Raw genomic sequence first — 108359 nt, forward strand, 5'->3', positions numbered from 1 at the left:
CGGCCGAGCTCGTCCGCTCGCGGGTGGAGATGATGCGCGCCTACGCCGAGACCACCGGCTGCCGCCGCCGGTACCTGCTCGGGTACTTCGGCGAGGAACTCGCGAGGCCGTGCGGTCACTGTGACACCTGTGAAGCGGGTGCCGCGGCCGAGGACCACCCGCCCGCGGGGGAGTTCCGCGCGGAGAACGTCGTCCGGCACGCCGAGTGGGGCCGTGGCGTCGTGATGACCGTCGAGGACGACAAGCTCACCGTTCTCTTCGACGACGTCGGCTACCGGACGCTCTCGCTGCCGGTGGTGCGGGAACAGGAACTCCTGGACCGCTGCTGACCGCAGCCGGGTGATCAGGTTCCCCCGGACGGCCCTGCGGTTCGCCTTTCCGCGTGGCCGGTCCCACAAACTCCGGCCGCGTCGGAGGCGGACGGGCGCGCCGTGCGGTAAATCAGAGGAACCCAGACCGGTGGAGGTGCGGTGACCGAGACTCTCATGAACGCGGCGGATCGCTGGAGACCGCTGGCCGAACTGCTGCAGGCGCTGCTCGAGCGCATCGCCGGGGAGCTGCCCCGCTGGCTCGGCGCGGGCTTGACGGTCAGCCGCGGCGAGCGGCCGCTGCGGGTGCTGGCCGCCGTGGGGGTCGGCGAACAGGTGCTGCCCGCCCAGCTGGCCCACGGCGGCCCGGCTCCCGTCGCGCACGCCACCGGCGAGCCGGTCGTCACGGACCGCCTCTTCGGCGACGAGCGCTGGCCGGCGCTGACCCGCGAAACCGTCTTCGACAGCGGCCCGGCGGCCGCGGCGATCCGCGGCGCCGCCGCGCTGCCCGGGTTCTGGGACGAAGACGGCGCCTTCGTGCTGTCGGTCACGCTCGACCGGCGACCGGGCGCGGAAACCCTGGACGTCCTGCGGCGCTACGCGAAACTCACCGAGATGACGCTGGTGGTCGCCGAGACCGCCACCGCGGGCGACCCCGACCAGATGCTGGACCTGCTGGCGTCCCGCGCCGCCATCGAGCAGGCGAAGGGCGCGATCATGGCGGTCCGGCGGTGCCCGCCGGAAGAGGCCTGGCAGACGCTGCGCCGCACCAGCCAGGAGTTCAACGTCAAGGTCCGCGAGCTCGCGGTCGCGCTCGTCGAGCACCTCGGGGGCCGGCTGCCCGCTTCGCCCGACGGCCTCCGCGAGATCCGGCCCGGCGCCCCGGCCCACCACGCCGCGGAGCAGCTCTGGTCGGCCTTCACGAGCGTCTCTCCATAGGGGGAGTGTTTCCCGGACGGGTGGTTGGGTATCAAGACCCCGTCCTTGATCACTGTCCTTGATACGTCACTGCGTCGCCGGCCCCACGCCGGCGCGGAAGGCCAACTGAACCCGTGTCCCCCACCTTTCCGGTCCCCACCCGGTCCGCGCCCCTGACCGCGCGCCGGACGGAGTACCGCCCCGGTTTCCTGGTGCTCACCCTGACCGGCGAAATCGACGCGCTGACCCTGCCGATCCTCGAGCGCGAGCTGGGATCGGCTCCACCGGGAACGACGGTGGTGGACCTCACGCAGGTGGCCTTCGTCGGCCTGGCCGGCGCGCGCGCTCTGGCCGCGGCGGCCGAACGGGCCGGTGCGGCGGGCCGGCGGTTCGGGGTGGTGGCGAACAGCCGGACGCTGGCGCGGCTGTTCCGGATCACCGGCCTGGCGGCGGTGGTGCCGATGTTCGCGTCGTTGTCGGATGCGCTGCGGGAGTTGCTGGCGGCCGAGGTGCACGAGCCTGCCTGCTGAGCGGGCCGAGCGGCTGAGCGGGCGCTGAACGAGCCGAGCGGCTGAGCGGGCGCTGAGCGGGCCGAGCGGCTGAGCGGGCGTTGAGCGGCTCAGCGGGCGATCGGCGAGTCCGCGCCGTGCCCCAGCTCGCCCACCGGCCACTGCCGGCGGGCGGTCCAGCGGGCGACCAGCACACCCGCGTCCTGCCGGAACTCGCCGCCGCCGTGGGTGAGGACCGCCCGGGTGAGGCGGCGGGCGATCTCCGGGGGCAGTTCGGCGGCGTCCCGGCCGAGGTGCCCGGTGATCCGGGCCCGGCCGAACGGCTGCCCGGCGCCGTCCACGGTTTCGGCGACGCCGCGTGAGCACAACGCCAGCAGGTCACCCGATTCGAGCCGGAGCTCCGTGACCGGGGGCGGCCCGCCGGCCGGGGAGAACCGCGGGGTGGCCGGCCCGGTCAGCGGGAGCGCTTCGCCGCGGCGGACGATCAGGGGCCCCTGCCCGGCGCCGAGCAGGCGCAGGAGGCCGGTGTCCAGGTCCAGCTCGGCGAGCACGCCCTTCACGGCCGGTGCGTCCTGAATGCTTTCGAGCTCGGCGGCGACCGCGGCGAACTGCTCGCCGAGGGAGGTGCCGCCGTGGCGGGCGGCGCGGTAGGCCGCGAGGGCGGACACGACGGCGGTGTTCGCGCTGCCGGTGCGCGCGCCGGCGTCGAACATCGCCAGCTGCGCCCGCTCCTCCGAAAGTGCGTAGTCGAACACGGTGCCGCACAGCTCGTACGCCGGCTGGACGCTCACGCCCACGACGACGCTTTCGGTGGCGCCGGTGAGCGGCGGCAGGCTCTGCCACAGCAGCTCGGCGGGGGAGCCGCGGCGACGGTGGCGGCGACGGCGGTCCAGGCCGTCGCCGTACTGGGTCGTGATCGTGACCAGGTGCCCGAGCAGCGAGGACAGCCACCGGCATTGCTCCCGCAGCGCCGGGTCGTCCGGGTCGGCGTCGCCGGACGGGACGATTTCGAGGACCCCGAGCCGTTCGACGCCGTCGAGCAACACTGTCCACAGTGTACCGTCGCGGGTCAGGGTCGCGGCCCGGCGGTAGACGTCCCCGCCGACGGTGGTGTCGATGTCGAGGGCCGCGGCGCCCGGCCGCAGCGGCACGAGCGTGCGCTGGTCGTAGTCGGCCAGGTAGACACCGATCGTGAGGTCGAGCGCGCGGCCCGCCTCGGCGACGACCGCCGGGAGCCGCTCGGGCGGGGCGCGGTGCGCGCCTTCGAGCAGGTCGACGAGCGCTTTCAGCGGGCCGTGCAGCGGCTTCGCGTCCTGAACCGAGTGGCTGTAGGGCGCGCGGGCCGGCCCGGTCACCTCGTCGAGCCGTTCGTTGACGGCGTGGGCGACCATGTCGCGGTCGACGCGGGGCAGCGTGACCAGCCCGTTGAGGTAGGCGTCCAGTTCCAGCAGGCTCAGGCTCCCGCCGAGGGCGAAGTACCGCATCCACAGCTCTTCCAGCGTCAGGTCGCTCCGGGCGAAGCACGCGGCGATCAGCCGCTGCTGTTCCTCCTCGGGCAGGAAACGCATGCGCTCACCCCTCCCGCGACGCCGGGCCGACCAGGTGGGCGGCGGCTTCGGCCGGGCTGGTGCCGTGCGCGCGGGCCAGCGAGAGCAGGTGGTCGAACGCCGCGTCCTCGCCGAGCCCGTCCCGGCCCATGAGGAAGCCCTTGGCCATGGCGACGCGGTCCCGGTCGCGCAGGGTGTCCTTGAACCGCTCGCTGAACCGGCCGGCGCGTTCGTGGGCACGGGCGTTGGCGACGAGGACCGCGGCGCGGTCGGCGAAGGTCACCAGCGCGCGCTCGTCGACGGGCCCGAAGGCGCCGGGAGCCGTCGCGTAGATCTTGATGGCGCCGGGGCAGCCGCCGTCGGTGACCATCGGGGCGGTGACGACCGACCGCAGCCCCGAGGCGGCGACCGCGGCGCACCACCGGGTCCAGCGCCGTTCCGTGGTGACGTCGTCGATCCGCTGCGGCGAGCACCCGGCCAGCGCGGCGAGGCAGGGCCCTTCGCCCAGCTCGTACTGCAGGGTGTCGGCCTCGCGCACCAGCGGGCCCGAAGCGCTCGTCGTGACGAAGCCACCGTCGGCGTCGACGAGGGTGACCCCCACGCCCGCCGCGGCGGGGATCGTCGTCCCGGCCAGCGAAACGATCAGCTCCAGCACCGAATCCACGGTGTCCCGCGAAAGCAGTAGCCCGGACATCCGGGCGGCGACCGCGGCCAGCTCACCGTCCAGCGGAAGCTCGCCCGGCGAGGCCTGTTCCGACGACATGGCCGCTGATTACCAATCCGGGGTCACTCGTAAACCCGGCCGGTGGATCCGGCGCGGGTAGCTTGGCCTGGTGAACCGGTGGCCGGGGCGGGGAATCAACTTCGGCAACGTGCTCGACGCGCTGGGCGACGGCCCGGAGCTGCCGCTCGACGGGCGGTACTTCGACGAGGTGGCCGAGGCCGGCTTCGCCACGGTCCGCTTGCCGGTCCGGTGGTCGGCGCACGCCCAGGCCGAGCCGCCGTACGCGATCGACCCGGCGTTCGCCCGGCGCGTCGACGCCGGCGTGGCGGCGGCGCTCGACCGCGGTCAGCTCACGGCGGCCCGGTGGAACGCCGTGCTGGCCGAGGCCCTCGCCGTCGTCCGGGCGGCCGACCCCCCCGTACGGTGATCATCGGGCCCGCCGAGATGAACGGCCTCGACGCGCTCCCCGCGTTCGCCGTGCCCGCCGGCGGCAACCTGATCGCCTCGATCCACTACTACGCGCCGTTCGAGTTCACCCACCAAGGCGCCGGCTGGGTACCCGGCGCCGGCCGCTGGCTCGGCCGCACCTGGGGCGGCGCCGCCGACGAGGACGCCGTGCGCGGTGATCCGGCCAAGGTCGCATCCTGCGGACGAGAGCACCGGCTTCCCGTGTTCATCGGGGAATTCGGCGTGTTTTCCGCGGCGGACATGGTCTCCCGCGCGCGGTGGACGGCGTTCGTCCGGGCCGAGGCCGAGCGTCTCGGCCTGAGCTGGGCTTATGGGGAGTTCGGCACCGATTTCGGCGCTTTCGATCCGGATCGTGGCGAGTGGCGTGAGCCGTTGCGGCGGGCGCTTCTCGGCGACTAGGAGCGCGCCGCCGGCCCCGCGCGGTGACCGGGTGGACGCCGTCGGACATGGAACCGAGGTGGAGTGGGTACCCGGGGGAACTTCGTGCCGAGCGGGAGGAGCACCCATGGAACGGCCGGACCCCGCCGCACCCGTCTCGCCGCTGTTCGACGAGGTCACCGGGGCGCTGGAAGCCCTCACCGCCGTGCTGCGGGAGGAGGACGACTTCCGGATCCTGCTGCAGCACATCTGCCTGCAGGTGCGCCACGCCGTTCCCGGCGTCCACGAGGCCTCGATCACCCTGGTGACCGGCGAGGTGCCGCACACGGCGACCGCCACGAGCGCGGTCGTGGACGACCTCGACGGCGACCAGTACCGGATCGGCGACGGCCCCTGCCTGGAGGCGGTCCGTGGCGGCAAGATCGTCCGCACGACGGTGTCCGACGCGGTCGAGCGGTGGCCGCGGTTCGCCGGCGGCGCCCGGGAGGCGGGCTTCGGGAGCTTCCTCGCCGCGCCCCTGGTGGCCGATGAGCGGTTCTCCGGCGCGATCAACTGCTACGGACGGCAGGACGACGGCTTCGAAGAGGTCGAAGCCCAGCTGCTGGAGCTCTACACGGCCGCGGTGGCGGCGATCCTCCGGATGTACCACCGGTACCTGAAGGCGCGGGAGACCGCCGAGCACCTCCGCACGGCGCTGACCTCCCGCGCGGTCATCGACCAGGCCAAGGGCATGCTGATGGCCATCCGCCAGGTCGACGCCGACGACGCCTTCGCCCTCCTGGTGGAGCAGTCGCAGCGGGAGAACGTCAAGCTGCGCGAGGTCGCGGAGCGGTTCGTCGCGCGGGTGGTCTCCGGGCACGTCCTGCCGAGGTAGCGTGGGACCGTGGCGGGGAGCAGGATCACGGTCCAGGTCGGCGAGCGGCAGCTGACGCTCTCGAACCTCGAGAAGGTGCTCTACCCGCGGCCCGGCTTCACCAAGGGCGAGGTGCTCGACTACTACACGCGGATCGCGCCGGTGCTGCTGCCGCACATCCGCGACCGGGCGATGACGTTCGTGCGGTTCCCCGAGGGGGTCACCGGCGGCTCGTTCTTCGAGAAGGACGTCTCCCGGCACGCCCCGGACTGGGTCCGCACCGCGCGGCTGAGCGTCGGCGGCCGCGGCAAGGACCCCGAGATCATCGCGTACCCGCTGATCAACGCCCTGCCCGAGCTGGTGTGGGCGGCCAACCTCGCCGCCCTCGAACTGCACGTCCACCAGTGGACCGTCGGGCCCGGCGACGAGCGCGGCACCCCGGACCGGCTGGTGTTCGACCTCGACCCGGGGCCCGGCGCGACCGTCGTCGACTGCTGCCGGGTCGCCGAACGGCTCCACGACGTCCTCGTCGAGGACGGGCTGACCCCGGTGGCGAAGACCAGCGGCTCCAAAGGCATGCAGCTGTACGCGGGCGTCGTGACGACGGACGGCGGAGAGCCGTCGCAGTACGCCAAGGCGCTGGCCGAGCGGCTTGCCGCCGAGACGCCGGACCTCGTCGTGGCGCGGATGACGAAGAACCTGCGCCCGGGCAAGGTCTTCATCGACTGGAGCCAGAACAACCCGGTGAAGACCACCGTGGCGCCGTACTCGCTGCGCGGGCGCGACGAGCCGACGGTGTCGGCTCCGGTGACGTGGGACGAGGTCCGCGCCTGCCGGCACGTGACGCACCTGAGGTTCACCGCGGGCGACGTCCTGGCGCGTGTCGAGGACTTCGGAGATCTGTTCGCCGATCTGGAACGCACCCGCGTCCCGATTCCTGCGTTCGGCTGAACTTCGGCAACCACCATTAGTACCGCCTGTGCTGGCGATTTTCCGGAGAATTGCAAGAAAGCGGCTTCACCTGCGGATTTGATCGTCCACAGTGGATTGCTGCACGTGCAGACGGCCGTGTCGCTGCACGACCCGCAAGTGCGGATGTTCGGCGGTGCGCGGAAGTCCGCGAAGTCGGTACGGTGCTGTGCACGAAGCGCGACAGCCGTCGCGGTGGCGAAAGACAATGATGTGGCGGCCGTTGCCGGTCTTGTCGAACGTGGCGAAAGGAAACGGGTGTCCGGCCTGATCGACGCCGATCTCGAATTCTGGTTCCAGCGCGGGCTGCGCGCGTATCTCGGCGAGGTGGCGCGCGCGCTCGGCTTCGGCCTGGAATCCTGCACCGTGGACGTCGACGTCCCGGTGTCGGCGTACCTGGCGGTGGACTGGCGGCTGCGCCGGTACCCCGAGCGCGACGTGGCGCTGCTCTGGGACGAGGTGCACGGCTGGGCGGCCGCGGTCGAGGCGGCGTGCGGGGAGGAGATGATCGTGCTGTCCTACCTCGGCGGCGAGGACATCCTGCCGCCGCCGCGCGAGGTCGTGCGTTTCCTGGCCGCGCTGCGGGCCGGCGCCCGCGAACCGGACCGGCCGGGCTCACCCGTGCTGCGCCGCGCCGGCCGCCACCAGGAGCTGCTGCCGCTGTTTCCGGCCCGCTGAATCTCCACAGTGGACGGTGCCGTGCCGGCTCCCCGGCACGGCACCGCGCTCACCGCGGGCCGGCGAAGCTCACCGAGCTGATCGACGGGCGCAGGTCACGCAGGCCGGGCAGGTTCGCCAGCTTCCGCAGGGTGCCCGGCCGCCAGGCCGTGCGGCCGGGCGGCGGCTGCACGTCTTCGACGGCGGCCACGCCGGGAATCCGGCCGGGCAGCCGCGCCGCTTCGGAGACGGTCAGGCCGAACGGCATGGGCGGGACGGTGTAGCGGGCCGACAGGCGCAGCCCGGAATTGTCGGTGCCGGCCGGTAGAGTGGAAAACGGGGGGCGCCCCCGCGGCCCGCCCTTCAGCGTCCGTTTGCTGAGCCACGGCGGGATCGAGTCGAAGAACAGCTGCCCGCCGGGAAATCGCGCGGCGCAGTCGGCGATCAGGGCGAACACCTCGTCGCGGTCGAGGTACATGAACAGGCCTTCGGCCGAGATGAACACGCCCCGCGCCGGATCGGGGAGGTCCAGCCAGCCGCGGTCCAGGGCCGAGGCGGCAATCGCGGTCATCCGCGGCTCCGGCGGCAGCAGGCGCCGGCGCAGGTCGATCACCGGCGGCAGGTCCACCGAAAGCCAGTCGACGGCGGGCCGCCCCAGGCGCCAATAGGTGGTCTGCAGGCCCTCGCCGAGGGCGACGACCGTGGCAGCGGGATACCAGTCCAGGTAGGCGCGGATGGCGAAGTCCAGGGCGACCGCGCGCAGCGGGTGAATCTGGTCCGGCTTGCCGAACCGCGCGTAGTCGTAGGAGATGCGGCGGTGGAGGCGTTCGGCCAGCGGGTCGGCGAAGGCCGAGCCGGGGTGCCGTGACTCTTCGGCGCGGTTGCGCAGCGTCCACAGGCAGGTGGCCGCCACGCCGTCGAGAGCCTCGCCGTCGATCCGGTCCTCTTCGTTCTTCGGCGCCGCGCTCATGCCTGCTTCACCGCGAACGAGGTCCGGAGAAAGCCGAGGATCTCCGCCGCCGCGGCCTCGGCCTGCGGGACCAGGCCCGGCATGCTGAGGAACGCGTGCCCGGCACCGGCGTACTCGCACAGCCGGACCGGAGTGCCCGCCGCCTCGAGGCGCCCGGCGTAGCGGCGGCCGTGATCGGCCAGCGGGTCGTGCGTCGGCACCACGACGAGCGCCGGGGCCAGCCCGTCCAGGTCGCCGGCGTGCAGCGGGGAAACCGCGCGGGCGTCGGTACCCGGCGGGACGGCGAGCCGCCGGAACAGTTGCAGCACGGGCACGCTGAGGGTCGGTGTGTGGGCGTACTCGGTGACCGAGGGGTGGTCGAACAGCGCTTCGGTCGCGTCGACCGCCGGGTTGACCAGCACCTGGGCCCGCAGGGGCAGCCCCGCTTCCCTGGCCCGGATCGCGGCCAGTGCGCTGATCAGGCCGCCGCAGCTTTCGCCGAAGACGGCGGCCCGTGCCGGGTCGACGCCCCACGCCCCGGCGTCCCGCACCAGGTGCCGGAGCACGTCCCAGCCGTCGTCGACCGCGTCCGGGAGCGGGTGGTCCGGGGCGACCAGCCGGTGTTCGACCGAGACGACGACCGCGGGCAGCCGGGCGGCGAGCCGGCTGTTCACCCAGTCGCTCTGCACCGCCGTGCCCACGAACCCGCCGCCGTGGACGTGGACCACGAGCGGCAGCGCGACACCGTCGCCCGCGGCCGGCCGGTACACCCGGACCGGCAGGTCGCGGCCGGGCAACGCCAGTTCCCACCACTCGATCACGGCGTCCGGGTCCGGTTCCCCGGTGATCGCCCGCGCCGCGGCGGACGCCCGGAAGCGGTTCTCCGCCGCGCGGTAGGAGAGCAGTTCTTCGGTGGTCATCGCCGGCCAGTCCGGCTCCGGCGGGCGCTGCACGATCGGCTGTCCGGTCACGATCACTCCCTAGTTTCGAAACCTGAGGTATCGAAACCTACGGTAGCGAAAACCGGTAGGCTTCCGCCATGGCTTCTTCCGCCCGGCCGCCGGGCCGGCCCCGCGCCGGCGTCCACGACGTGGTGTTCGCCGCGACGCTGAGCACGGTCGAGGAGCTCGGCTACGCGAAGGCCACGGTCGAGCGCATCGCCGCGGCCGCCGGCGTCGCGAAGACGACGATCTACCGGCGCTGGCCGTCCAAGGGCGAGCTGATCGTGGACTGCCTCCTGGACGCGTTCGGCCCGGCGCCGCTGGCCGGCGGGAGCCGGGCGGAAACCCTGACCGCGGCCATCCGCTGGGCGGCGGCGAAGATCGGCGAACCCGGGGTGGGCGATGCGTTCGCCGGCGTGTTCAGCGACGCCGTCAGCGATCCGGCGCTGCGCGTGGTCCTGTCCTCGCGGCTGCAGGACCCGTACCGGCTCGCGCTCCAGGACGCCCTCGGCGAGTCGGAGAGCCGGGTGCTGTTCTTCGTCGACGTCGTGGTCGGCGCGCTGCTGCACCGGATGGGCATGACCGGCGAGCCGATGGTCGACGCCGACGTCACGGCGCTGGCCGAGATGGTCGTGGCGCACTTCGGGCAGCGGTGACGGGCGTCACGTGCCGGGCTGTCACATCGGCCCGGACCGCGGAGTCGTGGGGGTGACGGACCCCGACCCCGGGGCCCGCGGTCCCCGAGGAGTTCCGATGCACACCGCCCACCTGATCGTCACCATCGCCGCCGCGGCCTGGGTCGGCTTCTCGGCCGTCTCGATGTTCACCCGCGCCAAGTGGGTCGTCGAGCCGATCACCGAGTACGGCGTGCCCCGCTCGTGGTGGAATCTGCTCGGCACGGCCAAGGCGGCCGGTGCGGCGGGGCTGCTCGCCGGGCTCTTCTGGCCGCCGATCGGCATCGCGGCGGCGATCGGCCTGGTGCTGTACTTCAGCGGCGCGCTGGTCACCGTGGCCCGGGCGCGGGCGTACACGCACCTGGCGTTCCCGGTGCTCTACCTCGCGCCGGTGGTCGCTTCGCTGGCCCTGCTGCCCTGATCGGCGAGCCAGGTGAGCGCGTCGGCGGCGTGGTGCAGCACGGACAGGTGGCCCTCGCCGGGCACGGGCCGGTACTCGGCGTCCGGGCACCGCCCGGCGAGCCACGCGCTGTGCGTGGCGGGGATCATCCGGTCCCGCTCGCCGTGCAGGAGGAGGACGGGCGCGGTGATCCGCGCGGGGTCGCCGCCCCACGGCGTGACGTAGGCGAGGTCGTCGTCGATCAGCCCGCCGGGCCCGTCCACGAGCGCCGCGCGGACGACCTCGTCCAGCCACGACCACGACCCGCCGAGCACGGCGAGGTCGGCTTCGGTGAAGACAGCCGGATCGAACTCGGCGGCCGCTTCGTACTTCTCCTTGGCAGCCCGTCCTTCGGTGGCGGCCCGCAGCGAGCCGGCACTCGCGGCGGCCATGCCCTTGAACCAGTCGAGCCCGCCGGCATCGAACGGCGCAACGGCGGCCATGCTCGCGACGGCGAGCACCCGCTCCGGCAGCAGGGCGGCACACGCGAGGGCGTGCGAGCTGCCGCCGGAGTGCCCCATCAGGCCGAACGCACCGATCCCGAGCGCATCGGCCACGGCGGTGACGCACTCGGCGGCGTTCCCGACGGTCCGCCCGGGCACCGGCGTCGAAGTCCGGTAGCCCGGCCGGTCGAAGGACACGAACCGGACCCCGAGCTCCGCGGCCAGGGGAAGCAACGGCCCGGGCGGCGCCCCGGTGTTGGGGGTCCCGTGGTGCCAGAAGACGGTCAGCCGTGCCGGGCCGCCGGTGTCGTAGACGTGCAGGGTGCGTCCGCCGGGCAGCGCCAAGTCGGTCTCGGTGACCATCAGCGAGCCAGCCGATCCGCCAGCCAGGCCAGCGAAAGCGGGTACCGGTAGTCGATCCCGCCGTGGCCCGCGTCGAACAGCTCGAAGTGGACGCGGTCGTCCGGCAGGCCCGCCCGGGCCACCTCCGCCCGGAACGCCTGCGCGCCGATGTCGAGGAAGTACTCGTCGCTCGTGCCCGCGTCGATCCACACCGCGCGCAGCGAACGGACCGCCTCCGCGTGGCCCGCCACCATCCGGACCGGGTCCCAGTCCAGCCAGCGCTGCCACTGCTCCGGCCGCAGCGCGCCGGTCAGCGGGTCGAACGGCAGCTCCGGCGTCCCGTCGTCCCGGGCCGAGAAGCACGCCGAGACGCCCAGCACCATGAGCAGGGTCGCGTCTTCGGGCTTGGTGAACGCCGGGCGGCTCCGGAAGTCCGCCCACCACGCCTGGATGTCCTGGTCGTACCCGCGCAGCGCGCGGACCGCCTTGCCGAAGTCGGGGATGTAGGACAGCTCGTACAGCGCGTCACCCGCGTGCGTCGCCAGCGCGCCGAACAGCTCCGGCCGCAGCATCGGCGTGATCATCGCGCCGAACCCGCCCGACGACTTGCCCGCGATCGCGCGGGACTCGCGGCCGGGGAGGGTCCGGTAGTGCTCGTCGACCCACGGCACGATCTCGTCGCACAGGTAGGAGTGGTAGCGGCCGGTGCCCGGCGAATCGACGAACTGCGAGCCGCCGTACGCGGTCCACGCGTCGACGTACACCACGACGCACCCCGGCGCACCGGCGGCGAAGACGGCGTCGGCCGTCTCCACGAACGGCTGCCGGAACGGGGTCCGGTTGGCCCACATCGCCAGGTGCCCGGTGTAGCCCTGGATGACGTAGACCGCCGGGTAGCGCTCGTCGCCGTCGTCGTAGCCGGGCGGGACGTACACCCACAGCGGCCGATCGTGCGGGTCGCCGAGCGGATTGCCGCGCAGCAGCGTGGAAGTCACGGTGTGCCGGTCGAGCCGGCCGGCGAGTTCGGCGTCCCAGGGCAGCATGCGGCCAGTCAACCACGGGTCACCGGTTGCACGGGCTGAGCAATACCTCTTTTCGGCGCGTAGCGTTGAGCCCGTTTCGGCCCGAAGTCCGTGTGGCGGACACGGTGGTGGACCGGGAGAAGCGGGGAAGACCATGAAACATCCGGGGCCGTTGCTCACGCTGCTCGCCGGTGCGCTGCTCGCCGTCGGGATCAGCATCGCCGACCTGGCGGCCGGGACCGGCGCGCCGTCGGTCGCCGGGGCCGCGAGCGCGGTGGGCGCCGCGAGCACCACGACGACCGCACCGCCCGCGACGACGTCCGAGCCGCCGAAGCCCGAAGTGCCCGCGCGGGCGGACTTCGCCGGGAAGGTGACCGGCGGCGGCGCGTCGATCGCGGTGTCGGCGCGCGACGGCCACGCCATCGCGTACGTCTGCGACGGCAAGAGGCTCGAAGCCTGGCTCCAGGGCGTGACCGTCGGGGGGAAGCTGGACCTCAAGGGCGCCTCCGACGCCGGCCTGACGGGCAGTTTCGACGCCACTTCGGCCACCGGCACCGTGACGGCGGCGGGCAAGACGTACCGGTTCACCGTGCCGCCGGCCAAGAAGCCCGCTGGCCTCTACCGGGCGGCACCGAAGGTGAAGGGCAAAGCGGCGAAGGTCGGCTGGATCGTGCAGCCCGACGGCAGCCAGGTCGGCATCCTCACGACGGAGGAGGGCCCGGCGGCCGCTCCGCCGCTCGATCCGGACGCGGCCACCACGACCGTCGACGGCGCCCCGGTGACCGCCGAGGCGATCAGCGGCCTGGCCGGGACCGGTGACTTCTGATGGCCGCCCCGGCAGCGGGCCACCGCGCCGCGGTCGCGCTCGTGGTGCCGCTGGTGGCCGGCGCCGTCGTCTCGGTGGCGCTCGGGGTCTACGGCAGCCTGCACACGCCGACCGGGGTCGCGGTGAACGTGGCGGGTTTCTCCGGTCCGCAGGCGGTGAAGGCGTGGCTCGCCACGGTCGTCGTCGTGCTCGCGCTCGTCCAGCTCGGCTCGGCACTGGCGATGTACGGCAAGCTCGGCGGGAACGCGCCCGCGTGGGTCGCGCCGGTCCACCGGTGGTCGGGACGGCTGGCCTTCCTCGTGTCGATCCCGGTGGCGATGCACTGCCTCTACGCGCTCGGGTTCCAGGCGTTCGACACCCGCGTCCTCCTGCACTCGCTGCTCGGGTGCTTCTTCTACGGTGTGTTCGTCGCCAAGATGCTCCTGCTGCGCAAGGACGGCGCGCCCGGCTGGTCGCTCCCGCTGGTGGGCGGCCTCGCCTTCACCGCGCTGGTCGGGCTCTGGCTGAGCGCGTCGCTGTGGTTCTTCACCCGGTCCGGCTTGACCTTCTAGCGGTATTGCTCTCGGAGGACGAAACGTGCGCGACGACGACGTGAACCCGGTGCTGGCGCGCCGGACGGCCCTCGCGGTCTTCGGTGCCGGGCTGGCGGCCGGCTGCAGCACTTACGGCGGCAGTCCGAGCGGGACGCCGGCGGCCCCGGCGCCCGCCGGCACCGAACTCGGCGCGTCCGCCGACGTGCCGGTCGGCGGCGGCAAGGTGTTCGCGGACAAGGGGGTGGTGGTGACGCAGCCGGCGGCAGGGACCTTCGCGGCCTTCTCGGCGATCTGCACCCACCAGGGCTGCACGGTCGACACCGTCGCCGACGGCACCATCAACTGCCCGTGCCACGGCAGCAAGTTCACCATCGCCGACGGTGCGGTGGCGAACGGCCCGGCGTCGAAGCCCTTGGAGAAGAAGCCGATCACGGTCGCGAACGGCAAGATCACGCTGGCTCGAGCGTAGGCCTGCTGCTGACGGTCTGGCATGATCGGGCCGGTGCGCCCGGTCGAGATCGCCTGCGACGAGTCGGGCTCCGAGGGCGAGAACCTTCTCGGCGGCGAGACGGACGTCTTCGTCCACGCCGGCGTGCGGCTCACGCCGGAGGAGGCGGCCGCCTGCGTCCGCGAGATCCGGGCCCGCATCGGCTCGCCCGCCGAGGAGTACAAGGCGAACCACCTGCTCCGCGCCAAGCACCGCGCGGTGCTCGAATGGCTGCTCGCCCCGGACGGCCCGCTCGCCGGCCGCGGGCACGTGCACCTGACCGACAAGACGTTCTTCGCCGTGCGGGCCGCGGTCGACCTGCTCGCCGAGGACGGCACGGACGCGATGGCGCGCACCCTTCACCGCACGGGCCCGGCGGCCTTCGGCGCCGCCCGCTGGGAATTCGCCTTGACCGCGTTCACCAGCGTGCTGCGGTTGAAGCCCCGGCGCGGCGTGACGACGTCGCCGCCGGAGTTCTTCGCGCTGGTGGACGAACTCGCCGCCGTCCCGGGCGAAGCCGGCGAGATCGTCGGCCGGTTCCGCGGTGGCGGCGAGCGCGTGGCCGCCTACCGGGCCCGGCTGGCGAGCGATCCGAGCCTGGTGCCGGTGCTGGATCCGCTGGTGCCCGCGGTGATCCACACGGTCCGGCACTGGAGCACCGGCGACACCCCGGTCGCCGTGATCCACGACGAGCAGCTGGCCCTCACCGCCGAGCGCGTGCTGCAGCTCAAGGCCACCCTCGGCCCTCGGCTGGCGGACGTGCGCTTCGTCGACTCCCGCTCCGACGCCCGGGTCCAGATCGCCGACTTCCTCGCCGGAGTCGCCCGCCGCATCGCCTCCGACCAGCTGAACGACCGCGGCGATCCCGCGCTCACCACGCTGTTGAAGTCTTTTACGGACGCGGACTCGGTCTGGGACGGGCCCGTCGGGTGAACGCCGGCCGGTTTCGGCGGCGGGCCAGAAGCGACTTCTTCAGAAGGTGATGTCGCCTTCGATGTCGCGTGCTTGCAGGACGTTCCCGCCGACACTGCCGGAGATCCGGTTGGTCACCCCGCCGGACTCGGCCCGCTGCCCGTCCGCCGCCCGTTCCCACTCGGCACGCAGCCGTTCACCGAACGCCGGATCCGCCGCCTGCTCGGCGTCCAGGACTTCGGCCAGCGCGCGGACCTGCGGTGAATCCTGTGCCGTCCCCTCCGCGGCCGTCAGCACGGCCGACGCGGCGGGATCACCGGCGAACTTGGTCTTGATCAGGTCGTACAACCCGACGACGACCCGCCCCGCGGCAGCTGCGGCCACGGACACCAGTACAGGCTCAGGCACAGCAACCCCTCCACGACCCACCGGCACGGCCTCGGTCCCTTCCGAGGATACGGCGGCCCACTCGCTGCGCAAGCCACCTCGATACCGCCGCCACGCCGATGCCCGGTTCTGCCCGCGTGCGTACTTCGCCGAGCCGGCCGGCCGGTTCGACACCGGCTTCGACCCGGAACTCACGGCGGCGCGCCCGCCGAGATCAAGCGGATGTGGGTGGCGCCGTCGGCGTGCGGCTGGAGACGAACCGCGTGCTCGCCGAGGCGATCGCGCTCTACCGCGCGACCGGCTACCGGGAGGTCGCGCCGTTCAACGACGAGCACTACGCCGATCACTGGTTCGAGAAGATCCTTCCCGGCCCCCGTACCCTGGTCTGGTGCGGACCCGGCCCACCCTCTCCTGGACTTCGGCGGACGCGCCGCTGCCGCGGACGTCCAGCCTCGACGAGCTGACCGCCGTCGTCGCGCGCGGGCGCGTCGCCGTGCTCAGCGGCGCCGGGTTGTCCACCGAATCCGGGATCCCCGACTACCGTGGGGAAAGCGGCAGCCTGCGCCGGCACACGCCGATGACCTACGACGAGTTCGTGACCAGCGCCGAAGGGCGGCAGCGGTACTGGGCGCGCAGCCACCTCGGCTGGCGCACGATCGCCCGCGCCGACCCCAACGACGGCCACCGCGCCGTCACCACCCTGCGCGACGGCGGCTACGTATCGGGCGTCATCACCCAGAACGTCGACGGCCTGCACCAGGCGGCCGGCACCGCCGACGCCGTCGAGCTGCACGGCAGCCTGGACCGCGTCATCTGCCTGGACTGCCGCCGCACCAGCCCGCGCGCGGAGCTCGACCGGCGGCTGCGCGCGGCCAACCCCGGCTTCACCGGCGCCGCCACCCGGATCAACCCCGACGGCGACGTCGAGCTGCCCGCCGACGTCGTGCGCGGCTTCCGGCCGGTCCCGTGCGAGGCCTGCGCGGGGGTCCTGAAGCCGGACGTCGTGTTCTTCGGCGAGAACGTGCCGCGGCCGCGCGTCGAGCAGTGCTACCGGCTGGTCGACGAGTCCGCCGCGCTGCTGGTGCTGGGCTCGTCCCTGACCGTGATGTCCGGGCTCCGGTTCGTCCGCCACGCGGCGAACGCGGGCAAGCCGGTCGTGATCGTCAACCGCGGCGAAACCCGCGGTGACCGCTACGCCTCGGTGCGGGTCGACCGGCCGCTCGGGCCCGCGCTGACCGAGCTGGTCAGCCGGCTGGGCGAGGATCGCGGCCGAACCGCGTGAGCAGCCGGTCCTGGCGGGACGCGCCGGGCGCCGCGGGCGGTGGCTCGGCGAAGAACCGCGGGCCCAGGTCCAGACCGGCGAAAATGGCCTCGTAGTCCTGGTCGATCCAGGCGACCAGGCCCGGGTCGAGGGTTTCACCGGCGCCGAGGGCGCGGGCGAGGTCCCAGGTGTGCACGGTGCTGTCCGTCGTGCGCACGGCCAGCGCCCGCCGTCCGGTGAGCTTGCCCAGGGGGTAGTCGACGACGCGCTCCAGCGCGCCTTCCTCGGCGAACGCGGCGGCGCAGGCCCGGACCGAGCCGGTGAACGCGGCGACGGGGTCGTCGCCGAGCGCGTCGGCGTCCCGCAGGGCCAGGAACTCCTCCCGGGTCGCTCCGCGGAGGAGGCCGACGTAGTTGAGGTTGCCGCGGGTCATGTGGTTGACCAGCGCCCGCACGTCCCATTCGGTGCACGGTGTCGGCGCGGCCCAGCCGTCCGGCGGGACCGTGCGGAGGTGGTGCTCGAAGCCCCGGGAGGCGAGGAGGAAGCGGTCGAGAAGCATGGCGGCCAGTCTGGCCCGGCGCGCGGCGGCGCCGCTCGCGGAGATCGGACGTGGTGAACGAGCCGGTCCGGGCGGGTGGGGGGAACCTGCCCGGACCGGCTCTGGCGACGGACCTCCACAGCCGGTCGTCGCCTGCAAGACGCGGTGGCCGCCCCCGTCGTTACACCGGCTGCAACCCGTTCCAGGACCAGCGCGGCAGCGCCAGCCCGGCGGGCACCTCGCCGGGCGGGCCCGGGTAGGTCAGGACCTCGGCCACCGCCCACTCCATGTAGGACCGCAGGGCGGCGCGGAACTCCGGATCGGCGGGCAGGCCGGCGTCGTCGGCGGCCTGCCCGAAGCAGGCCACGAACCGGCGGCCGAGGTCGCTCATGTCGCCGTTGCCGGCGTGCATCCGGAGCATCGCCGAGTGGTCGCTGCACTCCGCGGAGAACCGCGGCGGCCCGCCCATGACCTCGGCCCAGTACCAGGCCAGCCGGTCGACGTGCCGCGGGTGCTGCCCGGGGTGCGAGAACGGGTGGTTCAGCTCCGGGTCGGCCAGGCAGCGCTCGTGGTGGGCGGCGGCCAGCGCGCGGAACGCGGGGTCGCCGCCGGCGAATTCGTACAGCGTCGGGCGCATCCGCCGAGCCTGGCACGCCGGGCCGCCGGAAGCCAGGACGTCAGCGCGCGCCGGCGGCCGCGCGTTCCGCGGCGGGGGAGAAGCCGCCGAACGTGCCGACCGCCCGCCGGACGTCCTCGGTGACGAGGTCGTGGTTCAGCGCCGCGGCGGCACCCGCGCCCTGGGCGGCGGCGACGATGACGGTCGCCCGCGCGTCGACGACGTTCCCGGCGGCCCACACACCCGGCACGCCGGTCTTCCCGTTCGCATCGACGTCGCCTTCGGTGTGGCCGAGGTCGCGCAGCAGCTGGTCGTGCGGGACGGTCCGGGTGCGGAGGAACAGCGCCGTCCGCGGCACGAACCGGGCCCCGAGCTCGACGCCGGTGAGGCGGCCGTGTTCGCGCCGGACCGCGGTCACCACGCCGTCGACGACGCGGATCCCGCGCGCGTCGAGCCGTTCCCGGTCCTCTTCGGACACTGCCGTGGTGTGCGCGAAGTACACGACGTCCGGCGACCACTGGCGGACGAGCAGCGCGTGCTCGACGCTCTCGGGCTGCGTGCCGAGGACACCGAGGGGCTGGTCGCGCACTTCGTAGCCGTGGCAGTAGGGACAGGTCACCACGTCGGTGCCCCAGCTCTCCCGCAGGCCCGGGAGGTCCGGCAGGTCGTCGTGGATGCCGGTCGCGACCAGCACGCGCCGCGCGGTCAGCTCCCGGCCGCTCGCCAAGCGGGCGGCGAAGCCGTGGTCGAGCCGGGTCACGCGGTCTTCGAGGAGCTCCACGCCGTAGCCGCGCAGTTCGTCGCGGCCGATCCGGAGCAGCTCGGACGGCGACAGTCCGTCGCGGGAGAGGAAGCCGTGCGTGTGCTCCGCCGGCGCGTTGCGCGGGGCGCCGGCGTCGACGACCGCGACGCGCCGCCGCGCCCGGCCGAGCACCAGGGCGGCGCTGAGTCCCGCGGCGCCGCCACCCACCACCAGTACGTCGAATCTGTTGTTTTCGTTCATGCCGCCACCATGAACCCGGCTTCGCGGATCCGACAACTAATGTTGCCATTTCCGGGACGAGCGGGTTTCCTGGGAGCATGACGGACGCGATCACCCAGGCCTTGGCCGAGGTCGGCCCCCGGCTCAAGCGGGTCCGCACGCAGCGGCGGGTCACCCTGGCCGACCTGTCGGCGGCGACGGGCATTTCCAAGAGCACGTTGTCGCGGCTGGAGTCCGGCCAGCGCAAGCCGAGCCTGGAGCTGCTGCTGCCGATCGCCCAGGCCCACCAGGTGCCGCTGGACGAGCTGGTGGGCGCGCCGGAGGTCGGCGACCCCCGGGTCCGCCTGACCGCCCGCCGCATCCCCCGCCACAACGGCGCGACGATGACGGTGCTGCCCCTGACCCGGCAGCCGGGCGCGCCACAGGCGTTCAAGATGGTCCTGGAGCCCGAGACGGGCGAACCGGATCCGCAGGTCCACGAGGGGTACGAGTGGCTCTACGTGCTCTCGGGCCGCCTGCGCCTGGTCTTGGCCGACCGCGACATGACGCTGGGCCCGGGCGAGGCCGCGGAGTTCGACACCCGCCTCCCGCACTGGTTCGGCGCGGTCGACGGCCGCCCGGCGGAGATCCTCAGCTTGTTCGGCAAGCAGGGGGAGCGGCTGCACCTGCGGGCGAAGTCCCGCCCGCGCTGAGTTCAGGGCCGCGTGGTCTCGCCGGTGTGGTCGTCGCGGGCGCGATCGAAGGTCAGGTGCAACCGCACCGTGGCCGCGGCGCCCACCAGCCAGCCCACCCCGAACCCCGTGATCGCGTACCACGCGGGTGCTCGGGCGATCCACAGGAAGACGCCGGCGACCAAGGCGCCGAGCAGCGCCAGCGCGGCGACCCCCGCGAAAGCGAGCCAGGTCGGGTGCATCGCGTTCCAGCCGGTCGCCGTGAACCACCGCCGGCGGGCGACCTCGGGTTCGAGGGCACGGTCGCGCCAGCTTTCCCATTGCAGGTGCCCCGCGAGCCGGGAGCTCAGGGAGTCCCGGACGTACCGCCGGATCAGCTTGAGGTGGAAGTCGTGCAGGATGTAGCGATTGCCGAGCATGTACGACACCAGCGGAACCACGAGCAGCAAGGCGACGTTCGTGGCGGACGCGATCGCCAAGCTGACGATGGCGCCGGCCGAGGCGATCTGCAGAGCGAAAACGTTCCACTGGACCGTCGCACGACGCTCGGCCTCGCTCCGGAGGGCCGCGTACTCGGCGAGGAGGATCGTGGTGGAGTTGTCCGGGCGGTCGTCCACCGGCCCATCATCCCGCGCGCCGAACGTGCGCGCCACGTCCTCGCACGTGCGTCGTCAGCCCAGCTCGCGCTGCATCAGCAGGGTGTCGAGCCAGCGGTCGTGCTTGAACCCCACCCGCCGCAGCACACCCGCGTCGGTGAAGCCGGCCGCACGGTGCAGGCGCTGTGACGCCGGGTTGCCGGAGTCGACGACGACCGCGATCGCCTGCCGCGCTCCGGCGGCTGCGCTCCGCTTCACCAGCTCGTCCAGCAGCCGCCGGCCGTGGCCGTGGCCGGCCGCCTGGGGTGCGAGGTAGATCGTCGTCTCCACCGAGAACCGGTACGCCGGCTTCGGCCGCCACGGCGCGGCCAGCGCGTAGCCGACGATCTCGCCCGCTTCGGCCAGCACGAGGAAGGGCGACACGCCCTCGCGGATCTTCGCTCGCCACTGCTCCGCGGTCGGCGGCGTGGTTTCGAACGTGACGACGGAATCGGTGACGTACGGCGCGAAGACGGCGGCAATGCCTTCGGCGTCGGCCTCCGTCGCTTCCGCTATAGTGGACATGGGACGTATTATAGTGGAATGATTGATCCGGTCTCCCTCGGCCGCCACCTGCACGACCTGCGGGCGGACCGCGGGCTGGCGTTGAATGCCCTGGCCGGGCAGGCGGGGGTCAGCGTGAGCATGCTGTCGGCCATCGAGCGCGGCGAGAAGACACCGACGGTCGTGGTGCTGTCCCGCATCGCCGACGGCCTGGGGCTGTCCCTCTCCCGGCTGCTCGCCGACCTGGAGACCGGCCGCGTGATCGTCCGCCGCGCGGCCGAGCAGGATCACATCGCCGAACCCGGCGGCTGGCATCGGACGGTCCTGACTCCGGTCGTCCCCGGCGTGAACTTCGAGTGGATCCGCACGACCTTGCCGCCGGGCTGCGACGCGGGTGATTTTCCCGCGTACGCCCCGGGTTCCCACGAATTCGTCGCCGTCGAGTCGGGCGAGCTGAGCCTCGGTGTCGGCGACGCCGGGTACGTCCTGACGGCGGGCGATTCGGTGTACTTTCCCGCCGACGCAACCCATTCCTACGCCAACCGCGGCGAAGATCCGTGCGTGTACCACGTCGCGGCGCTGATCATGCGGCCGCGGGAAAACCGGATGACAGCTCCCCGGAGGGCGTGACACCCTTCCGGTCATGTTCCCCGTGTCCGATAGCGCGACGCTCGCAGGCTTGTCCCTGCCGAGCGCCCTGTCGGCACGGCTGACCGGCGCTCGAAGCTGACCCTTCCCCGATTTCCCCGCCCAGGGCGCGAAACCGCCGGGGGAGGGTCGACGCGCTCCGCCCGGTTTCGCGCATTCTTCGTTCCAGCGCAGGGAAAACCCATGACCAAGCAGCACTACGTGCGGACCAAGCCGCACCTGAACATCGGCACGATGGGCCACGTCGACCACGGCAAGACCACCCTCACCGCGGCCATCACCAAGGTCCTGGCCGAGCAGAGCGGGGCCAACCGCTACGTCGCCCTCGACCGCATCGACCGCGCGCCGGAAGAGATCGAGCGCGGCATCACCATCAACATCGCGCACGTCGAGTACGAGACGCCGACCCGGCACTACGCGCACGTCGACATGCCGGGCCACGCCGACTACGTCAAGAACATGATCACCGGCGCGGCCCAGCTGGACGGCGCCGTGCTCGTGGTTTCGGCGCAGGACGGCGCGATGCCGCAGACCCGCGAGCACGTCGTCCTGGCGCGCCGGATCGGGGTCGAGCACCTCGTGGTCGCGCTCAACAAGGCCGACCTCGCCGACGACGAGGAGCTGCTCGACCTCGTCGAGCTCGAGGTGCGGGAGCTGCTGACCCGCTACGGGTTCGACGGCGACGCCGTACCCGTGGTCCGGGTGTCCGGGCTGCGCGCGCTCGACGGCGACCCGAAGTGGACGCAGCGCGTCCTCGACCTGCTCGCGGCCGTCGACGAGCACGTGCCGATCCCGCCGCGGCGGCTCGACCTGCCCTTCCTGATGCCGATCGAGAACGTCCTCACCATCACCGGCCGCGGCACCGTCGTGACCGGCGCGGTGGAACAGGGCACCCTCGCCGTCGGCGACGCGGTCGAGGTGATCGGCCTCGGCCCGGCGGTGACCAGCGTGGCCACCGGGCTCGAGACGTTCGGCAAGCCGATGGACCGCGCCGAGGCGGGCGACAACGCCGCGGTGCTGCTGCGCGGGGTGAAGCGCGGCGAGGTCCGGCGCGGCCAGGTCGTCTGCCTGCCCGGCAGCGTCCGGCCGCACCGGCGGTTCCGCGCGGACGTCCACGTGCTGTCGGCGGCCGAAGGTGGCCGGCGGACGCCGTTCGCGGCGAACTACCGGCCGCAGTTCCACTTCCGCACCAGCGACGTCGTCGGGGTGGTCGCCCTCGCCGACGGCGTCACGGTCGTCCGGCCGGGCGACGCGGCTTCGCTGACGGTGGAGCTGGGACAGCCGGTCGCGATGAGCCCGGGCCTCGGGTTCGCCATGCGCGAAGGCCGCCTGACGGTCGCGGCCGGCACCGTGCGCGAAGTGCTCGACTGAAGATCGGGCTCGTCCCCGCTTTACCCGGAGAGCGGGGACGAGCTTGACTCATCCGATCTTTTGCCTTTAGCTTGGGTCGCGTTCCCGATCCGCCGTCGGAAGCAGTGCTTCTGCCGTTGCGTGACAAGGGAGATCTCGTGGGAAGAGCGTTGAGCCGCCGTCGTGTCGTCGCCTGGGGAGCCGCGGGCGCTGCGGGGGCCGCCCTGCCATTGGCCGGATCTCCGGCCGCCGAAGCCGACGAACTGGGCAGCTCGCCCGGCCGCTTCTTCGACGTCACGAAGTTCGGCGCGAAAGGCGACGGACGCACCATCGACACCGCCGCGATCAACCGCGCGATCGACGCGGCCGCCACCCGCGGCGGAACCGTGCACTTCCCGGCCGGGACGTACGCGAGCTATTCGATCCACCTCAAGAGCAACATCGCGCTGTACCTCGGCGCCAACGCGACGATCCTGGCCGCCGCCCCGGCCGGGGGACAGGGCTACGACCCCGCCGAACCGGGCGCGGGCAACCCGTACCAGGACTTCGGGCACAGCCACTGGCACAACAGCCTGATCTGGGGCGAGAACCTCGAGAACGTCACCATCGAAGGGCCCGGCAAGATCGACGGCAAGGGCCTGGTGGCCGGCGGCAGCGCGGAATCCGCGCCGCTGAACGGGAACAAGGCGATCGCGCTCAAGCTGTGCCGCAACGTCGCGATCCGCGACATCACGATCGTCAACGGCGGGCACTTCGGCATCCTGCCGACCGGCGTCGACAACTTCCGCATCGACGGCCTGGTGATCGACACCAACCGCGACGGCATCAACATCGACTGCTGCAAGAACGTCCGGATCGCCAACACGACGGTGAACTCGCCGAACGACGACGCCATCGTCCTCAAGAGCACGTACGCGCTGAACCAGGTGCGCGACACCGAAAACGTCACCATCGACAACTGCTTCGTCAGCGGCTACGACCTCGGCACGCTCGTCGGCGGGACGTTCAAGACCGCCGGGTACGGCCGCACCGGCCGCGTCAAGTTCGGCACCGAATCCAACGGCGGCTTCCGCAACATCGCGATCTCGAACGTCGTCTTCGAGCACTGCCGCGGCTTGGCGCTGGAGACGGTCGACGGCGGGTGGCTCGAGGACGTCACGATCAGCAACCTGACGATGCGCGACGTCCAGATGCCGCTGTTCCTCCGGCTGGGCGCGCGGATGCGCGGGCCGGCGGGGATCCCGGTCGGGTTCCTGCGCCGGGTGAGCATCAGCGACGTCACGACGATCGACGCGGACCCGCGCTACCCGTCGTGCCTCGCCGGGATCCCGGGCCACCCGATCGAAGACGTCAAGCTGAGCAACATCCGCCACCACCTCGCGGGCGGCCTCACCCCGGGCGACGTCGTGCAAAACCCGCCGGAGCTGGAAACCGCCTACCCGGAGCCGTCGATGTTCGGCACCCTCCCGGCGTACGGCTTCTTCGTCCGGCACGCCCGGGGAATCAGCTGGGACAACGTGGACGTGCGGTTCGGCAGGCCGGACACGCGACCGGCGTACGTCCTGCGGGACGTGACCGACGCCGACGTGCACCACGGCCGCGCGGACCAGGTGGCCGGCACGCCGACGTTCGTCCTCGACGACGTGACCGATTTCCGGGTGAGTGACGGCCGTCCGGTGCCGGAGGCCCGGGTCGAGCACGCGGATCACCAGGAGCTGTGAGGAATTCCGGCCGGGCCCCGGCGCCGCCACGGGGCCCGGCCGGTCAGCGGCCGCGCAGTTTCGGGCGGACCAGGCCGACGGCGGAGAGGACGATCAGAGCCACCGCGGCCACCGCCGCGACCACCGCCGGGACGGGCGCCCGGCCTTCGGTGCCGGTCAGGGTGAGGATGCTCGAGACGAGCAGAACCGCGCCTACGCCCAGAAAAATCCAGCACAGCGCAGCCGTCTCCGGGGTGAAGTGCCAACGCCGGTCGGCCATCGAAACCTCCTCGATCGGGTGCTTTCCGGAACTTCCCCGATCGCGAGTCGATCAAACCGTTCGTCGTGACCTGCGGGGGCTGCTCGCCGCGGTGGTCACTCGGGCGCCCGACCAGGCGTTCCGGTGAACGGAACGCCTGACTGTTGTCAGCCGTGGCCGCGGTGCGACGGTCGGGACATGGCTCCCGTGATGGCGGCGATCGTCGGCCCCGGCAACATCGGCACCGATTTGCTGGCGAAGCTGCGACGCAGTGAAGTGATCGAAGTCGGCTACGTGGTCGGCGTGGTCGAGTCCGACGGCCTCGAGCGCGCCCGGGCCCAGGGGATCGAGGCGTCCGCGGAAGGCGTCGACTGGCTGCTGCGCCAGGATCGCTTGCCCCAGCTGGTGTTCGAGGCGACGTCGGCGAAGGCGCACGCCGCGAACGCCCCGCGGTACGCCGAAGCCGGCATCCAGGCCATCGACCTGACCCCGGCGCACCTCGGCCCGATGGTGTGCCCGCCGGTGAACCTCGGCGCACACCTCGACGCGCCGAACGTCTCGATGATCACCTGCGGCGGCCAGGCCACGATCCCCATGGTGCACGCCGTTTCCCGGGTGACCGCGGTCCCGTACGCCGAGATCGTCGCGTCGGTCGCTTCGCGCGGAGCGGGCCCCGGGACGCGGGCGAACATCGACGAGTTCACGCGCACGACGTCGCAGGCGGTGGCCGAGATCGGCGGCGCCGGGCGCGGCAAGGCGATCATCATCCTCAACCCGGTCGAGCCGCCGATGATCATGCGGGACACGGTGTTCTGCGCGATCGGCCTCGACGCCGACCGCGAGGCGATCACCGCGTCGATCCACGAGATGGCCGACCAGGTCCGCCAGTACGTGCCGGGGTACGCGCTGCGGGCGGACCCGCAGTTCGACGACGCGCGCGAGGAGTGGGACGGGAACGCGCGGGTCGGCATCTTCCTCGAGATCCGCGGCAACGGCGACTACCTGCCCGAGTACGCCGGGAACCTGGACATCATGACCGCCGCGGCCGCGCGGGTGGGCGAGCTGATGGCCCGCGCGAAGCAGGAGGTGCCGGCATGAGTGAGCTTGCGAACGAATCAGTGGACACCGGCCGGCCAAAGTTGAAGCACGACGTGCGGATCGTCGACACGACGCTGCGCGACGGCAGCCACGCGATGGCGCACCGCTTCACCGGGCAGCAGGTGCGCGACACGGTCCGGGCGCTCGACCGCGCGGGTGTCGAAGTGATCGAGGTGACCCACGGCGACGGCCTCGGCGGCTCGTCGTTCACCTACGGCTTCTCCGCCGTCGACGAGCTCAAGCTGATCTCCGCGGCGCGTGAAGAGGCGAAGCAGGCGAAGATCGCGGTGCTGCTCGTGCCGGGGATCGGCACGGCCGAAGACCTGCGGCGCGCGTTCGACGCGGGCGCGGAGATGGTCCGGGTGGCGACGCACTGCACCGAAGCCGACGTGTCGCCGCAGCACTTCGGCCTGGCGCGCGAACTCGGGATGGAGACGGCCGGCTTCCTGATGATGGCGCACCGGACACCGCCGGAAGACCTGGCGAAGCAGGCCCGGATCATGGTGGACGCGGGCTGCCAGGCGGCGTACGTGACGGACTCGGCGGGCGCGTTGCTGATGCACGAGGCCCGCGCCCGCTTCGAAGCCCTGGTCGCGGAGGTGGGCGACACGGCGTGGGTCGGCTACCACGGGCACCAGAACCTCTCCCTCGGCGTCGCGAACTCGGTCCTGGCGTACGACGCGGGCGTCCGCTACATCGACGGATCGCTGTGCGCACTCGGCGCGGGCGCGGGCAACTCGCCGACGGAGGTCCTGGCGGCGGTGTTCGACCGCCTGGACATCGACACCGGCCTCGACGTCGGCGCCCTGCTCGACGCGGCGGAGGAGGTGGTCCGCCCGTTCCTGCACCGCTGGCCGAAGATGGACCGCAACGCGATCGTCCAGGGCTGGGCCGGGGTGTACTCGAGCTTCCTGCTGCACGCCGAGCGAGCGGCGGAGCGCTACGGCGTCCCGGCGCAGGCGATCTTGCGCCGGTGCGGCGAGCTCGCGCTGGTGGGCGGGCAGGAGGACATGATCATCGATGTCGCGGTGCAGCTGGCCGCGGAGGGTTAGGCAACCGGACACCGCTTCGGGGCGTGGGAAGGACATGCAACGGATCCGGCGTGTGCTCGCGGTAGTGGTGGCGACGGCCTGTCTTGCCGCCTGCTCGGCACCGGCGGCGCCCGCGCCGCTGTCCACCACGCGGCCTGCCCCGGCGGTCACGACGCCGCGAGCCCCGGTGACGGCCGCGAAGACGACCGCGAAACCGCCGCCGTTCACCCCGCCGGCTTCGCCCGGGAAGGTGACTTCCGCCTGCCCGTTCCTCGGGACCGCCGAGTTGCAGGAGCTCTTGGGCACCAGCGAAGACCTTGTCGCGACCGAGCAGCCGGCCGATCCGACGTTCGTCCCCGGCACCGAGTTCCACTGCCGCTACGAGGACAAGTACGTGCATCCCTGGCTGGCCGACCTGTGGATCATCCTCCCCAGGGTCGCTTCGTACCGGCCCGCCCAGGCGCTGGAGGACAACAAGAAGGACTGCGGCGGCCCGGCGACGGCGGTGGCCGGCGCGGGCGAGGGCGCGTACTACTGCGACCGGGCGGCCACCGACGATGCGGAAATGGTGGTCACGGCCAAGCGAAGCCACGGCCGGACGCGCCTGGCGATCGCCTACGTCGTCAAGCATCGCAGCGAGGTCTACGCCGGCTTGGCGAAGCTGCTCGGCGAGCGGTTGTAGCGGTCTCGGTCCGCCGGGCGAGGTTGCTCGTGGAGGCGGGCGGGCGCGCCGGAAGCCCGGCGCGCCCGGTCCGTGCGTCAGGCGGGTGCGCCGAACCACCTGCGCAGGGCCGCGTCGAGGCCGGCGGTCGAGCCGTCCTCGCGCGCCCAGGCGATGTGCCCGTCCGGCCGGACCAGCACGCCCGTCAGCGCCGGCTCGCTGTCGCACTTCGCGGTCAGCACCCCGACCCGGCCGGCCCAGCCGCTCGCCGTCTCGCGCAGGTCGCCGTGGTCGGCGAGGTCGAGCAGGAGCGCCTTGCCGTCCTGGAGGCGCTCGCCGAGCCGGGTGCCGTCGGCGAACGCGAAGTCGGGCGCGGCGCGGCCGGTGAGGTCGTGCTCGCCGTCGATCGGGTACCGGTGCAGGACCCCGGAAAGCTTCTTCGCGAGGTAGGTCGCGCCGTCGCCGGTGAGCAGGAGATCGGTGAGGACCTGGCGCAATGCCTTCGTCCGCACGTCACTGCGCATCAGCGCGACCTGCGCCCGGGTCCACTCGAGGACCCACTCGCCGATCGGGTGCCGCTCGGTCGTGTAGGTGTCGAGCAGGCCGGCCGGGGCCCAGCCGTGGATGGTGGCGGCGAGTTTCCAGCCCAGGTTGACGGCGTCGCCGATGCCGAGGTTGAGGCCCTGCCCGCCGAAGGGGGAGTGCACGTGGGCCGCGTCCCCGGCCAGCAGCACGCGGCCCTGGCGGTAGCTGGTCGCCTGGCGCGCGTTGTCGGTGAAGCGCGTCGCGCTGTGGACCTTCGTCACCCGGACGTCCGCCCCGGACACCCGCCGGAGGCTGTCTTCGAGCTCCTGCGCGGTGATCGGCGCGTCCCGGTCCACGGGCGGCCCGTCGAATTCGACGGTGAGGAACCGGCCGGGGGTCGGCCCGACGACGTAGAGGCCACCGGTGCCGTGCTGCCACCCGGCGGGCAGCACCTCGGCGCCGGTCAGTTCGGCCATCGCCTGCCGCCCGGTGATGGCCGGATCGGTCCCGGGGAACTCGAACCCGGCCAGCTTGCGGACCCGGCTGCGTCCCCCGTCGCACCCGACGAGCCACCCGGCGCGCACGGTTTCCCCCTCGCCGAACTGCACGGTCACGCCGTCGTCGTCGGCGTCGAACCCGGTGAGCTCGGCACCCCGGCGGATCTCGACCCCCAGTTCGGCGGCCCGCGCGGCGAGGATCGCCTCGACGGCCTGCTGCTGGATGACGACCACCCGGGCGGCGGGCCCGACGTCCCGGAAGGCGGGATCGGTGAAGTCGACCCCGCCCGAGGTGACCATGATCCCGGCGAAGTGCCCCACCGGGACGGCCTTGGGCCCACCTCCGCCGCGTGATTCGAGGAACTTCTGGATCTGCGCGAAGTTCTGCCGCACGACTTCGTCCATCGCGGGCAGCAGCCCCCGCCGGTAGAAGGCTTCGGCCGTGGTCAGGTTGACCGACCCGGCCTTGATCGTCTGGTCCGGCTCGGGCAGCCGTTCGACGACGAGCACGTCCACGCCCGCCAGCCGCAGTTCGCAGGCCAGCATCAAGCCGACCGGTCCGCCCCCGGAGATCACCACATCCCTGTTCATGGCTCCGATGATGCCGGTAAACTTTTACCGAGTCAAACTTTTGGCTCGGTCTATACTCCGGGCATGCCGGATCCGGGACTGCGCGAGCGGAAGAAGCAGGCCACCCGCCTGCTGATCTCCAACGTGGCCACAGGCTTGTTCGCCGAGCGCGGCTTCGAGGAGGTGACCGTGGCCGAGATCGCCGAGGCGGCGGGCGTCTCGAAGATGACGGTGTTCAACTACTTCCCGCGCAAGGAGGACCTCTTCCTGGACCGCCACGCGGACCGCCTGGCGGAGCTGACCGCGGTGGTGCGGTCCCGGCCGGCGGGGGTGTCGCCGTGTGAAGCGCTACGCCGTCACCAGCACGAGTTGCTGGCGACGGGGCACCCGCTCTCGGGCGCGATCGCCGGTGGCCCGGGCTTCTGGTGGGTGCTGACGTCGAGCCCGGCGCTGATGGCGCGGTGGTACGAGCAGGAGCGCGAGATCGCGGACGCGTTCGCTTCGGTGCTCGCCGAGGAGACGGGTGACGCGTTCCGGTCCCGGATGGTGGCGGGCTTGCTGACGACGGCGATCACGACGGTGTTCGCGCACGCCATGGGCCGGATCATCGCGGGTGACGACGCGGAAGTGGTCCGGCGGGAACAGGTGGCGGTGGTCGACCAGGCCTTCGACCTCGTGGAACACGGGGTGGGTGCGTTCCCGGGTGAGGCGGGCTGACGCCGGCGCGGTTTCCGGCGAAGAACGGCGCGTGGCGTCGATCTCACTCCACCGTGTTCGGTTCGTTTGTTTCGCCCTTCTTGTTTTGTAACACCGCGACATTCGATGGCGATCGACACGCACAAGGTATTGGTGTTTTCCGGGGTGGACTCTGGTGCGTGATGAATCGTCGCGGTGGGGATTATGGTGCGGTCGGAACCGGTTGTGGTGGATCTGGGTTGGCTCCACCGGGCCGCTGTGGTGCGCGTGCGTCTTGACGCCGTGGTGAACGTTCGCCTGCTGAGCGCGGAGAACGTGGAATCCTATCGGCGGAGAAGTGCCTATCGGATGGTCGGCGGGGTCGCGACGAACCGGCAGCTCGACATTCGAGTTCCGTCCGACGGGCATTGGTACATCGCCGTCGACACCGAAGGATTGACGGCCGGAAACTTTCGGGTGGACGTCACCGTTGTTTCGTGACTTCCCCTTGGGCGGTGCCGAGCGCGCCGGTTTTCCCGATCGCGGGACTAATTCAGCGTCGGTCGGCGCCCGGCCCACGGCCGGGCCTTCTCCAGCTGGCCCGCCAGCCGCAACAGCGTGTCGTCGGCGCCGAGCCGGCCGACGAACTGGGCGCCGATCGGCAGCCCGTCCGCGGTCCAGTGCAGGGGGACGCTCATCGCGGGGCGGCCGGTGAGGTTGGCCAGCTGCGTGTAGGGTACCCAGCCGAGGTTGTCGGAGATCATCCGTTCCACCACCGGCGTGTGCCGCAGCAGCCCGGCCGCCCCGGCGGCGAGCAGGGCCCGCTGTGCCGCGCGCAGCGGCGCCGGGGATTCGAAAGCGCCGATCCGGGGCGGCGGGGTGGCCGTCGTCGGGGTCAGCAGGAGGTCGTAAGTCTCGTGGAACCCGGCGAGCCGCCGGGTGTGCTCGTGGCGCCGTTCGATGGCGCGCACCAGGTCGACCGAGCTGGTGGCCCGCCCCAGCGCGGCCATGGTGCGGGTGTCGAGTTCGAAAGCCGCGTCGCCGGCTCCGCTCGCCGCCCGGCAGTCCGCCATCGCGTGCGCGCAGCTGACGAACCAGCTGGTCAGGAAGTCGCGGGCCAGGGCGGCGTCGTCCAACGGCTGGGCGGACAGCTCCACCACGTCGTGCCCGAGTTCGTCGAGCAGATCGCCGGCCGCACGCGCGGCGGCGACGGCTTCCGGGTGCGGGGCCGGGTTGATGGCGCTGGCGGTGCACAGCGCCACGCGCAGCCGGCCCGGGTCGCGCCCGGCCTCGTCCGCGAAGGGAGTCCGCGGACCGGCGGCGAGGTAGGGCGAGAGCGGTGTCGGGCCGGCGAGGACGTCGAGCATGGCCGCGGTGTCGCGGACGGAGCGGGAGATCACGCCGTCGGTGGCGGTGCCGCCGAGTCCTTCGGCGCGCGACGGCCCGGCCGGGATCAGTCCGCGTGACGGCTTGAGCCCGAACAGTCCGCACGCCGACGCCGGGATCCGGATGGAGCCGCCGCCGTCGCTCGCCCCCGCGCACGGCACGATCCCGGCGGCGACCGCGGCGGCCGCACCGCCCGAGGACCCACCCGGCGTGTGGCCGGTGTTCCAGGGGTTGCGGGCGGTCCCGAACAGGTCCGGTTCGGTGATGCCCTTGGCCCCGAATTCGGGGGTGTTGGTCTTGCCGAAGACGACCAGCCCGGCGTCGAGCCAGCGCTGCACCACGGTGCTGGTCTCGGCGGCGGGTATCGCCGCCATCGACCGCGAGCCGCCGCTGGTGGGCGTTCCGGCCAGATCCTGGTGGAGGTCCTTGATCAGGAACGGAACGCCGGCGAAGGGCCCGTCCGGCGCGGCCGCGGGCGGGTCCACCGCACGCACGACGGCGTTCAGCCGCGGGTTGACCTGCGCCAGCCGGGCCCGCGCCGCCTCGAGCAGCTCCGCCGGGGTGACCTGGCCTTCGCGGACCAGAGCGGCCAGGCCCACCGCGTCGTGGTTCGGGTAGTCGTCCATGGGGAGATCCTGCCGCACGCCGCGGCGTTTCCGTTCCGACCGGCCGGGGGTGGTGCGCTTCCCTTACCGAGCCGGCCGGTCTGCGCTACCGTCGGAGGAGACCGCAGACATCCGGGGGGAATCATGCGTCGACTGGTCGTCTCCGCCGCTTGCGCCGTGCTCGTGTTCACCGGCAGCGGCACCGCTGTCGCCGCCGCGGCCACGGACCCACGGCAGGCCGCGCTGGACACCGCCGTGCAGGCCGGGAACGTGGGGATGATCGCCGTCGCCACGGATCCGGCCGGCCGCTGGCGGGGGCGCGCCGGGGTCGGTGACGTCGTCACCGGGGCGAAGCCCGACACCGGCGGGCGGTTCCGCATCGCCAGCGTGTCCAAGACGTTCACCGCGACACTCGTGCTGAAGCTGGCCGCGAAGGGCCGGCTGGGGCTGGACGAGCCGATCGCGAAGTACCTGCCCGGCCTGCTGCCCTACGCGGAGCCGATCACCGTCCGCCAGCTGCTGCAGCACACCAGCGGCCTGCCGCGGGACCTGGCGCCGCAGTACACCTGGACGACCCTGGCGGAGGTGGACACCGAACGGTTCGAGCACTTCGGCGAGGTGGAGGCGATCCACGACAGCACCGTGCAGCCGCTGCTGTTCCCGCCCGGCACGAGCTGGTCGTACTCCAACACCGGCTACAACGTGCTCGCCCTGCTGGTGGAGAAGCTCACCGGCCGCCGGTTCGAGCAGGTGCTCGCCGACTGGATCACCGGTCCGCTGCACCTGGCCGACACGTTCCTGCCGCGCGACTTCCCGCTGGTGCCGCGCCCGGCCATCCGCGGCTACGAGCAGCTCTACCCCGCGCCGCACGGGCTGACGGACGTCACCGTCTACAACCTCAGCCGCTACTTCGGTGCCGGGAACATCATCTCGAGCGCGACCGACCTGAACCGCTTCTTCCGCGCGCTGTTCGACGGCGAACTCCTGCCGGCCGACGTGCTCGCGCAGATGAAGACCACGGTCCCGTGGCCGGGGCAGGGCGGGCTGCTCAGCTACGGGCTGGGGCTGATGCGCCTCTCCCTGGCCGGCATCTGCGGCCCCGGCGCGCCCGATGTCTGGGGCCACGCGGGGGACGTGCCGGGGTACAGCACGTGGAGCATGAGCGAAGACACCGCCACCCGCCAGATCACCGTCGCGTCCAGCCCGGACCTGACCGCATCACCCGCCGCGGCGTCCGGCCGCATCCTGGCGATGGTGACGGAGTTCTGCAGCCCGGCTCTCCCCGAAGCCCAGGCGCACGCCGCCCAGCTCCAGGCCGCGGTGCACTGACCGCCGCTGGACATCAGGAGTGCTAACGTTACGTAAGAATCTTTAGCTGGAGTAAGGCAGCGCCCCGGTCATACCGTGTCGAGGTGCTGCCTCTCCTGCTGGCCGGATTCGGAACCGGCCTGTCCCTGATCGTCGCGATCGGCTCCCAGAACGCCTTCCTGCTGCAACAAGGCCTGCGTGGCGGGGCCGTGGCGCCGCTGGTCGTCATCTGTGCCGGGTCCGATCTCGTGCTCATCGGGCTCGGGGTCAGCGGCATCGGGGCCGTGCTGGCGCAGTGGCCGACCGCCATCGGGGTCATCGCCGCCGGGGGTGGGCTGTTCCTGCTCGGCTACGGCGCGCTCGCCGCGCGGCGGGCGTTCCGGCCGTCCGTCATGACCGTCGGCGAGGACCGCACGCCGCTGCGGAAGGCCGTGCTCGCCTGCGTGGCCTTCACCTGGCTGAACCCGCACGTCTACCTCGACACGGTCCTGCTGCTCGGCTCGGTCGCGGTCGCCCACGGCGACGGGCGGTGGCTGTTCGGCCTCGGCGCCGGGGTGGCCAGCGCCGTCTGGTTCAGCGCCCTGGGCTTCGGGGCGCGGCGGCTGGCCGGCGTGTTCGCGAAGCCGATGGCCTGGCGCGTGCTGGACGTCGTGATCGCCGTGACGATGACCGGGCTGGGGGTGACGCTGCTGCTCGGCCGGGTCTGATCACCAGAGCCCCGAGGCCGGTGGCCGTTCCAGGTCCAGGAGGAACGCCTTCCGCTGCACCCCGCCCGCGTAGCCCGTCAGCTTCCCGCCCTTGCCGACGACGCGGTGGCACGCCACCAGGATGCTCAGCGGGTTGCGCCCGACCGCCGCGCCGACCTCGTGCGGCAGGCCGCCGACCGCCCGGGCCAGCTCGCCGTACGTCGCCGTGGCGCCGTACGGGATCTTGGCGAGCTCGGCCCACACCGCGCGGTCGAAGCCGGGGCCGTCCGCCCGCACCGGCACGTCGAACACCGTGCGCCGGCCGGCGAAGTACTCCTCCAGTTGCCGCACCGCCTCGGGGAACGCCGTGTCGTCGCGCTCGCCGAACGTGGTGCGGTCCGGGCGGGTCCAGTGGTTCGGGAAGTACAGGCCGGTCACGACGGCATCGTCGCCGACGACGGTCAGCGGGCCGATCGGGGAATCCACCACAGCGTGTTTCATCGGTTCTCCCAAGTAGTCCCGTCCGCGCGGGCGCCGCGCAGACCGGGGAGCGCGAAGCCTTCCAGAGCCGAAGTCGCGATCGTCCGATGTGGACTCCACGACGTCGACAGCAGCAGCCGGCGGGTCATGCCGGCCCAGCCCGCCGGGGTGGCGGCGACCACCCACGCGTCCGGCTCCGGCGCCGCGAAGCGACGCGCCTGGCGCAGCCACGACGCCGCCGTTCCGGGCCAGGTCACCGTGGCCAGCACCAGGCCGCCCCAGGCCGCGGCGATCTGCTCGCCCTCGGCCCGGGAGGCAGCATCCGTGCCGATCACGATGTGCCGCGCCCGGCCGAGCAAGCCCAGCAGCGCCGCCAGTTCGAGCGAGGTCATGCGGCATCGTGGAACACGAGGCCCAGTGTGTGGCGGCGGCCCGACCGGACCACCGAAACGCCGTGGCGCACCGGGGCCGCCGACCAGCCGCGGGCCGAGCGGACCGGCCTGTCCCGGGTGGTGAACACCAGGCCGTGGCCCTGCGGGATGAGCGTCGCCGTGCCGCGGGACTGCGCGCGTGGCCGCTGCTCCACCAGGAGGAACTCGCCGCCGGTGTGGTCGGTGCCCGGATCGTTCAGGTTGATCACCACCTGCAGCGGGAACACCTTGTCGCCGTAGAGGTCGCGGTGCAGCGCGTTCCAGCCGCCCGTGTCGTAGCGCAGCAGGATCGGCGTCGGCCGCTGCTGACCGGCGGCGTGGCACACGGCCAGCCACTCGTCCAAGGTGGACGGCCACTCGGCCGGCCGCCCGAGGCGCGCGGCCCAGTCCTGCGCGATCGGCAGCAGCCGCGGGTAGAGCGCCTGCCGCAGCCGCTGCACCGGTTCGGGGAACGGCGAAGCGAAGTAGTGGTAGTCGCCGTGGTCCCCGAACCGGTGGCGACGCAGGTTCACCGTCGCCCGGAAGTGCGCCGGTTCGTCCCACAGCTCGACCAGCCGCGCGCACTCGGCCGGGCTGAGCAGCCGCGGCAGCAGGGCGCTGCCGTAGTCGTCGACCTCGGCGGCCACCGCGGCCCAGTCGGCCGCGGCGACGCGCTCCTCGAACGTCGTCACGCCGCCTCCATCGTCAGCAGGGCCCGCTTGGCTTCTTCCCCGCCGGCGTACTGCCCGTACGACCCGTCGGACCGGACGACCCGGTGGCACGGCACCACCACCGGCAACGGGTTGAGCGCGCACGCGGTGCCGACCGCGCGGACCGCCTTCGGGCTCCCCGCCGCCGCCGCGACCTGCGCGTAGCTTTCCGTGGTGCCGTAGGCGATCTCGGCCAGGTGAGCCAGCACGGCCCGGCGGAACCCCCGCGCCAGCCGCAGGTCCAGCGGGACGTCGAAGGCGTGCCGCTCGCCGGTGAAGTACTCCTCGAGCTGGCGGGTGACCTCCTCGAACCGGGCCGGGGTCCGGAGGATCCGCGGGCTGATGACCGCCGCCAGCTCGGCCAGCACGCCGTCGTGGTCCTGGCGGTCGAAGGCCACCCTCACCAGGCCTTCCTCGGTCGCCGCCAGCAGCAGCGGCCCCACCGGGGAGTCGACGATGTGGTAGGCGACGTCCAGCAGTCCCTGGCGGGCGGCGTCGGCGACGAGCCGCTCGTGCATCGGGTTCGGGTCGAGCAGGACCTCGTTCGTGAAGAACGGGAACATGTCCGTCATGAGTGCGCTCCTTCCAGGGGGTAGCAGGCTCGCAGCGCTTTGACGCCGTCGGCCGCCGCCCGGCGGGCGGCGTCGGCGGTGCCGCCGGTGATTTCCGCGATTTCGCGGTACGGCAGCCCGGCCAGGTAGTGGTAGGCCACGGCGAGGCGTTGCTTGTCCGGCAACCTCGCCAGCGCGTCCCACAGGTCGCCGTTCCACGCGTCCGCGCGGCCCGGCCGGTCCGGGACGTCCCCGACCGGGACCGGCCGGCGGGCCTGCGCGCGGGTGACGTCGACGGCCTTGCGGTGCGCGATCGTGACGAGCCACGCCTGGACGTTCGCGTCGGCGGGCAGCTCCGGGTACGCCTTCAACGCGGCCAGGAAGGTTTCCGACCAGGCGTCTTCGGCGTCGGCGGACCCGAGCACGGCCCGGCAGACCCGGAGGACCATCGGCCCGTGCTCGGCCACGACTTGCTCGAACGGTTTCACGATCACACCAGGTAGACGTCCGGGAGCGCCGGAACGTGAGGTCACGGTTCCGCGGTACCGGTCACGACAGTCGCGCCCAGCTCGTCGCAGGAGTGCACGCGCGGCGACAACCCCGCCGCCGCAAGGATTTCCGCGAGCACCGGCGCCTGCCGCTCGCTCGATTCGATCAGCAGGGTCCCGCCCGGAGCGAGCCAGCCCGGCGCGCCCGCGGCGACGCGGCGGGCGAGGTCCAGGCCGTCCGCGCCGCCGTCGAGCGCCACCAGCGGCTCGTGCAGGCGCGCTTCCGGCGGCATCGTCGCGACGGCCTCGGTCGGGACGTAGGGCACGTTCGCCAGCAGGACGTCGACCCGGCCGCGCAGGGACGGCGGCAGCGCGTCGTAGAGATCGCCGTGGTGGACGTGGGCGTCCGGGAGGTTCAGCCGGGCGCACTCGACCGCGGCGGCCTCGACGTCGGCGGCGTGCAGCTCACGCGGCGGCCGGGCGGCGGCGAACGCGGCGCCCAGTGCCCCGGAGCCGCAGCAGAGGTCGAGCACCACCGGGTCCGGGGGCGCCAGCGAGACGGCGACGTCGACCAGGTACCCGGTGCGGTGGCGCGGCACGAACACCCCGGGCCGCACGGTGACGCGCAGGCCGTGGAACTCCGCCCAGCCCAGCAGGTGTTCCAGCGGCAGCCCGGCGACCCGGCGTTCGACGAGCGCACCGAGTTCCGCGGGGGACGTGGCCGCGGCGACGAGGAGATCGGCCTCGTCTTCGGCGAACACGCAGCCCGCGGCGCGCAGCCGGGAGACGACAGTGGGAGTGTCCAACGGGGAAGAAGCCTACAAGACCTGCACCGCGTCCCCGACGTTCAACCCGTCGAAGAACGCCGCCGCATCGGCGTCGGTCAGGTGGACGCAGCCGTGCGAAGGCGCGTCGAGCGGCCCGGCGTGGAAGGCGATGCCGCCGGCGGCGAAGAACACCGAGTGGGGCATGTCGGTGCCGTACTGGCTGCTGCGGTGCTCGCGGTCTTTCCACACGACGCGGAACGACCCGGCGGGTGTTGCCTGGTCGGGTGGCCCGAACCCGGCCGGGACCGGGCCGCGGACCACCTGGCCGTCGCGCAGCAGCCAGGCCAGCCGCTGCGGCAGGCTCACGCACGCCCCGGTGGTGACGGCGCACGGCGGCGTGGGTGGGGGCGGGGTGGTCGTGGTCGGCGCCGGTGGCGCGGCCGAAGTCGTGCTCAGCGGCTCCGGCTCCGCGATCGGGCTCGGTGTCGTGGTGCGCGGTGCCGAGCAAGCGGCCGTGACCAGCACCGCACCCAGCAGGGTCACCACCTCGGTCCTGCGCATCCGTCGTCCCCTTCGCCGAACTTCCTGCCGGGGATCAGTACGGGTGAACGGCCCCGAAGGTTGAGCGCCGATGGGTTACCCCGGACGGGCGACGCCGAACCCACCGGAGTCGGCTCTCCGGCACCGTCACGATCGAGCGCCAGGCCGCGGTCGCGACGGTGACCTGGCCTGGCGCCGCTCATGACGATCGCCGCGTTGACGATCGCCACCCCGGCGGCGGGCGCATCTGTACGGCCACGTGCTGTCTCGGAGGTCGGCTTTCCGGTCCACTTTGGATCGTCGGCTAAACCTGCCGGGCGGATTTCGGGGCGCGAGGCTGGTTCGGGCCGCGGTTTGCCGAGCCGGGGCTTGGCCTCCGGCCCCCGGTTCCACGATACCGGGGGGCACCGACAGAATCGCTCCTCCGGGCGCGGCCGCTGGCCCGATCGGGCGGGAACCGCTGCTCCGGGCCCGGTAGCCGCGTCCGGTGCGTACCGTGGATCGCGGGGGGACCGGGGGAGCGGCCGGTGACCGGCCCGTCCGTGTCCGCGCCGATCGGCCGCGCACCCGGGAGGAGAACCCATGACCGCCACCACGGATCGCCCGCGTCTGCCGTTCGAACGGCCCAACGTCCTGGAAATCGCGCCGCTCTTCGAGGTGCTGCGCCGGCAGGGACCCGTGGTCGCCGTGACCACTCCGGCCGGGGACCCCGCCTGGCTGGTCACCGGGTTCGAACAGGTCCGGAGCGTCTTCACCGATCCGCGGTTCGGGCGCTCGCACCCGGCGCCGGAGGAGGCTCCGGCGCTTTCGGACGCCGCGATCCTCAGCCGCCCGCAAGGGGACCACGAGACCGAGCACGCCGACCACGCGCGGATGCGGCGGATGCTCGTGCCGGCCTTCTCCGCCAACCGGATCCGGCGGCTCGCCGGCCACGTCCAGGAACTCGCCGACGGCTGTTTCGACGCCATGGACCGGGCCCGCGACGCCGGCGGCCCGGTCGACCTGCACGAGCACCTGTCGTTCCCGCTGCCCGTGCTGGTGATCTGCGAGCTGCTCGGCGTCCCGTCCGAAGACCGTGACACCTTCCGGGTGCTGTCGGACCGGATGGGCCGGATGGACATCGGCGACGGTGCCGGTGCGGCGCTCGACGAGTTCGCCGCCTACATGAGCCGGCTCGCCGCCACCAAGCGGCGCGCTCCCGGCCAGGACGTCGTCTCGGACCTGGTCCGCGCGCAGGCCGGTGATCCGTCGTTCAGCGACGACGACCTCGCCCGGCTCGCCGCCGGCCTGCTGTTCGCCGGCCACGAGACGACGTCCAACCGGATCGACCTCGGCGTGCTCTACCTGCTCGCCGACCTCACCCGCCGGGACGCGCTGGCCGCCGACCCCGACGGGCGGGTGCACGGCGTGGTCGAGGAGATCCTGCGGCTGTCCGCCCCGAGCGGGCTCGGCGTCCTGCGGTACGCGCACGACGACGTCGAGCTCGGCGGCGTGGAGATCGCCCGCGGTGACGCGGTCGTGCTGGCGCTCGGGGCCGCCAACCGGGACTCGTCGGCGTTCCCCGACCCGGCCGCGTTCGACCCCGGCCGCAAGGCGGCCTCGCACCTCTCCTTCGCCCACGGCGGCTGGTTCTGCATCGGCGCCAGCCTCGCGCGCACCGAGCTGCGCGTCGTCTTCGGGTCGCTGTTCCGGCGTTTTCCGGGGCTGCGCCTGGCCGTCGGCGTCGATGAACTCCAGGTCCGGACCAACCGTGTCACCGGGGGAGTGGACCGCGTGCCGGTCCTCTGGTAGACCAACGGCGGTCGTGAGCGGAGGATAAAGACGTGACGTTGTGGGACAAGCTCGGGATGGACGACAAGCTCATCAAGGTGCTCAAGGAGATCCCGCCGGGTCCCGACGCCGCGGAGTTCGGCCCGGCCTACGTCACGATCCACCAGCTGGCCGTCGAGCTGGACCAGCGGTTCCCCGAGGTGCGCCGGCAGCTGGACGTGCCGCTGGGCGGCGGCGCGACCCGGCACGCCGGTCTGGTCGAGCTGCTCGGCAAGGAGCTGGTGGAGAAGATCAAGCGCTACGGCGACGTCTACCCGATCGAAGCCGCGCAGCTTTCGTCGGTGCGGTTCCGCGAGGTGCGGCTGCGCGGCCCGGGCGGCCGGGACCTGGTCGGGGCGTCGAAGACCGACCTGCCGCTGATCCGCCTGCGGCCGAAGGACTGACGCGGTGCTCGCGCCGCTGCCGGTGCGGGTCCTGGTGGCCGAGCGCGACCCGGCGGTGCGAGCCCGCCTGAGCGCGGTGCTCGAGGAGGCGGACGGCATCGAGCTGGTCGGCGCGGCCCCCGACGTGACGGCGGCCCGGGTCACCCTGCGCCGACGACTGCCGGACGTGCTGCTGCTGGACCTGCGCCTGGGCTGGCCGGACGCGCTGACCCGCCGCCCGGCGGTGGTGGCCCTGGCGACGTTCGACTCGGACGCGGGCATCCTGCGCGCCCTTCGCGACGGCGCGGCGGGCTTCCTCCTGCGATCGGCCCGGCGTCGCGACCTGATCAAGGTGGTCCGCTTGGCCGCGGACGGCCACGTGGTGCTGTCCCCGGACGCCTCCCGCCGCTGGGTGGCCTCGGCGACCCGGCTGTCCGGCCCGCGCGACGAGCGGCTGGCGGCGGTGGACCGGTTGTCGGCCCGCGAGACCGAGGTGCTCACGGCGGTCGGCGCGGCCATGACGAACGCGGAGATCGCCGAGCGGCTGGAGCTGCCGGAACCGGTGGTCCGGGAGCACGTGGCGACGGTGGTGCGGAAGCTGGGCTGCGCGCACCGGACGGGCGCGGGGCTGCTGGCCTACGAGCGCGGGCTGTGCCGTCCGGGCCATGGCGCGGCTTGACGACGCTCTGGTTCGGGGGCGCGCCGCCAGGCGCCCAAGAGCTGCCCGGCGGTCCCGGTGGCGCGGGCAGCCGGCCCACGCCACCGGTGCCCTCAGAAGCCGCCCAGACCGTCCGGTACCCCGACCCCCGTCGGCGCGTCATAACCCGGGCCCGCCACGCACAGGTAATCGCCGCCGCACTTCTTGCCCGCTCCGGCCGGGTCGTTGTGGCCCTCGGTGATGTCGGTGAACGAGGCCGCCTTGGCGTACACGTCCGCCGGTCCGATGGCCCCCGCGCGGCCCGAACGGCCGATCAGGCCCGCGATGAACGGCGCCGAAGCGCTCGTGCCGCTGGCCCGGGTCCAGCCGTCCGCGTCCGTGTAGTGGATCGCGATGTCCTCGGCCGCCGCCGACACGTCCGCGACCGTTCTCTTGCCGCAATGGGTGTCCCGCTGCCACGTCGGCTTCGCGATGTACGCCGAACAGCCGCTGCCGCCGTACGGCCAGGCCCACTCCGTCCAGCCGCGCGGGGAGTCCGGGTCGCGGGCCAGCGACGTCCCGCCGACTGCGATCGTCGAGGCCAGGACCGCCGGATAGCTCGCCGCCGTGAAGCCGCGGTCGCCGGAGGAGGCCACCACGGTCACGCCCGGGTGCTGGTAGTGGCTCGCGTACGCCAGCGCCGCGCCGTTTTCGCGGGCGCCGTAGCTGTTCGACACCACCTTCGCGCCCAGCCGCACCGCCGTGTCCGCCGTCTCCGCCAGGTCGGCGAACCCGGGCGAGTTGCCCTCCACGACCAGGATCCGGCACGACGGGCACGCCGCCGACACCATCGAAACGTCCAATGTGGACTCCATGGCCCAGCCGAAGTCGGTCTCCGGCAGCGGCGTGGCCACCCCCTGCTGGTTCACCTTGCGGAAGCAGCCGTTCGCCGTCGTGCACGGCGGCAGGCCGTACTGCGCCCGGTACGCGGCCAGGTCGGCCTCCAGATTTGGAGCGTCGAAGGCGATCGAGATACCGACGACGGTGCCCGGCCCCGCCGCGGCGGGCAACGTGTAGGCCGACGCCAGGTCGTCGGCGCCCCAGCCGGCCGGGCCGAAGGCACGCGCCGCGCCCGGCGTGTAGGTGGTGAGGCAGTGCAGCACGCCCGGCCGTTCCGGACATGCCGCTCGCGGTGCGGGTGCCGCGCTCGCGGCCGGTGTGAGCACGCCGGCGACCGCGACCGCGGCGGCCAGCACTCCCAGCCATCTCCTGTTCACCGTGGACAGTCCTCTCATGACGGGTAGACGTGGTAGGCGGCGGTGATCGTCTCGGCGATGGTCGCTCCGGCGGCGTCGGCGGCGGTGACGCGCAGGGAGACATCCTGGCCCCCGAACGCTTCCGGCGTCGCGGTGAAGCCCGCGTGGAAGACACCGTCGCCGCGGGCGGTGACGGTCGCGTCCTGCCAGGTCGTGCCGTCGGTCGAGTACTGCACGGTCGCGGCCGTCACCGGCGAACCGGTGCTCTGCTGCAGGTGCCCCACCGTGAGGTCCAGGCCCTGCGGGCCGGACACCGTCGACCCGTCCGGCCGCAGCCCGCCGACGGCGTACCCCAGTGTCAGCAGCGGTTCGACGGCACACGCCCGGTCCGGCCCGTCCTCGCCGCGGGCGCAGTACAGCGTCGGGGGCAGGGTCACGCCTTCGACGTGCTGCGATTTCCACGTCCACTCGGTGTGGGTCGCGGTGCTCTGCCGGTACATCGGTCCGGTGCGCCCGGCGTCGATCGTCAGCCCCAGCGTCGACGGGCCGGGCGTGACCTCCTGTTCGAAGGCGAGCGCGTAGTCTCCCTGCGGGCCGCCTTCGGCCAGGGTCGTGCCGTCCTGGGTGAGCCGGTAGGAGCCGGAGATGGTGTCCCGGGGCTCGCCGACCAAGCCGGAACCGGTGTGGCCGGGCTGGTTGTCGCTGAACGGCGTGATCGAGAACCGCAGCAGGTCACCCGCCCGCGTCGCGCCCGGCAGGGTGTACGACCGGCCGTCGGACAGCGGCAGCAGCGCCACCTCGCCCGCCGGGTGCAGCGGGAAGCGGTTCCAGTCCTCGGTGACCGACGAGCCGCCCTGGTAGGTGTGGAACGGCTCGCGCTGGCCGCCGGCCCAGCCGGGGAACGGCCCGGGCCGGATGTACTTCGAAAAGCCGCCGAACCACCCCAGGTCAGGCGACGCGGAGACGTACTCGGTCTGCTTCCGGGGCAGCTGGATCGGGTGCGCCGGCCGGCCGTTGACGTCCTCGAACGTGAACATCCCGCTGCGCTGGCGCAGGCCGAGCGTGGGGTATTCGCTGAAGTAGGTGGCGTCCACGGCGGCGATGTCCTTCGCCGTGATCACGTACCGCTGCTGCGGAATCACGCCGATGCTCGCCTTCTGCAGCACGTATTCGTACGGCGTGCCCGGCCCGGGCGGGGACACGAGCCTGCTGTACGGATAGGTCTGCAGGGCCCCGGTGCGCACCGGGGCACTGGTGGGCGACACCGAGATCGGCACGCCGGGGCCGGCGTCGAAGTCGACGAGCAGCGCCGGGCCGGTCTTGGCGGCCCGGCGGAACAGGAAGCCGGTGTCGTCGAGCAGCGCCGGGCGCGGGGTCACCCAGGTCAGCTTGCTGGACGCCCGCTTCGCGTCGACGCGGACACCTCCGTCCGCCTGCACCGCGAACTCCGGCTGCGCGCTGAACCGCAGCTCGGTCGCGTTGCCGTCGGCGTCGGACGTCCAGAACACGCCGAGCGCGCTGTAGTGGCCGTCCGGCACGCTGAACTTGGCCGTCCCGCCGGAGAAGTAGTTGAAGGTCTCGTCGAAGGCGAGGGCGTCGCCGTCGTCGGTGTTGTAGAGGAACGCCATGCCGGTGTCGGCGGGCTTGCCCGCGATGTCGGTGGCGTCGACCGAAACCGTGCGCATCACCGACATCGGGCGCACAGCCTGCCGCTTCGGCGCTCCCGAGAGGGCGAACCGGACGCCATCGGCGAACAGCCCCTGGCCACCGAAGCGGCCACGAGCACTGTCCTCTTTGAACTGCTTGGCCAGCGCGGCGCCGAACGTCGCGGTGTCGACCGGCGCCTTGGCCCCGGCCAGCAACGCCTTGACGTCGAACAGGCTCAGGTCGAGTCCGCGCCCGAGGTAGGGCAGCGCGGTGCCGGGCACCTCGTAGTCCCGGCCGCCGAGCCGCAGGTGCACCAGCGCCCGCGCCATGCCCTTGGCCGCGGCCGGCTGCACCTCGAAGGTGTCCCGGCCGTCCGGGGCGGTCCGGACGGTCACCCGGTCCCCGGTGACGAGCGTGACGGTCGAGGACGAACCCGCGGCGGCCGCGGCCGGCGGGGCGAGCCCGGCCACGCCCGCCGCACCGGCGAGCAGGACCGCGAACACCGGAAATCTTCTTCGCACTGGCGCCTCCGTGTGGTGAGTGATCACCACTACGACGGGCCGGCCACCCCGGCTGTTGAGCCGGGTCACGATCTTCGGCGAATTACCGCCGATCGGTCCAACGCGCTACTTCTTCCGCGCCTTTTCGACGGCTTCCAGGAATTCCTTGACCACGGCGAGCTTCGAGTAGCCGTAGCGGAACGTGTTGCCCGGCAGCTTGTCGCAGCCGAAGGGCACGTTCGCGACGACCTCCGTGGGGGCCTCCGGCGCCACGAAGACGATCTCGCCCGGCTTCCCGCGGGTGGCCGCGGTGTGCCGGACGTCGGTCAGCTTCGCGACCGGAAACCGGTGCGGGGTGTCGCTGGGGAGGAAGCCGAGCGACTTCGTGGCGACCTTGAGCGTGACCGTCCGGCCGTCGAAGTGGATCGATCGGCGCCGGTCCCGGACGTGGTGGGGCCGCACGGGACCTCCCGCTGGTCAGAGCGTCCGGCAGGTGAGCGCCGGCCGGGCGTCGGCACTTCCGTTCTGCGTCAGGGCGATCAGGCCGAACGTCGTCGTCGCGTCCGCGTCGAGCTTGGCGTTCCAGTCGGCGTTTTCGACCGTCACCGTCGAACCATCGACCGTGAAGGTGCCGTTCCACAAGCCGCTGATGCGGTGACCGGCGGGCAGCTGCCAGCGGACGCGCCAGCCGGACAGGCCCGCGGTCCGGTCGTTGCGGACCGTCACCTGCACCTGGTAGCCGCCGGGCCAGGAGTTCGTCACCTCGTAGCGGGCCGCGCAGCCCAGATCGGCCGGCGTCGTCGGCGCCGGGCTCGCGGACGTCGAGGCCGGCGGAGAGGCCGGGGGAGAGGACGAGGCCGGTGCGGCGACGGTCGTCGTGCCGCCGGGGACGAGCACCGTGCCGATCACCACGCCGAGGGCCAGCAGGATCGCGCCGGCGGCCGACGCCAGGACGAGCCGGCGCCGGGGGCGGCGGACGCGCAGCAGCCGGGTCCCGGCCCGGGGCCGCGGCCGGGGCGGCGGCAGGGGACGGCCGCCGGTGACCGCTTCGAACAGCTCCTGGACCTCGGCCATCGACGGGCGCGCTTCGGGATCCCGCTGCAGCATGCGGATGAGCACCTCGGCGAGCGGCCCGCTGTGCCGCGGCGGGATGGTCTCCTCTTTCGCGATGCGCAGCAGCAGTGTGATCGCGTTGTCGTCGTTGCCGAACGGGGGCGTGCCCTCCAGCGCGCGGTAGAGCGTCGCCCCGAGGGAAAAGACGTCGGCCGGGAAGCCGGCTTCGTGGCCGCCGGCGACTTCGGGCGCCAGGTAGGCCGGCGTGCCCGCGATGAACCCGCCGCCGGTCACGGTCCCTTCGCCGGTGGCGCGGGAAATGCCGAAGTCGGCGATCTTGACGACACCGGACTCCCCGAGCAGGACGTTGCCGGGCGTGACATCCCGGTGCACGACACTCTCGGCGTGGGCGGCCGCGAGCGCCGACGCGACCGGCAGGCCGATGCGCGCCACCTCTTCGGCGGGGAGGGTCTCCCGGTCCAGCAGGATCTCCGCGAGGCTGCGCGACGGCAGGTACTCCATCACCAGGTACGGCCCGCCGGGCGCCTCGACGACGTCGTGCACCGTGATCGCGTGCGGGTGCCGCAGGCGCGCGGTCAGCCTCGCTTCCCGCAGGGCACGCACGCTCGCCTGCTGACTGGCCGCCGGCCCGATGGCCGCGTCGTAGTCCAGCTGCTTGACCGCGACGACGCGGTCGAGCCGCTCGTCGCGGGCGCGCCAGATGACGCCCATCGAGCCCTGGCCGATTCGTTCGGCCAGCCGGTAGCGCCCGGCGATCAGCTCTCCTGCGTCGGTCACGGCGACCTCCCCGGCCTTCCCCAGAGCACACAGCACACACGGATGCGGGTGGCGATCGGTTCGAGCCTAACGGCCTGCCCGCCGGTGTGCAGGCGGGCAGGCCGCGTCAAGCGCCGGGCCGGTGCAGCTGGTCCCACGCCGGGACGTACGGGCTGAAGCGCAGCTTCATCCCGGCCTCGCCCGGCAGCTTGTCCGCCTTGCGGGCGTTGCAGCTGCGGGCCGTGCCGCCACACGCGGCGACCGTGTTGAGCCAGTCGGTCCGGGCGCCGCCGCGGCTCAGCGGCGTCACGTGGTCGATCGTGGTGGCCCGCTGCCCGCAGTAGGCGCAGCGGTAGCCGTCACGGACCAGCACGCCGCGCCGGGACCAGCGCGGCGGCTGCGTATATCGCCACTTCATGACGACGTACCGCAGCAACCGCACGATCTTCGGGCGCGGGAACAGCCCGTAGGCGAGACCCTCCTCGGCTTCGTGGATCTCGGCGACGTGGCGCACGAGCATGCGGATCGCGTGCGGGACCGAAACGGTCTGCAGCGGCTCGTAGCCGGCGTTCAGGACGAGTACTTTCACAGCGCACTCCGATTTCGACGATGGGGACGCGGGAAGCGGTGGCCTCCCGCTTGGCGGGAATCATCGTCGCCGAGTGGCTTGACCTGCGTCAATCGCGTTTCACCGCAGGGGATGCGCGCGGAAGAACCGCCAAATCACCGGCGTCGCGTCGAGCACCGTGGGCGTCGCGGAATCGTTGTTCGGCCGGGTGCTGGGCCAGACGTGCCCGGCGCCTTCGACGCGGTAGTGCTCGAGGGCGCCGCGCCGGTCGCAGCCGAGCCACTTCTCGGCGACGACCCCGGCGACCGGCGTCCACGGCACCGGAGCGGGCCGGCAACCGTCCCTTGTGGACCAGGCCGCCAGCCAGTCCGGGATCGCGGGCAGGCCCTTCGCCGGGTTGCCGGCGTAGGGGATCGTCGTGTCGGCCGTGCCGTGGAAGTCGAGGACCGGCACGGGCCGGCTCGGGTGGCAGGCGCCGCCCTGCGGGTAGAACGCGCCGGACACCGGCGCGAACGCGGCGATCCGGCCCGCCAGCCGGCAGGCGAGCACGCCGGTGAACCCGCCGCCGTTGGACTTGCCGGCCGCGAAGATCCGGCCGGGGTCGACGCACAGCGTGCGCTGCAGCGCGGTCAGCAGGTCACTGGTGAACAGGACGTCGTCCGCGGCGGCCGAGTAGGGCGCCCCGGTCCAGGCGGATTCGCCGTCGGTGCCGATCAGGCCCTGCGGGTAGACGGCGATCGCGTCCAGCGCCGAGAAGCCGGACAGCTCCTCCTGGTACTGGGACGTCCGCTTGTGGCCGTGGAAGGACAGGACCAGCGGGTACGGCCGCCACGGGCGGTACCCGGCGGGCAGGTGGACGGTGTACTCGCGGTCGAGGCCGCCCGAGGTGACGTGCCGGGTGGTCGTCACGCCGGCCGGGAACCCGGGCGCGCGCCCGCAGCCGGTGGTGGGCACGGGGTGGTCGGCGACGCCGCCCGCGGCGGCGGGCGCGGCGAAGGCGGTGGTCAGGGCACAGGCCGCGGCGAACACGGCCGCCCATCGGGGGAAGCGTCCGGGCACTCGATCCTCCTTGATCGGCAGCGGGGCGTGGCCAGCATCACACCGGGAGCCGCCGGCTCGGCGATTGCGTTCATAAAGTGCGCGGTCGGAACTGTCGGACCCACTCGGTAGGATCGACCCAACAACGGCCTTCGGACACGCGGAAAGGGATGGAAGTGACTGCCCCGATCGAGACGCTGGAGTTCCAGTCGGAAGCGCGTCAGCTGCTCCAGCTGATGATCCATTCGATCTATTCGAACAAGGACACGTTCCTGCGGGAGCTCGTGTCCAACGCCTCCGACGCCCTCGACAAGCTGAGGCTGGAGTCGTACCGCGACAAGGACCTCGAGGCGGACACGTCCGACCTGCACATCGCGATCGAGACCGACCCGGAGGCGCGGACCCTGACGGTGCGCGACAACGGCATCGGCATGACCCGCGAGGAGGTCGTCGCCCTGATCGGGACGATCGCCAAGTCCGGCACCGCCGACTTCCTGACCAAGCTCAAGGAGGCGAAGGACGCGGCGGCGTCCCAGGACCTCATCGGGCAGTTCGGCGTCGGGTTCTACGCGAGCTTCATGGTCGCGGACAAGGTCACCCTCGTCACGCGCCGCGCCGGCACTGCCGAGGGCGTCCGCTGGGAGTCGGCCGGTGAAGGCACGTACACGATCCAGCCGGTCGAAGACGCGCCCCAGGGCACCGCGGTCACCCTGCACCTCAAGCCCGAGGACACCGAGGACCACCTCTACGACTACACGTCCGCGGCGAAGATCCGCGAAATCGTGAAGAAGTACTCCGACTTCATCACCTGGCCCATCCGGATGACGGGCGAGGGCGAAGCCGCCGAGGTCGAGACCGTCAACTCGATGAAGGCGCTGTGGGCGCGCTCGTCGAGCGAGGTCACCGAGGACGAGTACCACGAGTTCTACAAGCACGTCAGCCACGACTGGCAGGACCCGCTCGAGACGATCCGGCTGCAGGCCGAGGGAACGTTCGAGTACCAGGCGCTGCTGTTCCTGCCCTCGCACGCGCCGATGGACCTGTTCCTGCGCGAGCGCAAGCGCGGCGTCCAGCTCTACGTCAAGCGCGTGTTCATCATGGACGACTGCGAGTCGCTGGTCCCCGAGTACCTGCGGTTCGTCAAGGGCGTCGTCGACGCCCAGGACCTCTCGCTCAACGTCTCGCGGGAGATCCTCCAGCAGGACAGGCAGATCCAGCTGATCCGCCGCCGGCTGGTGAAGAAGGTCCTGTCGACGGTCAAGACGATGATGACCGCCGACGCCGAGAAGTACGCGACCTTCTGGCGCGAGTTCGGCCGGGCGGTCAAGGAGGGCCTGCTCGACGACTTCGAGAACCGCGAAGCCATCCTCGAGATCTCGTCGTTCGCCTCGACGCACGACGCCGAGAAGCCGACTTCGCTGCGCGAGTACGTCTCGCGGATGAAGGAGGGCCAGGAGCACATCTACTTCATGACCGGCGAATCGCGGTCCGCGATCGAGAACTCGCCGCACATGGAGGCGTTCCGCGCCAAGGGCTTCGAGGTGCTGGTGCTGACCGACCCGATCGACGAGATGTGGGTCGACTCGGTGCCGGGCTTCGACGGCAAGCAGTTCCAGTCGATCGCGAAGGGCCAGGTCGACCTCGAGTCGGAAGAGGACAAGAAGGCCACCGAGGTCGCCCGCGAACAGCAGAACAAGGACTTCGAGAGCCTGCTGACCTGGATGGGGACCGCGCTGGGCGAGACCGTCAAGGAGGTGCGCCTCTCGTCGCGGCTGACGACGTCGCCCGCGTGCATCGTCGGCGACACGCACGACCTGACCCCGACGCTCGAGAAGATGTACCGCGCGATGGGGCAGGAGCTGCCGCCGATCAAGCGCATCCTCGAGCTCAACCCGGAGCACGGCCTGGTGACGGGGCTGCGCGAGGCGCACGCATCCCGGCCGGACGACGAGGGCCTGGCCGAGACGGCCGAGCTGCTCTACGGCATGGCCCTGCTGGCGGAGGGCGGCGAGCTGGCCGATCCGTCGCGGTTCATCAAGCTGCTGTCCGGCCGGCTGGAGAAGACGCTCTGAGCCGAGGCCCGGGCGGGTTCGCACCCGCCCGGGCTCACGGGGCCGCGTTCGTCAGGTCGAGCGCGCTCTGCTGCCGGGCCGCGTCGGTCTGGCCCCGGCGATCTCGATTTCCCTGACGTGGCAACAGCTTTCGAGATCACCCGATACCGCACCGAACGCGCCAGCGGAAACGCGAAACCCACATCGGCCACGGCGTCACAACCTCGCCACCGACACCGCACCCCGCGCCATGGCCACCCTGTGCACCGCAGGCCGCACCAGTATCGCCCAAGGCCTCCGCCGGATGGCCCGCGACGCCACCCGGCAGGGGCTCACGGGGCCGCGTTCATCAGGTCGAGCGCGCTCTGCTGCCGGGCCGCGTCGGTCTGGTCGAACGGGCCCGCCCACATCAGCCCGTACGCCTCCGCGCTGTTCCGGTCGTTCGCGTACGCCGCGTTCGCCTGCCGCTGCAGGTAGGCCGGGTACGGATGATCGGGCAGGGCGGCGTTCAGCACCGCCAGGTCCCGGACGTACACGCCCTTGAACGTCGGGCCGTCGAGGCCGCCTCCGCCGGCCGTCTCGCCCGGGTCGCGGAGGATCCCGCCCGGGTTGAGGGCCGCGTTCGTCGTCGACGCGTTCGCCATCGCGCGGGCCTTCGTCAGCAGGCTCGCGTCGCCGGTGGCGCGGTGGAGCTCGGTCAGCGCCGCCAGGGGCACGCCCTGGTTGTAGGTCCAGACGGGCTGGCCGTTGTTGGCGCACGTCGCCGTGTTCAGGCCGTCGTTGACCAGGTTCCCGCTGTTGATCACGCCGCTGCCCGAGAACCACGTCCAGCCCGCGCGGGCGCGCGCCAGGTACGCCGTGTCGCCCGGGATGCGGTTGTGCAGGGCCGCGTTGAGCTGGATGTACAGCGAGTTCGGGATGGCGTTCTTCGTCGTGCGCGAGGTGTTCCACCAGACCCCGCCGCCGCAGACGCCGTCCCAGTACGCGTACATGTGGTCGGCGTCGGCGCGGGCGGTGTTCAGGTAGCGGCCGTCGCCGGTCAGGTCGTAGGCGTCCACCCAGGCCAGGCCCCACCACGCGGTGTCGTCCAGGTAGTCGTTGCGGAAGCTGCCGCCCTGCGCCGACAGGTTCTTCGTGTACGTCGTGTCGATCGCGTAGCGGTAGCTGCCCATACCGCTGATCCGGGCGTTGTCGATGACCGCGGTGAGCGCGTTGGCCGAGTTCCACCACCCGGTCGTGTCGAACAGGCCGGTGCCGAGGTTGTACCGCTCCATCAGGGCCGTCGCCGCCGCGGTGCGGCGGTCCCAGGCGTTCCAGGTCGTCCGGGCCCAGCCGGTGCAGGCGATGGTCCCCGACCCCGCGGGCTGCCCGCACGCGCGCAACAGCCCCACGCCCTTGTTCGCCCAGTCGTCGGCGTTGTACATCAGCGTCCGGTAGCCCGTCGCGCCCGACGGCGTCACGGTGTCGCCGAGCTTGCTGCCCGAGGCCCACGTGCGTCCGGCGTCGAACGAGCGGTCCAGCCAGACGTGGTCGCCGGCGCCGCCGCCGGTGATCGCCGCCCAGCCCATGTCGTCGCCGTCGTCGAGGTGCAGGGAGATCCGGCGTGACCCGGTGGTCGCCGCGCTCCCTTCGCGGTCACCGGGCGACAGCGCCGGATCCCGGGCGTCGCAGTACTTGTCGCAGATCGGGGCGGCGGCCGGGGTCGCGGCCACGGAGGTCTGAGCAGCCGGAGCAGCCGGGGTAGCGGGGGTGGCCGGAGCGGCGGCCAGGGCCAGGGTCGTCAGGAAAGCCAGGAAGTGCATCGGTCACCTTCCGCGCTGAAGGGCGATGCTCCCATTCTGCCGAGCCGATATTATTGGTCCAGTCCTTTGCCGGGACAGGTTCCGGACAGGAATTCACGCCCGCCGCGAGCTCAGCAGCAGCAGGCACAGCACCGCGATCCCGGTGACGAGCCCGGCGACCAGCAGCATCGGGTCCAGGGTTGCCGGTGTCGCCGCGGTCGCCTGCTGCACCGCGGGTGGCGGCTCGGCGGCGGCCGGATTGGCCTGGGTGGCCGGAGCGGCCGGGGTGACGGCGGCCGCGGACGTCGTCGCCGGGGGAGTGTTCCCCGCGGGTGTGGTGGCCACCGGCACCGCGCCGGCCGCGGTCCGGGACGGGAGCGGCCGCGCAGCGGTGCTCGGCGGCGCGGTCGTGGGCGCCGGCAGCACCGTCACCGAGGCCCGCATGTCCGGGTGCACCGAGCAGTAGTACTGGTAGGTGCCCGCCTGCCGGAACGTGTAGCTCCAGCTCTGCCCGGCCGAAAGCTGCGGGCTGCGGAACGCGACCGGCGCGCTCGTCGTGACGACGTCGTGCGGGGCTTCGTCGTACTGCATCCAGGTGACCGTGTCGCCGACCCGGACGGTCAGCGCGGCGGGGGAGAAGGCGTAGCCCTGCATCATGACCTGCTGCGTCGCCGCGGCGGCGGGGCTCGCGAGCGGCACGTTCAGGAACACCAGCAGGCCGGTCACGGCCAGGGCGGCGCGCCTCATCGGACGAACTCGATCGCGATCTCGACGCGCAGCCGCCGGCGGGCCGGCCACCGCCCGAACCGGCCCGCGCGCGGTGGTTTCCGGCGGGCCGGGAGGACGGCTCCGGCGGCCCAGACGACGACGCCGTCCTCGTCCCGGTGCCGGACGTCGCCGCGCAGGCGCACCGCCCGCCCGGCCACGCTGCCTTCGACGACGAACGGGTCCTCGGCGACTTCTTCGGCGGTGAAGGTGAGCTCGTTGCCCCGGAACGCCCGGCGCAGGAAGGGGATCCCGGTCCGCAGCGAACCGGGGTCGAGAGTGACCGTGAGCGCCGAGCCGGGCGTCCAGTGCCCGCCGGTCGCGGTGAGCCGGCCGCGGACCAGGGGCGGGCGTGAGGAAATCTCGATGACGCAGCGGTCGCGGCGCAGGGTGTAGCCGGTCCGGGGCAGGACGGCGGTGTCGGACATGAGGAGTGGCCTCCGGGGATGGGAGCGGGTGGCCCGGCCGGGAACCGGGCCACCCGTGACGACGGCGAGCGTCAGCAGCTCGCCTGGTTCAGCAACGGGGTGAGCACGTTCTCGAGCCACACCGTGTGCGTCTTGATGTACTGGTCGAGGTTCAGCAGATCGGTCACCTGCTGGCCCAGCGACTCTTCGAGGTGTGCGCTCCTGAGGTGCGCGATGATCGGCGCGAGCGTGTCGGTGGCGACCTGGCCCGCCGATCCGTCGAACACCGGGGCGAGCACGGTTTCCAGCCACACCGTGTGGGTCTTGAGGTACTGGTCCAGGTTGAGGATGACCTGCACCTGCTGACCGGGTGAGGTCTCGAGGTGCGCGCTCTTGATGTGGTCGAGGATCGGCTGCAGGACCGCCTTCGGCACGCAGGAGCCGCCGGCCGGGGTGGACGGCATCGGCATCGAGTGGCTCGGTGCCGAAGTCGGCGCGGACGTCGGAGCGGACGTCGGGGTGGAAGTCGGCGGAGCACTGGTCGGGGCCGCGCCGGTCACGGTGACGGTCGCCTTCATGTCCGGGTGGATCGAGCAGTAGTACGAGTACTTGCCCGCCTTGGTGAAGGTGTGGCTGAAGGTCTGGCCGGTCTGCAGGGTCGGCGAGGTGAACTTCTCCGGCCCGTCGGTGACCACGACGTTGTGCGGCGCGGTGTCGTGGTTGGTCCACGTCACCGTGTCCCCGACGTCGATCGTGAGGTCGGCCGGCGAGAACTTGTAACCCATGGCTTCGACCGGCTTGGCGGACGGCGCCGCGGCCGGGGCGGCCCCGCCCGCCTGTTCCTGCGCGAGTCCCCGGTACAGCGGGACGGCCAGGGGACCCTGCTGGGCCAGGGCGGCCAGGTCGACGTTCGCGGCCTGGCCCGGCGCGGCCTGCTCGGTCCGGTCGCCGCGCAGCGTGGCGAGGCTGAACAACGCCGTCGCCAGTGCGAGAACCGCCACGGCGACCGGCCAGCTCCGCCGTCGCCGCACCACCTCCGGCTGCTCGGGGGCGGTGGGGGTGGGGTTGTCCATCGAGGACTCCTTTCGCAGGGCCATCAGCGGCCGGGGCCGGCCGTGACGAGGAAGCTCGCCGCGAGGAGCACCACGAGCACGAGCGTGGTCTCCGCGGCGACGGAATGGACGAAGGGGCGGACGGTGGCGGCGTCCCCGCGCAGGACGACGGCGAAGTCGAGGCGGCGGCCCACCCAGCTGCGGCTGAACTGCGCGGCCAGCAGCACGACGGCGAGCACGGCCAGCTTGACCAGTAGCGTCCGCCCGTAGGCCGTGCCGAACACGCGGCCGACGCTGCCGACGGTCTGCCACGCGAGCACGACGCCCGCGGCGACCACGACGGCGACCGACGTCATCGCCAGCTTCGAGTAGCGGGGGATCACCGAGGCGAGCTCTTCGGGGTCCCGGCGGGCCAGGACGCCGAACAGCAGCACGGCCAGCCCGCCGATCCACGCCGAAGCGCCCGCGAGGTGCGCGAAGTCCGCCAGCTGCGTCAGCCAGGGCCGGGTGCTCTCCACCGCGTGGCCGGTGAGCCCGGTCGTGCGGAGCAGCCCGAGCAGGATCGCCCCGGCCCCGACCCGCCAGGGCAACGCCGTGGCCGCGTCCCGGCCGCGTTGCAGCAGCCAGGCCAGCACCACGCCGCCGAGCAGCCACAGCAGCGCCCTGGCGAACCAGATGCGCCCGAACTGGCTGTCCAGCGCCTGGCCGAGCAGGTCCCAGGCCAGGAAGTCGCCGGGCGGGCGCTGCGCGGCCCACGCCGCCTGCAGGCCGAGGCCGGCGAGCGTGCCGGCCAGGCCGAGGACCCACCCGGTGACCAGCACCGAACGAGCCCCGCGGTGGCCGGCGCCGGCGGGCCAGAGCACGGCGAGGAACAGCAGCCCGCCGGCGAACAGGGTTAGACCGGCGTAGTCGACGGTCCGGGCGAGCACGTACCAGCCCTTGACGGGGTCCACGGCTCACCGTCCACTGGGGACGGTCGGCGTCGGTACCGGCACCATCGCGGGCGTCAGCCCGCCGTCGGCCGCGCGGCAGTAGCCGAGGATCAGGGCGGCGGCCCCGTCCGGCCCGGTCACCCCGAGCCCGGTCGTGAGGGAGCCGAGCAGGGGCAGCCCGCCGACGGTGTCGAGAACCTGTTGCGGCACACCGGCTTGGCACGCGGGCACGTCGTTTCCCGGCGGCGGTGGTGCCGGTGTCGTCGGCTCCGGCGAGGACACCGGGGGAGGCATGGTCCCGGGCTCGGGGGATCCCGGGTCCGCGACCGGAACCACGCCGGTGTCACCGGGCATCGGCGGCATCGACGGCACCGGGTCCGCCGGCCGGCCGCCCACCGGGATGGCGGGCAGCGGGGACACCGGGCCGCCCGTGGGCAGCCGGCCGGCCGGAACCGGTTGCGCGCCGGGGGTTCGCGGTGTGGCGGGGCGGCCGCCGTCCGCGACCGCGGGCGGGGTGGCCGCGGCGGTACCCGGCCGCAGGCCGAGGCCGGAGGCGTAGCCGACGACGATCACGACGGCGCCGGCCAGGCTCGCGGCGATGACGTGGTCACGGCGCAGGGCGGGTCCTCGCACGGTTTCGTCCTCCAGAGAACGGGAATTCGCCCACGGGAAACGCAATTCCGGAGCGGCGGGGAAAGAGCGGGATGTGGGAGCAATAAACCAGCCGCCACGTTTCGCGGGGTGATCTTCACGTGAAGGCCAGGTTAAGTCGAGCGGCCCGCAGACGGCCTGAGCCGGTGAGTTGCTGCGCCGAAAGCCGCTTCTGCTGGACTGTTCGGGTGACCGGGCAGGCGAACCGTCGGAGTAGCTGACCGGTTTGCCCGATCCTTCGGTGGCGGTGCGCCGCGCCGGTGAGAATTGGTTAACACAGCCGTTTCACGACCTCCCGTCATGACCCCGGATCGGGTCGCTACGGTTCCGGCATCGCTCGAATTCCCGAGAAGGCGAGAAAACATGACTTCCCGCTGGTCTTTCCCGGTCCGGATCGCCGCCGCGCTGGCGGCCGCCGCCGGCGCGGTGCTGCTGGGCGCGCCCGCGGCGGCCGCGCACAGCGTCCTGGTGTCCAGTTCGCCGGCCGCCGACGCGTCGGTCGCCGCGGGCCCGGCCGAGGCCGTGCTCGAGTTCGACGAGCCGGTGGAAAACCGGTTCACCGAACTCGCGGTGCTCGGGCCCGACGGGACGTCGCACTGGGAGGCCGGTCCGGCGTCCATTGTGGACGCCCGGGTCTCCGCGCCGCTGTGTCCGCTCGGCCCGGCCGGGGCCTACACCATCCGGTACCGCGTCACGTCCGCCGACGGCCACCCGGTGTCCGGCACCGTCCCGTTCCGGCTCACCGTGGCGGGCCCGGCGGCCGCGGTGCCGGCCGCCGCCGCGGTGGCGAGCCCGGACTCGGACGGCTCGATGCCGCTGTGGCCGTGGCTCACCGGGGGCGCCGTCCTGCTCGGCACCGGGTTCGCGGTCGCCCGGCGGTTGAGCCGCGCGGACGCTTGAGGCCGTGGCCCGGCGGGTATCCCGGGCCCATGACGAATCTCGACGACACCACGACCGCGAAGCTCGACGAATTCGTGCTCGCCCGGCTCGCGGAAGACGAAGAGCGCGTCCGGGCGGGTGAACTGCCGCAGATCGACGAGGCCGAGCGGCGCGGGCGGCTGCGGATCATGTACGCCGACAACGGCGACGGCCTGCTGCTGGCCGGCGGGCCGGTCGAGGCCATGGAGGACCGGCACCCGGTGCCGTTCGCCGAGAAGGCCGAGTTCCTGCGCCGCGAAATCCGCGACGTCCACGACGACGCCTCCGTCAAGCTCATCGCGTCGGTGTACGAAGCCCACCCCGACTGGCGCGACGAGTGGCGCCCGTGAGCTGATGTCCGCGCGGCAGGCGGGTCCGCGGATCTTCGCCGACCGGGAGGACGGCGGCCGCCGGCTCGCGGGCGAGCTGCGGCGCCGGGCCTGGGCCGACCCGGTCGTGCTCGGGCTCGCCCGCGGCGGCGTGCCGGTGGCCGCCGTCGTGGCGCGGTGGCTCGGCGCCGAACTGGACGTCGCGGTCGCCCGCAAGATCGGCGCGCCGGGCCACCGCGAATACGGCGTCGGCGCGGTCACCCGGGACGGACCGGCGATCTACGACGAGACTGCTCTGCGCGCGCTGAGGCTGACCGCCGCGCGGATGGCCCGGGCCGAGGCCCACGAACGGGCGGAAGCACGCCGCCGGCTCCAGCACTACCGAGCCGGCCGGGCACCCGCCGGTCTCACCGGCCGTGACGTCCTCCTCGTGGACGACGGGCTCGCGACCGGCGTCACCGCGACGGCGGCGCTGCGCGACCTCCGTGCGGCCCGGCCGCGGACGCTCGTCTTCGCGGCCCCCGTCGCCGCTCCCGGCGCGGTCACGCGGGTGCTGGGCGAAGCCGACGACGTCGTCTGCGTCAGCGAACCGCCGGACTTTCGCGCGGTCGGTCAGTGGTACGCCGATTTCCGCCAGCTGGGCGACGACGACGTGCTGAACCTGCTCAGTTCGTGACCCGGCGCGCTCCTAAGAGGACCGCCGGTGACGTGCTGCTCCACTCGGGGAGCCCCGGATTGACCCTGTGGGTGACGGGGTATCACCCGATGGGGCACCGACCGAAGGGGCGGGAGCGGGATGAGCGAACGGGACGGGCTTGGCGCGGCAGCGCGCGGGCTGCGGCAGTATCTGCTGGCCGTCGCGGCCAAGCTGGACGCACCCGCTTGGTTCTGCGAGGTGGACGTCCCGGCCGGAGCGTACGTCGCACTGGAGCGGCGGCTCGCCCGGTTCCCGGCCCACGAGACGGCGCTGCTGTGGGACGAACGTGACGGCTGGGCCGCCGCGGTCGAGTCGTCGACCGGGGATGACGTCATCGTGCTGGCCTACTTGGGCGACGACGTGCTGCCGCCGCCGGAAGCCGTCGTGGAGTTCGTGGCGGGCTTGTACGGCGAGAAGTACCCCGGGCGCCCGGATCCCCCGGACTTCCGCAGACCCGGCACCGCGGACGGCTTCGAGGAGCGGTTGGCCGCCTACGCCGGCGACCCGGTCGGGCAAGCCTGACCCGGGCGGGCCGCGCGCCCGTCGAGCCGAGTGCGCAGTGCCCGGCCGAACCAGGTGAAGACCGGTTCCAGATCCGGCAGCGCGGGCCAGCCGTTGATGGCGGCCACCAGCTGCCAGTACCGCGTGACACGACGATCGCCGGCGACCTCGAGCCGTTCGAGGATCCACCACTTCAGCCGGTCGTCGTCGGCCTTGCCGAAAGTCTCGGCGTAGCGCGCGCCGAGCGTGGCGACGATGCCGGCGGCCGGCTCGGAGTCCGGGTCGATCCCTGCGGCCAGCGCCCGGCCGACTTCTTCGCGCACGGCCTCGGTCAACTCGTGGTGCAGGCCGGTCGTGTCCCCCTCGGCGCGCTGGGCCGCCTGGTATTCGGCCATCCGCCGGACGGCGGCCCGGAACCCGGTGTCCTGGACCAGCTCCACGAGTTCCATCCACGCCTCGACCTGTTCGGGCGTGGCGTCATCGGGCAGCTCCGGCATGCTCGAACGCAGCAGCTCCACCATGGCGGGATTGGCGTCGAAACCGCCGAAGGTGTCATCGATGAAGTCATGGATGAAGCGACGCCGTTCGGCGTCGGACAGGTTCACCAGTTTGTGCATCAGATCCATCTCCTGAGGGGTCGATCCCCGCTTCGCGACCGCGGCCAGCACGGCACGCCGCAGGCGCAGGGCCCGGATCTGCACGTCGAGCGCCGCCGCATGCGCCGCGGCAACCTCGGCCAGCGAGGTCTCATCGGCCAGCACGCGCCGGACGGTGGCCAGATCGACGTCCAAGGCACGGAGCGTGCGGACCAGTTCCAGGCGGGCCAGGGCAGCCATGTCGTACAGGCGGTAGCCAGCGGGGTTGTGGCAGGTCGCCGGAACGATCCCCTTGTCGGAGTAGAACCGGATCGTCTTGACGGACAGCCCGGTCCGCGCGGCCAGTGCCCCGATGGTGAGGAGGTTCTCGTCGTCCATGCCCCACAGCCTGCCGTCTCCCCTCGAGGGAGACTCAACGCGAAACCGGGGGCGGTTTCAGCGGGCCGGCAGCACGCAGAATTCGTTGCCTTCCGGATCAGCGAGCACGATCCACGGGTCGTCGTCCGGATCGTCGAGGACCTTCGCCCCGAGCATCACCAAGCGTTCGACCTCCGCCCGCTGGTCGCCCGCCACCGGTGCCAAGTCGAGGTGCAGCCGGTTCTTGACGGTCTTCTCCTCCGGCACCGGCTGGAACAACAGCGCCGGTCCGTCGTCGAAGTCGACCTGGCGGTAGGTGAGCCCATGGGAGTCGGTCCACGTGCGGGTTTTCCCACTGCCCAATGCCGCGGCCCAGAACTCGGCCAGCAGGTCCGGCTGACGGCAGTCGATCGCCACGGCCAGGATGCGGGCCGCCGTCACGAATCCGCCACTATCCGGTTGATGGCTTCGGCGACCAGGTCCGGTTCGGACACCGTCACCGTCAGTCCCGGGTGGCGGAGCAGTCCCCACGGGTCGATACCCCGGACGGGTTCCCGGAACCGGAGGCACACGCCGCCTTCCGTGGTCGTTCCGAAGGTCAGGCCGCGGTCGGCGAGCGAAAGCCGGACGCCGAAGACGCGGAGAGCGCGGTACGGGCCGGTCGCTTCCGCTCCGGCGAGGTTGCTCAGCGGCGTCTCGACCAGCCACGGCCCGAACCGGACGCGCAGGCCGGCGGCGTCCAGCTCCAGCCCGGCGCGCGCACCCAGAAGTCTGCGCACCCACGGGAATCCGACGGCGAAGTCCGCGTGCAGCCGGTAGTGCACGACGACGGCGGGCTCACCCACCACCGCCTCACTCGTGGTCATGTGCCGCCGCCCGACGGCGGGATGTCCGGTTCGCGGTGCATGGGAACCTCCTTGGCGCGGTGTTCTTCCCCGGCTACCCGGCCACCACGGGCCGAAACGACCGGGATCACCGCGAACGCGCGGCCGTCCGGTTGACCGCCCGCGCCGCGACGATGCCGAGCACCAGCGCGGCGGCCGCGGTCAGCCCGTGCAGCCAGTTGTCCGCCCAGTTCAGGTTGATCGGGTCCTCCGGGTTGACGAGCGCGGTGGCGAGGATGCCGTACGCGGTCATCCCGGTGAACCCGACGAACAGCACCCAGCAGTAGATGAGCGCCCCGCTGCGCCGGGTCGCGGCGAGCAGCCCGAGCACCCCGACCGCCGTGTGGACGAGGTTGAGCAGCGGGGTCACGCTGAAGATCCAGACCGTGCGGCCGGTCTCGTGGCCGACCGCGGCGGTTTCCGGGGTCAGGAACCCGGCGATGCCCAGCACGAGGTAGAGCAGCCCGAGGACGGCGACGACCGGGCGGAGCCAGGACGCTGCGGTCCGGGAGCGGATTTCGGCGGATGACATGGGGGTCTCCTTCCCTTCGCGGCCGGATACCCCGTCACGCGTGCGGAAAACGGACAAGTGGAAGGGGCCGGACGGCGGGCTGGGGGTTCCGCCGTCCGGCCCACGGCCGGGGCCCGCGCCGGTCCCTGCAGCCAGGACGCGGGCCCCTGGTCTCACGGGGAACGCCAGTCGTGATCGCGGTAAGCGGTCCCGTGCTGGGCGCCCATCAGCAGCAGGCCGCCGTCGACGACGAGCGACGTGCCGGTGATGTAGCCGGCCGCCGGGGTCGCCAGGAACGCGACCGCGGCCGCCACTTCGCCCGCGTGGCCGGGACGGCCCAGCGGGATGCCGGGCCGGTCCTGCTCGCGCGGGTCGGCGTCGGCCTGTCCCGTCATCGGCGTCGAGATTTCGCCCGGGGCCACGGAGTTCACGGTGATGCCGTGCTGGGCCAGCTCCAGGGCGAGCACCTGGGTCAGTGCGCCCGCACCGGCCTTCGCGGCGCAGTAGGGTGCGGCACCGACGCGGGGCACGTGCTCGTGGACGCTGGTGATCGTGATGATCCGGCCGCCGTGCCCGGCGTCGATCATGTGCCGGGCCGCGCGCTGCGAAAGCAGGAAGACGCCGTCGAGGTCGACGTCGAGGACCTGGCGCCACTTTTCGTAGTCGAGGTCCACGGCGAGTTGGCTGCTGCCCGTGCCGGAGCAGTTGACCAGGACGTCGATGCCGCCGAGGTCCTCGGCGAACGCGTCGACGACGTCGGCGGCGCCGGGCAGCTCGGTCAGGTCGAGCTTCCGGACGTGCGCGGTCACGCCGCGCGAACGGACCTCCGCGGCGGTTTCCTCCGCGCCGTCGGCGTCGGAGTGGTAGGTGATGCCGACGTCCAGGCCACCGCCGGCGAGGGCGACGGCAACCGCGCGGCCGATGCCGGAATCGGCACCGGTGACGACGGCACGCCGCGGCGAAGCGGCTTCGGCGGGTAGGGGCGCCGGGAGCGACACGGGCGGCTCCTTTCGTTCCCGGTCGGCTACCACCCCCGCCGGGGACTAAACGCGGCGGCCGGCGTGTGTCGGCCGGACGGCGGGGTAACCGCGCCGCTCCCGAACGGAAGGAAAAGTTCCCGTGAGCAAGCCGAACCCGATCGAACTGCAGAAGTACCTCTCCGGCGTCGACTACCCGGCGAAGCGGGCCGACCTGGTGCGGGCGGCCGAGAAGAACGGCGCCGACCCGGCCACGTTGGACGTCGTGCGCAGCCTGCCGGACCGGACCTACGAGGGGCCGAGCGGCGTGAGCAAGGAGATCGGCGGCTGACGTCGCCCGCGGCCCGGGCTGCGTGCCCGGGCCGCGCTCACCGCGCTACCTCGGCGGTCTCCGGAGCGACGGCGCCGGGCAGCGCCAGGGCCGTCACCGCGCGGCAGACGTCGGCGGGGTCGATCGTGTCGAGGCAGGGGTGGCCCGGCACCGGGCAGACGCGGGCGCGGGTGGCGCGGCAGGGGGCGTGCTGGTCGCCGAGCACCACCGTGGGCACACCGTAGGGCGCCCACCGCTCCTGCGGCACGACCGGGGCGAACAGCGAAACCACCGGGGTGCCCGCCGCCGCGGCGAGGTGCGCGGGGCCGGTGTTGGGCGCCACCACCACGCGGGCGCCGGACAGCACCGCCGCCAGCTCCGGCAGGGACGTCCGGCCGCCGAGGTCGACCGCCGACGTCCCGGCCACCTCACGGGTCAGCGCGCGCTCCGACGGCGCGCCCGTCACGAGCACCCGGTGCCCGTCGGCGGCCAGGGCCCGTACCGTTTCGCGGCTCCAGGCCGCCGATGGCTGGCGGGCGGGCACCGACGCCGCGGGGTGCACCACGACGTACGCGCCGCCGCCGGTCAACTGGGCGGTGTTCGGCAACGGGCGCCGCAGCGTCAGGGCGCCGTGGTCGTCCGGCGGCAGCGAAAACCCGGCCGCTTCGGCGAGCGACAGCATGCGGACGGGCTCCGGTGGATCGCCGTCGACGCGGTGGCGCAGGTCGAGCAGGCTGCCCGGGTAGTCCTCGGAGATCGCGCCGATCCACGGCACCCCGGCCTGCCGCAGCAGCAGCGCCAGCGGCAGCGGGGACTGGTGGAACGACGTCAGGACCAGCGCGCGGCCGAACGACTTCGACCGGATCAGCGAGACGAACGCACCGGTGTCCTCGGCGGTCACCGGCGGCGGGTCGGGGTCGATCCAGGGCGCGGTCCAGGTGAGCACCTCGGCCACGCCCGGCAGCAGTTCGCCGGCGGCGCGGCCGTGCGGTCCGGTCAACAGCGTGACCTGCGCCCCGGACGCCGCGACCGCGCGGATGCAGGGCCCGGCGAGCAGGACGTCCCCGAGGTTGTCCTGGCGGGCGACGAGCACCCGGGTCATCCGGCGACCCCGGCGACGCGCAGCGCCTCGGACAGGTCCCGGGCGACGGCGGCATCCCGGCGGGCCCGCGCGATCTCCGGTTCGAGCGTGCGGTGCGTCGGCACCAGCACCGCGCGGGCGCCGGCCGCCAGCGCGGCATCGACGTCGGCGCCGGTGTCGCCGATGACCACGCAGGAGGCGGGGTCGACGCCGAGCTCGACGGCGGCGCGCAACACCATGCCGGGCGCGGGTTTGCGGCACGCGCAGCCGTCGCCGTCGTCGTGGACGCAGACCTGCCAGGTGCCGAACGGGCCGAAGAGCTCCTGGACGCGGGCGTTCACCGCGTCGAGCTGCTCCCGCGTGATCAGTCCTTTCGCGACACCGGACTGGTTGCTCACCACCCCGACCGGGATGCCGCGCTCCCGCAGCCCCCGGACGAGCTCGACCGCGCCGGGCACCGGGCGGACGCCGTCCGGGTCGTTGAGGTAGGGGACGTCGACGATCAGCGTGTCGTCCCGGTCGAACAGCACCGCGACCTCGGGCCGGGGCCGCCGGGCCGCGATCTCCCCGCGCAGCCGGTGGTAGCACGCGGCGGGCGGGATCAGGGCGCTGGTGACGACCATGCGCGCCACTTCGCCGGGGGTGCGCGGGCCCGGCAGGATCCGGCGGGTGGCGAACTCCGCCGTCAGCCCGGCCCAGACCCCGGCCGCGAGCAGCGCCTTGCCGTGGTGGCGCAGCACCGGCAGCGCGAGCGCGGCCAGACCGGCCACTGTGGACAGTGCGTGCAGCCCGAGCCGGCCGTGCCCGGCGCCGGTGCGCTGCCGCCAGAGGACGCCGTGCTTGGCCCGCATCAGCGCGTTGTCGGCGTTGCCGCGCTGGGCTTTCAGGCTGGAGAAGAACCCGGCCCGCCGGGCCGGGTGCGTGGTCAGCCGTTCGCCCTGGTCGATCCGGTGCCCGGCTTCGGCGACCCGCAGCGCCAGGTCGGAGTCTTCGCGGAAGGCGCGTGGGAACCGCTCGTCGAAACCGCCCGCTTCGACGAGCGCGCGACGGCGGTAGGCCATGTCCGCGGTGATCCACCGGGCGTGCTCGAGGCCCGCGGTGCCGCGCTCGTCGTCCGTCGGCCGCCGGTCCGCCGGCAGCGGGACGGTGATGCGGCCCTGGGAGGCGGCCACGTCCGGCGGCAGCGAGCCGAGGTCGGCGGCGAGCTGCCGCGCCCAGTCCGGGGCGAGCACGACGTCGTCGTCGACGAACGCGATCCACTCGCTCTTCGCGGTGCGCCAGCCGAGGTTCCGCGCCGCCGCCGGCCCGCGCCCGCCGGAGCGCAGCACGCGGACGCCGCCGGGGACGTCGAGATCGGACCCGCCGGGGCGGTCGTCGACGACGAGGATTTCCGCCGGCCGCGGGTCGGGCCCGCCGAGAAGGGTTTCCAGGAGTGGCCGAAGCGTCTCGCGGCCCGTCGTGGGGATCACCACGGTGTAGTCGAGCGAAGCAGTCACCGGAACCGGATACCCGGGGCGGGGGTGATCAAACGGCGTGTCGAAGCCGCCGCGCGCGGGTATCCGGCAGGCGACGAGAAGGAGGTGCGGATGACCGCGGGGACGATCGAAATCCGGAACCCGGCCGACGGCAGCGTGGTGGGCACGGTGCCGGCCGCGGGCGAAGCCGAGATCGACGCGGCGCTCGCGCTGGCCCGCCGGACCCGGACGCAGTGGGCCCGGACGCCGGCCGCCGAACGCGGGGCGTTGCTGCACACCGCGGCGGAGCGGCTGCGGGCCCACGCCGACGAGCTGGCGAACACGAACGAAGCGGAGACCGGCAAGCCCCGGGACGAAGCCCGCGAAGGCGTCCTCGCCGGGGCGGGCACGTTGGCCCAGTACGCCGAGCTCGGGCCGGTCCACCGCGGCCGCAGCCTGCTCGGCGACGTCGGTGCGACGGATCTGATGGTGCCCGAGCCGCACGGCGTGGTCGTGGCGCTCACGCCGTGGAACGACCCGGTCGCGGTCGCCTGCGGGCTCTTGGGGGCGGCGCTGGTCACCGGGAACACGGTGGTGCACAAGCCGAGCGAGCGCGCCCCGCACACCGGGCAGCTGCTCGGCGATGTGCTCGGTGGCGTCTTCCCCGAGGGCGTGCTGCAGACCCTGCAGGGCGACGGCGGGGTCGGCGCGATCCTGGCGATGCGTGCCGACGTCGACGTCATCGCCCACGTCGGCAGCACGGCGACCGGCCGGTCGATCGCCGCGAGCGCGGCCGCGACGGGCGCGAAGACGTTGCTGGAGAACGGCGGCAACGACCCGCTGGTGATCGACGAGGACGTCGACCCGGCGTGGGCGGCCGGCCAGGCGGCGCTGGGATCGTTCGCCAACTCGGGCCAGATCTGCGTGGCGGTCGAGCGGATCTACGTGTGTGCGGCGATCGCCGAGCCGTTCCTTGCGGCACTGGTGAAGGAGGCCGAGTCGCGGACGCTGGCCCCGCTGGTCGACCGGCGGCACCGCGACCACGTGCATTCGCACGTCTCCGACGCGGTCGCCCGCGGCGCCCGGCTGCTGACGGGCGGGTCGGTCCCGGACGGTGCGGGAGCGCACTACCCGGCCACGGTCCTGACCGGCTGCGCGCCGGATCTGCGCGTGATGACGGAAGAGACGTTCGGCCCGGTGGCGCCGGTCCGGGTGGTGGAGAGTTTCGACCAGGGCCTGGCCGAAGCGGCCACGGGCGACTACGGACTGGCGGCGACGGTGCTGACGGCCTCGATGGCCCACGCGCAGCGAGCGTGGCGCGAGCTGCCGGCGGGCACGGTCAAGGTGAACAACGTGTTCGGCGGCGCCCCGGGCGGAGCGGCGCACCCGCGTGGCCGCAGCGGCAACGGGTACGGCTACGGGCCGGAGCTGCTCGACGAGATGACCCAGACGAAGCTCGTGCACATCGCCCCGCCCGCATGACCGGACAGAGGGAAAGACCGGGCGAGGACCGGCTGGGGGAGGGGGAACGGCACGATCGGGTTTCCGGTGGCCGGGATGAGCGAAGCAGCGATTCCTCGCCGGAGGGGCAGCGGCACGCCCGCACCCCGGCGCGCCGGTTCGCTCGCATGCTCCGCCCGCCGAGCGCCGAAAACTCCTCATCGGACGAAGAACGCCACGACCGGACCCCCGTCAGCTGGATCGCCCGCGCTGTCCGCGTCCCCGGCCGCGAACGCCGGATCCTCGTCCAGAGCGCCAAAGCCACCCTCGCCGCGACCGCGGCCTGGCTGCTGGCCACCCTCGTCCTCCGGCTGCCGCAACCCTTTCTCGCTCCGTACGCGGCCGTTTTCCTCGTCGAAGCCACCGTCTACCGGTCGCTGCGGGGGTGGCTCCAGCAGGTCGGCTCGGTCGCGTCCGGTGTCGTCCTCGCCGCCGTTGCGGGCCAGTTCATCCCGTGGCAGGCCGTCGCCCTCGCCACCGTGGTCTTCCTGGGCCTGCTCGCCGGGAGCTGGCGGCGGTTCGGCGACTCCGGCGTCTGGGTCGGCGTCACCGGCATGCTCGTGATCTCCTACGGCACCGCCCGCGAACCCGTCCTGCTCGGCGACCGCCTGCTCGAAACGGCGCTGGGCGCGGCCATCGGCGTCGCGGTCAACACCCTGATCTTCCCGCCCCTCTACGGCGAACGGCTGGCGGCGGCGGCCGGGCGGCTCGGGAAAGCGCTGGCCGACCTCCTGGAGTCGCTGTCCGACCTGATCCGCCGGGACGAGCCGCCGGAAGACCTCGACGGCCTGCTGTCCCACGAGCAGGACACGCGCAGCCAGGTGCTGGCCGCCGAAGAGGCCGTCGGCCTGACGCGGGAAGGGCGGATGCTGAACCTGCGCCGCGCGCGGCCCTCCGCCGGGACGCGCCACGAGCGTCCCCTTCGGACACTCATCGGGCTCTGGCCCGCGGTGTCGCAGCTGCTCGCCGCGGTGCGCACGACGGCGGGCCGGCGGGAGCACCCGTTCGAGTACCCCTGGCCGGACGCGCGCGAGTTGCTGGCCGACCTGATGCACCACCTGGCCGGCGTCGTGCAGTCGGTGGCGACGGCCGGGGAACCGGTCGAGCTGGACGAAGGCCGCGCCCTGCTCGAAAAGCTCGAGAAGCGCCTGGTGACGGCGGAAGAAGACGGCGTCCCGGCCCGGCTGGGCCTGGGGACACTGACGCTGCCCGCGCGGCTGCTCCTCGAACAGCTGGAGAGACGCTGAACGCTACTGGACCGCGACCGCTTCGGCTTCGGCTTCGGACCGGTGCCGGCGGCAGGCCGTGCACACCATCGTCTGGCCCAGCAGCGTGCCGTCACCGGACAGCAGCCGCGCGACGTGCAACGTGGGCAGGCCGCACTCTTCGCAAGGGATCGGTTTGCTGTCGCGGCTGATCATGACACGGTTCGGCATGGTGGAGCCCCCTGACGCGGATGGACGATCTCAGGGGGTTACCCACGTGGCCTGCGCCACACTCGTCCGGCCCAGTGATGTCACTCGAATGGAGTAATCACTTGACCGGGTACTGCTGCTCGCGCAGCACCGTGGCCAGGTGGACGGCGTTGCGCACCAGGGTCGCGTTCGTCGAGGCCACGGCCTCCGGGGTCTCCTCGAGGTCCTGGTAGTCGCCGCCCTGCATGGCTTCGCCGTTCCAGTAGGTCGCGCCCTGGGCCGGCACGGTGAAACCGACGTCGTTCAGCGCCTGGAACAGGTCCGCGATGATCTTGTGGGCGCCGTCCTCGTTGCCGACGACCGCGGCCACCCCGACCTTGCCGAACATCGCCGGCCGGCCCTCGTCGTCCGTTTCGGACAGCTCCGCGTCGAGGCGCTCCAGGACCCGCTGCGCCACGCTCGACATGTGGCCGACCCACGTCGGGGTGGCGATCAGCAGGACGTCCGCGGCGGCGATCTTCCGCCGGATATCGGGCCATTCGTCGCCCTCGCCCATGTCAGCCTCGACGCCCGGGCGGACGTCGTGGTCGACCACGCGGACCAGCTCGCCGGTCGCCCCGCGTTCGGCGAAGAGGTCGAGCAGCTGCCGCGCGATGAGGTCGCTGCTCGACTTCGCCGGCGACGGCTTGAGCGTGCAGGTCAGCGCGAGGACGCGCAGGGTCATGACTGCCTCCTGGGATGGGTGCCGACGCCGATGTGGGCGAATCCGGCCTCGGCGAGGACATCGGGATCGAGCAGGTTGCGGGTGTCGACGACGACCGCCCGGTCGGCCGCGGCGGCCAGCCGGGCCCAGTCGAGGTCCCGGAACTCGGGCCACTCGGTGAGCACGACGAGCGCCGCGGCGGCCTTGGCCACCAGGTACGGGTCGTCGACGACCTGGACCGCCTCGGTGTCGGGCACGGACCTGACGGCCGGGTCGTGCGCGGTCAGCTCGGCGCCCGCGCGGGCGAGTTCGGCCGCCACGCCGAGGGCGGGGGAGTCGCGCAGGTCGCCGGTACCCGCCTTGAACGCCAGGCCCAGCAGGCCGATGCGGGCTCCGGCGAGGGACCCGGCGGGAGTACCCGTCACGGCCTGCCGCACGGCCCGCACCACCCGGGCGCGCTGCCGGGCGTTGACGCGGACCGCGTCGCGCAGGATGCCGAAGTCGACGCCCGCCGCCTCGGCCGCGTGCAGCAGGGCCTTGGTGTCCTTCGGCAGGCACGAGCCACCCCAGCCGGGGCCGGGGGCGAGGAACTCCGGGCCGATCCGCGCGTCGAGGCCCATGGTGCGCGAGACCTCGCGGACGTCCGCGCCGAACCGCTCGCACAGCTCGGCCAGGACGTTCACGTAGGACAGCTTGACGGCGAGGAACGCGTTGCTCGCGTACTTCGCGAGCTCGGCGCTGGCCGAGTCGGTCGCCACCACCGGGGCGCCGGTCGGCTCGTACAGCCGGGCGACCCGCCGGGCCGCCGGCGAGTCCGCCGGGTCGGTGCCGACGACGACCCGGTCCGGGTGCAGGAAGTCGTCGACGGCGTGCCCTTCGCGGAGGAACTCGGGATTGGCCACGACCGGCAGGTCGTCGCGGCCCAGCAGGCGGGGCAGCCGCGCCGCGGTGCCGACCGGGACGGTCGACTTGGTGACCACCACGCAGCCGGGCCGCAGCAGCCGCCCGAGCTGCGGCACGACGTGTTCGAGCACGCCGAGGTCGGGGCGGCCGTCCTCGGCGGGCGGCGTGGGCAGGCACAGGAAGACGAGGTCCGTGCCGTACAGCTCCGCCTGGGCGGTGGTGAAGCTCAGCGTCCGGTCGGCGAGGCCCTGGCCGACCAGCTCGGCCAGGCCGGGTTCGGCGATGGCCACCACGCCCCGGCCCAGTTCGTCCACTTTGGACTCGTCGGCGTCGACGCAGGTGACCCGGTGCCCGAGCCGCGCGAAGCACGCGGCACTCGTCAGCCCGACGTAGCCCGCGCCGACGATCCCGATGTGCTCAGCCATGCGCCACCCTCGCTTCGAGGGCCGCCCGCGTCGCCGCGAGCACGCGCTCTTCGCCGAGCAGCAGCAAGCCGTCGTCGGGTTCTTCGCCGTGCGGGTCGCCGACGTTGCCGGCCCAGAGCACGACGTGCTGCCGCGCGGACGGCGGCGGGCCCCACAGCCGGGGCGGGGTCGGGCCGAACAGCAGCACCGACGGCGTGCCGAACGCCGTCGCGAGGTGCCCGACACCGGTGTCGCCGCAGACCACGAGCGCCGCCCCGGCCACCAGCGCGGCCAGTTCCGCCAGGCCGGTGCGCCCGGCCAGCACGGCGTCCTCGCCGAGCCCGGCCGCCGCGGCGATCGAAACCGCCAGGTCGCGTTCGGCGGCGCTGCCGGTGAGCACGACGCGGTGCCCGCGCGCGGCGAGGTCCCGCACGACGGCCGCGAACCGCCCGGGCGGCCAGCGCCGGGCCGGGAACGCCGCGCCCGGGTGCACCACGACGGCGTCCGGGGCCGGGCCCGGGCCCGGCGGCACGGGCAGGGCCAGCGCCGACCGGTCCGCCGCCAGGTGGTGGTATTCGACGAGCCGGCACCAGCGGTCGACCTCGTGCAGGTCGTCGCGCCACTGAAGGCCGGGTACGTCGGGGAAGTCGGGGTGGCGGTGGGTCAGCAGCTCGGCCGGGTCGGCGGCCATGAGGTCGTGGATGCTCTCCGGGCCGCTGCCGTGCAGGTTGACGGCGAGCCGTGGCGGCGGGCCCGGCCAGGCGAGCTCGCCGAGCTTCGGGGTCGGCAGCAGCTCGTCGACCGCGTCGATCAGCTCCACCAGGTCCCGCAGGCTTTCCGGCGCGGCCAGCACCAGCCGGTCGCCGGGATACGCCGCCCGCAGGGCGCGCAACGCGGGCACCGCCGTCAGCAGGTCCCCGACGCCGAGCGCGCGCAGCACGAGGACCGCGGCACTCACGGCCACGACCCCTCCTCCGACGCGCACACGACCATCTCGCGGACTTCGGCGCCGGGCGGCTGCTGCAGCGCGAAGACGACGGTGTTCGCGACGTGCTCGGGCTGGTTGAGCTTGGCGTCCGGCGGCGGCTTGTACTGGTCGGTGCGGTCGTCGAAGAAGTGCGTCCACATCCCGCCCGGGATGAGCAGCGTGACGCCGACGCGCCCGGCGAGCTCGGCGGCGAGCGCCCGGGTGAAGCCGACGACGCCGAACTTCGAGGCGCAGTAGGCGGTCGCGTCGCTCACCGCCTTGATGCCCAGGGTGGAGGCGACGGTGACGACCGTGCCGTGCGAACGTTCCAGGTACGGGAGCGCGGCGCGGATCACCGCGGCCGTGCCGAACAGGTTCACCTTGACGACCCGCTCCCAGGCTTCGGTGGGCACTTCGCCGAGCCGGCCGCAGGCATCGGTGCCGGCCGCGGTGAAGACACCGTCCAGGCCGCCCGCGCGCTCGGCCAGCTCGCGCACCGCGGCCTCGGTCGCGGCGGTGTCGGTCAGGTCGGCTTCGACGTATTCGGCCGGGTCGTCCGGGCGGACCCGGTCGAGGACGTACGGGGTGCCACCGGCCTTGCGGACGGCGTCGACGGTGGCGGCACCGAGGCCGGACGCGCCACCGGTGATCAGGACGTTGCCGAGGGGTCGCATCGCTCTCCTTCGCGGGCAGAGGATCGGGCGCTGGGATCAGGCACTGGCCGCCGCGGCGACCAGCCGGGAGGTCGAGTAGCCGGGCACGGTCGGGACGAGCACGACTTCGCCGCCGTGCCGTTCGACCACTTCGCGTTCGGGCAGGTCCGCTTCGGCGTAGTCGCCGCCCTTCACCCAGACGTCCGGGCGCAGCTTCTCCAGGACGGCGGTGGGCGACGGCTCGTCGAAGACGGCGACGGCGTCCACAAAGGACAAAGCGTTGAGGAGCCGGGCGCGGTCGCGGTCGTGGACCAGCGGGCGGCCGGGACCCTTGAGACCCCGCACCGACGCGTCGGAATTGAGGCAGACGACGAGGGCGTCGCCGAGGGCGCGCGCCTGCCGCAGCAGGCTCACGTGCCCGGGGTGCAGCAGGTCGAAGCAGCCGCCGGTGGCGATCAGCCGGCCGCCGGTGCCGCGGATCCGCTCGGCGAGGCCGAAGGCGTCGGTCGCCGGCTGCGGGTCGGGCACCGGGCCGTCGTCCGTGGACAGCGCGGTCGTGCCGCCGGCGGCGACGAACCGGGCGGCCGCCTCGACCGCCGTCACCACGGCTTCGGTCGTGTCAGCGCCGCCGAGCAATGCGGCGGCGGCCGCGGCGGCGAATCGGTCGCCCGCACCGCACGTGTCGGGCGCGGTGTGGCCCGGCAACCGCGCGGCGGCGGGGATCGGGACGGTCGTTTCGCCGAGGCCGTCGGCCAGCACCGCACCGCGGGCCCCGGTGGTCACCGCGACCGCGTCGGCGTGCCAGTGGCCGCGCAGCAGCTTGGCGAGCTCGGCCGGCTCCTCGTGCCCGGCGAGCACCGCACGCGCCTCGGCGAGGTTCGGGGTGACCAGCCGCGCGCCGGGCACCGGCTGGGCGCCGCGGGGGTGCGGGTCCCAGACCACCGGGATCCGCTCGGCCAGCTCCCGCAGCAGCCGCCGGACGTCCGGGTTGCGCGTCAGGCCGCGGCCGTAGTCGGCCACGAGGATCGCGCCGGCCTCGGCCAGGACGTCGTGCACCCGGGCGGGCAGCGGGTCGGCGGTCGCCGTGCCGTCGCCGGAATCCAGGCGCAGCAACGACTGCCCGCCCGCGCGGATCCGGGTCTTGCACACCGTCGTGCCGCGCAGCGGCAGCGGCAGCACGGTGACGTCCGGTTCCAGCAGCCCGGTGAGCGCGTGGCCGCCTTCGTCGTCGCCGAGCGGCGTGACCAGCACGACCTCGGCCGCCGAGCGGGCGGCCAGCAGCGCGGCCAGGCCGGCCCCGCCGGGGCGGCGGCGCCGGGCCGTCAGGTCGACCACCGGCACCGGCGCCTCCGGGCACAGCCGCTCGGCGGTGCCTTCGGCGTCGACGTCCAGCAGCGTGTCGCCGAGGACGACCAGCGGCTTCACGCGGTGACCCCGAGCGCGTCGTCGAGCGCCGCGCACAGGCCGTGCACCAGCGCCAAGTGCATTTCCTGCACGGTCGCGACGGTCGGCGCTTCGACCGTCACCGCGTCGTCGCACAGGGCGGCGAGGGGGTTGGGGGCCGGCCCGGTCAGCGCCCACGTCGTCACGCCCAGTTCCTGCGCCGCCTTCGCGGCGGCGACGACGTTCTGGCTGCCACCGCTGGTGGACAGGCACACCAGGACGTCACCCGGCCGCCCGTGCGCCTGCACCTGGCGGGCGAAGACCTCGTGGTCGCCGTAGTCGTTGACGATCGCCGTGGTCGCGGACGTGTCCGCGTGCAGCGCGATGGCCGACAGGGGACGGCGTTCGTGGCGGAACCGGCCGACGAGCTCGCCGGTCAGGTGCTGGGCCTCGGCCGCGCTGCCGCCGTTGCCGCAGGCGAGCAGCTTGCCGCCGGCCTCGAACACGCCGGCGAGGTGCCGGCCCCACGCGGTTATCTTGGGGGCGGACTGGCGGGCCCGGCCGGCGGCTTCGGCCAGCGCGGCGAGATGTTCCTCCATCACGGCACCTCCTTCTCCTCCGGCGACGCCGCGCCGGTCCGAGTGGGTCGGGGACGCCGGAGCACGAACGGCCCCAGCGCGAGCAGGTCGATCGGGGCCGAGCCGAAGCACTCCAGCGCGTCCCGGGGCGAGTCGACCATCGGGCGGCCCGCGGTGTTGAGACTGGTGTTGATCACGACCGGCAGGCCGGTCCGGCGCTCGAACCCGGCCAGCATCCGGGCCAGCACCGGGTTTTCGCGTTCTTCGACGGTCTGCACCCGGGCCGTGCCGTCCACGTGGGTGACGGCCGGGATGCGGTCGCGCCATTCTTCGGCGACGTCGTGCACGAAGAGCATGTAGGGGCTGGGCAGCGGGCCGCGGGTGAAGATCTCGGCCGCCCGCTCGGCGCGCACCATCGGCGCCACCGGGCGGAACTGCTCGCGGCCCTTGACGTCGTTGAGCCGCTCGAGGTTCTCCTTGCGACCCGGGTGGGCCAGCAGCGACCGGTGCCCGAGCGCCCGCGGGCCGAACTCGGCACGGCCCTGGAACCAGGCGATCACCTCGTCGTTCGCCAGCGCTTCGGCGACGGTCTCGGCGAGGTCGTCGGGCCGTTCGTAGGGCAGCTTCGCCTTGATCAGGATCTCTTCGAGCTCTTCGTCGGTCCACCCTCGACCGAGCCCCGCGTCTCCCATGGATGTGCGGGGCTCCCCGGCTTCGGCGGCGAGCTGCAGTGCGGCGCCGAGTGCGGTTCCCGCGTCCCCGGCGGCGGGCTGCACCCAGATCCGGTCGAACGGGCCTTCCGCGTGCAGCCGGCTGTTGGCGACGCAGTTGAGCGCGATCCCGCCCGCCATCGCCAGGTCGCGCTGGCCGGTGGCCTCGTGCAGCCAGTCCGCCAGCTCCAGCACGATGTCTTCGAGGACTTTCTGGACACTCGCGGCGAGATCGGCGTGCCGGCGGCTCAGTTCCTCGCCGGCTTCGCGGCGCGGGGCCAGCGAGGCCAGGTCAACGCCGGAGGCGTGGAAGCCGCCGTCGCCGGTGACGTGGACGTGCTCGCAGAGTTCGTCGAGGAATGCCGGCTTGCCGTAGGAAGCGAGCGCCATGACCTTGTACTCGTCGCTGGATCGCGCGAAGCCCAGGTGCTCGGTGAGGTCTTCGTAGAGCAGGCCGAGCGAGTGCGGCAGCTTCTGGGCCGCCAGCTCCTTGAACCGCCCGTCGCGGTATTCACCGGCCAGGTAGGACGTGCTCTCGCCGCGGCCGTCGGCGACGAGCACGGCGCAGTCGCCGAACGGCGCGGCGAGCGCGGCCGACGCGGCGTGCGCGACGTGGTGCCGGACGAACTTGACGATGCCCGGGTCGAGTCCGGGCAACGCGGACTTCAGGAAGAGGGGCGCCCGCTTCGCGAACTCCGTCCGCAGCTCCTCCCCGCTCGGGTCGTGCCCGGCCAGGCCCGGCTCGACGAGCGCGGGGTCGTAGGAGTATCCGACGGCGTCGAGGTCTTTCGCGGACAGTCCCGCCTGGGCCAGGCACCAGGCGGCGGCCTGGGCGGGCTGTTCCCACGTGGAGAACGGCACCGCCTGCTTGCCGTGCTTGCGGCGGCTGAACCGCTCTTCCTCCGCCGCGGCGACGATCTCCCCGTCCACCACGAGCGCGGCGGCCGGGTCGTGGAAGACGGCATTGATCCCGAGTATGCGCATCGACCTGCCTCTGGCGTTTCGGTGCGGACTCGTGGGGCCCGCTCTCGCCTATAGCGCTACCCGGCGAAGTCGTTGATAAACGATGGCGCGCATAAGCCCTGGGCGTCGCTACTCAGCGCGACGGCGCCCGGGGGAACCACGCCGCAGTGCGACGGAGGCCGTCGTCGGAGTCGATCTTCGGTTCCCAGCCGAGGACGTCCCGCGCGAGGGCGATGTCGGGGCACCGCCGCTGCGGGTCGTCGACCACGGCGTCGACGTATTCGATCGGGGAGCCGGACCCGGTGATGTCCTTGATGCGCTCCGCCACCTGGCGGACGGTCAGTTCGCCCGGGTTGCCGATGTTGACCGGCCCCGGGTGGTCCGCCCGCGCGAGGGCCAGCAGGCCGCGCACGGTGTCCTCGACGTAGCAGATGGACCGGGTCTGCTCGCCGGTGCCGGTGACCGTGATGGGGTCGTTCTTGAGCGCCTGGTCGAGGAACGCCGGGATCATCCGGCCGTCGTGGGCGCGCATGCCGGGGCCGTAGGTGTTGAAGATCCGCGCGATCGCGGTGTCGGCGCCGAATTCGCGGCGGTAGGCCGACGTCAGCGCTTCGGCGTAGCGCTTCGCTTCGTCGTAGACGCTGCGCGGGCCGATCGGGTTGACGTTGCCCCAATACCCCTCGCGCTGCGGGTGTTCCAGGGGATCGCCGTAGACCTCGCTGGTGGAGGCGAGCACGAACCGGGCGCCGTCGCGGCGGGCCAGCTCGAGCGCGTTCTCGGTGCCGCGCGAGCCCGCGCGCAGGGTTTCCAGCGGCAGGGCCAGGTAGTCGCGGGGCGAGGCGGCCGAAGCCAGGTGGAAGACGACGTCGGCTTCGCAGCTCAGCGGCATCGGCTGCGTGACGTCGTGCCGCACGAACCGGAACCCCTCGTGGCGGCGCAGGTGGTCCAAGCTGTCCGCCGAAGACGTCGCGAGGTTGTCCACGGCGACGACTTCGATGTCCTCTTCGAGCAGTAACTCGCACAGGTGCGCGCCGACGAAGCCGGCACCCCCGGTCACCACCGCACGCCCGAACCGCCTGGTCACTCCCGGATCCGTCATGCCGTGGCGGCTACCCGGCCGCGGCGGCCGCAAAACCGTGTAAGGCGGTGGAGAGCGGGTAAGCGCCCGGACCATGCGAGTTCTGCTCACCGGCTGGGCCAGTTTTCTGCACGGAGAAGCCACCGCGGGCGACGTCCTCAGCCTGCGCGCGGCCGGGAACGCGCTGGCGGAGGCGGGGATCGACCACCGGGTCGCGTGGAGCCCGGGCTTCCGGCCCGGCGCCCTGCACCTGCCCGACGCGCCACCCGGCGACTACACCCACGTCGTCTTCGCCTGCGGACCGGTGCACGGGCCGCAGGTGCGTTCGCTGCACGAGCGCTACGCCTCCTGCCGCCGGATCGCGGTCGGCGTGTCCGTGCCCGACGCCGAAGACCCGGCGGTCACCGGGTTCCACCGGGTCATCCCGCGCGACGACGGCGTCACCGCCGAGCTCGACCTGGCGCTGGGCGCGCCGGTGTCGCCCACGCCGGTGCTCGGCGTGATCCTGGCGCCGCACCAGCCGGAATACGGCGGCGCGGGGCGCCACGGCGACGTCCACGAGGCACTGACCGGCTGGCTCGCCGGCCTGGACTGCGCCCGCGTGCCGCTGGACACCCGGCTCGCGCACGCGGACTGGGAGCGGTGCGCGACCCCGGACCAGTTCGCCGCGCTGGTGTCCAAAATGGACGCCGTGGTGACGACCCGGCTGCACGGGCTGGTCTTCGGGCTCAAGGCCGGGGTGCCGGTGCTCGCCGTCGACCCGGTGGCCGGCGGCGGGAAGGTGACCGCGCAGGGCCGGGCGCTGGACTGGCCGGTGGTGGCGGCCGAGGACGCCGGCGACACGGCGTTGCTCGACGCCCGCCTGGAGTGGTGCCTGCCGGCTTCGGTGCGGCCGCCCGCGCACCCGGCCTCCTTGACCGCGCTGGTGGACGAGCTGGTGGGCTCGCGATGAGCGCGCGCACGACCGTCGTCATCGCCACCCGCAACCGCGCCACCGAGCTGGCCCGCACGCTCGGCTGGTTGTCCTCTTTGGACCCCCGGCCGCCCGTCGTGGTGCTGGACAACGCTTCCGGGGACGACACGGCCGAGGTCGCCGGGCGGCACGCGAACGTCCGCGTGATCCGGCTGCCGCAGAACCTCGGCGCCGCCGCGCGCACCCTCGGCGTCATCGCGGCCGACACACCGTACGTCGCCTTCAGCGACGACGACTCGTGGTGGGCGCCGGACGCCCTGGCCGAGGCCGAGCGGATCTTCGACGAGCACCCGCGGACCGGCCTGCTCGCCGCGCGCACCCTCGTCGGCCCGGAATGCCGGGACGACCCGGTGACGCCCGAAATGGAGCGCAGCCCGCTGGGCCACCCGGCCGGCGCGCCCGGGCCGCTCGTGCTCGGCTTCCTCGCCTGCTCCGCGATCGTGCGCCGCACGGCGTACCTGCAGGTGGGCGGGTTCAGTCCGCTGCTGCACTTCGGGGCCGAGGAGCAGCTGCTCGCCTACGACCTGGCCGCGCGCGACTGGGAGGTCTGCTACGTCGGGCGCCTGCGCGCCCACCACCACCCGTCCCGGTCGCGGCCGCCGTCGTCGTGGCGCCGCCGGGCCGAACTGCGCAACCGGCTGCTCATCGCCCTGCTGCGCCGCCCACCGCGGGTCTGCCGCCGCGAGGTGGCGCGGACGCTGGTGCGGGCCCCCGGCGCCATCCTCGGTGCGGTGCCGCGGCTGCCGCGCGCGCTGAGTTCGCGGCGCGTGCTGCCCGCCCACGTCGAACACCAGGCCCGGACTCTGGAAAGGACCGCCGAATGGCGCGAATCTCGGTCGTGATCATCACCTGCAACCGCCGCGAGCAGTTGCGCGAGACGCTGGCGCACATGACGGCCCTGCCGGACGCGGCGCCGGTCTTCGTCGCCGACAACGGATCCGCGGACGGCACGGCCGGCATGGTCGCCCGCGAATTCCCGGGTGTCCGCCTGTTCCGCCTGGCGGAGAACCTCGGCGCGGTGGCGCGCAACATCGCCGTCGAGGAGGTGACGACGCCGTACGTGGCCTTCTGCGACGACGACACGACGTGGCAGCCCGGCGCCCTGACCCGGGCCGCCGACCTGCTGGACGCGTATCCCGGTCTCGGCTCGGTGACCGGGCGCTGCCTGGTCGAGCCCGGCCTGGCCGAGGACCCGATCACCCCGGAGCTGCGCGAGTCGCCGGTGCCGGGGCCGGACTGGCTGCCGGGCCCGGCCCTGCTCGGCATCATGGCGGGCCTGACGGCGGTGCGCGTCAGCGCGTTCCGCGAGGTCGGCGGCTTCTCGACGCGGATGTGGCTCGGCGGCGAAGAGGAGCTGTTCGCCCTGGACCTGGCCGCGCGGGGGTGGTGGATGTGCTGGGCCGAGGACGTCGTGATCCACCACGCGCCCTCGAAGCTGCGCGACCCGCGCCACCGCCGCCGCCTCGGCATCCGCAACACGCTGTGGACGCTCCTGCTGCGCCGCCCCTGGCCCGCGGTCTTCCGCCGCGGCCGTGACGTGCTGCGGTCGGCGCCGGCGGACTTGGCCACGGCGGCGGCGCTGCTGGACGTGGCCCGCGGCCTCCCGTCGGTCCTGCGGGACCGCCGGGTGGTCCCGCCGCACGTCGAACACGGCCTGCGCCTGCTGGAAGCACCCCAACGCGAGTCAAAGGCCCGCCGCTACGTGGGCTGAGATGGTCGTGAGTGGTAAGGCGGGTTAGAACCCGCCTTACCACTCACGACGGGGGTCAGCGGGCCTCGGCCGTCATCGCCGCCTCCGGGACCAGCTTGTGGTACGCGCGCAGCGTGTCCGCGGCGACGCGGTCCCACGAGTAGCGGGCGACCGCGCGGTCGTGGCCCGCGGTGCCGTAGGCGTGGCAGAGCGCCGGGTCGTCGATCAGCCGGCGGACGCGGGAGGCGAGCTCCTTCGGCTGGTGCGGGCGGACCAGCAGCCCGGTGACGCCGTCGACGACGGTGTCGGTGAGGCCGCCCACCGCGGCCGCGACCACCGGGACCCCGCAGGCCATCGCCTCCAGGGGCACGATCCCGAACGGCTCGTACCACGGCGCGCACACGACGGCGTCGGCCGAGCGCAGCAGCGCCGGCATGTCGTCGCGCGACACCTGGCCGGGCCAGCGGACGCGGTCGCCGACGCCGAGCCGGTCGGCCAGCTGCCGCAGCCGGGCCGCTTCGGGGTCCTGGGACAGCCGGCCCCGCTCCGGGCCGCCCGCGATGACGAGCTCGGTGTCCGGCAGCTGGGCGAGCGCGGTGATCGCGATGTCGAACCCCTTGCGCGGGACCAGCCGGCCGACGGTGACCAGCCGGTGCGGCAGCCGGCGGCGGGCCACCGGCCCGTCGGGGGAGAACCGGCCGAGGTCGACGCCGCAGGGCACGATCGAGATCCGCGACCGCGGGACGCCGAGGCGGGACAGCTCGAAGACCTCGTCGGAGCAGGTGGCGATCACGCGCCCGGCCTGGCGGCCGATGATCCGCTCCAGCCGGATGCGGTCGGCGGGGCTGGTGTCCTGGTCGCCCTGGTAGCGCTTCTTGACCACGCCCAGGGCGTGGAAGGTCTGGGCGACCGGCGTCCCGGTCGCGCCCGCCGCGAGCGACGTCGCGAGGCCGGACATCCAGAAGTGCGCGTGCGCCAGGTCCGGCCGATCGAGGGCCCACCGGTCCCGCAGGAAGCTGCCGAACTCGCCCATGTACGGCAGCAGGCGGTCCTTCGGCTCCTTGCGGGGCGGCCCGGCCGGCACGTGCACGACGCGGTACCCCTGCGGCGTCCGGACCTCGGCCGGCTCGTCGCGGCTCTCCCGTCTCGTGTAGACGGTGACGTCGTGCCCGGCGCGCGCCAGCGCGGCCGACAGCTCGGCGACGTGCACGTTCTGGCCACCGGCGTCGGCTTCGCCCAGCGCGGCGAGGGGATTGGCGTGCTCGGACACCATGGCGATCTTCATCGGTGAGGCGTTCCCTTCACGGTTCAACGGGCCGTCTCGGCGAGGAGCCGGTCCCAAGTGGTCAGGAAGGCGTCCAGCCCGTAGTGCTTGCACGCGTGTTCGCGGGCGTTCTTGCCGGCGAGCGCGGCGAAGTCGGGTTCGTGCAGCAGCTCGCGGAAACCGCGGGCCAGCACGGAGACGTCCGTGGAGAGCACCCCCGCGTCGTCCGGTACCGCCTCGACCGCCTCGGTGGCGGCGAAGACGACGACCGGCATCGCCAGGTACATCGCCTCCAAAAGCGACAGTCCGAGCGACGTCCACCGGGCGGTGTGCAGGTAGACGCGGCGGCGGGCGATTTCGTCGTGCAGCTTCGGTGCCGGGACGTCGCCCAGCCCGCGCAGCGGCGCGCCGAGCTCCTCGGTCCCCATGCCGAACACGTCGACGGGGGCGGTCTCGGCGAGCGTGCCGAGCAGGTCGGCACCGGTGACGCGCCGGCGCCGCACCGGCTCGTTGATCATCGACACGCCGGTGGCGAGCTCGCCGGTGTAGTGCGGTCCCGGATCGGGGATGCCGTGCGGCACCACGGTCACCGGGGCGCGGCCGCAGTCCCACATGGCCGCGTTGAAGTGGGTCACGTGCGCGACGGTGATGTCGGACCGGCCGGCGAGCGGGTGTTCGCTGGACGCGGCGTACGGCCGGGGCGCGTTGTGTTCCACGTAGACGGCCGGAACGCCCAGGTGGGCGGCGAGGTCCAGCTCCTCCGGGCGTTGCAGGACGACGACGTCGGGCTCGGCCTCGGCCAGCCGGTCGAGCGGCACCTCGGTGACCGACGGCCAGTGCCGTCCCGCCTTGCCGAGACCCCAGGGCGCACCGTCGGGTGACACCGGGACGAGGTAGTCGTGGCGGCCGCGGACGAAAGCGTCGGTCCATGAGCCGTGCACGTGCCAGAGCAGTACTCTCAGGCGCCGGGATCCGGGATCGGTCATGACTCCTGGTTTCCCGGAGATCGGCTGTTAAACGTACGGCCGGACGGGGTACTCGGCCGCGGACGGGCGTGCGCGACGAAGGGACTTCCATCCATGCGCTTCACCCCACGGGGCACCCGCTTTTTCGACCTGCTCGCCGACGCGGCGAAGAACCTCGTCACCGCGACGGCGTTGCTCGGGGACCTCGTCGCCGCCGATCCCGCCGGGCGGGAAGCGATCGCGAAGCGCCTGCACGAGGTCGAGCACCAGGGCGACGAGCTGACGCACACGATCATGGTGGAGCTCAACAGTTCGTTCGTGACGCCGTTCGACCGCGAGGACATCCAGGCCCTCGCCGCCAAGATCGACGACGTCCTGGACTTCACGGACACCGCGGCGGACCTGGCGGTGCTCTACCGCATCGGCGCGTTCCCGCCGGGGACCGACGTCCTGGTCCGGGTGCTCTGCCGGGCCGCCGAGCTGACGGCTTCGTCGATGCCCGGCCTGGCCAAGGTGGGTGAGCTCGAGCCGTTCTGGATCGAGATCAACGAGCTCGAGAACGAGGCCGACCGCGTCTACCGGCGGATCCTGGCCCACCTGTTCGAGCCGGGCGGGGACGCCCTCGAGGTGCTGAAGACCAAGGAGGTCGTCGAGCAGTTCGAGCTGGCCGCCGACGCGTTCGAGCACCTCGCCGACGTGGTGCAGACCATCGCGGTCAAGGAGTCCTGAGTGACGGGGACCGCCGCCCTGGTCACCGTGATCGTGCTGACGCTCGTCTTCGACTACACCAACGGGTTCCACGACGCGGCCAACGCCATCGCCAGCGCGGTGTCGACGCGGGCGCTGACCCTGCGGGCCGCCCTCGTGCTGGCCGCGGTGATGAACCTGGCGGGCGCGCTGCTGTCGACCGGCATCGCCGCGACGGTGGCCAAGGGGATCATCGACGTCCCGGTGGGGCCGGACGCCCTCACCGTGGTCTTCGCGGCGCTGGCCGGCGCCATCACCTGGAACCTCGTCACCTGGTACTTCGGGCTTCCGTCGTCGTCCTCGCACTCGCTGATCGGCGGCATGGTCGGCGCGGCGCTGGCCGCCGCGAGCACCGTGCACTGGGCCGGGATCGCCGAGAAGGTGCTGATCCCGATGGTGGCGTCGCCGCTGCTCGGCCTGGCGCTGGGCTACTTCGCCATGGTCGCCGCGCTGTGGCTGCTGCGCCGAGAGAACCCGCACCGCAGCGGCCGGGTGTTCCGCCGGTTCCAGCTCGTCTCCGCCTCGGCGCTCGCGCTCGGCCACGGCCTGCAGGACGCCCAGAAGGGCATGGGCGTGATCGTGCTGGCGCTGGTCGCGGCCGGCCAGCAGTCGACGTTCGCGGTCCCGTTGTGGGTGACCCTGGCGTGCGCCGCGGCCTTGTCACTGGGCACCTATTCGGGTGGCCTGCGGATCATGCGGACGCTGGGCAGGCGGGTCTTCCCGCTCGACCCGCCGCACGGGTTCGTCGCGGAATCGGTGGCGTCGTCGGTGTTGTACGTGACGGCGTTCGCGGTGAAGGCGCCGATCTCGACGACGCACGTCATCACGGCGGCGATCATGGGTGTCGGCGCGACGCGGCGGCTGTCGGCGGTGCGGTGGGGGATCGCGCGCGACATCGTGCTCGGCTGGGTGCTGACCTTCCCGGCCGCCGCGGCGGTGGCCGCGGCCGTTTACCTGGTGGCCGACCTGATCACCTGAGTTTGTCGGCCGCCACCCGCGGGAAGCCGGGACTTGACCACCCGCCCCGCGGAAAGGGAGAGCCATGAAGGCAGTGACCTGGCACGGCAAACGCGACGTCCGCGTCGAAGAGGTGCCGGACCCGAAGATCGAGGAGGCCACGGACGCGGTCGTGCGGATCACCTCGACCGGGATCTGCGGCTCCGACCTGCACCTGTACGAGGTGCTGGGGGCGTTCATGACCGAGGGCGACATCCTCGGCCACGAGCCGATGGGCGTGGTCGAAGAGGTCGGGCCGGAGGTGACGAACCTCAAGCCCGGCGACCGCGTGGTGGTCCCGTTCAACATCTCCTGCGGCCACTGCTGGATGTGCGAGCGCGGCCTGCAGTCGCAGTGCGAAACGACCCAGGTCAGGGAGCACGGCAAGGGTGCCTCGCTGCTCGGCTACACCAAGCTCTACGGCCAGGTCCCCGGCGGCCAGGCCGAGTACCTGCGGGTGCCGCAGGCCCACTACGGGCCGATCAAGGTGCCGGACGGCCCGCCGGACGAGCGGTTCGTCTACCTCTCCGACGTCGTTCCGACCGCTTGGCAGGCCGTCGAGTACGCGAACATCCCCGACGGCGGCACCGTCGTCGTCTTCGGCCTCGGCCCGATCGGGCAGATGTCCTGCCGGATCGCGCGGCACCGCGGCGCCGGCCAGGTGATCGGGGTCGACCTGGTGCCCGAGCGCCTCGCGCGGGTCCGTGAACACGGCGCCACCGCGCTCGACACGCGTGACCACAAGGAAATCGGCGACTCCATCCGGCAGCTGACCAACGGGCGCGGCGCGGACTCGGTGATCGACGCCGTCGGCATGGAGGCGCACGGCGCCCCGGTCGGCAAGCTGGCGCACACCCTCGTCGGGCTGCTGCCGCAGCCGCTGGGCGAGAAGATCACCGAGAAGGCCGGGATCGACCGGCTCAGCGTGCTCTACGCCGCCATCGACAGCGTCCGCCGCGGCGGCACGATCTCGCTGTCCGGCGTCTACGGCGGGATGGTCGACCCGCTGCCGATGATGGAGCTGTTCGACAAGCAGATCCAGTTGCGGATGGGCCAGGCCAACGTCCGGCACTGGCTGGACGACATCATGCCGGTGCTGACCGGCGACGGCGACCCGCTCGGCGTCGAAGGCTTCGCCACGCACAAGCTGCCCCTGGACGAAGCGCCCCGCGCGTACGAGATCTTCCAGAAGAAGCTCGACGGCGCCCAGAAGATCCTGCTGCAGCCCGCCAAGTAACCCGGGAGGAAGTTGCTCTTGCGAGCCGTCACCTCGCTGCCGTACGAAATCACCGAGGAAGACCACGTCCGGATCCCGATGTCCGACGGGACCGTCCTGTCCGCCCGTATCTGGCGGCCGGTCTCGTCGGACATCGAGCCGGTGCCGGCGATCCTCGAATACATCCCCTACCGCAAGCGGGACCTCACCGCGCCCCGCGACTCGATCCACCACCCCTACCTGGCCGGGCACGGGTACGCCTGCGTGCGCGTGGACATCCGCGGCACCGGCGAGTCCGAGGGTGTCCTGGCCGACGAGTACCTCGAACGTGAGCAGCTCGACGCCGAAGAGGTCCTCGAATGGATCGCCGGTCAGCCGTGGTGCACCGGCGACACCGGGATGATGGGGATTTCCTGGGGCGCGTTCGCCGCGCTCCAGGTCGCGGCCCGGAAACCGCCGAGCCTGCGGGCGATCGTGATTTCGTCGTTCACCGACGACCGCTTCGCCGACGACATGCACTACATGGGCGGCTGCCTGCTGTCGGACAACGTGGCCGAATCCGGCACGATGTTCGCCTACGCCACGCTGCCGCCCGACCCGGCGGTCGTCGGCGAGCGGTGGCGGGAGATGTGGCGGGAGCGGCTGGACAACTGCAGCCTGTGGATCGAAAACTGGCTCGGCCACCAGCGCCGTGACGACTACTGGCGGCACGCGTCGGTGTCGGAGAACTACAGCGACGTCCAGGTGCCGGTGCTGGCCTCGAGCGGCTGGGCCGACGGCTACTCCAACGCGGTGATCCGGCTGCTGGCCCACCTCGACGTGCCGCGGCGCGGCCTGATCGGCCCGTGGTCGCACAAGTACCCGCACCTGGGCGAGCCGGGCCCGGCCATCGGCTACCTCCAGGAGGTCGTCGGCTGGTGGGACCACTGGCTGCGCGGGGCCGAGAACGGCGCGATGGACGGGCCGATGCTGCGGACCTGGATGCAGGAGAGCGTGCCGCCGTCGACGTCGTACGAAGACCGCCCCGGCCGCTGGGTCGGGGAGGCCACCTGGCCGTCACCGCACGTCAAGCCGCAGGAGCTGCCGCTGGCCCCGCACCGCCTCGCGCGGCCGGGGGAGACGGTGCCCGACGAGGCGCTGACCGTGTCGTCGCCGCTGTCGGTCGGGCAGTTCTCCGGGAAGTGGGCGTCCTACAGCGCGCCGCCGGACCTGCCCTACGACCAGCGCGAAGAGGACGGCGGGTCGCTGGTCTTCGACACCGACGTGCTCACCGAGCGCTGTGAGATCCTCGGCTCGCCGAAGGTGCGGCTGGAGGTCTCGGCCGATCGGCCGGTCGCGATGGTGGCGGCGCGGCTGTCCGACGTCGCACCGGACGGGCGGGCCACCCGGGTCACCTACGGGCTGCTCAACCTGACCCACCGCGACGGCCACGACGAGCCGGCGCCGATGGAGCCGGGGGAGCGCTGTCCGGTCGAGATCGAGCTGAACGCCGTGGCGCAGGCTTTCCCGGCGGGGCACCGGATCCGGCTCTCGCTGTCGACGTCGTACTGGCCGCTGGCCTGGCCGCCGCCGACGCCGGTGCTGCTGAGTGTCCACACCGGACACAGCGCGCTCGAGCTGCCGGTGCGCCCGGTCGCCGAACCGGACGAGCTGCCGGCCCGGCCGTTCGGCGAACCCGAGGGCGCGCCGCCGATGTCCGTGACGGCGGTGACGCCGGGGGAGCAGCGCTGGACCGTCTCGCGGGACCTCGTCGGCTACCAGTCGGCGCTGGACATCGTGAAGGACGCGGGGACCGTCCGGTACGACGACCTCGACCTGGAGGTCACGCGGGACGTCCGCGAGCGGTACAGCTGGGTCGCCGACGACTTCTGCTCCCCGGTGGCGGAAACCACGTGGGACGTCACCTTCGCGCGCGGCGACTGGGTGGCGCGCAGCGAGACCCGCACGCGCGTGTCGTGCACCGATACCGAGTTCGTCGTCGATGCGCAGCTCGACGGCTATGACGGGGCCCGGCGGATCGTGTCGCGGAACTGGCACCGGCGGATTCCCCGGGACCTCGTCTGAGTTTCACCAACGCGTGACGGGGTACGCACCGGGTGTGCGCATCGTGATCACCGGGGCGACCGGGAACGTCGGAACGGCACTGCTGGACGCGCTCGAGCCCGGCCACGACGTGGTCGGGCTCGCGCGGCGGCTGCCGGACACGACGGCCGAGCCGTACCGCCGGGCGGCCTGGCGGGCCGTCGACATCGGCCTCCCCGGCGCGGAGGAGGAGCTGGCGGAGGTGTTCACGGGCGCGGACGCCGTCGTCCACCTGGCGTGGGCGATCTCGCCGGTGCGCGGCGACCCGCCGATGGCCCGCACCAACGACCACGGCACCCGGCACGTGCTCGCCGCGGCGGCGGGCGCCGGGGTCCCGCACCTGGTGGTGGCTTCATCCGTGGCTGCCTACGGGCCGGCGCCCCGCTGGGAGAAGGTGGCCGAGGACTGGCCGTGCGACGGCATCACGGGCAGCGCCTACAGCCGGGGCAAGGCCGCGCTGGAAACCCTGCTGGACCGGTTCGAAAAGGAGTATCCGCAGGTCGGGGTGGCCCGGATCCGGCCGTGCGCGATCCTGCACCGCAGCGCGGCCGGGGAGTTCGCGCGCTGGCTGCTCGGCCCGGCGGTGCCCGCCCACCTCGTCGGCGGACGGCGGCTGCCGGTTCCGCTGTGGACGGACCTGCGCGCGCAGGTGGTGCACACCACCGACGTCGCCGAAGCCATCCGGCTGATCCTCGGCAAGGGCTTCACCGGCGCGGTCAACCTGGCCGCGCCGGAGGTGCTCGACGCGGACGCGCTGGCCGGTGTCCTGGGTGGCACCCGCCTCCCGGTGCCGAAGCCGGTGGTGCAGCTCGCGACCCGGGCGGCCTGGCTGGGCGGGGTGCTGCCGGTGCACCCGGGCTGGCTCGAGCTGGCCGATCGCGCCGCGCTCGGGGACACCACCCTGGCGGAGACCGCGTTGGGCTGGCAACCTCGGTATGACGCCGCGGCCGCGCTCGCCGACCTGGTCGCCGGGCTCCGGTCGGGCGCGGGGGCGGCGAGCCCGCCCCTGGCTCCGCCGCGCCGCGACGGGGTCCTGGCCCGGCTCCGCTCGCTCACCCGGGTCGGGCCGAGCCACCAGTCGCAAGCCTGACCAGCCGGGAGGCCGGAGTGAGTACGGAAGCCGTCGACGCGGTGGTGATCGGCGCCGGGCACAACGGCCTGGTGGCGGCGAACCTGCTGGCCGACGCGGGCTGGTCGGTGCTGGTCCTGGAGGCGACCGAGCACGTCGGTGGCGCCGTCCGGACCGCCGAAGTCACCGAGCCGGGCTTCCGCAACGACCTGTTCAGCGCGTTCTACCCGCTTTCGGCGGTGTCGCCGGTGATCCGGGGCCTGCGGCTGGACGAGCACGGCCTGCGCTGGCGGCACGCGCCCGACGTGCTCGCGCACGTCCTGCCGGACGACCGGTGCGCGGTGCTTTCGCGGGACATCGACCGCACGGCGGCGTCGGCCGACGAGTTCGCCCCGGGCGACGGCGACGCGTGGCGGCGGTTGTTCGAGCAGTGGCGCGAGATTCGTGAGCCGCTGCTGAACGCGTTGTTCACGCCGTTCCCGCCGGTCCGCCCGGCCCTGAAGCTGTTGCGCCGCACCGGAACCGGCGACGCACTGCGGCTGGCACGCATGCTGACGCTGCCCGCGCGCCGCTTCGGCGACGAGCTGTTCGACGGCGAAGGCGCGAAGCTGCTGCTGGCCGGGAACTCCGCGCACAGCGACCTTTCGGTCGACAACGCCGGCAGCGCGGTGTTCGGCTGGCTGCTCGCGATGGTCGGTCAGGACGAGGGCTTCCCCGTGCCCGAAGGGGGCGCGGGCGAGCTGGCCGCGGCACTGGTCCGCCGGCTCGAGTCGCGGGGCGGGCGAATCCACTGTGGACGTCCGGTGCGTTCGGTGCTCGTCGGGGACGGGCGGGCGCTCGGGGTCCGGGACGCCGCGGGTGATCCGGTCCGGGCGCGCAAGGCCGTGCTCGCCGACGTGCCCGCGCCGGTGCTGTACCGCGAGCTGGTGGGGGAGGAGTGGCTGCCGTCCCGGCTGGTCGAGGACCTCGGCAAGTTCGAATGGGACAGCGCGACGGTGAAGGTGGACTGGGCCCTGTCCGGCCCGATCCCGTGGACGGCCGAAGGAGCCCGCGGCGCGGGCACGATCCACCTCGGAACGGACCTCGACGGGCTGTCGGCGTTCGGGGGCGAGCTCGCCCGCGGCCGGACCCCCCGCCGCCCGTTCCTGCTGCTCGGCCAGATGACCACGACCGACCCGACCCGCTCACCGGCGGGCACGGAGGCGGCGTGGGCGTACACGCACGTCCCGCGCGGCACGGTGGAGAACCGGGCGGCGCTGGATCGGCGGGTCAAGCGGATCGAGGAGCTGGTGGAGGCGAACGCGCCGGGGTTCACGGAGCTGATCAAGGCCCGCTACCCGCAGGGACCGGCGGAGCTGGCGGGCCACAACCCGGGCCTGGTCGGCGGCGCGATCAACGGGGGAACGACGGCGATCCACCAGCAGCTGTTCTTCCGCCCGGTGCCGGGCACGGGCCGCGCGGACACGCCGGTGGACAGGCTGTTCTTGGCGGGAGCCTCGGCCCACCCGGGCGGAGCGGTCCACGGCGGCCCGGGAGCGAACGCGGCCCGGGCGGCGATGGCCCGGGCGGGGATGCTGGGCGGCGGATACGCGGCGGTGATCCGGGCGGCCCACCGGGCGATCTACGGCTGAGGCCGCTTGGGCGCCCCCCGGATCCAGCGTATCGGCGCACACCGACGAAAACGGCGTGGCCGCCGATCCGCGCTTGAGGCCGTGGAGGGCGTGAGCGCTGGGTGGCCGGGCGGCCGACTGCGCGCTCCGAACCGAGCGCGGCCGAAGCCCGCGCGGCGGTGGGTCCGGCTACCCCCGCGGCCTACGGGCTCGGGTGGCCGTGCCGGGCGCGGGCGTACTTGCCCGTCGCCAAGTCCGCCAGCCGGGCCAGGGACTCCGTGTTGCGCGGCTTCGCGATCAGCGCCTGGACCGCCGCCGGGAGTATCTTGCCGGGGCCGCGGGTGATGTGCTCGGTCATCCGGACCAGCGTCTGCCCGTCGCCGTGGGGGACCAGCGTCAGGCCCACCGCGGCCTCTCCCAGCGGCCAGCCGTGCGCCTCCAGTGACAGCGACAAGCCCGGCTCGACCGCCCGGACCACCGTCACGTCCTGGATGTGCACCGGCCACGGGCCCACGCTGTGGTGGATCCGGGAGCCGACCGCGGGCCAGTCCTCGTCGACGTCGCGGATGTGGGAACTGCCGACCACCCAGCCGGCGTAGAGCCAGCCGTCGGCGAGCACCGCGAACACGGCGTCGGGCGGTACGTCGATCACGCGGCTGACCTCGGGCACGGCTTCCTCCTGGTTCGAGTGACGAAACAGGCATACCCACTCCCGGGACGGGGTATGCCCGCCGGACCGAGCAGGAGGTGGCGATGGTGGCCAGACACGGAAAAGAACCCGGCGGACCCGGCGAACTCTCGAAGCGGTCGTGGGGTGCGGCGCTCAAACGGACGTTCAAGCAGTTCAACCGGGACAACCTCACCGACTGGGCGGCGGCGCTCACCTACTACGGCGTGCTGTCGCTGTTCCCGGGCATCATCGTGCTCACCGCGATCCTCGGCCTGCTCGGCCCGGACAAGATCCAGACGGTGATCGACAACGTCAACCAGCTCGTCCCGGGCCAGGGCAAGGACATCCTCGTCGGCGCGATCAAGGAGCTGACGGGCTCGCGCAGCCTGGCCGGCCCGCTGGCGATCCTGGGCCTGCTGGGTGCGCTGTGGTCGGCGTCGGGCTACATCGGCGCCTTCATGCGGGCGTCGAACGCGATCTACGGCATGCCCGAGGGCCGGCCTATCTACAAGGTCATCCCGCTGCGGGTGGCGCTGACGATCGCCATCGTGGTGCTGCTGGCGCTGTGCGCGCTGGGCGTGGTCGCGACGGGTTCGGTGGCCCGCCGGATCGGCGACCTGATCGGGCTGGGGTCGACCGGGGTCCTGGTGTGGGAGATCGCGAAGTGGCCGGTGATCGCGCTGCTGGTGAGCGTGGCGTTCGCGCTGCTGTACTGGGTGGGGCCGAACGTGCGGCAGCCGGGGTTCAAGTGGCTGACGCCGGGCGGGCTGCTGGCCGTGGTGCTGTGGGTGCTGGCGTCGGCCGGTTTCGCGCTGTACGTCGCGAATTTCGGTTCCTACAACAAGACCTACGGTTCGCTGGCCGGGGTGATCGCGTTCCTTGTATGGTTGTGGATCTCCAACCTCGCGATCCTGCTGGGGGCCGAGCTGGACGCGGAGCTGGCCCGCGGCCGCACGATCGAGGCGGGGCGCGTGGAGGACCAGGAGGAGCCGTTCCTGCCGCCGCGGGACACGAAGGCGATGGACGAAGACGAAGCCGCGGCGGTGGCGGAGTCCGAACGGAAGTGAGCGGATGGCCTGCCGGATCACCGAACTGGTGCTGGACTGCCACGACCCCGACCGCCTGGCGGAGTTCTGGTGCGCGGTCCTCGGCTACGAGGTGATCGGCCACGAGCCGGACGGCCTGGCCCTGGGCCCGGCCGGCGCCCGGTTCGGCGAAGGGCCGGTGACGCTGATCCTGGCCCGGACGGACAACCCTCGCCGCGGCAAGCTCCCGTTGCACCTCGACGTGAGCCCGGCGGGGGTAAACCAGGAGACGGAGCTGGCGCGCTTGACGGCGCTGGGTGCTCGGGCGGCGGACGTGGGCCAGACCGGGCAGGAGTCGTGGGTGGTGCTGCAGGACCCGGAGGGCAACGAGTTCTGCCTGCTGCGCACGGACGTGGGCGCGGCCTGAATTTAGGCGCGACCTGAGTTCTGCCGCGGCCTGATCTCCGCTGCGGCTGCTGCGCCCGGCGAGCGCCCCCATGTGGTGTTGGTTGCGCTGGGCGCGGCGAGGGCCGCGTTGGGCGCGCTGGGCGCGGCGACAGCCATACCGGGCGCGGTGGTCGCACCGAGGCCACCTTGCGCGCGTGGGCCAGGGAAGGCCGCGTTGCGCGCAGCGAAGGCCGCGTTGGGTGCGCTGGGCGTAGCGAGGGCCGCGTTGGCATACCCAAGGGCGGCTTTGGGTGCGTTGGGCGCAGCGTAGGCCGCTTTGGATGCGTTGGCGTATCAACGCCACCTTGGGCGCGCCCAACGCACCGAAGGCCACCTTGCGGCGTGTCTCAGCCGACCGGACCGGACCTCACCGATCCTCGGCCGCGCAGCGGCGCCACTGGACCTGGTCTCCGGCTCGGTCGGCGTGCCAGACCGGCGTCGCCTCCGGTTCCCAGGTCGGGAGCAGCTGGTCCGGGTCGATCCGGCCCCGGGCCACCCGGCCGAACAACTCCACCCCGTCGCGCCGCCGGGCCGCCGGGATCCACGCCGGGAAGCGGGTCCGGGGCAGTTTCCGCTCGATCCACTCCCGCGCCGACCCCTCACTTCCGTGGTCGGACTCGACGATGCTCGAGACCGGCCCGCCGTCGCCCACGGTGAGGCTGATCGACGCGCGCCAGCGGACTGCGGAGGAAGTCATCCCCTCAAGGTTCCCCGACGACCACGGCCGCGGGCCAGTACACGTTCGGATGGATCCCACCGTACCTCCCACTGCACACCGTCACGACGCGTTCAATAGCCGCGCGCACGCCTTCTCCAGCACCGCCCGTGCCTCGTCCCCGTCGAGCTTCGCCGCGCGCTTGAGCGCCGGGGCGATCGTCCGTTCGGCGCGGTACGCCTCCACCAGCCGGGGGTCCACATAGGACGCCCGGCAGACCGCGGGGGTGTTCCCGAGCGCCGTCGAGACCTCCTTCATCACCTTCGCCTCCGCGCGCTTGCGGGCCGTTTCGGACGTCGGCGGGTCCACCGTCGCGAACGCCGTTGCCGCCAGCACCGTCGCGTTCCACGTCCGCATGTCCTTCGCCGTGCAGTCCTCGCCCGCCAGCTCCTTGAACCGCTCGTTGATGTCCGCGGCGTGCACCTCGTGCCACGTGCCGCCCTCGCGGTAGACCAGCAGCCGGTCGCTGCCCGAGCGGCTGCGCAGCAGCGACTTCAGCACCGCCGCCAGCTCGGCGTCGCAGATGGCCACCTCGCGGTCCAGACCGCCCTTGGCGACGTAGCAGAACCGGCACTCGTCGCCTCGGACAGCGGCGTGCGAACGCAGCAGCGTCGCGACGCCGTGGGTGCCGTTCTCCTCCGCGTACTCCTCGCCGCCGGTGCGGAAGATGCCCCGGTCGAGCATCCGCAGCGCCGCCGCCAGGACCCGCTTGCGCGTCAGGCCGGGCTCGGCGAGGTCCTCCGCCACCGAAGCACGCCACTGCGGCAGCCGACGGGCCATCTGCAGCACGCGGTCGTGCTTTTCCTCGTCCCGGTCGCGCCGCCACTGCTCGTGGTAGAGGTACTGGCGCCGCCCGGCGTCGTCGGTGCCGACCGCCTGGACGTGCCCGTTCGGGTACGGGCAGATCCAGACGTTCCGCCAGGCCGGCGGGATGACGAGGTCCTTGATCCGGGCCAGGAGCTCGTTGTCGGTCACCGGAGAGCCGTCGGGCATGGCGTAGGAGAACCCGCGGCCGCGGCGGATGCGCTTGATGCCCGGGCCGCGCAGGTCACTGCGCCGGAGTCTGGTTCGTCCCACCGCCGCGAAATACCCGCCCGGCGTACCGGGAAACCATGATTGCCGCCCGCGGCGGCGGGTAGCCCGCCCAGGAGCACCGGAAGGAGCACCGATGACCAGCGTGGTCGAAGAGGTCACCGAGAAGGCGAAGCAGATTCAACGCAGCTACGCCGGCGGGGAAGACCGGCCGCTGGCCGGGTACGCCGTCGCGATGGGCGCCTACAGCGGGCTGGTGGGCGGGCTGGCCCTGCTCGGCCGCGCCGTCGGGGCCCGGTTGCCGCAGCGGTTCGGCGTCGGCGACACGGTCCTGCTGGGCGCGGCGACGTTCAAGGCCAGCCGCCTGCTCGCCAAGGACGCCGTCACCAGCCCGCTGCGCGCGCCGTTCACCCGGTACGAAGAGCCGGCCGGCGACGACGAGCTGAACGAGTCCGTCCCCGCGAAGGGACACGTCGAGCACGCGGTCGGCGAGCTCGTGTCGTGCCCGTTCTGCCTGAACGTCTGGGTCGGCACCGGGCTGGCCGCCGGGCTGGTGATCGCGCCGCGCGCGACCCGGCTGGCGGCCACGGTGCTGACGGCCGTCGGCCTGGCCGACGCCCTCCACCTGCTGTACGACGCGGGCAAGAAACTGGCGTCCGGCTGACCAGACCCGGCGGGGGACGTTCCTCGGTGCAGAGGGGAGGAACGTCCGCCGCCGGCTCAGTCCGGGCCGCGGCGCAGCGGGCGGACCGCCGGGCCCTGCACCACTTCGCCGTCGACGCCGAACCGCGAGCCGTGGCAGGGGCAGTCCCAGGTCTTCTCCGCGTCGTTGAACGAAACCAGGCACCCCAGGTGGGTGCAGTGCGCGCCGACCGTGTGCAGCCGGCCCGCGGCGTCGCGGTGGGCCGCGACGAGCTCGCCGCCCACGCGGACGACCTCCGCCTCCCCGGGCCGGAGGTCGTCGAGCTTCTCGGACCGCCACAGCGCGGCGACGTGGTCGCCGACGAGGTACTTCGCGACGGTGAGGTTGTCCTGGGCCACCTCGAGCACGGAACGGGCGTCGAAGCGGTTGGGGTCGAACAGGGCCGCGGCCGGGTGCGGCTCGCCGAGAATCCGCGCCGCCAGCACGTGGCCCGCGGCCGTCCCGCCGGTCATGCCCCACTGGCCGAACCCGGTGGCCACCCACAGGTTCTTCGTCCCGGGCAGGTAGCGGCCGACGTAGGGCAGCAGGTCGGGCGTGGACATGTCGTGGGCGGACCAGCGGTGGGTCACCCGGTGCAGCTCGGCGTGCGCGTCGGCCCACTCCGCGAGCCGCCGGTACCGGCGTTCGACGTTGACGTGCGCGCCCACCCGGTAGTGCTCGCCGCCGGCGATCACCATTTGCGTGCCCTGTTCGGTGTACCCGCGCACGGAGTGGTGCGTGTCGGCGTCGAGGAACATGCCCGCCGGCGCGGTGCCGCCCGCCGCCGGGCCCGCGACGACGAGGTCGCGCACCGGGTCGAGCCGGGCGAAGTACAGGCCGCGGTCGAGCACCGGGTAGTGGGTCGCGACGACCACTTCGCCCGCCACGACGTCGCCCCGCGAGGTGCGCACGGTCTGCCCGTTGACCGCGGTCGCCCGGGCGTGCTCGACGATGGTGCCGCCCGCCCGCTCGATCTCGGCGGCCAGGCCGAGCAGCCACCGGCGCGGGTGGAAGTGCGCCTGCCCGGTGGTCCGCACGGCCCCGAGCGCGGGCACGTCGAGCGTGACTTCTTCGGTGAACGACGCCGGCAGGCCCGCCGCGGCGGCCGCGTCCGCTTCCCGCTTGAGGGAGTCCACGGTGCTTTCCCGCGTCGTGTAGACGTAGCTGTCGGCGCGGGTGAACCCGCAGTCGATGCCCAGTTCGGCCGCCGTGGCCGCGATCCATTCGAGCGCCGCCGCCTGGGTGCCGGCGTAGGCCTTCGCCGCGCCGGCGCCGTGGCGGGACGTCAGGTCCGCGTACTTGGCCCCGTGCTGGGCACTGACCTTCGCGGTGGTGTGGCCGGACACCCCGGCCGCGACCCGCTCGGCCTCCAGCACGACGACCGACCGCCCGGCGCGCGCGAGCAGCAGGGCGGTGGTGAGCCCGGCTATGCCCGCGCCGAGCACGGCGACGTCGGCGGATTCCGGCACCGGCACGCCGGAGCGGTCCGGGGAAGGGGCGGTTTCTACCCACAGCGAAAGCGGATCGGGCAGGACGGGTTGAGACGGCACAGCCATGCCTGCGAATGCCCGCTGACGGCCCGGCCAAACCGGCCATCCGGCCCGTTTGGCCCGCTCGAGACCTCGGGTAGCCCGTTCGCATGAGTACCGACATCTTCGTGATCGGCCTGGACGAGGAGAACCAGCGCGTCCTCGAACGCCTGCCGTGGGCCACGAGCTACCGGTTCCACGGCCTGCTGACCCCCGAAGAGCTGCAGCACGGCGAAATCGACTTCGAAGCGCTGTTGAAGACGGCGCAGCACGAACTGGACGCCTTCGACGGCGAGGTCGGCGCGATCGTCAGCTATTGGGATTTCCCCGCCGCAACGCTCGTCCCCATCCTGTGCGGCCGCTACGGCCTGCCCAGTGTGTCGCTGGAAGCGGTGCTGAAGTGCGAGCACAAGTACTGGAGCCGGCTCGAGCAGAGAACGGTGATCGACGAGCTGCCGAACTTCGGCGTCGTCGACCTCGACGACGAGAAACCCGCTCCGCCGGAAGGCGTCGGCTACCCGATGTGGCTCAAGCCGGTGAAGTCCTTCTCCTCCGAACTCGCCTTCAAGGCCGGGAACGACGCCGAATTCGCCGACGCGGTGGCCGAGATCCGGTCCGGTGTCGGCCGCGTGGGGGAGCCGTTCGACTCCGTGCTCGGGCAGGTCGAGCTCCCGCCGGAGATCGCCCGGGTCGGGGGCGCCGCCTGCCTGGCCGAAGAAGCGCTGCACGGCGTCCAGGCGGCCGTCGAAGGGTACGTTTACCGCGGCGAGGTCACCGTCTACGGCGCGCTCGACTCGATCAACTACCCGGACAGCTCGTCCTTCCTGCGCCACCAGTACCCGTCGCAGCTGGGGGAGGAGACCGTCCAGCGGATGCGGGACGTGGCCGAGCGGGTGATGCGGCAGATCGGCTTCGACAACGGAACCTTCAGCATCGAGTTCTTCTGCGACCCCGAGTCCGGCCAGGTGGCCCTGCTGGAGATCAACCCCCGGCATTCGCAGTCGCACGCGGAGCTGTTCGAGTTCGTCGACGGCGTCGCCAACCACGAGATCATGGTGCGCCTCGGCCTCGGCCAGGATCCCGGCCGCCGCCCCACCAAGGGCACCTACCAGATCGCCGGCAAGTGGTACCTGCGCCGGTTCGAGGACGGCGTGGTGACGCGGGTGCCGACGCCCGAGGAGATCGCCGCGGTGCAGGACCGCATCGACGGCACGCAGATCACGATCGTGCCGGCGGCGGGGCAGCGGCTGTCGGACCTGCCCGAGCAGGACAGCTACAGCTTCGAGCTGGCGCAGCTGTTCGTCGCGGCGCACACCGAACACGAGATGGTGCAGAAGTACCGGGCGTGCGTGGACGCGCTGCCGTTCGAGTTCGCCGAAGCCTGACGCCGACGCGAAAAGCGGGGGTCGCGTTCGGACAGTCCGAACGCGACCCCCGCTCTTTTGTGCGGTCAGCCCGACTGCGGGTCGCTGTCGTCGTGCTCGTCGCCGCTCGACGTCCCCTGCTCGCCGCGCAGCGTCTCGCGCTGGGCCTCCGGGGTGTCGCCGTGCGGGTCGTTGCCGCGAGCACCTTCGGCGGGCTCGGTCGGGTGCTGGGTGCGCTCTTCGGATGTCATTTCGTGCCTCCTTCCAAAGTCCCTTCCGTACCGGATACCCGCCCACGCCCGGCTCAACCGCCGGCGTTTGCCCCGATGATCGCTGGGTAAGCCCGGGAGCGACGCGGTTGTCCGCCGGCGAGCGCGCCGGGACCGCGGCGAGTGAAGGAGACCCAGATGACCACGTCGGCGGAACCCGTCCGCCCGGGCCCCCTGGCCGCCCGGTCCGTCGTCCACCAGCCGGTGCCGGCCGCCCCGCGGATGCTGCGGCTGCCCGGCGTCTACCGCCCGCAGGAAGACACCGCCCTGCTCGCGTCGGCGATCGCCGAACTGGCGATCCCGGCCGGCGCGCGGGCCCTCGACCTGTGCACCGGCACCGGCGCGCAGGCGATCACGCTGGCCCGCCGCGGCGCGGGAACCGTGCTGGCCGTGGACCTTTCGCGCCGGGCGCTGGCCTCGGCGCGGCTCAACGCGCTGATCCGGCAGCTCGCCGTGCGCCCGTGCCGGGGAGGCCTCGCCAGAGCACTGCGCGAGGGCCCGTTCGACGTCGTCGTGGCCAACCCGCCCTACGTGCCGTCCCCGGCGCCGACGGTGCGGTCCACCCGGGGCTGGGACGCCGGCCGGGACGGCCGCGCGCTGCTGGACCCGCTGTGCGCCGCCGCGGGCACGCTGCTGCGCCCGGGCGGGACCATGCTGCTCGTCCACTCGACACTGTCCGATGTGGACAAGTCGCGGGAAATGCTGGCCGCGCAGGGGCTTCGCGCGTCGGTGGTGCGGCGGGCCCGGATCCCGTTCGGGCCGGTCCTGTCCGGGCGGACGGAGTTCCTCGAGGCGGCCGGGCTGATCGAGCCGGGCCAGCGGGTGGAGGAGCTGGTGGTGCTGCGTGCCGACCGCTGAGCGGGGTCCCCGCCGGGTGACCGTCGTCCCGGGCGGCCCGGTCCTGGTGGAGGGGCCGGTCGAGCTGTGCACGCCCGAGGGCGAGCTCGTGCGGTCCGACCGGTTCGTGGTCGCGGTGTGCGCGTGCCGCCGCAGCAAGCGGTTCCCGTTCTGCGACACCAGTCACCGCAAACGCGTCCGCACGCAGACGGATGACTGACGACTGACCACTGACGAAATGGCCTCCCGGTGCGATCCGGGAGGCCATTTCCGCGTCACGTGCGCAGTGAGGACTTCCCGGCCTTCCAGCGGCTCAGCACCTGCTCGCCGAAGCGGCCTTCGAGGAACTCGGTCGCCTGGATGCCGAACACGACGTCGGCGGCCAGCTCGGGCTCCTGCTCCAGCAGGTCGCCGAGCACGTCGTGGCGCATGACCTGCTCGTGGACCGCGTCCGCTTCGATGTGCTCGGTGTAGAAGAACCGGCACGCCTCCGGCGCGTCCAGGCGCCGCAAGGCCTGGTCCATCCGCTGTGCGGACGGCGCCGTCGTGATCTCCGCCGCCGCGAAGTGCCCGCACAGCGCACCCCGCAGCGACCGGTGCAGGCCGAACAGCGACATCATGTTGACCACCGCCAGCATCGTGCCGGGGACCTGGTCGATGAGCTCGAGGTAGCCGTCGGGCAGGCCGGCCGCGCGCAGCAGGTCGGTGTAGAGGCGCGCGTGCATCAGCTCCGCGCGGCCACCGCCGAACTCGTCGAACTCGACCGCCACCAGCGCGGCCTTGGCGCGGCCGCGCAGCCGGGGGATCACCCACGCGTGCGGGTCGGCTTCCTTGTGGTGGTAGACGGAGCGGTGCGTGAAGTACTCGCGCAGCTGCGTCCAGTCGCCGTGGTCGCGCAGGTAGTGCGAAACGCCTTCGACGTCGATCGGCTCGACCAGCAGGGCGTCCAGGGCGGCCGTGACGTCGTCGCCGCCGGCCACGTGGTCGCGGAGCGCGTCGAGGAACCGTGCCTCGAGCGCCCCGCGCAGGCGCAGCAGCTCCGGGTCCCATTCCCAGTCGGGGGACACGCCGGGCAGGCCCTGGTAGTGCAGTTCGTAGCACAGGTGCAGCGCCAGCTGGAGGTCGTCGCCGAGCGGGTCGGCGTCGGCGAGGCCGTCGAAGTCCAGGTCCGCCCGCGGGCGCTCGCGCAGCAACGTGGACAGGACCGACTCCGAGAGCGGGCCCCGGGCGGCCGGCAGGGTGGCCGCTCCGGCAGTGGTGGAAGTCGTCATGATCCCGGCTACCCGGTCAGCAGCGTTCCATGCGCCGCGGGCACGGTCGCCGCGGTGAGCCACCGCACCGCAGCCGCCGTTTCCCGATCGGCGACGGCGCGCTGCTGCGCGGCGCCGGTACCGCCGTCGCGGACCGCGTCGACGAGCTTCCGGACCTCGGCCAGGTCACCGCTCTCTTCCAGGGGCACCCGGACGTGGGCGAGGAGTTCGTCGACGAGTGTCCACGCCGGACGGCGGGTTTCCGCAGCGGCGTCCACGAGGTCTCCGGAGAGGCCGTGGCGCGCCGCGGCCCACACCGCGGCCGCGGCCACCTGCGGCGACAGCGGCGTGGCTTCCCGGCCGTCGGCGAGGTCGGTGAGGGCCCGCTGCACCAGCGCCCGGCTCAGCAGGGCCTGCAGCACCGCGTGGTCGACGGTCAGCGCGGTGTCGGCGACCCGGAACTCGACCGTGGGGAACCGGCCGGACGGGCGGGCCAGCCAGAACGTCTGGTCCGGGTCGACGAGCGCGCCGCAGCCGACCAGCGTCTCGACGGCCCGGCGGTACTCGGCGTGCCCGCTCAGGTGCGGGGCGACGCCGGCGCCGGGGAAGCGGGACTGCAGCACCATCCGCCAGCTGTCGTAGCCGGTGTCCCGGCCGTGGTCGAACGGCGAATTGCCGGACAGGGCGAGCAGCGTGGGGAGCCACCGGCCGACGTGGTTGACGACGGCGACGGCGGTGTCGGGATCGGGCACCCCGACGTGGACGTGGCACCCGCAGGCCTCGTAGTCGGCGACGACCGCGCCGTAGGTGGCGTCGATCTCGGCGTACCGGCCGGTGCTCGCCGGCGGCTCCGTGGCCGGTCCGGGCCCGACCGGCGTGCCGACGGCCAGGAGCGCGCAGTCTTCAGCCGCCGCGGCACCGGCCAGCACGCGGCGCGCGGCGGTGAGCTGGTGGCGGAGCTCGTCGGCGCCTGAGCAGACACCGGTGGCGGCTTCGAGCTGGGTGAGCCGCAGTTCCCGGTGCACCCGGACGCCGTCGGGCAGCGGCCCGTGGTGGCGGTACCGGGCCAGCACCGCTTCGGCGCACGGCGACGCGTGCCCCGTGCGGGGGTTCACGAGGAGGAACTCCTCTTCGACACCCATCGTGGGCGGGCCGTCGGACATGGGCGGGCTCCTTCCGGGACCGGCTGGGGTTACCCGTTCCGGTGGCGTAAATGCGTCCGGGCGCCGGGCTGGTTTCGTGATGAGCGCCCCGGGGGTACTTCGCACCCATGACGACCCACGAGCGGCTGCGGGTGACCGAGGTGGCCACCGCGCCGGTGCACCGCCTGCCCGCACCCCGCGCCCCGTCCGAAAGCGACCTGGGCAGCCGGATCCGGTGGAAGACCCCCGACGCCGTCGTGGTGGAGGTGCTGGGCGACGTGGACCTCTGCTCGGTGGCCCGGCTGGCGGCGGTGCTGGACGAGCACCTCCGGGCGCGTCCGGGTGTCCTGCGGATCGACCTGGGCCAGGTCTGGTTCCTCGGTGCCGCGGGCATCCGCGTCCTGCTGCGCGCCCACCGCCACGCCGAAGCTGTGGGGGTCCACCTGGTGGTCGACCCCGGCCGGTCGCGGGCCGCGGTCCGGGCACTCGAACTGCTCGACCGGCTTCAGGGCACCGCGCGTTAGGCCCTGTCCTCGAAGCAGACGACCGTCACCCATTTCGAGGACAGGCCCAGGAAAGCTCCCCGGTCAGTCAGCTGCCCGTGAGCAGGTCGACCACGTCTTCCGCGCGGTTCCGTTCGGCGAACCGGCGCCGTTGCCGGTCGGCGCCGCCGCCCTCGGCGGCCAGGCGGGCCGTGCCCTCCCAGACGAAGTCGAGGTCGCCGGCCGCTTCGAGGGCCGGGGTCACGAGCTGCACCAGGTCGTCGAGCACCACCTTCGCCGGCTCCAAGTCCCCGCTCTTCGGGTGCGGGCAGCAACCGGTGACCCCTTCGCGCGACGCGCGCCAGAGCTGCGCGCGCAGCACCTCGTTCGACAGGTGCGGCGCGGGCGCGTCCTCGGCCAGCGCGGTGGCGACCAGGGCGCGCGCCAGCACGCCCAGCAGCACCGCGTCTTCCGGCACCGCGGCGACGTCGGCGATGCGGAACTCCAGCGTCGGCTGCTTGTCCGAGAGCCGCACGTCCCAGTAGATCATTCCGCGGTCGAGGATCGAGCCCGCGCGCAGCCAGCCGTCGACGATGCTTTCGTACTCGTCCAAGGACGCGAACCGCGGCGGCGGTCCCGCCGACGGCCAGCGGCTCCACTGCTGGTAGCGCCAGCTGCAGTAACCCGTGTCGTAGCCGTCGGAGATCGCCGAGTTCGCGGTCAGCGCGAGCAGGATGGGCAGCCACGGCCGGATCCGGTTCAGGACCTGGACGCCGCTCTCCTTGTCCGGGATCGCGACGTGCACGTGGCAGCCGCAGGTGAGCGAAGTCCGCGCGGTGGCGCCGAAGTGCTCGGCCATCCGCTCGTAGCGCGGGTTCGGGGTGATGACGGGCGGGTTGGCTTCGAACAGCAGCGGGGACGCGGCGGGCAGCACGCGGTACCCGCGCCGCCGGGCGGCCCCGGCGAGGTCTTCGCGCAGCCCGCGCAGCTGGCGCAGGGCTTCGGTGTGGGTGCGGCAGACATCGGTGGCCGCCTCGGCCTGGGAGCGGGTGAGTTCGTGCTGCAGCTCGCCCTGGTCGTCGCCGGCGGCTTCCGCCGCGTCGACGACGTCGTCGCCGGCGTGGGACAGGTGCCCTCGGCGGTCGACGACGAAGAACTCCTCTTCGATGCCGAACGTCAGCACATCGCCTGTCGGTTGGTTCACCGCTGTTCTCCTGGGGGTTCGGGGACCGGTTGGATACCCGTGCGGCGGTTTCGGCAAACGGCGTTTTCCGGCGCCGGGAGCGGGTATTCGCCCGGTCATGTCGACCGACGCCATCGTGCTGCTCAAAAACGACCACAAGACCGTGGAGAAGCTCTTCAAGCAATTCGAGAAGGCAGGGGAGGACGCGTACGACGAGAAGCGCCGGATCGCCGACTCCATCATCGAAGAGCTGACCGTCCACGCATACATCGAGGAGGAGATCTTCTACCCGGCGGCGCGGGAAGCCGTGCCACAGACGAAAGACCACATCCTGGAGAGCGTCGAGGAGCACCACGTCGTGGTGTGGATGCTGTCCGAACTGCACGGCATGGACCCGAAGGAGGAGACCTTCGACGCGAAGGTCACGGTCCTCACCGAGAACGTCCGCCACCACGTCGAAGAGGAAGAGGACGAGTGGTTCCCCGAGGTCCGCTCGGCGATGGGCCGCAAGCAGCTGCAGGAGCTGGGGCAGCGGATGATCGACGCCCGCCCGGCCGCGCCGAAGAACCCGTTGGAGCTCAAGAGCGCCAAGGCCTGACGGTCCTCGCGAAACGCCCGGCGGGTCGTGCACCCGCCGGGCGTTTTCGTCACCGCTTCGCGACGACCCGGATCGACTTCAGCGCGGAGTCGGCCGGGTCGGGCAGCTCCATGCCGGCCGCGAGGCCGCTGCGCAGGTAGTCGAGCATCGGCTGGGTGATCACCTCGCCGGGCAGCACACCGGGCGCCCCCGGCGGGTACGGCGTGATCATCTCGGCCGCGATCCGGCCGGCCGCCTCCGCCGCGGGCACCTGTTCGGCGGGGCCGAAGAAGGCGTCGCGCGGCAGCATCGCCGTCTCCAGCTCCATCTCCCGCGGCGAAGGCAGCTCCACCTTCGGCGGCTTCTCGAACGACGACGCGACCTTCACCAGCGCGTCGACGGCGTTGATCAGCGTGCCCGCGGTCGCTTCGTCGTCGGAGTGGGTGAACTGGGCGACGATCCGGCGGTGGTCGGACAGTCCCACGGTGACCCGCCGGTGCTCGCGCAGCCAGTCGGCGGCCTGGTACCCGCTGATGCCCAGCGGCTCGAGGTCGAGCACGACCTTGAGCGGGTCGACCGAGTCGGCGAGGTCCGGGCCGAGGAATTCGTCGTGCATCACCGAAACGCCCAGCTCGGTCAGCCGGCCGCGCACCGACTCGACGAGCGTCAGGGCGCCGTCGAGCAGGTCCCGGCCCTGTTCGGCCATCTGCCGCCGCCAGCCGTCGAGGGCCGCGTAGACCAGGGAGCTCGCGCTCGTCGTGCCGAGCAGGTCCTCCCGCGACTTCAGCACCTCCGGGTCGACGCGGTCGCCCTGCAGGTGGAAGACCGAGCTCTGCTCGACCGCGGCACCCATCTTGTGCACGCTCGTGACGCACACGTCGGCACCGGCGTCCATGCCCCACGGCGGCAGGCCGTCGTGGAACGGCAGGTGGGCGCCCCACGCTTCGTCGACGATCAGCGGCAGCCCGCGTTCGTGGCACCAGGCGGCGATCGCGCGGAGATCGCCGCCCGTGCCGTAGTCGGTCGGGGTCACCACGAGCGCGCCCTTGACCTCCGGATCGCTCTCGTAGGCCTCCGCGAACTCCCGGACGCCCGGCGGGTGGCTCAGGTGCCGCTCGGCGTCCCAGTGGGGCCGCACCCAGACCGGCCGGACGCCGCTGACGATCAGCCCGGAGATCACCGACTTGTGGACGTGCCGGGGCACCAGCAGCTTTTCGTGCGGCCCGGCGACGGCGAGCATCGCGCTCTTCACCGAAAGCGAGCTGCCGCAGGTCGAGAAGAACGTGTGCTCGGCGCCGACCGCGTCGGCCATCAGCTCCTGGGCGTGGGCGAGCACGCCCTGGCGCATCAGCCGGTCGTCGAGGCCGTTGAGCGCGATGACGTCGGATTTGAACACGTCGGCCCCGACGATCTCCAGCACCCGCGGGTCGATACCGCGGCCCTGCTTGTGACCGGGCGCGTTGAACGGGACGTAGCCGGCGCTGTGGTAGTCGCGCAGCGCCTCGAGCACCGGTGCTTTGCTGTGGTCCATTCCGCCGGGTAGCCGGATGCGGCTCGCGCGAAACACGCGCGTAACACCCAGGTGGCGTGCCCGTGCGTGATTGGGGTATTCCGGAGGGCATGGAGTGGCACGAGGATCTGCACGAGCGGGCCGACGAGGGTATCGAGCACCTGGACGAGCGGTTGTGGGCCGTCGCCACCGCGCTGCACGAGCGGCCGGAACTGTCCTATGAGGAGCACGCTGCCGCCGAACGGCTCACCGGCGAACTGGCCGCGGACGGCTTCGCGGTGGAAACCGGGGTCGCCGGCCTCCCCACGTCCTTCGTCGCGCGCGCCGGTCACGGACGGCCGTGTGTCGCGCTGCTGCTCGAGTACGACGCCCTGCCCGGCCTCGGGCACGCCTGTGGGCACAACCTGATCGCCGCGGCCGGCCTGGGCGCCGCGCTGGCCGCCAAGGACGTCCTGGGGGACGCTCCGGGTTCGCTGCTCGCCGTGGGCACCCCGGCCGAGGAGCGCGGCGGCGGCAAGGTCGCGATGGCCGAGGCGGGCGTCTTCGACGACGTCGACGCGGCCCTGATGGTCCACCCCGGCGTCCATTCGTGGTCGTGGGCGCCGCTGACCGCGCAGGTGGAGCTGAAGGTGACCTTCCACGGCCGGGCGGCGCACCCGACCGGCGACCCGGAGCACGGCATCGACGCCCTCGCCGCGCTGATCCAGGCGTTCGGCGCGGTCTCGGCCCTGCGCCAGCGGCTGCCCGCCGGATCACACGTCCAGGGGATCATCACCCACGGTGGCGAGGCGACGAACATCGTCCCCGAGCGCGCCGAAGGCCGGTTCGGCCTCCGCGCCCTCACCACCGACGCGCTGGACCGCCTCGTCGGGGACGTGACGACGTGCGCGGAAGGCGCGGCGCTGGCGACCGGGGCGAAGGTCGACGTCGAACGCCTCGGCCGCGGGTACGCGCACTTCCGCGACAACCCGGTGCTGTCGGAGCGGTTCACCGAGCACCTGGCGGCGCGCGGGATCCACGCGACCCCGCCGGCGCCCGGCGTCTTCCTCGGCTCGTCGGACATCGGGAACGTCAGCGTCCGCGTCCCGGCGATCCACCCGTTCGTCGCGATCACGGCGGAGGAGAAGTCGGACCACACGCCGGAGTTCGCGGAAGCGGCGGCGAGCCCGCGCGGCCGGGTGGCGATGCTGGCGTCGGCCGCGGCCCTGGCGCGCACGGTGATCGACCTGCGGACGCACCCGGCGCTGGTCAGCCGCGCGTGGGACAGCTTCCGGGACCTGGCGCGCAACGGGCACTGACCGGTCGGGCGCGCCGGTGCGGTCCCCGGCACCGGCGCGCCCGGGGTTTCACGCCACCGGCGTGTAGTGCGACGCGTCGCCTTCGAGCGACTCGCTCGGCCGCCCGTCGAGGCCCACCGGCACGTCGCCGGCCACCGTGACCCGGTTCAGCCGCCGGGGCAGGCCGTCGTAGTTGTCGATCGCGTAGTGCTGGGTGATCCGGTTGTCGAACAGGACCAGCTGGTCCGGCTCCCACGCCACGCGTACGACGTTCTCCGGCCGCGTGACGTAGGACTGCAGCAGCCGCAGCAGGTCCCGCGACTCGGCCACCGACAGGCCTTCGATGCGCTGGGCGAACCCGCCGATGAACAGGCCGCGCTCGCCGGTCACCGGGTGCACCCGCACCACCGGGTGGACGGTCCGGTACTTCCGCGAGACGAACTGCTCCCGCCGCGCGCGCTCCTGCTCGTCCACCGTCTCCGGCGGCTGGACGTAGTCGTAGTCGTTGGTGTGCACCGCCCGCAGCGTGTCGGCGAAGGCCCGCAGCGGCTCCGGCAGGTCCCGGTAGGCCGCGGCGGCGTTCGCGATCAGCGTCTCCCCGCCGTAGGGCGGCACCACCAGGCTGCGCAGCGTGCTCGCCTTCGGCGGGTTGAGCACGAAGGTGACGTCGGTGTGCCAGTGGTTGGCGCGGCCCCGCTCGCTGTCGACGGGCAGGATCGTCGGCGCGCCCTCGACGGCGGGCACCGTCGGGTGGGCCTTCGTGAGCTCGCCGAAGCGCGCGGCGAACCGCTGCTGGGTCTCGTCGTCGAGCCGGGCGTTCCGGAACACCAGCGCCTTGTGCTCGTGGAGGGCGTCGGTCAGGAACGCGACCTGCGTGTCGTCGAGGTCGCCGGCCGGGTCGAAGCCGACGATCTCGGCGCCGATCCTCCCGGTCAGCTTGCGGACGTCGGTGCCGATGGTGGTCATGCGGGCTCCTTCACTCGGTTGCGGTTGGCGGGACGCGCGAGGCCGTAGTGCTCGCGCAGGGTGGTGCCGGAGTACTCGGTGCGGAAGAGCCCGCGCCGCTGCAGTTCCGGGACGACGAGGTCGACGAAGTCGTCGAGCCCGCCGGGCAGGGTGGGCGGCATGACGTTGAAACCGTCGGCGGCGCCGCCGAGGAACCACGCCTCCAGCTCGTCGGCGACCTGCGCCGGGGTGCCGGCGAAGACGCGGTGCCCGCGCCCGCCGGCCAGCCTTTCCAGCAGCTGCCGGATGGTCAGGTCCTCGCGCCGGGCCAGCCCGACGACCAGGTCGAACCGGCTCTGGCCGCCCTCGGTGAAGCTGCCGACGTCGGGCAGCGGGCCGTCCAGCGGGTAGCCGGTGACGTCGTGGTCGAGCATCTTCGACAGCTGCCGCAGCCCGTAGTCCGGGATGATCAGCGCGTTCAGCTCGGCTTCCCGCGCGCGGGCCTCGGCCTCGGTGCGGCCGAGGATCGGCGAAATCCCGGGCAGGATCTTGATTTCGTCCGGCGTGCGGCCGTACTTCGCGAGGCGCCCTTTGACGTCGTCGTAGAACGCCTTGCCTTCGGCGTAAGTCTGCTGCGCGGTGAACACGGCTTCGGCGTGCCGGGCCGCGTACTCCTTGCCGGTCTCCGACGACCCGGCCTGCACGAGCAGCGGGTGACCCTGGGGCGGGCGTTCGATGTTGAGCGGCCCGCGGACCTGGAAGTGGGGCCCGTCGTGCTCGATCGCGCGGATCCGGTCCGTGTCGGCGTAGACCCCGCTCGGCCGGTCGACGACCGCCGCGTCGTCGTCCCAGCTGTCCCACAGCTTCTTGACGACGTCGACGAACTCCTCGGCCCGGTCGTACCGCGCGTCGTGCGACGGGCGCTTGGCCAGGTTGAAGTTCCGGGCCTCGTCGATGCCCGCCGACGTGACGATGTTCCAGCCCGCGCGGCCGCCGGAGAGGTGGTCGAGCGAAGCGAACTTCCGGGCCAGGTGGTAGGGCTCGTTGTAGGTCGTCGACGCCGTGGCGATCAGTCCGATGTGGACCGTGGACGCGGCGAGCGCCGAAAGCAGCGTCAGCGGTTCGAAGTGGCTGTGCGAGTTGTGCTTCACGTTGACCCACAGGGCGACGCCGTCGGCGAGGAAGAGCGAGTCGAGCTTGCCGCGCTCGGCGGTCCGCGCGATGTCCACGTAGTGCTGCAGCGTCCGCGCCCGGTGCGGGTCGGTCGAGGGGTGCCGCCAGGCGGCTTCGTGGTGGCCGTTCGGCATCACGAACGCGTTGAGGTGCATCATGACTTCTCCTTGGGGCGCCAGGTGGAAAACCGCCGTTCGAGGGCGACGAAACCGGCGTTGACGAGCACGCCGAGCAGCGAGACCGCGATGATCCCGGCGTACATCTGCTGGATCTGGAAGTTCACCTGGCTCGTGTTGATGAGGTAGCCGAGCCCGGCCTTGGCACCGACCATCTCCGCGGCCACCAGCACGAGGATCGAGTACGACGCCGCCATCCGGACGCCGGTGAACACCGTGGGCACCGCCGAGGGCAGGATCACCTTCCGGAACAGCCGCGGGCTGGACAGCCCCAGCGAACGGGCCGCCTTGACCAGCAGCGGGTCGACCGTGTTGACCCCGGCGATCGTGTTGAGCAGCACCGGCCACACGCAGGCGTACACGACGAGGGTGACCTTCGACAGCTCCCCGATGCCCAGCAGCAGCGTGAACACCGGCAGCAGCGCCAGGGCGGCGGTGTTGCGGGCGAGCTCCAGCAGCGGCTGCAGGAACCGCGCCACCGGCCGGTACCAGCCGATCAGCAGCCCGAGCGGCACGGCCACCGCGACGGCGACGGCGAACCCGGCGGCGGACCGGCCGATGCTGGCCAGCAGGTGGTCGGCGAGTTCGCCGTCGAGCGCGAGGTCCCACAGCGCCTGCAGGTCCTCCGACAGCGGCGGCAGGAACGTCCGGGTGCTCTCGTCGAGGACGAACCGGGGGACCAGCTCCCAGAGCGCGACGAACAGCACGACCGCGGCGGACGCGTGCACCGCCCGGGTGAGTCTCTTCCGCCACCGCCGTGGCTTCCTCGCCGAGGTCGTGAGTCCGACGTGGACGGCCGGTGCCTCGAGGGTGGTGGTCATCGGGCCGCGCTCCGTTCGTGTTCGGCCGCCTTGCGGACCTCGTCGTGCAGCAGTTCCCAGAGCCGGTGGCGCTGCCGCCCGAACGCCGCGCCGGAGCGGACGTCCCCGGTGCGGTCGCCGAGGTCGACGTCGACGACGGCCTTGAGCCGCCCGGGCCGCGACGTCAGCACCGCGACCTGTTGTCCCAGGTAGACGGCCTCGTCGATGCCGTGGGTGATGAAGACGATCGTCTTGCCGGTGCGGCGCCAGATCCGCAGCAGCTCCTCCTGCAGCTGCTCGCGGGTCTGCGCGTCGAGCGCGGCGAACGGTTCGTCCATCAGCAGCACGGCGGGGTCGTAGGCGAGGCTGCGGGCGATCGCGACGCGCTGCTTCATGCCGCCGGACAGCTCGTGCGGGTAGCGGTCCTCGAAGCCGGACAGCCCGACCAGGGCGAGGTATTCGCGCGCCCGCTCCGCCCGCTGCCGCTTCCCGAGCGAGCCGCCTTCGAGGCCGAATTCGACGTTGGCGCGGGCCGTGCGCCAGGGGAACAGCGCGTACTGCTGGAAGACGACCCCGCGGTCGAGGCCCGGGCCGCGCACCGGCTCGCCGTCGATGAGCACCTCGCCCGACGTCGGGGTGGTGAGCCCGCCCAGCAGGTCGAGCAGCGTCGACTTGCCCGAGCCGCTGGGGCCGACCAGGGACAGGAACGTGCCGTCGGCGATGTCGAGGGAGACGTCGTCCAGGGCGGTCAGCTCACCGAAGGTCTTGGTCACCGAGCGGATGCCGATCACTTGGCCACCGCCGGAGCGCCGTCGCGGTAGGGGTTGAACTCGTTGGTGTAGAGCTTCGAGGTGTCGATCCGGTCGTGCTTGAGGTAGCCCTCCTGCTTCAGCCAGGGCTCCCACCGGGTGTAGTCCGCATCGGAGATCAGGCCGGCGCGGGTGATGCCGACGCTCTTCCAGTACTTCAGCGTGTCGGTGCTTTCGTTGCGGCCGCGGGCTTTGATGATCTTCGTGAAGCGCGCGATCACCTCGTCGCGCGGGGTGGTGCGTTCCCACTCGATCGCCTTGGCCACGGCGGAGACGAAGACCTTCGCGGTCTCCGGGTACTTCTTGATGAAGTCGGTGCGCAGCACGTACGGCCCGCCGTTGTAGGGCCCGAACGCGCCGACGTCGGTGAACAGCGGGCGCACGCCACCGGCGGCGACGGCGTGGTCCTGCAGGATTCCCTGCAGCGCGGCGACGTCGAGCTGGCCGTTGCGCAGGGCCTGTTCGGCGTTCACCGGCGGGATGACGACCAGCTGCACCTGCTTGATCTCGTCGTCGGCGAGGCCTTGGCCCTTCAGCCACGTGTCGAGCGCGGCCTCGAGGTTCGCCCCGGCGGTGTTGACGCCGACCTTCTTGCCGATCAGGTCGCGGGCGGTCCGGATCGGACTGTCCTCTCGGGTGTAGAAGCCGATGAAGGTCCGGTCGTCGGAGCCGTAGTAGTTGACGACCGCCTTGACCGGCGCGCCCGCTTCGACGAGCTTGACGACCGCGCCGGTGAAGGCGCCGCCGAAGTCGGTCTGGTCGGTGGCCGCCGACTGGATGTCCTGGGGGCCGCTGATCGTGTTGCCGACCCACTTCAGCTTGACCGGGCCGAAGTAGCCCAGGTCCTCGGCGAGTTCGGGGAGGGTCACGGAGTTCGCGCTGCCCTGGTAGCGCAGTTCCAGCTTCTCGGGTTGGCCGGGTGCACCGGTGGCCGTCGCCGAAGCGCAGCCGGCCAGCAGCACCACGGCGGCGGCGAACAGGGGCAGGGTTTTCTTCACGGTGGTTTCGTCCGTTCCGGGAGTCGGCGGGGATGCAGCAATTGTTCGCAGCCGACGAGCGGACGGTCAATTTTGCGAGTTCGTGAAATAACTCCGCCGGTTCACGAGGCGCGCGGCAACCCGGTCAGCAGCGGACCGAGCGGGTCGTCGTAAAGCACGTCCAGGAGCACCGCGCCGCCGGCCGTCGCCAGCTCGGTCCCCGGAAAGCTGGTGCCCACAACGGTTTCCGCCGGATCGG

At 73.0% G+C, this 108359-nt stretch carries 122 protein-coding genes (2 of these 122 cut by a window edge); 55 read left to right on the forward strand and 67 right to left on the reverse strand.

Going from position 1 to position 108359, the window contains the following annotated elements:
- The 3 genes from C2L58_RS18850 to C2L58_RS18860 form a co-directional block, all read left to right on the forward strand.
- Nucleotides 1-329, forward strand: the end of a protein-coding gene (locus C2L58_RS18850) for a RecQ family ATP-dependent DNA helicase (RefSeq protein ID WP_103338890.1). Its footprint begins 1294 nt before the window's first position; the window shows 329 of its 1623 coding nt (coding positions 1295-1623); its start codon lies off the left edge, out of view; it ends in the stop codon at nucleotides 327-329.
- A gap of 141 nt (nucleotides 330-470) precedes the next feature.
- Complete coding sequence (locus C2L58_RS18855; protein WP_103338891.1) at nucleotides 471-1247, forward strand: ANTAR domain-containing protein; 777 nt, start codon at nucleotides 471-473, stop codon at nucleotides 1245-1247.
- 113 nt (nucleotides 1248-1360) lie between these two features.
- Nucleotides 1361-1756, forward strand: coding sequence for an STAS domain-containing protein (locus C2L58_RS18860; RefSeq protein WP_103338892.1), 396 nt, complete (start codon nucleotides 1361-1363; stop codon nucleotides 1754-1756).
- 89 nt (nucleotides 1757-1845) lie between these two features.
- Here C2L58_RS18860 and C2L58_RS18865 read toward each other — a convergent pair whose 3' ends face one another.
- Together C2L58_RS18865 and C2L58_RS18870 are read right to left on the reverse strand one after the other, a co-directional pair.
- Complete coding sequence (locus tag C2L58_RS18865) at nucleotides 1846-3303, reverse strand: PP2C family protein-serine/threonine phosphatase (protein ID WP_103338893.1); 1458 nt, start codon at nucleotides 3301-3303, stop codon at nucleotides 1846-1848.
- 4 nt (nucleotides 3304-3307) lie between these two features.
- Complete coding sequence (locus C2L58_RS18870; protein WP_103338894.1) at nucleotides 3308-4045, reverse strand: GAF and ANTAR domain-containing protein; 738 nt, start codon at nucleotides 4043-4045, stop codon at nucleotides 3308-3310.
- Between the two features lie 70 nt (nucleotides 4046-4115).
- Between C2L58_RS18870 and C2L58_RS18875 the strand changes: the two genes are divergently transcribed.
- The 5 genes from C2L58_RS18875 (at nucleotide 4116) to C2L58_RS18895 (ending at nucleotide 7352) form a co-directional block, all read left to right on the forward strand.
- Nucleotides 4116-4433, forward strand: a complete 318-nt coding sequence (locus tag C2L58_RS18875) for a cellulase family glycosylhydrolase (RefSeq protein ID WP_158264140.1) — start codon at nucleotides 4116-4118, stop codon at nucleotides 4431-4433.
- A complete protein-coding gene (locus tag C2L58_RS18880) occupies nucleotides 4430-4873 on the forward strand; it encodes a glycoside hydrolase family 5 protein (RefSeq protein ID WP_103338896.1) in 444 nt (147 codons plus the stop codon). Before C2L58_RS18875 ends, C2L58_RS18880 begins: the two co-directional genes overlap by 4 nt.
- Nucleotides 4874-4979: 106 nt before the next feature.
- On the forward strand, nucleotides 4980-5726 hold the full coding sequence (locus tag C2L58_RS18885; RefSeq protein ID WP_103338897.1) for a GAF and ANTAR domain-containing protein: 747 nt from the start codon (nucleotides 4980-4982) through the stop codon (nucleotides 5724-5726).
- 9 nt (nucleotides 5727-5735) lie between these two features.
- Entirely contained in the window at nucleotides 5736-6656 is a 921-nt protein-coding gene (gene ligD, locus C2L58_RS18890; protein WP_103338898.1) for a non-homologous end-joining DNA ligase, read from the forward strand.
- A gap of 276 nt (nucleotides 6657-6932) precedes the next feature.
- On the forward strand, nucleotides 6933-7352 hold the full coding sequence (locus C2L58_RS18895; protein WP_103338899.1) for a DUF6292 family protein: 420 nt from the start codon (nucleotides 6933-6935) through the stop codon (nucleotides 7350-7352).
- Between the two features lie 49 nt (nucleotides 7353-7401).
- On the opposite strand, the gene C2L58_RS18900 is transcribed toward C2L58_RS18895, so the two are convergent.
- Nucleotides 7402-8301 (reverse strand): class I SAM-dependent methyltransferase, encoded by a 900-nt coding sequence (locus C2L58_RS18900; protein WP_103338900.1) that lies wholly within the window; start codon nucleotides 8299-8301, stop codon nucleotides 7402-7404.
- Nucleotides 8298-9251, reverse strand: a complete 954-nt coding sequence (locus C2L58_RS18905) for an alpha/beta hydrolase (RefSeq protein WP_233225799.1) — start codon at nucleotides 9249-9251, stop codon at nucleotides 8298-8300. The genes C2L58_RS18900 and C2L58_RS18905 overlap by 4 nt, the downstream gene beginning before the upstream one ends.
- A 68-nt stretch (nucleotides 9252-9319) precedes the next feature.
- Here C2L58_RS18905 and C2L58_RS18910 point away from each other — a divergent pair, with 68 nt between their 5' ends.
- Complete coding sequence (locus C2L58_RS18910; protein ID WP_103338902.1) at nucleotides 9320-9877, forward strand: TetR/AcrR family transcriptional regulator; 558 nt, start codon at nucleotides 9320-9322, stop codon at nucleotides 9875-9877.
- A 97-nt stretch (nucleotides 9878-9974) separates the two neighbouring features.
- A complete protein-coding gene (locus C2L58_RS18915; protein ID WP_103338903.1) occupies nucleotides 9975-10316 on the forward strand; it encodes a DoxX family protein in 342 nt (113 codons plus the stop codon).
- Here C2L58_RS18915 and C2L58_RS18920 read toward each other — a convergent pair.
- Entirely contained in the window at nucleotides 10274-11140 is an 867-nt protein-coding gene (locus C2L58_RS18920) for an alpha/beta fold hydrolase (RefSeq protein WP_103338904.1), read from the reverse strand. The genes C2L58_RS18915 and C2L58_RS18920 overlap by 43 nt on opposite strands.
- Complete coding sequence (locus C2L58_RS18925; protein WP_103338905.1) at nucleotides 11140-12162, reverse strand: alpha/beta hydrolase; 1023 nt, start codon at nucleotides 12160-12162, stop codon at nucleotides 11140-11142. The genes C2L58_RS18920 and C2L58_RS18925 overlap by 1 nt, the downstream gene beginning before the upstream one ends.
- Before the next feature lie 133 nt (nucleotides 12163-12295).
- On the opposite strand from C2L58_RS18925, the gene C2L58_RS18930 reads away from it, so the two are divergent.
- From C2L58_RS18930 to C2L58_RS18945, 4 genes are read left to right on the forward strand one after another with little or no spacing between them, the layout of a single operon-like run.
- Nucleotides 12296-12967, forward strand: coding sequence for a hypothetical protein (locus tag C2L58_RS18930; protein ID WP_103338906.1), 672 nt, complete (start codon nucleotides 12296-12298; stop codon nucleotides 12965-12967).
- Nucleotides 12967-13518, forward strand: a complete 552-nt coding sequence (locus C2L58_RS18935) for a DUF6529 family protein (protein WP_103338907.1) — start codon at nucleotides 12967-12969, stop codon at nucleotides 13516-13518. The genes C2L58_RS18930 and C2L58_RS18935 overlap by 1 nt, the downstream gene beginning before the upstream one ends.
- A gap of 25 nt (nucleotides 13519-13543) precedes the next feature.
- Complete coding sequence (locus C2L58_RS18940) at nucleotides 13544-13969, forward strand: Rieske (2Fe-2S) protein (protein WP_103338908.1); 426 nt, start codon at nucleotides 13544-13546, stop codon at nucleotides 13967-13969.
- Between the two features lie 33 nt (nucleotides 13970-14002).
- Nucleotides 14003-14920: a DUF3800 domain-containing protein gene (locus tag C2L58_RS18945; RefSeq protein ID WP_103339417.1), complete on the forward strand. Its 918-nt coding sequence runs from the start codon at nucleotides 14003-14005 to the stop codon at nucleotides 14918-14920.
- A 39-nt stretch (nucleotides 14921-14959) separates the two neighbouring features.
- Here C2L58_RS18945 and C2L58_RS18950 read toward each other — a convergent pair whose 3' ends face one another.
- Nucleotides 14960-15307, reverse strand: a complete 348-nt coding sequence (locus C2L58_RS18950; protein WP_103338909.1) for a hypothetical protein — start codon at nucleotides 15305-15307, stop codon at nucleotides 14960-14962.
- A 367-nt stretch (nucleotides 15308-15674) separates the two neighbouring features.
- Here C2L58_RS18950 and C2L58_RS18960 point away from each other — a divergent pair, with 367 nt between their 5' ends.
- On the forward strand, nucleotides 15675-16568 hold the full coding sequence (locus tag C2L58_RS18960; RefSeq protein WP_103338910.1) for an NAD-dependent protein deacetylase: 894 nt from the start codon (nucleotides 15675-15677) through the stop codon (nucleotides 16566-16568).
- Here the strand turns inward: C2L58_RS18960 and C2L58_RS18965 are convergent.
- The 3 genes from C2L58_RS18965 to C2L58_RS18975 form a co-directional block, all read right to left on the reverse strand.
- Nucleotides 16531-17106 (reverse strand): TIGR03086 family metal-binding protein, encoded by a 576-nt coding sequence (locus C2L58_RS18965; RefSeq protein ID WP_103338911.1) that lies wholly within the window; start codon nucleotides 17104-17106, stop codon nucleotides 16531-16533. The two genes, C2L58_RS18960 and C2L58_RS18965, sit on opposite strands and share 38 nt — an antisense overlap.
- Before the next feature lie 160 nt (nucleotides 17107-17266).
- Nucleotides 17267-17722, reverse strand: a complete 456-nt coding sequence (locus C2L58_RS18970) for a group II truncated hemoglobin (protein WP_103338912.1) — start codon at nucleotides 17720-17722, stop codon at nucleotides 17267-17269.
- Nucleotides 17723-17762: 40 nt separating this feature from the next.
- Nucleotides 17763-18704, reverse strand: a complete 942-nt coding sequence (locus C2L58_RS18975; RefSeq protein ID WP_103338913.1) for an NAD(P)/FAD-dependent oxidoreductase — start codon at nucleotides 18702-18704, stop codon at nucleotides 17763-17765.
- A gap of 77 nt (nucleotides 18705-18781) precedes the next feature.
- Between C2L58_RS18975 and C2L58_RS18980 the strand changes: the two genes are divergently transcribed.
- Nucleotides 18782-19375: a helix-turn-helix domain-containing protein gene (locus C2L58_RS18980; RefSeq protein ID WP_103338914.1), complete on the forward strand. Its 594-nt coding sequence runs from the start codon at nucleotides 18782-18784 to the stop codon at nucleotides 19373-19375.
- Between the two features lie 2 nt (nucleotides 19376-19377).
- Here C2L58_RS18980 and C2L58_RS18985 read toward each other — a convergent pair whose 3' ends face one another.
- Both C2L58_RS18985 and C2L58_RS18990 read right to left on the reverse strand, forming a co-directional pair.
- Nucleotides 19378-19971 carry a hypothetical protein gene (locus C2L58_RS18985; protein ID WP_103338915.1) on the reverse strand — a complete coding sequence of 198 codons (594 nt, stop codon included), beginning with the start codon at nucleotides 19969-19971 and terminating at the stop codon, nucleotides 19378-19380.
- A 54-nt stretch (nucleotides 19972-20025) separates the two neighbouring features.
- Entirely contained in the window at nucleotides 20026-20514 is a 489-nt protein-coding gene (locus C2L58_RS18990; RefSeq protein WP_103338916.1) for a GNAT family N-acetyltransferase, read from the reverse strand.
- An 18-nt stretch (nucleotides 20515-20532) separates the two neighbouring features.
- On the opposite strand from C2L58_RS18990, the gene C2L58_RS18995 reads away from it, so the two are divergent.
- The 3 genes from C2L58_RS18995 to C2L58_RS19005 all read left to right on the forward strand — a co-directional run bounded on the left by C2L58_RS18995 (nucleotide 20533) and on the right by C2L58_RS19005 (nucleotide 24212).
- Nucleotides 20533-21123 (forward strand): helix-turn-helix domain-containing protein, encoded by a 591-nt coding sequence (locus C2L58_RS18995; protein WP_103338917.1) that lies wholly within the window; start codon nucleotides 20533-20535, stop codon nucleotides 21121-21123.
- Between the two features lie 201 nt (nucleotides 21124-21324).
- Nucleotides 21325-22512: an elongation factor Tu gene (tuf, locus tag C2L58_RS19000; RefSeq protein ID WP_103338918.1), complete on the forward strand. Its 1188-nt coding sequence runs from the start codon at nucleotides 21325-21327 to the stop codon at nucleotides 22510-22512.
- Nucleotides 22513-22721: 209 nt separating this feature from the next.
- The gene (locus tag C2L58_RS19005; RefSeq protein WP_103338919.1) at nucleotides 22722-24212 is read left to right on the forward strand and encodes a rhamnogalacturonidase; all 1491 of its coding nucleotides are present in this window, start codon (nucleotides 22722-22724) and stop codon (nucleotides 24210-24212) included.
- Nucleotides 24213-24255: 43 nt separating this feature from the next.
- On the opposite strand, the gene C2L58_RS19010 is transcribed toward C2L58_RS19005, so the two are convergent.
- The gene (locus C2L58_RS19010; protein WP_103338920.1) at nucleotides 24256-24471 is read right to left on the reverse strand and encodes a hypothetical protein; all 216 of its coding nucleotides are present in this window, start codon (nucleotides 24469-24471) and stop codon (nucleotides 24256-24258) included.
- A gap of 177 nt (nucleotides 24472-24648) precedes the next feature.
- Between C2L58_RS19010 and C2L58_RS19015 the strand changes: the two genes are divergently transcribed.
- From C2L58_RS19015 to C2L58_RS19025, 3 genes are read left to right on the forward strand one after another with little or no spacing between them, the layout of a single operon-like run.
- Nucleotides 24649-25548 carry an acetaldehyde dehydrogenase (acetylating) gene (locus C2L58_RS19015; RefSeq protein WP_103338921.1) on the forward strand — a complete coding sequence of 300 codons (900 nt, stop codon included), beginning with the start codon at nucleotides 24649-24651 and terminating at the stop codon, nucleotides 25546-25548.
- Nucleotides 25545-26600, forward strand: coding sequence for a 4-hydroxy-2-oxovalerate aldolase (gene dmpG / locus C2L58_RS19020; protein ID WP_103338922.1), 1056 nt, complete (start codon nucleotides 25545-25547; stop codon nucleotides 26598-26600). Before C2L58_RS19015 ends, dmpG begins: the two co-directional genes overlap by 4 nt.
- A 34-nt stretch (nucleotides 26601-26634) precedes the next feature.
- Nucleotides 26635-27261, forward strand: a complete 627-nt coding sequence (locus C2L58_RS19025) for a hypothetical protein (RefSeq protein WP_199191331.1) — start codon at nucleotides 26635-26637, stop codon at nucleotides 27259-27261.
- A gap of 77 nt (nucleotides 27262-27338) precedes the next feature.
- Here the strand turns inward: C2L58_RS19025 and C2L58_RS19030 are convergent, their stop codons facing one another.
- Nucleotides 27339-28853: an FAD-dependent monooxygenase gene (locus tag C2L58_RS19030; RefSeq protein WP_103338924.1), complete on the reverse strand. Its 1515-nt coding sequence runs from the start codon at nucleotides 28851-28853 to the stop codon at nucleotides 27339-27341.
- Between the two features lie 63 nt (nucleotides 28854-28916).
- Between C2L58_RS19030 and C2L58_RS19035 the strand changes: the two genes are divergently transcribed.
- Together C2L58_RS19035 and C2L58_RS19040 are read left to right on the forward strand one after the other, a co-directional pair.
- Complete coding sequence (locus C2L58_RS19035; RefSeq protein ID WP_103338925.1) at nucleotides 28917-29549, forward strand: TetR/AcrR family transcriptional regulator; 633 nt, start codon at nucleotides 28917-28919, stop codon at nucleotides 29547-29549.
- A gap of 183 nt (nucleotides 29550-29732) precedes the next feature.
- Nucleotides 29733-30008, forward strand: coding sequence for a DUF1883 domain-containing protein (locus tag C2L58_RS19040; RefSeq protein WP_233225801.1), 276 nt, complete (start codon nucleotides 29733-29735; stop codon nucleotides 30006-30008).
- 47 nt (nucleotides 30009-30055) lie between these two features.
- Here the strand turns inward: C2L58_RS19040 and C2L58_RS19045 are convergent, their stop codons facing one another.
- A complete protein-coding gene (locus C2L58_RS19045; RefSeq protein WP_103338927.1) occupies nucleotides 30056-31519 on the reverse strand; it encodes an amidase in 1464 nt (487 codons plus the stop codon).
- 123 nt (nucleotides 31520-31642) lie between these two features.
- Here C2L58_RS19045 and C2L58_RS19050 point away from each other — a divergent pair, with 123 nt between their 5' ends.
- Nucleotides 31643-32827 (forward strand): serine hydrolase domain-containing protein, encoded by a 1185-nt coding sequence (locus tag C2L58_RS19050; RefSeq protein ID WP_103338928.1) that lies wholly within the window; start codon nucleotides 31643-31645, stop codon nucleotides 32825-32827.
- Nucleotides 32828-32910: 83 nt separating this feature from the next.
- Complete coding sequence (locus C2L58_RS19055; RefSeq protein ID WP_103338929.1) at nucleotides 32911-33513, forward strand: LysE/ArgO family amino acid transporter; 603 nt, start codon at nucleotides 32911-32913, stop codon at nucleotides 33511-33513.
- On the opposite strand, the gene C2L58_RS19060 is transcribed toward C2L58_RS19055, so the two are convergent.
- The 7 genes from C2L58_RS19060 to C2L58_RS19090 are packed head-to-tail and all read right to left on the reverse strand — an operon-like array spanning nucleotide 33514 to nucleotide 37459.
- Complete coding sequence (locus C2L58_RS19060; protein ID WP_199191332.1) at nucleotides 33514-33993, reverse strand: methylated-DNA--[protein]-cysteine S-methyltransferase; 480 nt, start codon at nucleotides 33991-33993, stop codon at nucleotides 33514-33516.
- On the reverse strand, nucleotides 33990-34364 hold the full coding sequence (locus C2L58_RS19065) for a hypothetical protein (RefSeq protein WP_103338930.1): 375 nt from the start codon (nucleotides 34362-34364) through the stop codon (nucleotides 33990-33992). The genes C2L58_RS19060 and C2L58_RS19065 overlap by 4 nt, the downstream gene beginning before the upstream one ends.
- Nucleotides 34361-35074, reverse strand: coding sequence for a 2OG-Fe(II) oxygenase (locus C2L58_RS19070; RefSeq protein ID WP_103338931.1), 714 nt, complete (start codon nucleotides 35072-35074; stop codon nucleotides 34361-34363). Before C2L58_RS19070 ends, C2L58_RS19065 begins: the two co-directional genes overlap by 4 nt.
- Complete coding sequence (locus C2L58_RS19075; RefSeq protein ID WP_103338932.1) at nucleotides 35071-35664, reverse strand: methylated-DNA--[protein]-cysteine S-methyltransferase; 594 nt, start codon at nucleotides 35662-35664, stop codon at nucleotides 35071-35073. The genes C2L58_RS19070 and C2L58_RS19075 overlap by 4 nt, the downstream gene beginning before the upstream one ends.
- Nucleotides 35661-36137: an RNA polymerase sigma factor gene (locus C2L58_RS19080; protein WP_103338933.1), complete on the reverse strand. Its 477-nt coding sequence runs from the start codon at nucleotides 36135-36137 to the stop codon at nucleotides 35661-35663. Before C2L58_RS19080 ends, C2L58_RS19075 begins: the two co-directional genes overlap by 4 nt.
- 35 nt (nucleotides 36138-36172) lie before the next feature.
- Nucleotides 36173-36937, reverse strand: coding sequence for a putative protein N(5)-glutamine methyltransferase (locus C2L58_RS19085; protein WP_103338934.1), 765 nt, complete (start codon nucleotides 36935-36937; stop codon nucleotides 36173-36175).
- Between the two features lie 12 nt (nucleotides 36938-36949).
- A complete protein-coding gene (locus C2L58_RS19090) occupies nucleotides 36950-37459 on the reverse strand; it encodes a L,D-transpeptidase (protein WP_103338935.1) in 510 nt (169 codons plus the stop codon).
- Between the two features lie 561 nt (nucleotides 37460-38020).
- On the opposite strand from C2L58_RS19090, the gene C2L58_RS19095 reads away from it, so the two are divergent.
- From C2L58_RS19095 to C2L58_RS19105, 3 genes are read left to right on the forward strand one after another with little or no spacing between them, the layout of a single operon-like run.
- Nucleotides 38021-39229 (forward strand): cytochrome P450, encoded by a 1209-nt coding sequence (locus tag C2L58_RS19095; protein WP_103338936.1) that lies wholly within the window; start codon nucleotides 38021-38023, stop codon nucleotides 39227-39229.
- A gap of 32 nt (nucleotides 39230-39261) precedes the next feature.
- Nucleotides 39262-39651, forward strand: a complete 390-nt coding sequence (locus C2L58_RS19100; protein WP_103338937.1) for a hypothetical protein — start codon at nucleotides 39262-39264, stop codon at nucleotides 39649-39651.
- 4 nt (nucleotides 39652-39655) lie between these two features.
- Nucleotides 39656-40309, forward strand: coding sequence for a response regulator transcription factor (locus C2L58_RS19105; RefSeq protein ID WP_103338938.1), 654 nt, complete (start codon nucleotides 39656-39658; stop codon nucleotides 40307-40309).
- Nucleotides 40310-40401: 92 nt separating this feature from the next.
- Here the strand turns inward: C2L58_RS19105 and C2L58_RS19110 are convergent, their stop codons facing one another.
- From C2L58_RS19110 to C2L58_RS19135, 6 genes are all read right to left on the reverse strand, one after another.
- Nucleotides 40402-41544 (reverse strand): S53 family peptidase, encoded by a 1143-nt coding sequence (locus tag C2L58_RS19110; protein WP_233225802.1) that lies wholly within the window; start codon nucleotides 41542-41544, stop codon nucleotides 40402-40404.
- 14 nt (nucleotides 41545-41558) lie between these two features.
- Nucleotides 41559-43691, reverse strand: a complete 2133-nt coding sequence (locus C2L58_RS19115) for a hypothetical protein (RefSeq protein WP_233225803.1) — start codon at nucleotides 43689-43691, stop codon at nucleotides 41559-41561.
- A gap of 105 nt (nucleotides 43692-43796) precedes the next feature.
- Nucleotides 43797-44132 carry a hypothetical protein gene (locus C2L58_RS19120; protein ID WP_103338941.1) on the reverse strand — a complete coding sequence of 112 codons (336 nt, stop codon included), beginning with the start codon at nucleotides 44130-44132 and terminating at the stop codon, nucleotides 43797-43799.
- Nucleotides 44133-44147: 15 nt separating this feature from the next.
- Nucleotides 44148-45521, reverse strand: coding sequence for a protein kinase domain-containing protein (locus C2L58_RS19125; protein ID WP_103338942.1), 1374 nt, complete (start codon nucleotides 45519-45521; stop codon nucleotides 44148-44150).
- A 106-nt stretch (nucleotides 45522-45627) separates the two neighbouring features.
- Complete coding sequence (locus C2L58_RS19130) at nucleotides 45628-46089, reverse strand: HNH endonuclease (protein ID WP_103338943.1); 462 nt, start codon at nucleotides 46087-46089, stop codon at nucleotides 45628-45630.
- 99 nt (nucleotides 46090-46188) lie between these two features.
- Nucleotides 46189-47127 (reverse strand): alpha/beta hydrolase family esterase, encoded by a 939-nt coding sequence (locus tag C2L58_RS19135; RefSeq protein WP_103338944.1) that lies wholly within the window; start codon nucleotides 47125-47127, stop codon nucleotides 46189-46191.
- A 155-nt stretch (nucleotides 47128-47282) separates the two neighbouring features.
- Between C2L58_RS19135 and htpG the strand changes: the two genes are divergently transcribed.
- Nucleotides 47283-49178 (forward strand): molecular chaperone HtpG, encoded by a 1896-nt coding sequence (gene htpG, locus C2L58_RS19140; protein ID WP_199191333.1) that lies wholly within the window; start codon nucleotides 47283-47285, stop codon nucleotides 49176-49178.
- Between the two features lie 311 nt (nucleotides 49179-49489).
- On the opposite strand, the gene C2L58_RS19145 is transcribed toward htpG, so the two are convergent.
- From C2L58_RS19145 to C2L58_RS19170, 6 genes are all read right to left on the reverse strand, one after another.
- Nucleotides 49490-50959 (reverse strand): glycoside hydrolase family 76 protein, encoded by a 1470-nt coding sequence (locus tag C2L58_RS19145; RefSeq protein WP_103338946.1) that lies wholly within the window; start codon nucleotides 50957-50959, stop codon nucleotides 49490-49492.
- Between the two features lie 93 nt (nucleotides 50960-51052).
- A complete protein-coding gene (locus C2L58_RS19150; RefSeq protein WP_103338947.1) occupies nucleotides 51053-51685 on the reverse strand; it encodes a cupredoxin domain-containing protein in 633 nt (210 codons plus the stop codon).
- Entirely contained in the window at nucleotides 51682-52131 is a 450-nt protein-coding gene (locus C2L58_RS19155; protein ID WP_103338948.1) for a hypothetical protein, read from the reverse strand. The genes C2L58_RS19150 and C2L58_RS19155 overlap by 4 nt, the downstream gene beginning before the upstream one ends.
- A 71-nt stretch (nucleotides 52132-52202) precedes the next feature.
- A complete protein-coding gene (locus C2L58_RS19160; RefSeq protein ID WP_103338949.1) occupies nucleotides 52203-53183 on the reverse strand; it encodes a plastocyanin/azurin family copper-binding protein in 981 nt (326 codons plus the stop codon).
- 23 nt (nucleotides 53184-53206) lie between these two features.
- Entirely contained in the window at nucleotides 53207-54115 is a 909-nt protein-coding gene (locus C2L58_RS19165; protein ID WP_103338950.1) for a CopD family protein, read from the reverse strand.
- Nucleotides 54116-54118: 3 nt separating this feature from the next.
- Entirely contained in the window at nucleotides 54119-54727 is a 609-nt protein-coding gene (locus tag C2L58_RS19170) for a hypothetical protein (protein ID WP_103338951.1), read from the reverse strand.
- Between the two features lie 381 nt (nucleotides 54728-55108).
- On the opposite strand from C2L58_RS19170, the gene C2L58_RS19175 reads away from it, so the two are divergent.
- From C2L58_RS19175 to C2L58_RS19190, 4 genes are all read left to right on the forward strand, one after another.
- Nucleotides 55109-55645 (forward strand): copper resistance CopC family protein, encoded by a 537-nt coding sequence (locus C2L58_RS19175; RefSeq protein ID WP_103338952.1) that lies wholly within the window; start codon nucleotides 55109-55111, stop codon nucleotides 55643-55645.
- Nucleotides 55646-55674: 29 nt separating this feature from the next.
- Nucleotides 55675-56013 (forward strand): DUF6221 family protein, encoded by a 339-nt coding sequence (locus C2L58_RS19180; protein WP_103338953.1) that lies wholly within the window; start codon nucleotides 55675-55677, stop codon nucleotides 56011-56013.
- A gap of 4 nt (nucleotides 56014-56017) precedes the next feature.
- Nucleotides 56018-56668 (forward strand): phosphoribosyltransferase, encoded by a 651-nt coding sequence (locus C2L58_RS19185; RefSeq protein ID WP_103338954.1) that lies wholly within the window; start codon nucleotides 56018-56020, stop codon nucleotides 56666-56668.
- Between the two features lie 120 nt (nucleotides 56669-56788).
- The gene (locus C2L58_RS19190; protein WP_103338955.1) at nucleotides 56789-57211 is read left to right on the forward strand and encodes a DUF6292 family protein; all 423 of its coding nucleotides are present in this window, start codon (nucleotides 56789-56791) and stop codon (nucleotides 57209-57211) included.
- On the opposite strand, the gene C2L58_RS19195 is transcribed toward C2L58_RS19190, so the two are convergent.
- From C2L58_RS19195 to C2L58_RS19215, 5 genes are all read right to left on the reverse strand, one after another.
- Nucleotides 57181-58164, reverse strand: a complete 984-nt coding sequence (locus C2L58_RS19195; protein ID WP_103338956.1) for a MerR family transcriptional regulator — start codon at nucleotides 58162-58164, stop codon at nucleotides 57181-57183. The genes C2L58_RS19190 and C2L58_RS19195 overlap by 31 nt on opposite strands.
- Nucleotides 58165-58221: 57 nt before the next feature.
- Nucleotides 58222-58584 carry a VOC family protein gene (locus C2L58_RS19200; protein ID WP_103338957.1) on the reverse strand — a complete coding sequence of 121 codons (363 nt, stop codon included), beginning with the start codon at nucleotides 58582-58584 and terminating at the stop codon, nucleotides 58222-58224.
- The gene (locus C2L58_RS19205) at nucleotides 58581-59009 is read right to left on the reverse strand and encodes a hypothetical protein (protein ID WP_103338958.1); all 429 of its coding nucleotides are present in this window, start codon (nucleotides 59007-59009) and stop codon (nucleotides 58581-58583) included. Before C2L58_RS19205 ends, C2L58_RS19200 begins: the two co-directional genes overlap by 4 nt.
- A gap of 106 nt (nucleotides 59010-59115) precedes the next feature.
- Complete coding sequence (locus C2L58_RS19210) at nucleotides 59116-59559, reverse strand: DUF4383 domain-containing protein (protein ID WP_103338959.1); 444 nt, start codon at nucleotides 59557-59559, stop codon at nucleotides 59116-59118.
- A 152-nt stretch (nucleotides 59560-59711) separates the two neighbouring features.
- The gene (locus C2L58_RS19215) at nucleotides 59712-60536 is read right to left on the reverse strand and encodes an SDR family oxidoreductase (protein ID WP_103338960.1); all 825 of its coding nucleotides are present in this window, start codon (nucleotides 60534-60536) and stop codon (nucleotides 59712-59714) included.
- 121 nt (nucleotides 60537-60657) lie between these two features.
- Here C2L58_RS19215 and C2L58_RS19220 point away from each other — a divergent pair, with 121 nt between their 5' ends.
- Nucleotides 60658-60846 (forward strand): DUF2795 domain-containing protein, encoded by a 189-nt coding sequence (locus C2L58_RS19220; protein WP_103338961.1) that lies wholly within the window; start codon nucleotides 60658-60660, stop codon nucleotides 60844-60846.
- A gap of 37 nt (nucleotides 60847-60883) precedes the next feature.
- Here the strand turns inward: C2L58_RS19220 and C2L58_RS19225 are convergent, their stop codons facing one another.
- On the reverse strand, nucleotides 60884-61927 hold the full coding sequence (locus tag C2L58_RS19225; protein ID WP_103338962.1) for a glycosyltransferase family 9 protein: 1044 nt from the start codon (nucleotides 61925-61927) through the stop codon (nucleotides 60884-60886).
- The gene (locus C2L58_RS19230; RefSeq protein WP_103338963.1) at nucleotides 61924-63402 is read right to left on the reverse strand and encodes an HAD-IIIA family hydrolase; all 1479 of its coding nucleotides are present in this window, start codon (nucleotides 63400-63402) and stop codon (nucleotides 61924-61926) included. Before C2L58_RS19230 ends, C2L58_RS19225 begins: the two co-directional genes overlap by 4 nt.
- A gap of 90 nt (nucleotides 63403-63492) precedes the next feature.
- On the opposite strand from C2L58_RS19230, the gene C2L58_RS19235 reads away from it, so the two are divergent.
- Together C2L58_RS19235 and C2L58_RS19240 are read left to right on the forward strand one after the other, a co-directional pair.
- Entirely contained in the window at nucleotides 63493-64842 is a 1350-nt protein-coding gene (locus C2L58_RS19235) for an aldehyde dehydrogenase family protein (protein ID WP_103339419.1), read from the forward strand.
- A gap of 146 nt (nucleotides 64843-64988) precedes the next feature.
- Entirely contained in the window at nucleotides 64989-66107 is a 1119-nt protein-coding gene (locus C2L58_RS19240) for an FUSC family protein (protein ID WP_103338964.1), read from the forward strand.
- Nucleotides 66108-66110: 3 nt separating this feature from the next.
- On the opposite strand, the gene C2L58_RS19245 is transcribed toward C2L58_RS19240, so the two are convergent.
- From C2L58_RS19245 to C2L58_RS19285, 9 genes are all read right to left on the reverse strand, one after another.
- Entirely contained in the window at nucleotides 66111-66296 is a 186-nt protein-coding gene (locus C2L58_RS19245; RefSeq protein WP_103338965.1) for a hypothetical protein, read from the reverse strand.
- 97 nt (nucleotides 66297-66393) lie between these two features.
- Nucleotides 66394-66999: a flavodoxin family protein gene (locus C2L58_RS19250; RefSeq protein WP_103338966.1), complete on the reverse strand. Its 606-nt coding sequence runs from the start codon at nucleotides 66997-66999 to the stop codon at nucleotides 66394-66396.
- Nucleotides 66996-68306 carry a UDP-glucose dehydrogenase family protein gene (locus C2L58_RS19255; protein ID WP_103338967.1) on the reverse strand — a complete coding sequence of 437 codons (1311 nt, stop codon included), beginning with the start codon at nucleotides 68304-68306 and terminating at the stop codon, nucleotides 66996-66998. Before C2L58_RS19255 ends, C2L58_RS19250 begins: the two co-directional genes overlap by 4 nt.
- Nucleotides 68299-69249 carry a glycosyltransferase family 9 protein gene (locus C2L58_RS19260; protein WP_103338968.1) on the reverse strand — a complete coding sequence of 317 codons (951 nt, stop codon included), beginning with the start codon at nucleotides 69247-69249 and terminating at the stop codon, nucleotides 68299-68301. The genes C2L58_RS19255 and C2L58_RS19260 overlap by 8 nt, the downstream gene beginning before the upstream one ends.
- Nucleotides 69240-69926, reverse strand: a complete 687-nt coding sequence (locus C2L58_RS19265) for an SDR family oxidoreductase (RefSeq protein ID WP_103338969.1) — start codon at nucleotides 69924-69926, stop codon at nucleotides 69240-69242. Before C2L58_RS19265 ends, C2L58_RS19260 begins: the two co-directional genes overlap by 10 nt.
- Before the next feature lie 36 nt (nucleotides 69927-69962).
- Nucleotides 69963-71330 (reverse strand): PfkB family carbohydrate kinase, encoded by a 1368-nt coding sequence (locus C2L58_RS19270; RefSeq protein ID WP_103338970.1) that lies wholly within the window; start codon nucleotides 71328-71330, stop codon nucleotides 69963-69965.
- A complete protein-coding gene (locus C2L58_RS19275) occupies nucleotides 71327-71887 on the reverse strand; it encodes a D-sedoheptulose-7-phosphate isomerase (RefSeq protein ID WP_103338971.1) in 561 nt (186 codons plus the stop codon). The genes C2L58_RS19270 and C2L58_RS19275 overlap by 4 nt, the downstream gene beginning before the upstream one ends.
- Nucleotides 71887-73560, reverse strand: a complete 1674-nt coding sequence (locus C2L58_RS19280; RefSeq protein ID WP_103338972.1) for a carbamoyltransferase family protein — start codon at nucleotides 73558-73560, stop codon at nucleotides 71887-71889. The genes C2L58_RS19275 and C2L58_RS19280 overlap by 1 nt, the downstream gene beginning before the upstream one ends.
- A gap of 112 nt (nucleotides 73561-73672) precedes the next feature.
- Nucleotides 73673-74638 carry a UDP-glucuronic acid decarboxylase family protein gene (locus C2L58_RS19285; RefSeq protein WP_199191334.1) on the reverse strand — a complete coding sequence of 322 codons (966 nt, stop codon included), beginning with the start codon at nucleotides 74636-74638 and terminating at the stop codon, nucleotides 73673-73675.
- A 73-nt stretch (nucleotides 74639-74711) separates the two neighbouring features.
- On the opposite strand from C2L58_RS19285, the gene C2L58_RS19290 reads away from it, so the two are divergent.
- From C2L58_RS19290 to C2L58_RS19300, 3 genes are read left to right on the forward strand one after another with little or no spacing between them, the layout of a single operon-like run.
- Nucleotides 74712-75569 (forward strand): polysaccharide pyruvyl transferase family protein, encoded by an 858-nt coding sequence (locus C2L58_RS19290; RefSeq protein WP_103338974.1) that lies wholly within the window; start codon nucleotides 74712-74714, stop codon nucleotides 75567-75569.
- Nucleotides 75566-76432, forward strand: a complete 867-nt coding sequence (locus C2L58_RS19295; protein WP_103338975.1) for a glycosyltransferase family 2 protein — start codon at nucleotides 75566-75568, stop codon at nucleotides 76430-76432. The genes C2L58_RS19290 and C2L58_RS19295 overlap by 4 nt, the downstream gene beginning before the upstream one ends.
- Entirely contained in the window at nucleotides 76411-77301 is an 891-nt protein-coding gene (locus tag C2L58_RS19300; RefSeq protein WP_103338976.1) for a glycosyltransferase family 2 protein, read from the forward strand. The genes C2L58_RS19295 and C2L58_RS19300 overlap by 22 nt, the downstream gene beginning before the upstream one ends.
- Before the next feature lie 55 nt (nucleotides 77302-77356).
- Here C2L58_RS19300 and C2L58_RS19305 read toward each other — a convergent pair whose 3' ends face one another.
- Nucleotides 77357-78565, reverse strand: a complete 1209-nt coding sequence (locus C2L58_RS19305) for a glycosyltransferase family 4 protein (protein WP_103338977.1) — start codon at nucleotides 78563-78565, stop codon at nucleotides 77357-77359.
- A 23-nt stretch (nucleotides 78566-78588) separates the two neighbouring features.
- Nucleotides 78589-79530, reverse strand: coding sequence for a glycosyltransferase (locus C2L58_RS19310; RefSeq protein WP_103338978.1), 942 nt, complete (start codon nucleotides 79528-79530; stop codon nucleotides 78589-78591).
- Between the two features lie 93 nt (nucleotides 79531-79623).
- Here C2L58_RS19310 and C2L58_RS19315 point away from each other — a divergent pair, with 93 nt between their 5' ends.
- The 6 genes from C2L58_RS19315 to C2L58_RS19340 all read left to right on the forward strand — a co-directional run bounded on the left by C2L58_RS19315 (nucleotide 79624) and on the right by C2L58_RS19340 (nucleotide 87250).
- Nucleotides 79624-80238 (forward strand): DUF47 domain-containing protein, encoded by a 615-nt coding sequence (locus C2L58_RS19315; RefSeq protein WP_103338979.1) that lies wholly within the window; start codon nucleotides 79624-79626, stop codon nucleotides 80236-80238.
- Nucleotides 80239-81234: an inorganic phosphate transporter gene (locus C2L58_RS19320; RefSeq protein ID WP_103338980.1), complete on the forward strand. Its 996-nt coding sequence runs from the start codon at nucleotides 80239-80241 to the stop codon at nucleotides 81232-81234.
- Between the two features lie 64 nt (nucleotides 81235-81298).
- The gene (locus C2L58_RS19325) at nucleotides 81299-82489 is read left to right on the forward strand and encodes a zinc-dependent alcohol dehydrogenase (RefSeq protein WP_103338981.1); all 1191 of its coding nucleotides are present in this window, start codon (nucleotides 81299-81301) and stop codon (nucleotides 82487-82489) included.
- Nucleotides 82490-82507: 18 nt separating this feature from the next.
- The gene (locus C2L58_RS19330; protein WP_103338982.1) at nucleotides 82508-84532 is read left to right on the forward strand and encodes a CocE/NonD family hydrolase; all 2025 of its coding nucleotides are present in this window, start codon (nucleotides 82508-82510) and stop codon (nucleotides 84530-84532) included.
- Between the two features lie 34 nt (nucleotides 84533-84566).
- Nucleotides 84567-85640 (forward strand): NAD-dependent epimerase/dehydratase family protein, encoded by a 1074-nt coding sequence (locus C2L58_RS19335; protein ID WP_103339420.1) that lies wholly within the window; start codon nucleotides 84567-84569, stop codon nucleotides 85638-85640.
- A gap of 17 nt (nucleotides 85641-85657) precedes the next feature.
- Nucleotides 85658-87250, forward strand: coding sequence for a phytoene desaturase family protein (locus tag C2L58_RS19340; protein ID WP_103338983.1), 1593 nt, complete (start codon nucleotides 85658-85660; stop codon nucleotides 87248-87250).
- 181 nt (nucleotides 87251-87431) lie between these two features.
- Here the strand turns inward: C2L58_RS19340 and C2L58_RS19345 are convergent, their stop codons facing one another.
- Nucleotides 87432-87899, reverse strand: coding sequence for an SRPBCC family protein (locus C2L58_RS19345; RefSeq protein ID WP_103338984.1), 468 nt, complete (start codon nucleotides 87897-87899; stop codon nucleotides 87432-87434).
- 83 nt (nucleotides 87900-87982) lie between these two features.
- On the opposite strand from C2L58_RS19345, the gene C2L58_RS19350 reads away from it, so the two are divergent.
- Nucleotides 87983-88966: a YihY/virulence factor BrkB family protein gene (locus tag C2L58_RS19350; protein ID WP_103338985.1), complete on the forward strand. Its 984-nt coding sequence runs from the start codon at nucleotides 87983-87985 to the stop codon at nucleotides 88964-88966.
- Nucleotides 88967-88970: 4 nt separating this feature from the next.
- Nucleotides 88971-89351 carry a VOC family protein gene (locus tag C2L58_RS19355; protein ID WP_103338986.1) on the forward strand — a complete coding sequence of 127 codons (381 nt, stop codon included), beginning with the start codon at nucleotides 88971-88973 and terminating at the stop codon, nucleotides 89349-89351.
- 387 nt (nucleotides 89352-89738) lie between these two features.
- Here the strand turns inward: C2L58_RS19355 and C2L58_RS19360 are convergent, their stop codons facing one another.
- Together C2L58_RS19360 and C2L58_RS19365 are read right to left on the reverse strand one after the other, a co-directional pair.
- Nucleotides 89739-90068 (reverse strand): hypothetical protein, encoded by a 330-nt coding sequence (locus C2L58_RS19360; RefSeq protein ID WP_103338987.1) that lies wholly within the window; start codon nucleotides 90066-90068, stop codon nucleotides 89739-89741.
- A gap of 81 nt (nucleotides 90069-90149) precedes the next feature.
- Complete coding sequence (locus C2L58_RS19365) at nucleotides 90150-91163, reverse strand: DNA topoisomerase IB (RefSeq protein WP_103338988.1); 1014 nt, start codon at nucleotides 91161-91163, stop codon at nucleotides 90150-90152.
- Between the two features lie 91 nt (nucleotides 91164-91254).
- Between C2L58_RS19365 and C2L58_RS19370 the strand changes: the two genes are divergently transcribed.
- Complete coding sequence (locus C2L58_RS19370; protein ID WP_103338989.1) at nucleotides 91255-91782, forward strand: DUF1360 domain-containing protein; 528 nt, start codon at nucleotides 91255-91257, stop codon at nucleotides 91780-91782.
- Nucleotides 91783-91838: 56 nt separating this feature from the next.
- Here C2L58_RS19370 and C2L58_RS19375 read toward each other — a convergent pair whose 3' ends face one another.
- Entirely contained in the window at nucleotides 91839-93356 is a 1518-nt protein-coding gene (locus tag C2L58_RS19375; protein WP_103338990.1) for an FAD-dependent oxidoreductase, read from the reverse strand.
- Between the two features lie 83 nt (nucleotides 93357-93439).
- Between C2L58_RS19375 and C2L58_RS19380 the strand changes: the two genes are divergently transcribed.
- Nucleotides 93440-94714 (forward strand): ATP-grasp domain-containing protein, encoded by a 1275-nt coding sequence (locus tag C2L58_RS19380; protein ID WP_103338991.1) that lies wholly within the window; start codon nucleotides 93440-93442, stop codon nucleotides 94712-94714.
- A 65-nt stretch (nucleotides 94715-94779) separates the two neighbouring features.
- Here the strand turns inward: C2L58_RS19380 and C2L58_RS49845 are convergent, their stop codons facing one another.
- Nucleotides 94780-94944, reverse strand: a complete 165-nt coding sequence (locus C2L58_RS49845; protein WP_199191335.1) for a hypothetical protein — start codon at nucleotides 94942-94944, stop codon at nucleotides 94780-94782.
- Nucleotides 94945-95100: 156 nt separating this feature from the next.
- Between C2L58_RS49845 and C2L58_RS19385 the strand changes: the two genes are divergently transcribed.
- Nucleotides 95101-95820: a methyltransferase gene (locus C2L58_RS19385; protein WP_103338992.1), complete on the forward strand. Its 720-nt coding sequence runs from the start codon at nucleotides 95101-95103 to the stop codon at nucleotides 95818-95820.
- Complete coding sequence (locus C2L58_RS19390; protein WP_103338993.1) at nucleotides 95807-96019, forward strand: CDGSH iron-sulfur domain-containing protein; 213 nt, start codon at nucleotides 95807-95809, stop codon at nucleotides 96017-96019. The genes C2L58_RS19385 and C2L58_RS19390 overlap by 14 nt, the downstream gene beginning before the upstream one ends.
- 55 nt (nucleotides 96020-96074) lie before the next feature.
- On the opposite strand, the gene C2L58_RS19395 is transcribed toward C2L58_RS19390, so the two are convergent.
- Complete coding sequence (locus tag C2L58_RS19395) at nucleotides 96075-97070, reverse strand: iron-containing redox enzyme family protein (RefSeq protein WP_103338994.1); 996 nt, start codon at nucleotides 97068-97070, stop codon at nucleotides 96075-96077.
- An 8-nt stretch (nucleotides 97071-97078) separates the two neighbouring features.
- Nucleotides 97079-98212 carry a carboxylate-amine ligase gene (locus C2L58_RS19400; protein ID WP_103338995.1) on the reverse strand — a complete coding sequence of 378 codons (1134 nt, stop codon included), beginning with the start codon at nucleotides 98210-98212 and terminating at the stop codon, nucleotides 97079-97081.
- Nucleotides 98213-98319: 107 nt separating this feature from the next.
- Here C2L58_RS19400 and C2L58_RS19405 point away from each other — a divergent pair, with 107 nt between their 5' ends.
- Nucleotides 98320-98715 (forward strand): STAS domain-containing protein, encoded by a 396-nt coding sequence (locus tag C2L58_RS19405; RefSeq protein ID WP_103338996.1) that lies wholly within the window; start codon nucleotides 98320-98322, stop codon nucleotides 98713-98715.
- A 67-nt stretch (nucleotides 98716-98782) separates the two neighbouring features.
- Here the strand turns inward: C2L58_RS19405 and C2L58_RS19410 are convergent, their stop codons facing one another.
- Nucleotides 98783-99877 (reverse strand): carboxylate-amine ligase, encoded by a 1095-nt coding sequence (locus tag C2L58_RS19410; RefSeq protein ID WP_103338997.1) that lies wholly within the window; start codon nucleotides 99875-99877, stop codon nucleotides 98783-98785.
- A gap of 97 nt (nucleotides 99878-99974) precedes the next feature.
- Here C2L58_RS19410 and C2L58_RS19415 point away from each other — a divergent pair, with 97 nt between their 5' ends.
- Nucleotides 99975-100454, forward strand: a complete 480-nt coding sequence (locus C2L58_RS19415) for a hemerythrin domain-containing protein (RefSeq protein ID WP_103338998.1) — start codon at nucleotides 99975-99977, stop codon at nucleotides 100452-100454.
- A gap of 49 nt (nucleotides 100455-100503) precedes the next feature.
- Here the strand turns inward: C2L58_RS19415 and C2L58_RS19420 are convergent, their stop codons facing one another.
- A complete protein-coding gene (locus tag C2L58_RS19420) occupies nucleotides 100504-101964 on the reverse strand; it encodes an aminotransferase class I/II-fold pyridoxal phosphate-dependent enzyme (RefSeq protein WP_103338999.1) in 1461 nt (486 codons plus the stop codon).
- 89 nt (nucleotides 101965-102053) lie between these two features.
- On the opposite strand from C2L58_RS19420, the gene C2L58_RS19425 reads away from it, so the two are divergent.
- Entirely contained in the window at nucleotides 102054-103241 is a 1188-nt protein-coding gene (locus tag C2L58_RS19425; RefSeq protein WP_103339000.1) for an amidohydrolase, read from the forward strand.
- A gap of 48 nt (nucleotides 103242-103289) precedes the next feature.
- Here the strand turns inward: C2L58_RS19425 and C2L58_RS19430 are convergent, their stop codons facing one another.
- From C2L58_RS19430 to C2L58_RS19455, 6 genes are all read right to left on the reverse strand, one after another.
- Complete coding sequence (locus C2L58_RS19430) at nucleotides 103290-104186, reverse strand: TauD/TfdA dioxygenase family protein (protein WP_103339001.1); 897 nt, start codon at nucleotides 104184-104186, stop codon at nucleotides 103290-103292.
- Nucleotides 104183-105496, reverse strand: a complete 1314-nt coding sequence (locus C2L58_RS19435) for an LLM class flavin-dependent oxidoreductase (protein ID WP_103339002.1) — start codon at nucleotides 105494-105496, stop codon at nucleotides 104183-104185. Before C2L58_RS19435 ends, C2L58_RS19430 begins: the two co-directional genes overlap by 4 nt.
- Nucleotides 105493-106335: an ABC transporter permease gene (locus C2L58_RS19440; RefSeq protein ID WP_103339003.1), complete on the reverse strand. Its 843-nt coding sequence runs from the start codon at nucleotides 106333-106335 to the stop codon at nucleotides 105493-105495. The genes C2L58_RS19435 and C2L58_RS19440 overlap by 4 nt, the downstream gene beginning before the upstream one ends.
- Nucleotides 106332-107105, reverse strand: a complete 774-nt coding sequence (locus tag C2L58_RS19445; protein WP_103339004.1) for an ABC transporter ATP-binding protein — start codon at nucleotides 107103-107105, stop codon at nucleotides 106332-106334. The genes C2L58_RS19440 and C2L58_RS19445 overlap by 4 nt, the downstream gene beginning before the upstream one ends.
- Nucleotides 107102-108121, reverse strand: a complete 1020-nt coding sequence (locus C2L58_RS19450) for an ABC transporter substrate-binding protein (protein ID WP_103339005.1) — start codon at nucleotides 108119-108121, stop codon at nucleotides 107102-107104. Before C2L58_RS19450 ends, C2L58_RS19445 begins: the two co-directional genes overlap by 4 nt.
- Before the next feature lie 101 nt (nucleotides 108122-108222).
- Nucleotides 108223-108359, reverse strand: partial view of an ROK family protein gene (locus C2L58_RS19455; RefSeq protein ID WP_103339006.1) — the final stretch only. It continues 1087 nt past the right edge of the window; only the last 137 of its 1224 coding nucleotides appear in the window; its start codon lies beyond the right edge, outside the window; it ends in the stop codon at nucleotides 108223-108225.

It is taken from the genome of Amycolatopsis sp. CA-126428, assembly GCF_002904335.1.
GTDB lineage: Bacteria > Actinomycetota > Actinomycetes > Mycobacteriales > Pseudonocardiaceae > Amycolatopsis.

Excerpts from the sequence above, each read along its gene's own strand:
- C2L58_RS18865 (WP_103338893.1), bottom strand. The coding sequence starts at position 3,303 with ATGCGTTTCCTGCCCGAGGAGGAACAGCAGCGGCTGATCGCCGCGTGC.
- C2L58_RS18870 (WP_103338894.1), bottom strand. The coding sequence starts at position 4,045 with ATGTCGTCGGAACAGGCCTCGCCGGGCGAGCTTCCGCTGGACGGTGAG.
- C2L58_RS18885 (WP_103338897.1), top strand. The coding sequence starts at position 4,980 with ATGGAACGGCCGGACCCCGCCGCACCCGTCTCGCCGCTGTTCGACGAG.
- C2L58_RS18900 (WP_103338900.1), bottom strand. The coding sequence starts at position 8,301 with ATGAGCGCGGCGCCGAAGAACGAAGAGGACCGGATCGACGGCGAGGCT.
- C2L58_RS18910 (WP_103338902.1), top strand. The coding sequence starts at position 9,320 with ATGGCTTCTTCCGCCCGGCCGCCGGGCCGGCCCCGCGCCGGCGTCCAC.
- C2L58_RS18915 (WP_103338903.1), top strand. The coding sequence starts at position 9,975 with ATGCACACCGCCCACCTGATCGTCACCATCGCCGCCGCGGCCTGGGTC.
- C2L58_RS18920 (WP_103338904.1), bottom strand. The coding sequence starts at position 11,140 with ATGGTCACCGAGACCGACTTGGCGCTGCCCGGCGGACGCACCCTGCAC.
- C2L58_RS18925 (WP_103338905.1), bottom strand. The coding sequence starts at position 12,162 with ATGCTGCCCTGGGACGCCGAACTCGCCGGCCGGCTCGACCGGCACACC.
- C2L58_RS18930 (WP_103338906.1), top strand. The coding sequence starts at position 12,296 with ATGAAACATCCGGGGCCGTTGCTCACGCTGCTCGCCGGTGCGCTGCTC.
- C2L58_RS18935 (WP_103338907.1), top strand. The coding sequence starts at position 12,967 with ATGGCCGCCCCGGCAGCGGGCCACCGCGCCGCGGTCGCGCTCGTGGTG.
- C2L58_RS18965 (WP_103338911.1), bottom strand. The coding sequence starts at position 17,106 with ATGCTTCTCGACCGCTTCCTCCTCGCCTCCCGGGGCTTCGAGCACCAC.
- C2L58_RS18970 (WP_103338912.1), bottom strand. The coding sequence starts at position 17,722 with ATGCGCCCGACGCTGTACGAATTCGCCGGCGGCGACCCCGCGTTCCGC.
- C2L58_RS18975 (WP_103338913.1), bottom strand. The coding sequence starts at position 18,704 with ATGAACGAAAACAACAGATTCGACGTACTGGTGGTGGGTGGCGGCGCC.
- C2L58_RS18980 (WP_103338914.1), top strand. The coding sequence starts at position 18,782 with ATGACGGACGCGATCACCCAGGCCTTGGCCGAGGTCGGCCCCCGGCTC.
- C2L58_RS18990 (WP_103338916.1), bottom strand. The coding sequence starts at position 20,514 with ATGTCCACTATAGCGGAAGCGACGGAGGCCGACGCCGAAGGCATTGCC.
- C2L58_RS18995 (WP_103338917.1), top strand. The coding sequence starts at position 20,533 with ATGATTGATCCGGTCTCCCTCGGCCGCCACCTGCACGACCTGCGGGCG.
- tuf (WP_103338918.1), top strand. The coding sequence starts at position 21,325 with ATGACCAAGCAGCACTACGTGCGGACCAAGCCGCACCTGAACATCGGC.
- C2L58_RS19010 (WP_103338920.1), bottom strand. The coding sequence starts at position 24,471 with ATGGCCGACCGGCGTTGGCACTTCACCCCGGAGACGGCTGCGCTGTGC.
- C2L58_RS19015 (WP_103338921.1), top strand. The coding sequence starts at position 24,649 with ATGGCTCCCGTGATGGCGGCGATCGTCGGCCCCGGCAACATCGGCACC.
- dmpG (WP_103338922.1), top strand. The coding sequence starts at position 25,545 with ATGAGTGAGCTTGCGAACGAATCAGTGGACACCGGCCGGCCAAAGTTG.
- C2L58_RS19025 (WP_199191331.1), top strand. The coding sequence starts at position 26,635 with ATGCAACGGATCCGGCGTGTGCTCGCGGTAGTGGTGGCGACGGCCTGT.
- C2L58_RS19030 (WP_103338924.1), bottom strand. The coding sequence starts at position 28,853 with ATGAACAGGGATGTGGTGATCTCCGGGGGCGGACCGGTCGGCTTGATG.
- C2L58_RS19035 (WP_103338925.1), top strand. The coding sequence starts at position 28,917 with ATGCCGGATCCGGGACTGCGCGAGCGGAAGAAGCAGGCCACCCGCCTG.
- C2L58_RS19040 (WP_233225801.1), top strand. The coding sequence starts at position 29,733 with ATGGTGCGGTCGGAACCGGTTGTGGTGGATCTGGGTTGGCTCCACCGG.
- C2L58_RS19045 (WP_103338927.1), bottom strand. The coding sequence starts at position 31,519 with ATGGACGACTACCCGAACCACGACGCGGTGGGCCTGGCCGCTCTGGTC.
- C2L58_RS19050 (WP_103338928.1), top strand. The coding sequence starts at position 31,643 with ATGCGTCGACTGGTCGTCTCCGCCGCTTGCGCCGTGCTCGTGTTCACC.
- C2L58_RS19060 (WP_199191332.1), bottom strand. The coding sequence starts at position 33,993 with ATGAAACACGCTGTGGTGGATTCCCCGATCGGCCCGCTGACCGTCGTC.
- C2L58_RS19065 (WP_103338930.1), bottom strand. The coding sequence starts at position 34,364 with ATGACCTCGCTCGAACTGGCGGCGCTGCTGGGCTTGCTCGGCCGGGCG.
- C2L58_RS19075 (WP_103338932.1), bottom strand. The coding sequence starts at position 35,664 with ATGACGGACATGTTCCCGTTCTTCACGAACGAGGTCCTGCTCGACCCG.
- C2L58_RS19090 (WP_103338935.1), bottom strand. The coding sequence starts at position 37,459 with ATGCGCAGGACCGAGGTGGTGACCCTGCTGGGTGCGGTGCTGGTCACG.
- C2L58_RS19095 (WP_103338936.1), top strand. The coding sequence starts at position 38,021 with ATGACCGCCACCACGGATCGCCCGCGTCTGCCGTTCGAACGGCCCAAC.
- C2L58_RS19145 (WP_103338946.1), bottom strand. The coding sequence starts at position 50,959 with ATGCACTTCCTGGCTTTCCTGACGACCCTGGCCCTGGCCGCCGCTCCG.
- C2L58_RS19150 (WP_103338947.1), bottom strand. The coding sequence starts at position 51,685 with ATGAGGCGCGCCGCCCTGGCCGTGACCGGCCTGCTGGTGTTCCTGAAC.
- C2L58_RS19155 (WP_103338948.1), bottom strand. The coding sequence starts at position 52,131 with ATGTCCGACACCGCCGTCCTGCCCCGGACCGGCTACACCCTGCGCCGC.
- C2L58_RS19160 (WP_103338949.1), bottom strand. The coding sequence starts at position 53,183 with ATGGACAACCCCACCCCCACCGCCCCCGAGCAGCCGGAGGTGGTGCGG.
- C2L58_RS19175 (WP_103338952.1), top strand. The coding sequence starts at position 55,109 with ATGACTTCCCGCTGGTCTTTCCCGGTCCGGATCGCCGCCGCGCTGGCG.
- C2L58_RS19180 (WP_103338953.1), top strand. The coding sequence starts at position 55,675 with ATGACGAATCTCGACGACACCACGACCGCGAAGCTCGACGAATTCGTG.
- C2L58_RS19185 (WP_103338954.1), top strand. The coding sequence starts at position 56,018 with ATGTCCGCGCGGCAGGCGGGTCCGCGGATCTTCGCCGACCGGGAGGAC.
- C2L58_RS19190 (WP_103338955.1), top strand. The coding sequence starts at position 56,789 with ATGAGCGAACGGGACGGGCTTGGCGCGGCAGCGCGCGGGCTGCGGCAG.
- C2L58_RS19195 (WP_103338956.1), bottom strand. The coding sequence starts at position 58,164 with ATGGACGACGAGAACCTCCTCACCATCGGGGCACTGGCCGCGCGGACC.
- C2L58_RS19205 (WP_103338958.1), bottom strand. The coding sequence starts at position 59,009 with ATGACCACGAGTGAGGCGGTGGTGGGTGAGCCCGCCGTCGTCGTGCAC.
- C2L58_RS19210 (WP_103338959.1), bottom strand. The coding sequence starts at position 59,559 with ATGTCATCCGCCGAAATCCGCTCCCGGACCGCAGCGTCCTGGCTCCGC.
- C2L58_RS19225 (WP_103338962.1), bottom strand. The coding sequence starts at position 61,927 with ATGACCCGGGTGCTCGTCGCCCGCCAGGACAACCTCGGGGACGTCCTG.
- C2L58_RS19235 (WP_103339419.1), top strand. The coding sequence starts at position 63,493 with ATGACCGCGGGGACGATCGAAATCCGGAACCCGGCCGACGGCAGCGTG.
- C2L58_RS19240 (WP_103338964.1), top strand. The coding sequence starts at position 64,989 with ATGCTCCGCCCGCCGAGCGCCGAAAACTCCTCATCGGACGAAGAACGC.
- C2L58_RS19245 (WP_103338965.1), bottom strand. The coding sequence starts at position 66,296 with ATGCCGAACCGTGTCATGATCAGCCGCGACAGCAAACCGATCCCTTGC.
- C2L58_RS19250 (WP_103338966.1), bottom strand. The coding sequence starts at position 66,999 with ATGACCCTGCGCGTCCTCGCGCTGACCTGCACGCTCAAGCCGTCGCCG.
- C2L58_RS19255 (WP_103338967.1), bottom strand. The coding sequence starts at position 68,306 with ATGGCTGAGCACATCGGGATCGTCGGCGCGGGCTACGTCGGGCTGACG.
- C2L58_RS19265 (WP_103338969.1), bottom strand. The coding sequence starts at position 69,926 with ATGCGACCCCTCGGCAACGTCCTGATCACCGGTGGCGCGTCCGGCCTC.
- C2L58_RS19275 (WP_103338971.1), bottom strand. The coding sequence starts at position 71,887 with ATGGAGGAACATCTCGCCGCGCTGGCCGAAGCCGCCGGCCGGGCCCGC.
- C2L58_RS19280 (WP_103338972.1), bottom strand. The coding sequence starts at position 73,560 with ATGCGCATACTCGGGATCAATGCCGTCTTCCACGACCCGGCCGCCGCG.
- C2L58_RS19285 (WP_199191334.1), bottom strand. The coding sequence starts at position 74,638 with ATGACGGATCCGGGAGTGACCAGGCGGTTCGGGCGTGCGGTGGTGACC.
- C2L58_RS19290 (WP_103338974.1), top strand. The coding sequence starts at position 74,712 with ATGCGAGTTCTGCTCACCGGCTGGGCCAGTTTTCTGCACGGAGAAGCC.
- C2L58_RS19295 (WP_103338975.1), top strand. The coding sequence starts at position 75,566 with ATGAGCGCGCGCACGACCGTCGTCATCGCCACCCGCAACCGCGCCACC.
- C2L58_RS19300 (WP_103338976.1), top strand. The coding sequence starts at position 76,411 with ATGGCGCGAATCTCGGTCGTGATCATCACCTGCAACCGCCGCGAGCAG.
- C2L58_RS19305 (WP_103338977.1), bottom strand. The coding sequence starts at position 78,565 with ATGAAGATCGCCATGGTGTCCGAGCACGCCAATCCCCTCGCCGCGCTG.
- C2L58_RS19310 (WP_103338978.1), bottom strand. The coding sequence starts at position 79,530 with ATGACCGATCCCGGATCCCGGCGCCTGAGAGTACTGCTCTGGCACGTG.
- C2L58_RS19315 (WP_103338979.1), top strand. The coding sequence starts at position 79,624 with ATGCGCTTCACCCCACGGGGCACCCGCTTTTTCGACCTGCTCGCCGAC.
- C2L58_RS19325 (WP_103338981.1), top strand. The coding sequence starts at position 81,299 with ATGAAGGCAGTGACCTGGCACGGCAAACGCGACGTCCGCGTCGAAGAG.
- C2L58_RS19350 (WP_103338985.1), top strand. The coding sequence starts at position 87,983 with ATGGTGGCCAGACACGGAAAAGAACCCGGCGGACCCGGCGAACTCTCG.
- C2L58_RS19355 (WP_103338986.1), top strand. The coding sequence starts at position 88,971 with ATGGCCTGCCGGATCACCGAACTGGTGCTGGACTGCCACGACCCCGAC.
- C2L58_RS19360 (WP_103338987.1), bottom strand. The coding sequence starts at position 90,068 with ATGACTTCCTCCGCAGTCCGCTGGCGCGCGTCGATCAGCCTCACCGTG.
- C2L58_RS19370 (WP_103338989.1), top strand. The coding sequence starts at position 91,255 with ATGACCAGCGTGGTCGAAGAGGTCACCGAGAAGGCGAAGCAGATTCAA.
- C2L58_RS19375 (WP_103338990.1), bottom strand. The coding sequence starts at position 93,356 with ATGGCTGTGCCGTCTCAACCCGTCCTGCCCGATCCGCTTTCGCTGTGG.
- C2L58_RS19380 (WP_103338991.1), top strand. The coding sequence starts at position 93,440 with ATGAGTACCGACATCTTCGTGATCGGCCTGGACGAGGAGAACCAGCGC.
- C2L58_RS49845 (WP_199191335.1), bottom strand. The coding sequence starts at position 94,944 with ATGACATCCGAAGAGCGCACCCAGCACCCGACCGAGCCCGCCGAAGGT.
- C2L58_RS19385 (WP_103338992.1), top strand. The coding sequence starts at position 95,101 with ATGACCACGTCGGCGGAACCCGTCCGCCCGGGCCCCCTGGCCGCCCGG.
- C2L58_RS19395 (WP_103338994.1), bottom strand. The coding sequence starts at position 97,070 with ATGACGACTTCCACCACTGCCGGAGCGGCCACCCTGCCGGCCGCCCGG.
- C2L58_RS19400 (WP_103338995.1), bottom strand. The coding sequence starts at position 98,212 with ATGTCCGACGGCCCGCCCACGATGGGTGTCGAAGAGGAGTTCCTCCTC.
- C2L58_RS19405 (WP_103338996.1), top strand. The coding sequence starts at position 98,320 with ATGACGACCCACGAGCGGCTGCGGGTGACCGAGGTGGCCACCGCGCCG.
- C2L58_RS19415 (WP_103338998.1), top strand. The coding sequence starts at position 99,975 with ATGTCGACCGACGCCATCGTGCTGCTCAAAAACGACCACAAGACCGTG.
- C2L58_RS19420 (WP_103338999.1), bottom strand. The coding sequence starts at position 101,964 with ATGGACCACAGCAAAGCACCGGTGCTCGAGGCGCTGCGCGACTACCAC.
- C2L58_RS19425 (WP_103339000.1), top strand. The coding sequence starts at position 102,054 with ATGGAGTGGCACGAGGATCTGCACGAGCGGGCCGACGAGGGTATCGAG.
- C2L58_RS19430 (WP_103339001.1), bottom strand. The coding sequence starts at position 104,186 with ATGACCACCATCGGCACCGACGTCCGCAAGCTGACCGGGAGGATCGGC.
- C2L58_RS19435 (WP_103339002.1), bottom strand. The coding sequence starts at position 105,496 with ATGATGCACCTCAACGCGTTCGTGATGCCGAACGGCCACCACGAAGCC.
- C2L58_RS19440 (WP_103339003.1), bottom strand. The coding sequence starts at position 106,335 with ATGACCACCACCCTCGAGGCACCGGCCGTCCACGTCGGACTCACGACC.